Origin of the sequence: Bordetella genomosp. 6 (assembly GCF_002119705.1) — a bacterium.
GTDB classification, from domain to species: Bacteria; Pseudomonadota; Gammaproteobacteria; order Burkholderiales; family Burkholderiaceae_B; genus Bordetella; species Bordetella bronchiseptica_F.
Genome location: NZ_CP021107.1, coordinates 4215618 through 4330960, shown reverse-complemented (window position 1 = coordinate 4330960; position 115343 = coordinate 4215618). Strand labels below are relative to the sequence as shown.

At 70.5% G+C, this 115343-nt stretch carries 96 protein-coding genes and 2 riboswitches (2 of these 98 cut by a window edge); of the genes, 56 read left to right on the top strand and 40 right to left on the bottom strand.

What is annotated here, in order from left to right; genetic code table 11:
* The 8 genes in view from CAL11_RS20340 to tssH are tightly spaced (at most 34 nt apart) and all read left to right on the top strand, a layout consistent with a single transcriptional unit that may run on beyond the window.
* On the top strand, positions 1-659 hold the 3' portion of the coding sequence (locus tag CAL11_RS20340) for a type VI secretion system accessory protein TagJ (protein ID WP_086094044.1). It extends 151 nt beyond the left edge of the window; the window shows 659 of its 810 coding nt (coding positions 152-810); its start codon lies off the left edge, out of view; the stop codon is at positions 657-659.
* Positions 656-1174, top strand: coding sequence for a type VI secretion system baseplate subunit TssE (gene tssE / locus CAL11_RS20335; protein ID WP_086094043.1), 519 nt, complete (start codon positions 656-658; stop codon positions 1172-1174). The genes CAL11_RS20340 and tssE overlap by 4 nt, the downstream gene beginning before the upstream one ends.
* Complete coding sequence (gene tssF / locus CAL11_RS20330; RefSeq protein WP_086094042.1) at positions 1174-3087, top strand: type VI secretion system baseplate subunit TssF; 1914 nt, start codon at positions 1174-1176, stop codon at positions 3085-3087. The genes tssE and tssF overlap by 1 nt, the downstream gene beginning before the upstream one ends.
* Before the next feature lie 34 nt (positions 3088-3121).
* Positions 3122-3781: a DUF3540 domain-containing protein gene (locus CAL11_RS20325; protein WP_086094041.1), complete on the top strand. Its 660-nt coding sequence runs from the start codon at positions 3122-3124 to the stop codon at positions 3779-3781.
* The gene (gene tssG, locus CAL11_RS20320; protein ID WP_086094040.1) at positions 3778-4872 is read left to right on the top strand and encodes a type VI secretion system baseplate subunit TssG; all 1095 of its coding nucleotides are present in this window, start codon (positions 3778-3780) and stop codon (positions 4870-4872) included. Before CAL11_RS20325 ends, tssG begins: the two co-directional genes overlap by 4 nt.
* Positions 4869-5402: a DUF2778 domain-containing protein gene (locus CAL11_RS20315; protein ID WP_086094039.1), complete on the top strand. Its 534-nt coding sequence runs from the start codon at positions 4869-4871 to the stop codon at positions 5400-5402. Before tssG ends, CAL11_RS20315 begins: the two co-directional genes overlap by 4 nt.
* Positions 5392-5769, top strand: coding sequence for a DUF2195 family protein (locus CAL11_RS20310; protein ID WP_086094038.1), 378 nt, complete (start codon positions 5392-5394; stop codon positions 5767-5769). Before CAL11_RS20315 ends, CAL11_RS20310 begins: the two co-directional genes overlap by 11 nt.
* A gap of 23 nt (positions 5770-5792) precedes the next feature.
* The gene (tssH, locus tag CAL11_RS20305) at positions 5793-8402 is read left to right on the top strand and encodes a type VI secretion system ATPase TssH (protein WP_086094037.1); all 2610 of its coding nucleotides are present in this window, start codon (positions 5793-5795) and stop codon (positions 8400-8402) included.
* A gap of 130 nt (positions 8403-8532) precedes the next feature.
* Here tssH and CAL11_RS20300 read toward each other — a convergent pair whose 3' ends face one another.
* Positions 8533-9309, bottom strand: coding sequence for a hypothetical protein (locus tag CAL11_RS20300; RefSeq protein ID WP_086094036.1), 777 nt, complete (start codon positions 9307-9309; stop codon positions 8533-8535).
* A gap of 27 nt (positions 9310-9336) precedes the next feature.
* A complete protein-coding gene (locus CAL11_RS20295; RefSeq protein WP_086094035.1) occupies positions 9337-9732 on the bottom strand; it encodes a TssQ family T6SS-associated lipoprotein in 396 nt (131 codons plus the stop codon).
* A 264-nt stretch (positions 9733-9996) separates the two neighbouring features.
* On the opposite strand from CAL11_RS20295, the gene tssJ reads away from it, so the two are divergent.
* From tssJ to CAL11_RS20255, 8 genes are all read left to right on the top strand, one after another.
* Entirely contained in the window at positions 9997-10539 is a 543-nt protein-coding gene (gene tssJ, locus CAL11_RS20290; protein ID WP_086094034.1) for a type VI secretion system lipoprotein TssJ, read from the top strand.
* Positions 10540-10584: 45 nt separating this feature from the next.
* The gene (gene tssK, locus CAL11_RS20285) at positions 10585-11919 is read left to right on the top strand and encodes a type VI secretion system baseplate subunit TssK (RefSeq protein ID WP_086094033.1); all 1335 of its coding nucleotides are present in this window, start codon (positions 10585-10587) and stop codon (positions 11917-11919) included.
* 20 nt (positions 11920-11939) lie between these two features.
* Entirely contained in the window at positions 11940-13217 is a 1278-nt protein-coding gene (locus CAL11_RS20280) for a DotU family type VI secretion system protein (protein WP_086094032.1), read from the top strand.
* Positions 13214-16816 carry a type VI secretion system membrane subunit TssM gene (gene tssM, locus CAL11_RS20275; RefSeq protein WP_086094031.1) on the top strand — a complete coding sequence of 1201 codons (3603 nt, stop codon included), beginning with the start codon at positions 13214-13216 and terminating at the stop codon, positions 16814-16816. The genes CAL11_RS20280 and tssM overlap by 4 nt, the downstream gene beginning before the upstream one ends.
* Positions 16813-17547, top strand: a complete 735-nt coding sequence (tagF, locus tag CAL11_RS20270; protein ID WP_086094030.1) for a type VI secretion system-associated protein TagF — start codon at positions 16813-16815, stop codon at positions 17545-17547. The genes tssM and tagF overlap by 4 nt, the downstream gene beginning before the upstream one ends.
* 24 nt (positions 17548-17571) lie before the next feature.
* Complete coding sequence (locus tag CAL11_RS20265) at positions 17572-18786, top strand: hypothetical protein (protein ID WP_086094029.1); 1215 nt, start codon at positions 17572-17574, stop codon at positions 18784-18786.
* Positions 18787-18883: 97 nt separating this feature from the next.
* Positions 18884-20059 carry a calcium:proton antiporter gene (locus CAL11_RS20260; RefSeq protein WP_086094028.1) on the top strand — a complete coding sequence of 392 codons (1176 nt, stop codon included), beginning with the start codon at positions 18884-18886 and terminating at the stop codon, positions 20057-20059.
* Between the two features lie 173 nt (positions 20060-20232).
* Positions 20233-21645, top strand: a complete 1413-nt coding sequence (locus CAL11_RS20255) for a DUF1254 domain-containing protein (RefSeq protein ID WP_086094027.1) — start codon at positions 20233-20235, stop codon at positions 21643-21645.
* A gap of 7 nt (positions 21646-21652) precedes the next feature.
* On the opposite strand, the gene CAL11_RS20250 is transcribed toward CAL11_RS20255, so the two are convergent.
* On the bottom strand, positions 21653-24616 hold the full coding sequence (locus CAL11_RS20250; protein WP_086094026.1) for a BB0821 family autotransporter: 2964 nt from the start codon (positions 24614-24616) through the stop codon (positions 21653-21655).
* A gap of 337 nt (positions 24617-24953) precedes the next feature.
* On the opposite strand from CAL11_RS20250, the gene CAL11_RS20245 reads away from it, so the two are divergent.
* Positions 24954-26528, top strand: a complete 1575-nt coding sequence (locus CAL11_RS20245; RefSeq protein WP_244172847.1) for a phospholipase D family protein — start codon at positions 24954-24956, stop codon at positions 26526-26528.
* A 6-nt stretch (positions 26529-26534) separates the two neighbouring features.
* Here the strand turns inward: CAL11_RS20245 and modC are convergent, their stop codons facing one another.
* The 4 genes from modC to CAL11_RS20225 all read right to left on the bottom strand — a co-directional run bounded on the left by modC (position 26535) and on the right by CAL11_RS20225 (position 30129).
* On the bottom strand, positions 26535-27644 hold the full coding sequence (gene modC, locus CAL11_RS20240; RefSeq protein ID WP_086094025.1) for a molybdenum ABC transporter ATP-binding protein: 1110 nt from the start codon (positions 27642-27644) through the stop codon (positions 26535-26537).
* 11 nt (positions 27645-27655) lie between these two features.
* Positions 27656-28336 carry a molybdate ABC transporter permease subunit gene (gene modB / locus CAL11_RS20235; protein ID WP_086094024.1) on the bottom strand — a complete coding sequence of 227 codons (681 nt, stop codon included), beginning with the start codon at positions 28334-28336 and terminating at the stop codon, positions 27656-27658.
* Between the two features lie 21 nt (positions 28337-28357).
* Complete coding sequence (modA, locus tag CAL11_RS20230) at positions 28358-29113, bottom strand: molybdate ABC transporter substrate-binding protein (protein WP_086094023.1); 756 nt, start codon at positions 29111-29113, stop codon at positions 28358-28360.
* A gap of 134 nt (positions 29114-29247) precedes the next feature.
* Positions 29248-30129 carry an alpha/beta fold hydrolase gene (locus CAL11_RS20225; protein WP_086094022.1) on the bottom strand — a complete coding sequence of 294 codons (882 nt, stop codon included), beginning with the start codon at positions 30127-30129 and terminating at the stop codon, positions 29248-29250.
* Between the two features lie 101 nt (positions 30130-30230).
* Between CAL11_RS20225 and CAL11_RS20220 the strand changes: the two genes are divergently transcribed.
* On the top strand, positions 30231-30812 hold the full coding sequence (locus tag CAL11_RS20220) for a CGNR zinc finger domain-containing protein (protein ID WP_086094021.1): 582 nt from the start codon (positions 30231-30233) through the stop codon (positions 30810-30812).
* A 54-nt stretch (positions 30813-30866) separates the two neighbouring features.
* On the opposite strand, the gene CAL11_RS24615 is transcribed toward CAL11_RS20220, so the two are convergent.
* The 6 genes from CAL11_RS24615 to CAL11_RS20190 form a co-directional block, all read right to left on the bottom strand.
* A complete protein-coding gene (locus CAL11_RS24615; RefSeq protein ID WP_033447912.1) occupies positions 30867-30989 on the bottom strand; it encodes a hypothetical protein in 123 nt (40 codons plus the stop codon).
* A gap of 45 nt (positions 30990-31034) precedes the next feature.
* The gene (locus CAL11_RS20210; protein WP_086094020.1) at positions 31035-31334 is read right to left on the bottom strand and encodes a DUF4148 domain-containing protein; all 300 of its coding nucleotides are present in this window, start codon (positions 31332-31334) and stop codon (positions 31035-31037) included.
* A gap of 151 nt (positions 31335-31485) precedes the next feature.
* Positions 31486-31965 carry a hypothetical protein gene (locus CAL11_RS20205; RefSeq protein WP_033447913.1) on the bottom strand — a complete coding sequence of 160 codons (480 nt, stop codon included), beginning with the start codon at positions 31963-31965 and terminating at the stop codon, positions 31486-31488.
* A 15-nt stretch (positions 31966-31980) separates the two neighbouring features.
* Complete coding sequence (locus tag CAL11_RS20200; RefSeq protein WP_086094019.1) at positions 31981-32334, bottom strand: DUF6152 family protein; 354 nt, start codon at positions 32332-32334, stop codon at positions 31981-31983.
* 67 nt (positions 32335-32401) lie between these two features.
* Positions 32402-34501: a TonB-dependent receptor gene (locus CAL11_RS20195; protein ID WP_086094018.1), complete on the bottom strand. Its 2100-nt coding sequence runs from the start codon at positions 34499-34501 to the stop codon at positions 32402-32404.
* Positions 34498-34926 carry an Lrp/AsnC family transcriptional regulator gene (locus CAL11_RS20190; protein ID WP_208617561.1) on the bottom strand — a complete coding sequence of 143 codons (429 nt, stop codon included), beginning with the start codon at positions 34924-34926 and terminating at the stop codon, positions 34498-34500. Before CAL11_RS20190 ends, CAL11_RS20195 begins: the two co-directional genes overlap by 4 nt.
* Positions 34927-35079: 153 nt before the next feature.
* On the opposite strand from CAL11_RS20190, the gene rocD reads away from it, so the two are divergent.
* The gene (rocD, locus tag CAL11_RS20185) at positions 35080-36321 is read left to right on the top strand and encodes an ornithine--oxo-acid transaminase (RefSeq protein ID WP_086094016.1); all 1242 of its coding nucleotides are present in this window, start codon (positions 35080-35082) and stop codon (positions 36319-36321) included.
* On the top strand, positions 36318-37262 hold the full coding sequence (rocF, locus tag CAL11_RS20180) for an arginase (protein ID WP_033454274.1): 945 nt from the start codon (positions 36318-36320) through the stop codon (positions 37260-37262). The genes rocD and rocF overlap by 4 nt, the downstream gene beginning before the upstream one ends.
* A gap of 18 nt (positions 37263-37280) precedes the next feature.
* On the opposite strand, the gene CAL11_RS20175 is transcribed toward rocF, so the two are convergent.
* Entirely contained in the window at positions 37281-38090 is an 810-nt protein-coding gene (locus CAL11_RS20175; RefSeq protein ID WP_033454276.1) for a response regulator transcription factor, read from the bottom strand.
* A 321-nt stretch (positions 38091-38411) separates the two neighbouring features.
* On the opposite strand from CAL11_RS20175, the gene CAL11_RS20170 reads away from it, so the two are divergent.
* From CAL11_RS20170 to CAL11_RS20160, 3 genes are all read left to right on the top strand, one after another.
* Positions 38412-38939 (top strand): META domain-containing protein, encoded by a 528-nt coding sequence (locus tag CAL11_RS20170; RefSeq protein WP_033454277.1) that lies wholly within the window; start codon positions 38412-38414, stop codon positions 38937-38939.
* 91 nt (positions 38940-39030) lie between these two features.
* Entirely contained in the window at positions 39031-39834 is an 804-nt protein-coding gene (locus tag CAL11_RS20165; RefSeq protein ID WP_086094015.1) for an META and DUF4377 domain-containing protein, read from the top strand.
* 60 nt (positions 39835-39894) lie between these two features.
* Positions 39895-40629 (top strand): sulfurtransferase, encoded by a 735-nt coding sequence (locus CAL11_RS20160; protein ID WP_086094014.1) that lies wholly within the window; start codon positions 39895-39897, stop codon positions 40627-40629.
* Between the two features lie 34 nt (positions 40630-40663).
* Here the strand turns inward: CAL11_RS20160 and metG are convergent, their stop codons facing one another.
* Both metG and CAL11_RS20150 read right to left on the bottom strand, forming a co-directional pair.
* Entirely contained in the window at positions 40664-42751 is a 2088-nt protein-coding gene (gene metG, locus CAL11_RS20155; RefSeq protein ID WP_086094013.1) for a methionine--tRNA ligase, read from the bottom strand.
* Between the two features lie 250 nt (positions 42752-43001).
* Positions 43002-43274 (bottom strand): hypothetical protein, encoded by a 273-nt coding sequence (locus tag CAL11_RS20150; protein ID WP_033454285.1) that lies wholly within the window; start codon positions 43272-43274, stop codon positions 43002-43004.
* A gap of 101 nt (positions 43275-43375) precedes the next feature.
* Between CAL11_RS20150 and apbC the strand changes: the two genes are divergently transcribed.
* The 4 genes from apbC to dcd are packed head-to-tail and all read left to right on the top strand — an operon-like array spanning position 43376 to position 50613.
* The gene (gene apbC, locus CAL11_RS20145; protein WP_033454287.1) at positions 43376-44461 is read left to right on the top strand and encodes an iron-sulfur cluster carrier protein ApbC; all 1086 of its coding nucleotides are present in this window, start codon (positions 43376-43378) and stop codon (positions 44459-44461) included.
* Positions 44462-44464: 3 nt separating this feature from the next.
* On the top strand, positions 44465-46369 hold the full coding sequence (locus CAL11_RS20140) for an autotransporter assembly complex protein TamA (protein ID WP_086094012.1): 1905 nt from the start codon (positions 44465-44467) through the stop codon (positions 46367-46369).
* Positions 46366-49989 (top strand): translocation/assembly module TamB domain-containing protein, encoded by a 3624-nt coding sequence (locus CAL11_RS20135; RefSeq protein WP_086094011.1) that lies wholly within the window; start codon positions 46366-46368, stop codon positions 49987-49989. The genes CAL11_RS20140 and CAL11_RS20135 overlap by 4 nt, the downstream gene beginning before the upstream one ends.
* Before the next feature lie 60 nt (positions 49990-50049).
* On the top strand, positions 50050-50613 hold the full coding sequence (gene dcd, locus CAL11_RS20130) for a dCTP deaminase (protein WP_003808382.1): 564 nt from the start codon (positions 50050-50052) through the stop codon (positions 50611-50613).
* 7 nt (positions 50614-50620) lie between these two features.
* Here dcd and CAL11_RS20125 read toward each other — a convergent pair whose 3' ends face one another.
* From CAL11_RS20125 to CAL11_RS20115, 3 genes are read right to left on the bottom strand one after another with little or no spacing between them, the layout of a single operon-like run.
* Complete coding sequence (locus CAL11_RS20125; protein ID WP_086094010.1) at positions 50621-51043, bottom strand: VOC family protein; 423 nt, start codon at positions 51041-51043, stop codon at positions 50621-50623.
* A 26-nt stretch (positions 51044-51069) separates the two neighbouring features.
* Positions 51070-51489, bottom strand: coding sequence for a VOC family protein (locus CAL11_RS20120; protein WP_086094009.1), 420 nt, complete (start codon positions 51487-51489; stop codon positions 51070-51072).
* A gap of 27 nt (positions 51490-51516) precedes the next feature.
* Positions 51517-52035 (bottom strand): GNAT family N-acetyltransferase, encoded by a 519-nt coding sequence (locus CAL11_RS20115; RefSeq protein WP_033454298.1) that lies wholly within the window; start codon positions 52033-52035, stop codon positions 51517-51519.
* A 52-nt stretch (positions 52036-52087) separates the two neighbouring features.
* On the opposite strand from CAL11_RS20115, the gene CAL11_RS20110 reads away from it, so the two are divergent.
* The 8 genes from CAL11_RS20110 to gcvP all read left to right on the top strand — a co-directional run bounded on the left by CAL11_RS20110 (position 52088) and on the right by gcvP (position 62792).
* Positions 52088-52585, top strand: coding sequence for a hypothetical protein (locus tag CAL11_RS20110; protein WP_080699922.1), 498 nt, complete (start codon positions 52088-52090; stop codon positions 52583-52585).
* A 155-nt stretch (positions 52586-52740) separates the two neighbouring features.
* Positions 52741-55011, top strand: a complete 2271-nt coding sequence (locus CAL11_RS20105; protein WP_086094008.1) for an arginine/lysine/ornithine decarboxylase — start codon at positions 52741-52743, stop codon at positions 55009-55011.
* Positions 55012-55083: 72 nt separating this feature from the next.
* Positions 55084-56289 (top strand): aminoacetone oxidase family FAD-binding enzyme, encoded by a 1206-nt coding sequence (locus CAL11_RS20100; RefSeq protein ID WP_167382544.1) that lies wholly within the window; start codon positions 55084-55086, stop codon positions 56287-56289.
* Positions 56290-56391: 102 nt separating this feature from the next.
* A complete protein-coding gene (locus CAL11_RS20095) occupies positions 56392-57027 on the top strand; it encodes a superoxide dismutase (protein ID WP_033466540.1) in 636 nt (211 codons plus the stop codon).
* The gene (locus tag CAL11_RS20090) at positions 57024-57917 is read left to right on the top strand and encodes a ZIP family metal transporter (RefSeq protein ID WP_086094006.1); all 894 of its coding nucleotides are present in this window, start codon (positions 57024-57026) and stop codon (positions 57915-57917) included. Before CAL11_RS20095 ends, CAL11_RS20090 begins: the two co-directional genes overlap by 4 nt.
* An 80-nt stretch (positions 57918-57997) precedes the next feature.
* Positions 57998-58090: riboswitch (glycine riboswitch) on the top strand.
* A gap of 21 nt (positions 58091-58111) precedes the next feature.
* Positions 58112-58231, top strand: a riboswitch (glycine riboswitch).
* An 80-nt stretch (positions 58232-58311) separates the two neighbouring features.
* Positions 58312-59412, top strand: a complete 1101-nt coding sequence (gene gcvT / locus CAL11_RS20085; protein WP_033466536.1) for a glycine cleavage system aminomethyltransferase GcvT — start codon at positions 58312-58314, stop codon at positions 59410-59412.
* 81 nt (positions 59413-59493) lie between these two features.
* Positions 59494-59868 carry a glycine cleavage system protein GcvH gene (gcvH, locus tag CAL11_RS20080; RefSeq protein WP_033466534.1) on the top strand — a complete coding sequence of 125 codons (375 nt, stop codon included), beginning with the start codon at positions 59494-59496 and terminating at the stop codon, positions 59866-59868.
* Positions 59869-59927: 59 nt separating this feature from the next.
* Entirely contained in the window at positions 59928-62792 is a 2865-nt protein-coding gene (gcvP, locus tag CAL11_RS20075; protein ID WP_086094005.1) for an aminomethyl-transferring glycine dehydrogenase, read from the top strand.
* Positions 62793-62951: 159 nt separating this feature from the next.
* On the opposite strand, the gene CAL11_RS20070 is transcribed toward gcvP, so the two are convergent.
* Entirely contained in the window at positions 62952-63692 is a 741-nt protein-coding gene (locus CAL11_RS20070; protein WP_086094004.1) for a FadR/GntR family transcriptional regulator, read from the bottom strand.
* Between the two features lie 69 nt (positions 63693-63761).
* Between CAL11_RS20070 and CAL11_RS20065 the strand changes: the two genes are divergently transcribed.
* From CAL11_RS20065 to CAL11_RS20055, 3 genes are read left to right on the top strand one after another with little or no spacing between them, the layout of a single operon-like run.
* Complete coding sequence (locus CAL11_RS20065) at positions 63762-64973, top strand: CaiB/BaiF CoA transferase family protein (protein ID WP_086094641.1); 1212 nt, start codon at positions 63762-63764, stop codon at positions 64971-64973.
* A gap of 31 nt (positions 64974-65004) precedes the next feature.
* Positions 65005-65970 (top strand): Bug family tripartite tricarboxylate transporter substrate binding protein, encoded by a 966-nt coding sequence (locus CAL11_RS20060; protein WP_086094003.1) that lies wholly within the window; start codon positions 65005-65007, stop codon positions 65968-65970.
* 17 nt (positions 65971-65987) lie between these two features.
* On the top strand, positions 65988-66800 hold the full coding sequence (locus CAL11_RS20055; protein WP_244172846.1) for an enoyl-CoA hydratase/isomerase family protein: 813 nt from the start codon (positions 65988-65990) through the stop codon (positions 66798-66800).
* A gap of 46 nt (positions 66801-66846) precedes the next feature.
* Here CAL11_RS20055 and CAL11_RS20050 read toward each other — a convergent pair whose 3' ends face one another.
* The 9 genes from CAL11_RS20050 to CAL11_RS20010 all read right to left on the bottom strand — a co-directional run bounded on the left by CAL11_RS20050 (position 66847) and on the right by CAL11_RS20010 (position 80418).
* Positions 66847-68865 carry a DUF945 family protein gene (locus CAL11_RS20050; protein WP_086094001.1) on the bottom strand — a complete coding sequence of 673 codons (2019 nt, stop codon included), beginning with the start codon at positions 68863-68865 and terminating at the stop codon, positions 66847-66849.
* 128 nt (positions 68866-68993) lie between these two features.
* Entirely contained in the window at positions 68994-70442 is a 1449-nt protein-coding gene (locus CAL11_RS20045; RefSeq protein ID WP_086094000.1) for a YdgA family protein, read from the bottom strand.
* Positions 70443-70618: 176 nt separating this feature from the next.
* Positions 70619-72094, bottom strand: coding sequence for a M81 family metallopeptidase (locus CAL11_RS20040; protein WP_086094640.1), 1476 nt, complete (start codon positions 72092-72094; stop codon positions 70619-70621).
* A 44-nt stretch (positions 72095-72138) separates the two neighbouring features.
* Positions 72139-73797: a dipeptide ABC transporter ATP-binding protein gene (locus CAL11_RS20035; RefSeq protein WP_086093999.1), complete on the bottom strand. Its 1659-nt coding sequence runs from the start codon at positions 73795-73797 to the stop codon at positions 72139-72141.
* A gap of 3 nt (positions 73798-73800) precedes the next feature.
* Entirely contained in the window at positions 73801-74700 is a 900-nt protein-coding gene (locus CAL11_RS20030) for an ABC transporter permease (protein WP_086093998.1), read from the bottom strand.
* Positions 74701-74702: 2 nt separating this feature from the next.
* Positions 74703-75644: an ABC transporter permease gene (locus CAL11_RS20025; protein WP_086093997.1), complete on the bottom strand. Its 942-nt coding sequence runs from the start codon at positions 75642-75644 to the stop codon at positions 74703-74705.
* Positions 75645-75695: 51 nt separating this feature from the next.
* Positions 75696-77261: an ABC transporter substrate-binding protein gene (locus tag CAL11_RS20020; RefSeq protein ID WP_086093996.1), complete on the bottom strand. Its 1566-nt coding sequence runs from the start codon at positions 77259-77261 to the stop codon at positions 75696-75698.
* A gap of 306 nt (positions 77262-77567) precedes the next feature.
* Positions 77568-79061 carry a CoA-acylating methylmalonate-semialdehyde dehydrogenase gene (locus CAL11_RS20015; protein ID WP_086093995.1) on the bottom strand — a complete coding sequence of 498 codons (1494 nt, stop codon included), beginning with the start codon at positions 79059-79061 and terminating at the stop codon, positions 77568-77570.
* A 31-nt stretch (positions 79062-79092) separates the two neighbouring features.
* Positions 79093-80418, bottom strand: coding sequence for an aspartate aminotransferase family protein (locus CAL11_RS20010; protein ID WP_167382543.1), 1326 nt, complete (start codon positions 80416-80418; stop codon positions 79093-79095).
* Between the two features lie 180 nt (positions 80419-80598).
* Between CAL11_RS20010 and CAL11_RS20005 the strand changes: the two genes are divergently transcribed.
* On the top strand, positions 80599-82056 hold the full coding sequence (locus CAL11_RS20005; protein WP_086093993.1) for a PLP-dependent aminotransferase family protein: 1458 nt from the start codon (positions 80599-80601) through the stop codon (positions 82054-82056).
* Here the strand turns inward: CAL11_RS20005 and CAL11_RS20000 are convergent.
* From CAL11_RS20000 to CAL11_RS19990, 3 genes are read right to left on the bottom strand one after another with little or no spacing between them, the layout of a single operon-like run.
* Positions 82020-82517 (bottom strand): dihydrofolate reductase, encoded by a 498-nt coding sequence (locus tag CAL11_RS20000; protein ID WP_167382542.1) that lies wholly within the window; start codon positions 82515-82517, stop codon positions 82020-82022. The two genes, CAL11_RS20005 and CAL11_RS20000, sit on opposite strands and share 37 nt — an antisense overlap.
* 30 nt (positions 82518-82547) lie before the next feature.
* Complete coding sequence (locus CAL11_RS19995; protein ID WP_086093991.1) at positions 82548-83519, bottom strand: thymidylate synthase; 972 nt, start codon at positions 83517-83519, stop codon at positions 82548-82550.
* A gap of 54 nt (positions 83520-83573) precedes the next feature.
* Positions 83574-84005, bottom strand: coding sequence for an OsmC family protein (locus CAL11_RS19990; RefSeq protein WP_086093990.1), 432 nt, complete (start codon positions 84003-84005; stop codon positions 83574-83576).
* Between the two features lie 129 nt (positions 84006-84134).
* Here CAL11_RS19990 and coq7 point away from each other — a divergent pair, with 129 nt between their 5' ends.
* From coq7 to CAL11_RS19940, 10 genes are all read left to right on the top strand, one after another.
* The gene (gene coq7 / locus CAL11_RS19985; protein ID WP_086093989.1) at positions 84135-84803 is read left to right on the top strand and encodes a 2-polyprenyl-3-methyl-6-methoxy-1,4-benzoquinone monooxygenase; all 669 of its coding nucleotides are present in this window, start codon (positions 84135-84137) and stop codon (positions 84801-84803) included.
* A 727-nt stretch (positions 84804-85530) separates the two neighbouring features.
* On the top strand, positions 85531-86634 hold the full coding sequence (locus tag CAL11_RS19980) for an MraY family glycosyltransferase (protein WP_003808448.1): 1104 nt from the start codon (positions 85531-85533) through the stop codon (positions 86632-86634).
* 103 nt (positions 86635-86737) lie between these two features.
* Positions 86738-88012, top strand: coding sequence for a Vi polysaccharide biosynthesis UDP-N-acetylglucosamine C-6 dehydrogenase TviB (gene tviB / locus CAL11_RS19975; RefSeq protein WP_086093988.1), 1275 nt, complete (start codon positions 86738-86740; stop codon positions 88010-88012).
* Between the two features lie 11 nt (positions 88013-88023).
* Entirely contained in the window at positions 88024-89049 is a 1026-nt protein-coding gene (locus tag CAL11_RS19970) for an SDR family oxidoreductase (protein ID WP_086092795.1), read from the top strand.
* A gap of 1 nt (position 89050) precedes the next feature.
* Entirely contained in the window at positions 89051-90418 is a 1368-nt protein-coding gene (gene murJ, locus CAL11_RS19965) for a murein biosynthesis integral membrane protein MurJ (protein ID WP_086093987.1), read from the top strand.
* Positions 90419-91555, top strand: coding sequence for a glycosyltransferase family 4 protein (locus CAL11_RS19960; protein ID WP_086093986.1), 1137 nt, complete (start codon positions 90419-90421; stop codon positions 91553-91555). It begins immediately after the preceding gene.
* Between the two features lie 46 nt (positions 91556-91601).
* Positions 91602-93527, top strand: coding sequence for an asparagine synthase (glutamine-hydrolyzing) (gene asnB / locus CAL11_RS19955; RefSeq protein WP_086093985.1), 1926 nt, complete (start codon positions 91602-91604; stop codon positions 93525-93527).
* Positions 93524-94645, top strand: coding sequence for a glycosyltransferase family 4 protein (locus CAL11_RS19950; RefSeq protein ID WP_086093984.1), 1122 nt, complete (start codon positions 93524-93526; stop codon positions 94643-94645). The genes asnB and CAL11_RS19950 overlap by 4 nt, the downstream gene beginning before the upstream one ends.
* Positions 94642-95796, top strand: coding sequence for a glycosyltransferase family 4 protein (locus CAL11_RS19945; protein WP_086093983.1), 1155 nt, complete (start codon positions 94642-94644; stop codon positions 95794-95796). Before CAL11_RS19950 ends, CAL11_RS19945 begins: the two co-directional genes overlap by 4 nt.
* Positions 95793-96923, top strand: a complete 1131-nt coding sequence (locus CAL11_RS19940; protein ID WP_086093982.1) for a glycosyltransferase family 4 protein — start codon at positions 95793-95795, stop codon at positions 96921-96923. The genes CAL11_RS19945 and CAL11_RS19940 overlap by 4 nt, the downstream gene beginning before the upstream one ends.
* A gap of 7 nt (positions 96924-96930) precedes the next feature.
* Here CAL11_RS19940 and pgi read toward each other — a convergent pair whose 3' ends face one another.
* Together pgi and CAL11_RS19930 are read right to left on the bottom strand one after the other, a co-directional pair.
* Positions 96931-98496 carry a glucose-6-phosphate isomerase gene (gene pgi / locus CAL11_RS19935; RefSeq protein WP_086093981.1) on the bottom strand — a complete coding sequence of 522 codons (1566 nt, stop codon included), beginning with the start codon at positions 98494-98496 and terminating at the stop codon, positions 96931-96933.
* A 7-nt stretch (positions 98497-98503) separates the two neighbouring features.
* Complete coding sequence (locus CAL11_RS19930; protein WP_033466482.1) at positions 98504-99886, bottom strand: phosphomannomutase/phosphoglucomutase; 1383 nt, start codon at positions 99884-99886, stop codon at positions 98504-98506.
* A 279-nt stretch (positions 99887-100165) separates the two neighbouring features.
* Here CAL11_RS19930 and CAL11_RS19925 point away from each other — a divergent pair, with 279 nt between their 5' ends.
* The 5 genes from CAL11_RS19925 (at position 100166) to CAL11_RS19905 (ending at position 106371) form a co-directional block, all read left to right on the top strand.
* Positions 100166-100777 (top strand): BPTD_3102 family carboxylase-like protein, encoded by a 612-nt coding sequence (locus tag CAL11_RS19925; RefSeq protein ID WP_086093980.1) that lies wholly within the window; start codon positions 100166-100168, stop codon positions 100775-100777.
* A gap of 92 nt (positions 100778-100869) precedes the next feature.
* Complete coding sequence (locus CAL11_RS19920) at positions 100870-102285, top strand: FAD-binding oxidoreductase (RefSeq protein ID WP_068925021.1); 1416 nt, start codon at positions 100870-100872, stop codon at positions 102283-102285.
* A 14-nt stretch (positions 102286-102299) separates the two neighbouring features.
* A complete protein-coding gene (locus CAL11_RS19915; protein ID WP_086093979.1) occupies positions 102300-103010 on the top strand; it encodes a response regulator transcription factor in 711 nt (236 codons plus the stop codon).
* Positions 103007-104329 (top strand): sensor histidine kinase, encoded by a 1323-nt coding sequence (locus tag CAL11_RS19910; RefSeq protein ID WP_086093978.1) that lies wholly within the window; start codon positions 103007-103009, stop codon positions 104327-104329. Before CAL11_RS19915 ends, CAL11_RS19910 begins: the two co-directional genes overlap by 4 nt.
* Positions 104330-104409: 80 nt before the next feature.
* Positions 104410-106371: an LTA synthase family protein gene (locus CAL11_RS19905; protein ID WP_086093977.1), complete on the top strand. Its 1962-nt coding sequence runs from the start codon at positions 104410-104412 to the stop codon at positions 106369-106371.
* Between the two features lie 190 nt (positions 106372-106561).
* Here the strand turns inward: CAL11_RS19905 and fahA are convergent, their stop codons facing one another.
* Both fahA and hmgA read right to left on the bottom strand, forming a co-directional pair.
* Positions 106562-107875 (bottom strand): fumarylacetoacetase, encoded by a 1314-nt coding sequence (gene fahA, locus CAL11_RS19900; RefSeq protein ID WP_086093976.1) that lies wholly within the window; start codon positions 107873-107875, stop codon positions 106562-106564.
* 106 nt (positions 107876-107981) lie between these two features.
* A complete protein-coding gene (hmgA, locus tag CAL11_RS19895) occupies positions 107982-109280 on the bottom strand; it encodes a homogentisate 1,2-dioxygenase (protein WP_033466467.1) in 1299 nt (432 codons plus the stop codon).
* Positions 109281-109462: 182 nt separating this feature from the next.
* Here hmgA and CAL11_RS19890 point away from each other — a divergent pair, with 182 nt between their 5' ends.
* Entirely contained in the window at positions 109463-110371 is a 909-nt protein-coding gene (locus CAL11_RS19890; RefSeq protein WP_086093975.1) for a LysR family transcriptional regulator, read from the top strand.
* A 9-nt stretch (positions 110372-110380) separates the two neighbouring features.
* On the opposite strand, the gene CAL11_RS19885 is transcribed toward CAL11_RS19890, so the two are convergent.
* The 4 genes from CAL11_RS19885 to mutM form a co-directional block, all read right to left on the bottom strand.
* On the bottom strand, positions 110381-110590 hold the full coding sequence (locus tag CAL11_RS19885) for a DUF2783 domain-containing protein (RefSeq protein WP_086093974.1): 210 nt from the start codon (positions 110588-110590) through the stop codon (positions 110381-110383).
* A gap of 11 nt (positions 110591-110601) precedes the next feature.
* Positions 110602-112281, bottom strand: a complete 1680-nt coding sequence (locus CAL11_RS19880) for an FAD-dependent oxidoreductase (protein ID WP_086093973.1) — start codon at positions 112279-112281, stop codon at positions 110602-110604.
* Positions 112282-112382: 101 nt separating this feature from the next.
* A complete protein-coding gene (locus tag CAL11_RS19875; RefSeq protein ID WP_033466459.1) occupies positions 112383-113336 on the bottom strand; it encodes an MBL fold metallo-hydrolase in 954 nt (317 codons plus the stop codon).
* 89 nt (positions 113337-113425) lie between these two features.
* Positions 113426-114253 (bottom strand): bifunctional DNA-formamidopyrimidine glycosylase/DNA-(apurinic or apyrimidinic site) lyase, encoded by an 828-nt coding sequence (gene mutM / locus CAL11_RS19870; protein WP_086093972.1) that lies wholly within the window; start codon positions 114251-114253, stop codon positions 113426-113428.
* Here mutM and CAL11_RS19865 point away from each other — a divergent pair.
* A protein-coding gene (locus tag CAL11_RS19865) for a tetratricopeptide repeat protein (RefSeq protein ID WP_033466455.1) crosses the window boundary here: on the top strand, positions 114252-115343 show its 5' portion. 795 nt of this gene lie beyond the right edge of the window; the window shows 1092 of its 1887 coding nt (coding positions 1-1092); it begins with the start codon at positions 114252-114254; its stop codon lies off the right edge, out of view. The genes mutM and CAL11_RS19865 overlap by 2 nt on opposite strands.

Genomic DNA, 115343 nt, shown 5'->3' with positions numbered 1-115343 from the left:
GCGCCGCCGAGCAATTGCAACTGTGCGCCCGCCTGAACCCGCTGGCCCAGCCCATGGCCAATCTCTACCTGGCGGCCATCAATGGCGAGCTGCGGCGCGTAGCGGTGCTGGCCGGCCAGGCCGAACCCGGCTTCCTGGCCGAGCGGCCCCGCTGGTGCGAACCGCTGCTGCAGGCGCTGCGCGCCCAGGCGAGCGACCCCGGGCGGGCCGCCATGCTGCGCGCCCAGGCGTTCGATGCGGCGCAGGCCAGCGCCGGCACGCTGGAAGACGCGGCCGCCGGCCAGGCCGGCTACGCCTGGATCTGCGACGGCGACAGCCGCCTGGGGCCGGTCTGCGAACTGATTCTCGACGGCAGCTACGCCTGGCTGCCGTTCGCGCATGTGGCCGCCGTGCATCTGCTGGCCCCGCAAGGGCTGTGCGACCTCGTCTGGGCGCGCGCCGAAATCGTCCTGGCCGATGGCGCGGTCGTGCGCGGCCTGATCCCGGCGCGCTACCCGGCGCGGGCCGGCCAGGATGACAGCCTGCGGCTGGGCCGGGCCACGTGCTGGCGCCCGCTGGGCCAGGATGGCTACGCCGGCGAGGGCCAGAAGATGTGGCTGACCGACGCGGGCGAGTTCGCGCTGCTGGACGTGCGCGCCCTGCGCCGGGAGGCGGCATGAGAATCGCCGACGAACGGGTGGCGCGCGATCGCCTGCAGCCGTCGCTGCTCGACCGCCTGGTCGATGACGAGCCATGGCGCCGCGGCGAGGCGCCCGAAGCGGCGCTGTTGACGCACGCCGGGCTGCGCGCGGCGGTGCTGCGCGACCTGCGCTGGCTGCTCAACACGGTCAACCTCGCCTCGTCGCAGGACCTGGCGCCGTACCGGCACGTGCCCGCCTCCAGCGTCAACTTCGGCGTGCGCGCCATGGCCGGACGCCGCATGTCGGAGATCGACTGGGTCGATGTCGAGACGTCGATCCGCGACGCCATCGCGGCGTTCGAACCGCGCATTCTCGAATCCTCGATCGAGGTGCGCTGCGTCAGCGATACCCGTACGCTCGAGCACCACAATGTGCTCAGCCTGGAAATACGCGGCATGCTGTGGTGCGTGCCGCACCCGCGCGAGTTCCTGTTCCGCACCGATATCGACCTGGAAAGCGGGCACATGGACCTGCGCGACCTGGGAGGGGCGTGATGGACGCGCGCCTGCTCGATTACTACAACCGCGAGCTGGTCTATATGCGCGAGCTGGGCGCGGAGTTCGCGCGCCAGCATCCCAAGGTGGCGGGGCGGCTGGGCATGCACGGCACCGAGGTGGCCGATCCGTACGTCGAGCGGCTGCTGGAAGGCTTCAGCTTCCTGGCCGCGCGCATTCACCTGAAGATGGACGCCGAGTTTCCGCGCTTCACGCAGCGGCTGCTGGAGGTGGTGCATCCGCATTACCTGGCGCCCACGCCGGCGATGGCGGTGGCGCAGTTCTCGCCCAGCATGAACGAAGGCACGCTGGCCGGCGGCTTTACCCTGCCGCGCGGCACCGTGCTGCGCGGCGGCCTGGCGCGCGGCGAACAGACGCCGTGCGAATTCATGACCGGCCACGCGCTGCGGCTGTGGCCGCTGCGCGTGGCCGCGGCCGAGTTCACCGGCGCGCCCACCGACCTGCCGCTGGCCCGCCTGGGCCTGGGGGGACGCGAGGCCGGCGTGGCCAGCGCGCTGCGCCTGCGGCTGGAAGTCTGCGGCGGCGTCAGCCTGGAAGAGCTGGACCTGGATCAACTGGTGTTCTACCTCAACGGCCCGGACGCGCCCATGCAGCGCCTGCTGGAGCTGGTCATGTGCCACACGGTCGCCGTGCTGGGCCACGACAGCGAGCGGCCCGTGTCCTGGATCAACCGGATGCCGGCCGACACGGTGCGCCACGAGGGGTTCGGCGACGACCAGGCGCTGCTGCCCACCGACACGCGGGTGTTCCAGGGCTATCGGCTGCTGCAGGAGTATTTCGCGTTCGCGCGCCGCTATCTGTTCTTCAGCCTGAACGGCCTGAAGCAGGGCCTGCGCACGCGGCGCGCGGCGCCGGCCGCGGCGGCCGGGCCGGCCGGCACCAGGCGCTTCGACCTGACGCTGCTGCTGTCGGCCGCCGCGCCCGAGCTCGAAGGCGCGATTTCGGCGGCGAACCTGGCGCTGCACTGCGCGCCCATCGTCAACCTGTTTCCGCGCCGCGCCGACCGCGTGGCGGTCACGCCGCGCAACCACGAGTACCACGTGGTGGTGGACCGAACCCGCCCGCTGGACTTCGAGGTCTACAGCCTGACGCGCGTGCTCGGCCATATGTCGGCGCAACGCCCCGAACAGGAGTTCCGCCCGTTCTACGGCTCGTTCGGCGCGGACGCCGACGACTATGGCGCCTACTACTCGCTGCGGCGCGAGCCGCGGCTGGCCTCGGACAGCGCGCGCCGCCACGGCACGCGCACCAGCTATACCGGCAGCGAAGTCTACCTGTCGCTGGTCGATCGCCACGAGGCGCCGTTTGCCGACACGCTGCGCCATCTCGGCATCGACGCGCTGTGCACCAACCGCGACCTGGCGCTGCTGCTGCCGCTGGGTGGCGCCAGCGACTTCAGCCTGCGCGTGTCCGCCCCGGTGGGCGCGATCAAGGTGCTGCACGGCCCGTCGCGGCCGGCCGCGGCGATGGCCGACCACGGCACGGCCTGGCAGCTGATCAGCCACCTGGGGCTGCACTACCACAGCCTGACCGACCTGGACGAGACGCGCGGCGCGCAGACGCTGCGCGAGCTGCTCAACCTGTACGGCAACCTGGCCGACCCGGTGGCGCGCAAGCATATCTCGGGCGTGCGCCACGTGCGGGTCGAGCCCATGCACCACCGCCTGCCCGTGCCCGGCCCCATCGTCTACGGCCGTGGCGTGCAGATCGACCTGCAGGTCGACGAGACGGCCTTCTCGGGCATCAGCCCCTACCTGTTCGGCGCGGTGCTGGAGCAATTCTTCGCGCGCCACGTCTCCATCAACATGATGTCGGCGCTTACCCTGTCCACGCCGCAGCGCGGCGCCGTGGCGCGCTGGCGGCCCCGCATGGGCCGCCGCCCCGCGGTCTAGGCGGCATCGCGCCCGCCGCAACGAGGAAACCCCCATGCACACCCGCAACGCCCGCCGCCTCTATCCCGTCTATGACCCCGTGCACCTGATCGGCACCGTGGCGCGCCGCGAAGACGACGGCGCCTGGACGGTATGGTGCGACGGCCGCCACTGGCGCGTGCGCCGGGCCGCCAGCTGCCTGCTGGTGCCGGGCGAGGGCGATACCGTGCTGATCAGCGGCCCGGACGCCGACCGCGTGTACCTGATCGCGGTGATCGAGCAGGCCGACGCCGCCCAGGCCACGCTCGAGCTGGAAGGCCGCGTCAGCCTGCGTTCGCGCACGGCCGATGTCAGCCTGGAGGCGGCCGGCGAGGTGCGCCTGCGCGGCGCGCAGGCGGTGCGCGTCGAGACCGGGGCCCTGTCGGTCAAGGCCGGCCAGGCCACGTGCGCGGCCGCCCGCATGCACTATGTGGCCGAGGAGGTCGAAGGCGCGGTGGGCAGCATGCGGCTGGTGGGCAAGGTCTACGAGGCGGTGCTCGACCGCCTGACGCAACTGGCCCGCATGGCCGTGCGGCAGACCAGCGAGGTCGAGCACGTGCGCGCCGGCACCCTGGACTACCAGGCCGAGCAGAGCGCGCGCGTGCATGCGCCCTATACGATGCTGACCGCCGATGCGCTGGTCAAGGTCGACGCCAAGCAGATCCACATGGGTTGAGCATGGACGCAGCGGTCAGGACGGATCGACACGCGGCGCCGGCGGCGTTGCCGCCCGCCTTCTGGCAGGCCCTGGCGGCGGCGCCGCACGGGCACGACCTGTTTCACGTGCTGCGCTGGATCGACGCGCGCGCCGGCGCGCGCGCGCCGCTGGGCCGCGGCGCCTCGCCGCGCCACGAGCCGGTGCGCATGCGGCAGGAACCTTCGCTGGCTTTCGCGCCGGCCACCCTGGCCGCGGCGCGCGCGCCGGGCGAGGGCGCCGCGCCCGAGCTGTCCATCTACAGCTTCGGCCTGTTCGGTCCCAATGGGCCGCTGCCGCTGCACCTGACCGAGCACGCGCGCGAACGCCGCCAGCATCACGGCGACCATGCCCTGACCGCGTTCGCCGACCTGTTCCACCATCGCCTTATCCTGCTGTTCTACCGCGCCTGGGCCGATGCGCAGTCCACCGCCAGCCTGGACCGCGGCCAGGAGCGCTTCAGCGGCTACGTGGCCAGCCTGCTGCACCTGGGCGCGCCGTCGCTGCGCCGGCGCGACAGCGTGATGGACCATGCCAAGTACCACATGGCCGGCCATCTGCTGCGCCAGACCCGCAACCCGGAAGGCCTGTGCCAGGTGCTGCGCGCCTTCTTCGGCCTGCCCGTGGGGGTAGACGAGTTCGTGGCGCAGTGGATAAGGTTGGAAGCCGGCCAGCGGCTGCGGCTGGGGGCGGGCGGCGGGCTGGGGGGCGGCGCGCCCCTGGGCGTGGCCGTGCGCGATGCCCAGCACAAGTTCAGGATCCGCCTCGGGCCGCTGGGCTGGCAGGACTATCTGGCGTTTCTGCCCGGTTCGGCCCGCGCGCGCCAGCTGCTGCATTGGGTGCGCCTGTATGTGGGCGTGGAGTTCGCCTGGGATGTGCGGCCGGTGCTGCGCCGCGACGCGGTGCGCGGCGTGCGCCTGGGCGCGGCGGCGCCGCTGGGGCTGGCGTCCTGGCTGGGCCGGCGGCCGCCGCGCCTGGGCGACGCCGCCGAGCTGTTGCTGGACTACGAGGGGCGCGAGCGCCGGGCGGCGCGGCGCGCGCAAGCGTTTCATGAAAAGGAGCAAGCGGCATGATCCACGATATGTCATACGACGGCCAGGTACTGGCCTGGCCCGGCCACGGGCAATTCCGCGCCACCAGCGGCATGCGCGGGTTCCAGCATCCCGGCCAGGCCTGCACGCCCGACAGCGGTCCGGTGCCGCCGGGGCTGTACCGCGTGCTGCTGGCCGATCGCGGCGTGGCGCTCGATGACGGGCGCGGCGTGTGCAACCTGGCGCCGGCCTGGGGCATGCAGCAGGTGCCGCGCGGCGCGGCCGCCGGCGAGTGCGAGCCTTACTGGGCCAACTGGGGCGACAACCGCGCGCGCATGGAGCCGGCCGACGCCGCCACGCGTAACCGCTGCGCCCCGGCGCGCGGCGGGTTCTACCTGCACGATTCCACCAAGGGATTCAGCCACGGCTGCATCGAGGTCGAGGGGCGCATCTTCGCGCTGCTGCGCGCGCATGCGCGCCAGAGCGGCCGCAACGCCATGATCCTCAAGGTGGCCTATGTGGCCGACCGCGCCACCAACGGCGGCACCGCGGGAGACGGCCATGCGCGCTGATCGCCATGCCTGGCTGCTGGCCGCCTGCCTGGCGCCGGCGCTGGCCGCCGCGGGGCCGCTGCGCGTGGAGAACCGGCTGGCCGAATGCGTGCGGGTGCAGCCGGGCCTGCGCAGTGTCGAGCACAACGTGGTCCTGCAGCAGTTCGACCTGACGGTGGTGCGCCCCATCGGCGATTGCGGCTGCAAGTCTGCCCTGGTCGCCTACCAGGCCAGCATCGTGCACGAGGACGGCGCCCGCGGCGCCAGCCAGTCCGGCGTGTTCGGCGCCATGCGCTCGGGGCCGCGCACCCTGCCGCTGGCCAGCGACGCCGCGTTGCTGGGCGAGCGGCCGGTGGCGCTTGGCCTGGGCTGCGCGCCAGCCGACTGATTTCCAACGACTGACGGAGCACCATGTCCGATATCGGCCGCGCCGAGCTGTTCGGCAAACTCGATTCCCTGTCCTATCGCGCCCTGGAGGACGCCACCGCCCTGTGCAAGCTGCGCGGCAATCCCTACGTGGAGCTGGCGCACTGGATGCACGCCATCGCGCACGCGCAGGACAGCGACCTGCACCACATCGCGCGCGCGTTCGAGCTGGATCTCGGCGCGCTGCAGCAAGACCTGGTGCGCGCGCTCGACCGATTGCCGCGCGGGGCGGGCGCGGTCTCGGACCTCTCCGAACACGTGGACCACGTCGTGGAACGCGCCTGGGCGCTGGCGTCGCTGCGCTACGGCGCTGCGCGCATCCGCAGCGGACACCTGCTGCTGGCGCTGCTGCGCGACCCCAGCCTGCGCGGCGTGCTGGCCGGCATGTCGGGGCAGTTCGCCCGCGTCGTGCCAGACCTGCTGCTGCAAGGCCTACCCGAGATGACGCGCGGCTCGCCCGAGGCGCGCGCCGACGCCGCCGTGGCCGATGCGCCGCCGGCTGACGGCGGCGCGGCCGGCGCGCTGGCGCGCTACGCGGTGGACCTGACCGCCCAGGCGCGCGCCGGCCAGCTCGATCCGGTGAGCGGGCGCGACGATGAAATCCGCCAGTTGATCGACGTGCTGATGCGGCGGCGCCAGAACAATCCCCTGTTGACCGGCGAGGCCGGCGTGGGCAAGACCGCGGTGGTCGAGGGCCTGGCCCTGCGGCTGGCGCGCGGCGATGTGCCGGCGCCGCTGCGCGAGGTGACGCTGTACCTGCTGGATATCGGGCTGCTGCAGGCCGGCGCCGGCGTCAAGGGCGAATTCGAGCAGCGGCTGCGCCAGGTCATCGACGCGGTGCAGGGCAGCGAGCGTCCCATCGTGCTGTTCATCGACGAAATCCATACCCTGGTGGGGGCGGGCGGCGCGGCGGGGACGGGCGACGCCGCCAATCTGCTCAAGCCGGCGCTGGCGCGCGGGCAGCTACGCACCATCGGCGCTACGACCTGGGCCGAATACAAGCAGTACATCGAGAAGGATCCGGCGCTGACGCGGCGCTTCCAGGCCATCCAGGTGCACGAGCCCGACGAGGCCGGCGCGCGGCGCATGCTGCGCGGCCTGGCCGGCGCCCTGCAGGCGCATCATGGCGTGCTGCTGCTGGACGAGGCCGTGGAGGCGGCCGTGAGGCTGTCGCATCGCTACATCCCGGCGCGCCAGTTGCCGGACAAGGCGGTCGCCCTGCTCGATACGGCCTGCGCGCGCGTGGCGGTCAGCCAGCAGGCCACGCCGGCCGCGCTCGAGGACGCGCGCCGCCGCATCGACGCGCTGGATCTGGAACTGGAGATCGCCGCGCGCGAGGCGCGGCTGGACGCCGGCCCGGCCGAGCGCTTGGCGGGGCTGCGCGAGCAGGGCCAGGCGGCGCGCGCCGAGGCCGACGCCCTGGCGGCGCGCTGGGAGCGCGAAGCGGCGCTGGCAGGCCAGGTGTTCGGCCTGCGCGAACAACTGGACGCGGCCGACGAGCAGGCCGCGCCGGCCTTGCGCGCCGCGCTGCGCGAGGCCGCGCAAGCCCTGGCGCGCAGCCAGGGCGAGGCGCCACTGATCCACCCGGCGGTCGATGCCGCGGCCGTGGCGGCCGTGGTGGCCGACTGGACCGGCATCCCGGTGGGCCGCATGGTGCGCGACGAAGCGCAGGCCGTGCTGGACCTGGCCGATACCCTGGAGCGCCGCGTCGTCGGCCAGCGCCATGCGCTGGAGCTGATCGCGCGCCGCATCCAGACCGCGCGCGCCGGCCTGACCGACCCGGGCAAGCCGGTCGGCGTGTTCCTGCTGTGCGGTCCGAGCGGCGTGGGCAAGACCGAGACCGCGCTGGCCCTGGCCGAGGCCTTGTACGGCGGCGAGCAGAATCTCATCACCATCAACATGAGCGAGTTCCAGGAGTCGCACACGGTGTCGACCCTGAAGGGCGCGCCGCCGGGCTATGTGGGCTACGGCGAGGGCGGCGTGCTGACCGAGGCGGTGCGGCGGCGCCCGCACAGCGTGGTGCTGCTCGACGAGGTCGAGAAGGCCCACGCCGACGTGCACGAGATTTTCTTCCAGGTGTTCGACAAGGGATGGATGGAGGACGGCGAAGGCCGCTACATCGATTTCCGCAATACGGTCATCCTGCTGACCGCCAACGTGGGCGCGGACCTGATCGCCAGCCTGTGCGCCGATCCGGCGCTGGCGCCCGAGCCCGACGCGCTGGCGGCGGCCCTGCGCGCGCCGCTGCGCGAAGTGTTCCCCGCCGCCTTGCTGGGCCGCCTCGCGGCCGTGCCCTATCTGCCGCTGTCGGACAGCATGCTGGCGCGCATCGTGACCCTGCAGTTCGAGCGCGTCGGCCAGCGCCTGCGCGAGCGCCACGGCATGGACCTGGAAGTCGACCCGGCCGCCGCCGAGCTGGTGGTGGCGCGCTGCGCCGAGGTCGAGTCCGGCGCGCGCATGGTCGACGCCATCCTGAGCCAGCGCGTCCTGCCGCAGATCGGCCGCGAATTGCTGGGCGCCTCCCTGCAGCAACGCACCTGGCGCCGCGTGCGCGTGCGGGCGGTCGACGGCGAGTTCGCCTGCGAGTACGAGTAAACCGATCCCCGGTGTGTCGGGCCCCGCATGGGGATGAGGTGTCTGCCCGTGCGGTGTGCCTGTCCCAGCGGGGACAGGCACATCATGCCGCGGGCGCCTCATCCCCATACGGGGCGAGACACCCGCCGACTCAATCCTTGTTCGCGCGCGGCGCGGCCGGGCGCAGGAACGTGCCCCCCGCCGGCGCATGGTCGTGCGTGGCCGGGCCGTCGCCGGCCGCCTGACGCGGCTGCAGCGTGTCGCGCACCGGATCGGCGCGCAGCGGCGCCAGCGGATCGTGCGCGGGCAGGGCCGAGGGGGTGGCGTCGGCGAACACGTCGGCGCCGCCGTGCGGCGCGTCGAACAGCGCCAGCGGGTCGCCCGCCGGGCGGCTGACCGCGGCGTCGCCGGCCGGCAGGTGCGCCAGCGGATCGGCGGCGTTGCGCGCCTGCGCGGAATCCAGGTCGAAGGGATGCGTGGCGGCATCGGCGATGCCGCCCACCGGCAGGGTGCCGGGGCCGAACAGGCCGCTGAAAATGTCCTCGGCCGCGCCGGCCTGCTCGGGGCGCGGCGCGTCGGCGGGCGCGTCCGCCGCCGCCGGCCGTGTTGCGGGCGCGCCGGGGCCGGCCACGTCCAGGATGTGCGCGCCCACGCGCAGCGTATCGCCTGCCTGGATGGCGCGCATGGCGCCGGGCGCGAGCGCGGCGTCATTGACGTGCACCGCGGCCATGTCGCTCAGGTTGTGCAGGCGCCAGCCTTGCGCGTCGGCGCGCAACACGGCCTGCACGCGGCACAGCTGGCCGGGCGCGGCCGGCAGGGCCAGGCAATTCTCGGCGTCGCGGCCCAGCGTGCCGCCGGGCGCGTGGAAGTCCGCCTGGCGCGCGCACGCGCCGGGCTCGGGGTTGCGTTCGATCAGCGTCAGCATCATGGGGTGGGTCCGTGCAAGGGCAGGGCGTCAGCCGGCCGGCGCCGCGCGGGCGCGCTCGAAAACCGGCCCCCATTGCGGATGGCCGGCCTCGTTGGGTTCCAGCATGAACGTGCGGTCGGCCTGCAGGATGCGGCGAAAGCCCGCCTCGCACAGCACCTGGTGATCGGTGACGCAGTAGCTGAAGGCCTGCAGCTTCCAGGCCTCGATGCGCATGGCCTGGGGCGCCTGCGCCAGCGCGTCGGCGTGCGCCACCTGGCGGATCACGTCGCCATAGGCGCCGGCGCTGTATGACTGGCGGATCTGTCGCAGTTCGCGCTCGGCCTGGCCGCCGGTTGCGTCGCCGGCGTGCTCGGCGGCGGGGCCGGCGCAGCCCGCCAGCAGAATGGCGCAGCCCAGCAGGGCCGCGTGAAATCGCAGAGTCATGAACGGAAAGGTCGTGTCGGTCTTCGATTCCCGCGCGGCGCGTTACCGCATGTGTGCCGCGCGGACGGTCTGGCCATGATATCGGCGCGTTGCGACAGAAATAATTCGAGGGGTAAACCAATCATGACCAATTGCTGGCGCGGCGCGCCGCGGACGTAACAGGCGTAACCATATCTTCGTTGTCATAAAGGTGCCGTGCGCGTCGCTTGTCATAGCGGCTTTCCTCGACATGGAAAACGGGCCTGCCGGATGGCGAATCGATGCTTGCTTGTTGCTGTATCCGCATGGCGCGCGTTGCGCGCCGCGGCCTGGATCGCCGTCGCGGTGCTGGCCGCCGGCTGCTCGTCCACGGCCAGCCGCAAGGCGGTGCCTTACGCGATCGAGCTGAAGGCCGACCCGCGCGTCAATCCCGATGCCTCGGGCCGGCCCTCGCCGATCCAGGTGACGCTGTACGAGCTGCGTTCGTCCGCCGAGTTCGAGGCGCGCGATTTCTTCACCCTGCAAGGCGACGCGCAGGCCACGCTGGGCAAGTCGCTCATCGAAACCGACCAGGTCATCCTGCAGCCCGGCGAAACCCGCAAGCTGTCGTATCCGGGCAATACCGAGGCGCGCGTGGTCGGCATCGTGGCGGCCTATCGCGATCTCGAGCGTAGCCCCTGGCGCATCGTCGTGCCCCTGCCGCAGGCCCAGAACACCAACATCTACAAGTTCTGGCAGTTCTCGCCCAACGAGGAGACCGTGCGCGTCGCGGTGGGCGGGCAGGGCGTGCAAATCGTCGACCGGGAGCGTTCCTGGTGGCCCTTCTGACGCCGCGCCGCGGGCGCCGGCGTGTCTTCATCTCTTGAATCGCATATGGCACTGGACAACAAGGTCGTCTGGTCGGAGGGCATGTTCCTGCGGCCGCAACATTTCCAGCAGTTCGAGCGGCATATCGAGGCGCAGTTGCGCGTGCGCGCCGCGGCGGCCGCGGGCCGCGGCTGGGGCTACACCGCGCTGGAGATCGATCGCGACGCGCTGGCGCTGGGCAAGCTGGCGCTGGCGCGCGCCGCGGGCGTGCTGCCCGACGGCACGCCATTCGAGTTCGAGCGCGCCGACGAGGGGCCGCCCGCGCTGGACATCGACCCGGCCATGCGCGATGCGCGCGTGATGCTGGCCCTGCCGCGGCGCCGCGCCGGCGCCTGCGAAGTAGTCTACGAAGACGACGCGGATACGCTGGCGCGCTATTGCGTGCATGAAGGCGAGATCGAGGATTCCGGCTCGGTGGGCCTGGAGCCGGCGCTGGTGCAGCTGGGCCGCCTGCGCCTGCGGCTGGTGCCCGAAGCCGAGCTGGGCGAGGAGTGGGTGGCGCTGGGCGCCGTGCGGGTGCTGGAGCGCCGGGCCGACCACCGCGTGGTGCTCGACGACCGGTACATCCCGCCCTGGCTGGCCGCCGACGCCAATCCGGTGCTGCGCGGCTACGCCGGCGAACTGTACGGACTGCTGCATGCGCGCGGGGCGGCGCTGGCGCAGCGGCTGACGCAGCCGGGCCGCGGCGGCGTCTCCGAAGTGGCCGACTTCCTGCTGCTGGCGCTGGTCAACCGCTATGCCGGCGCGCTGTGGCATGCGCGCCAGGTGCCGGCCCTGCATCCCGAGCGCCTGTTTCGCGACTGGCTGATGCTGGCCTGCGACCTGGCCACCTATACCTGCGCCACGCGCCTGCCGGAGGTGCTGCCCGACTACCGCCACGACGACCTGCAGGCCAGCTTCGGGCCGCTCATGGACGAGCTGCGCCGCTCGCTGTCGGTGGTGCTGGAGCAGCACGCGGTGCAGATCCCGCTGGACGACCGCGGCCAGGGCGTGCGCGTGGCGCAGATCGCCGATGCCGAGCTGCTGCGCAGCGCCGGTTTCGTGCTCGCCGTGCACGCCGACATGCCGGCCGAGACGGTGCGCACGCGCTTTCCGGCCCAGGTCAAGATCGGCCCGGTCGAGCGCATCCGCGACCTGGTGCACCTGCAATTGCCCGGCGTGGCGGTGCGCGCCCTGCCGGTGGCGCCGCGCCAGATTCCCTATAGCGCGGGCCACGTGTACTTCGAACTGGACAAGAACGGCGAGTTCTGGCGGCAGCTGGAGCGCACCGGCGCGCTGGCGCTGCACCTGGCGGGCGAGTTTCCCGGCCTGGCGCTGGAGTTCTGGGCCGTGCGCGACTGAACCGGGCACAGGAGACCATCATGCACGCCGCCAACCCCCCCTTTCCCGATTTCGGCGCCGACGCGGCGGCCGACCCCGGCGCGGCCAGCCGGCTGCGCCCGCACGAGTACGTCATCAGCGGCTCCAATCCGCTGGTGGCGGCCGCCAATCCGCTGCTGGACCTGATTCCGCAGATCCGCGCCACCACGGCCCATCCCGCGCCGGCCATGCTGCGCGAGTACCTGGTCGACGAAGTGCGCCAGTTCGAGCTGCGCGCGCAGCAGTCCGGCATTCCCAACGAAACCATCCTGGGCGCGCGCTACTGCCTGTGCACGGCGCTGGACGAGGCCGCCGCGCTCACGCCCTGGGGCGGGGGCGGCGTATGGTCGGCCCACAGCCTGCTGGTGACGTTCCATAACGAAACCTGGGGCGGCGAGAAATTCTTCCAGCTGCTGGCCAAGCTGTCGCAGAACCCCGGACAGCATCTGGACTTGCTGGAGCTGCTGTACTACTGCCTGCTGCTGGGCTTCGAGGGCCGCTACCGCGTCATCGACAACGGCCGCACGCAGCTCGAGACCTTGCGCCAGCGCCTGCTGCGCATCCTGCGCGGCGCGCGCGGGGAGTATCCGCGCGCGCTCTCGCCGCATTGGCGCGATACGCCGGTGCAGCAGGCGCTGCGCCGCCTGCCGGTGCCGCTGTGGGCCTACGGGGCGCTGGCGGCGGCGCTGGCGCTGGCGTTGTTCTGGGGCCTGTCGTGGCGCCTGGGCGAACGCTCCGACGCGGTGTTCGCCGCGGTCGCGCGGCTCAAGCCGCCCACGGTGCAGCTGGCGCCGGCGCCACGCCCGGCGCCCGCGCCCCGCCTGGCGGTATTCCTGCAGCCCGAGGTGCGCGACAACCTGGTGACGGTGCGCGACGAGGTCGATCGCAGCGTGGTGGTGCTGCGCGGCGACGGGCTGTTCGAGTCGGGCGCGGTCGCCGTGCGCGACCGCTATGCGCCGGTGCTGGCGCGGGTGGCCGAGGCGCTGGGCCAGACGCGCGGCGATATCGTGGTGCGCGGCTATACCGACAACGTACCCATCCGCACGGCGCGCTTTCCGTCCAACTGGCATCTGTCGCAGGCGCGCGCCGAAGCGGTCAAGGCGGTCATCGACGCGCGCCTGGGCCCGTCCGGCCGTGTGCGCGCGCAAGGGCGCGGCGAGGCCGATCCGCTGGCCCCCAATGACACCCCCGCCGGACGTTCGGTCAACCGGCGGGTCGAAATCACCGTGATGGTGCCGCCGGCGCCGCATGCCCAGACGCCCGAAGGAGCCACGCCATGATCCCGCGCCTGTTCGGATGGCTGCTCTCGCGCGGCCTGTGGAGCTTCCTGGGCCTGGTGGCGCTGGCGCTGCTGGTGTGGATCGCCGGTCCGCTGCTGGCGATCGGCGCGCTGCGTCCGCTGGAAAGCGAGACCGCGCGCATGCTGGTCATCGCCGCGCTGTTCGCCTTCGCGCTGCTGCGCCTGCTGTGGCGCAAGTGGCGCGAAGGCCGCCTCAATGCCCAGCTGCTGGGCCAGCTGCGCCGGCCGGCCCAGCCCGAGGCCGAGGCCGCGGCCGAGCCGCCGCCCTCGGACCTGCGCGAGCTCGAAGGCCGCTTCGACGAGGCGGTGGAGCTGTTGCGCAAGACGCGCTTTGATGGCGGCGGGCGCGGCTGGCTGCGGCGCTATTCGCGCCAATACCTGTACCAGCTGCCCTGGTACGTCATCATCGGCGCGCCAGGTTCGGGCAAGACCACCGCCCTGGTCAATTCGGGCCTGGACTTTCCGCTGGCCGACCGCTTCGGCAAGGCCGCGCTGCGCGGCGTGGGCGGAACCCGCAATTGCGATTGGTGGTTCACCGACGACGCGGTGCTGCTCGATACCGCCGGGCGCTATACCACCCATGAAAGCGACCCCACCGGCGACGAGGAATCCTGGCGCGGCTTTCTCGGCCTGTTGACGCGTTTCCGGGGCCGCCAGCCCATCAACGGCGCCATGCTCACCGTCAGCATCGAGGACTTGCTGGCCGCGTCCGACGCCGAGCGCGCGCGCCACGCCGCGGTGCTGCGCCGGCGCCTGCAGGAGCTGCGCGAGCAGCTGGGCATCCATTTCCCGGTCTATGTGCTGGTGACCAAGGCCGACCTGCTGGCAGGCTTCGAGCAATACTTCGCCTCGTTCAGCCGCGAAGACCTGGAGCAGGTATGGGGCTTCACCTTGCCCTACGCGCGCGCCCAGGAGCCGGACTTCGACCTGTACGAAGCCTTTCATGCCGAGTACCGGCTGCTGCAGCGCCGGCTCGACGACGCCCTGCCCGAAGTGCTGGCCGCCGAGCCGGACGAGGCGCGCCGCGCGCTGGCCTACCTGCTGCCGCAGCAGTTCGCCGGCCTGCAGGCCGTGCTGGGTCATTTCCTCAGCGACGTGTTCGCCAGTTCGCGCTTCGAAGAGCGCCTGGTGCCGCGCGGCGTGTACTTCACCAGCGGCACCCAGGGCGGCGAGACCTTCGACCAGGTCACCGGCCACCTCAAGCGCTATCTGCGCATCGAAAACGGACCGGCTCCGGCCGCGGCCGAGGAAGGCCGCAGCTTCTTCCTCAAGCGGCTGCTGCAGGACGTGATCTTCCCCGAGGCCGGCCTGGCCGGCCGCAACCTGCGCTGGGAGCGCCGCTACCGCCGGCTGCACTGGGCCGGCTACGGCCTGATCACGCTGGCGTTCCTGGGCCTGGCGGCGGGCTGGCTGGTCAGCTACGGCAACAACGCGCGCTACCTCGACGAAGTGGCGCGGCGCGTGCCGACGGTGGACAAGCTGGGGCGCGAGATCAAGATCACCCGCTCGGGCGATGTGCTGGGCCTGATGCCCTTCCTGGACGGCCTGTGGTACCTGCCGCGCGACGCCGCCTTCGAGCCGGACGCGCCGCCGCTGTCCTATCGCTTCGGGCTGTACCAGGGCGGCAAGATGCACGCGGCGATGCAGGGCGTCTATCGCGGCACGCTCGACAGCGTGCTGCTGCCGCAAGTGGCGCGCCGCATCGAGGCGGCGCTGCGCGCGGCCCGCGCCGACGACCTGGAGTACGGCTACGAGGCCCTGCGCGCCTACCTGATGCTGTACGAGGCCGACCACTACGACGCGGAGTTCATGCACGCCTGGCTGCTGTCCGATATGCAGGGCACGCTGCCCGAGGGCTATACGCGCCGGCAGTACGACCTGATGTCGCTGCACCTGCGCCAGCTGGCGCAGGGCGGGGTGCTGGCCTCGCCGTTTCCGCGCGACGAGGCGCTGGTGCGGCAGGCGCGCGACGAGCTGGCGCGTCACACGCTGGCGCAGCGCGCCTACAGCCGGCTGCGCCGCATGCTGGCCGGCGCCGACGTCCAGCCGCCCACCACCGCGGTGACGCTGGGCGGGCCGCAGGCCAGCGCCGTCTTCGTGCGCAAGAGCGGCAAGCCGCTGGCCCAGGGCATCCCGGCGCTGTACACCTACCGCGGCTATTGGGACGTGTTCAACCCGCGCGTCACGCGTGTGGCCGAGCGCCTGCGCAGCGACGATGCCTGGGTCCTGGACATCGCGCCGCCGGGCGTGCTGGACGAAGCCGCGCGCCAGCAGCTCATCGTCGATATCAAGCGCCTGTACCTCAACGACTACGTGGCGCGCTGGGACGGCTACCTGGAGGACCTGGCGCTGGCGCCGCGCGGCTCGCTGCTGCAAAGCATCCAGCTGGCGCGCACCCTGTCGGCGCCCGACTCGCCGCTGGTGCGGCTGACCCAGGGCGTGGCGCGCGAGACCACGCTGCTGCGCGACGCGGACGGCGACGAGCGCTCGCTGGTGGACCAGGCGCGCGACCGCGTCAGCAGCACGCGCGAGGCGCTGGAGCAGATGTTCGGACCCACCGGGCCGGGCGCGGCGACGCGCGCCGACGCCGGCGACGGCAAGCTGGAGCGCGTCGTCGACCAGCACTTCGAGCCATGGCGCAGGCTGGCGCGCGCCGACGGGCAGGGCGGCGCGCCGATTGCCGCCACCACCAGCCTGGTCAACGAGCTGTACACCTACCTGACGGCGGCCGACGCGGCCTTGCGCAGCGCCAGCCCCGCGCCCGCCTCCGACGTGGTGACCAAGCTGCGCGCCGAGGCCGGCCGCCTGCCGCGGCCCCTGCGCGACGTGCTCGACGATCTGTCCACCGGCGCCGCGGGCGAAGTGTCCGGCGTGGCGCGCGAGCGGCTGGGCGAGGACCTGTACGCCACCATCGGCCTGTTCTGCCGCCAGGCCATCGCCGGCCGCTATCCCTTCGCGCCCGGCTCGCAGCGCGACGTCGCGCCCAACGACCTGGCGCGGCTGTTCGCGCCCGACGGCATGATGGACGAGTTCTTCCAGAAGCACCTGGTCAGCCAGATCGACGTGTCCGAGGCGCGCTGGCGCTTCAAGCCGGGCATGGACGGCACGCCGGGCCAGGCGTCGGCGCTGCTGGATTCGTTCCAGCGCGCCGCGGCGATCCGCGACGCCTATTTCATGGCCGGCAGCGCGGAGCCGGCCTTTCGCGTCTCGATCCGCCCGGTGGAAATGGACCCGGCCATCACGCAGTTCGTCATGGACGTGGACGGCCAGACCGTGCGCTATGCGCATGGCCCGCAGGTCGCGACCTCCGTGCAATGGCCGGGGCCGCGCGGCGCCAACCAGGTGCGCATCGAGCTCACGCCCCAGGTCGGCGCGGCGGGCCTGTCGGCCAGCGGGCCGTGGGCGCTCAATCGCCTGCTCGACCAGGCCCGCGTCACGCGCGGCGCCTCGCCCGAGATCTCGCTGGCCAGCTTCGACATCGGCGGCCGCAAAGTGGTGCTGGAGATCCGCGCGGGCAGCGTCAGGAGCCCCTTTCACCTGGCCGAGATGCGGGGCTTTTCCTGCCCGGGCCGTTCATGAGCGGCGGGCGCGCCATGCCGGGGGCGGATCCGGACGGCGGCGTGGGCTGGTACGGCAAGATCCCGGCCGCCGGCGACTTCATGCGCCGGCGCCTGTCGCACGGGCTGGTGGCCTGGTGGGACAAATGGCTGCAGTACGGGCTGGCCGCCCTGCGCCAGATGCCCGCCGGCGGCGCCGAGCGCGCCTATGCGGCCGCGCCGCTGTGGAACTTCGCCATCCCCGCCGGGGCCGGCGCCGGCGCGGTCCTGCTGGGCGGCATGGCGCCCAGCCGCGACCGCGTGGGCCGCGCCTATCCGTTGAGCGCCATGGCGGTCGTGCCCGCGCAGGCCTACCAGCCCGGCCTGCTGGAGGACGCCGGCGACTACTACCGCCAGCTTGGCGCCACCTTGCTGGCGGCGGTGCGGCGCGGCGGCGCGGCCGAGCAGCTGGACCGCCAGCTGCAGGCCATGCCGTTGCCCATGGCCATGCCGCCGGCGCGGCAGGCGCCGGCCGGCCAGGACATCCTGGACATCCTCAACGCCGGGCAGGCCGGCAACGCGCCGCTGGCCGGCGCGCGCGGGCTGGCCGCCTGGCCCGAGCTGCCGTTCTGTTTCAACCCCGGTTCGCACACCAGTTACTGGTGGACCAATCAAGCCGATGGCGCCGCCTTGCAGACCTATGTGCATGGCGGCGCCCTGAACGCCACGCTGTTCCTGCGCCTGTTCGCCGCGCCGCCGGCGTGGCGCGTGTAATGCAAGGCCGCCTCCGGAGCTCCCATGCGCCCATCTTCCGCCACCGATACCGCGCCCGTCCTCGAGGCCGCCGCGCCGCGGCCCCTGAGTGCGGATGCATCCGCACCCATGTCGCCGGCGCGCGTGCGCCAGGTGCTGGCCGACCTGCTGGAACAGCTCGCGCCCTTGCATGAGCGCTGGCGCGTGCATGGCCGCATCGCGCCGCATACCGTGGGCCTGGACCGCGACGGGCGGGCCCGCCTGCTGGTCGACGCCGCGCAACCGGCGGCCGATGCCGAGGCGCTGGCGCACGCGGCGGGTTTCGCCGCCTTCGAGCAATACAGCGACGATCCGGGCCAGCCGTGCGGGCCCTGGACCGATATCTACGGACTGAGCGCGCTGACCTATGCGCTGGCCACCGGCGATGCGCCGCCGCCGGCGCTGCGGCGCTGCGTGCGCGACGACTGCGTGCCCCTGGCGCGGCGCCTGGACCAGGCGCGCTGGGACGCGCTGGCGCAGGCCATCGATGCCGGGCTGGCGCCCGATTATCGCGAGCGGCCCGCCAGCCTGGCGGCGTTCGCGCGGCTGCTGGACGCGGCCGACCGGCAGGCCGAGCCGCCGGCCGCGCCCGCCGTGCCTGTCGTGGAGCCGGCTCCCGCGCCAGCCTCCGCGCCGGCCCCCGCGCGCCGTCCGGCGCGCGCGTCCGCGCCCATCGTGGTGGCGGTGCTGGCTGCGCTGGCCGTGGCCCTGTACGCCGGCCTGGGCGGTCGCGCCGCCGATCAGCCGGCGCCGTCCCTGGCCGCCGCGCCCGCGCCCGAACTCGAACCCGATCCCGCGCCCGCGCCCGCGCCCGCGCCAGTATCCCCCGCGCCTGCGCCCGAACCCACGCCGGCCGCCGCGCCCGCGCCGCCGGCCGAACCCGCGCCAGCGCCCGAGCCCGAGCCCGAGCCCGCGCCAGCGCCAGCGCCAGCGCCAGCGCCCGAGCCCGAGCCCGCATCGGCGCCGGCGGCGCGGCCGGCGCCCGTGCCTGTGCCCGCGCCGGCCGCGCCGCAACCGGTCAGCGTGCGCGTCGATATCCGGCCATGGGGCGAGGTCTGGATCGACGGCCGCCCGCGCGGGGTCAGCCCGCCGCTCAAGCAACTCAGCCTGCCGCCGGGGCGCTACGCCGTCACGGTGCGCAATCCGGCCGGCCCGGATCATCGCCTGGACCTGCAAGTCGTCGCGGGGCAGGGCGCCGCCATCGCCCATGCATTCGAATGAATCGCCGCGCTGGGTTATGCTATGGCCTCTTTCAATCCCGCGCCGGGACGACCCGGCGCGCGTACTGGCTTGAGGACGACCTCGCGAGATCCCACCCGTGTCGTCCCTTCATCCCGCTCCCACCGATTCGCGCACCCTGGTGCCGCGCGCCACGCGCATCCGCCTGGCCATCGCCTGGCTCGTCACCCTGCTGTTCCTGACCCTGGGCGAAGGCCTGCTGGCCGCGCCCACCGCGCCGCTGGCGACGCTGCTGTCCGTGGTCCTGGTCGGCACCATCATCATGGCCGCCTTCGTGGTGGTGCGCGAAGCCGACCACCTGGCCGAGCAACTGGGCGAGCCCTATGGCACGCTGATCCTGACGCTGTCGGTGGTCGGCATCGAGGTCATCCTGATCGCCGCCGTCATGCTGGGCCCGGGCGAGTTTCCCACCATCGGCCGCGACTCGATCTTCGCGGTGATGATGATCATCCTCAACCTGGTGACCGGCCTGTGCGTGCTGCTGGGCGCCTGGCGCCACGGCGCGCAGGCGTACAACGCGCAGGGCGCCTCGGCCTACCTGGCCATGATCGCGTTGCTGACCGGCATGGCGCTGCTGCTGCCCAACGCCACCGTGTCCGGCGGGCCGGGCATGTTCTCGCCCGCGCAGGCCATCGCGTTCTCGGCGCTGACGGTGGTGCTGTACGCGGCGTTCCTGGCGCTGCAGATGGGGCGCTGCCGCCACTTGTTCGTGCAGCCCGCCGGCGGCGCCATGGCGATTGGCGAGCCGGCGGGCGCGCCGCGCCCCGAGGCCGGCCATGGCGCCGCCGCGCCGGGCGGGCGCCGCACCGCGCTGGTGCGTTCGCTGGTGCTGCTGGCAGCGCTGCTGCCCATCGTGCTGCTGTCGCACAGCCTGGCCGTGGTGGTCGATTACGGCATCTCGGCCGCGGGCCTGCCCACCGCGCTGGGCGGGCTGGTCATCGCCATCATCGTGTTCACCCCCGAGTCGGTCACGGCGGTGCGCGCGGCCCGCGCCAACGAAATGCAACGCGTCATGAACCTGTGCCTGGGGGCTTTCGTGTCCACCGTGGGGCTGACCGTGCCGGCCGTGCTGACCATCGGCCTGCTGACCGGCAAGACCGTGGTGTTCGGCATCTCGGCGGCCGAAACCGTGCTGTTCGGGCTGACGCTGCTGCTCAGCCTGTTCACCTTCATGGGCCAGCGCACCACGCCGGTGGCCGGCCTGGCGCACCTGGCATTGTTCGCCGTGTTCGGCGTGCTGCTGTTCGCGCCATGACGGCGCGCCGCGCAATCGTCCATCCGCATTAGTCCGCGCGCCCGAGGCCGGCGTAGTCCGTCCGGCGGCGGATCGCTGCTTGTCCCGTATGGCAAACGCGCGGCCGTTGTGCGACGCTAGTCCGGCGCGGGGTGGTCCGGCGCGGGCGGCATTCTCCTGGACGGGAGTACGGCATGGGCAAGGCGACGTGGCGACAAGTGTGGGAGCGGACGCGGGCGCTGGCCGGCGCGGCGGCCCTGGCGGTGCTGGCCGGGTGCGCGGCGCCCGGCGCGCAGGATCCCGGGCAGGCGCGCAACACGGCGCGCGAGGCCTACATCTATGCCTACCCGATGCTGTACCACTACCGCTCCATGTACGAGCAGGCCATCGATACGGCCTCGCCCGCCTACCTGGGCGGCTTCGGCGTGTTCCAGCATCGCGCCGAGCCGTACACGCCGCAAAGCGTCGACGTGGCCACTCCCAACGTCGATACGCTGTATTCGCGCGCCTGGCTCGACCTGCGCGCCGAGCCCTGGGTGCTGTCGCTGCCGGCGGTGCCGAAATCGCGCTACAACGCGTTCCAGCTGGTGGACATGTACACCTACAACCTGGCCTATCTGGGCACGCGCGCCACGGGTTTCGGGTCGGGGCATTACCTGATCGCCGGCCCGGGGTGGACCGGCCCCGTGCCCAAGGGCATCACCCAGGTCGTGCGCGCCGACACCGATTTCGTCGCCGTGCTCGGCCGCACCGCCCTCAACGGCCCGGCCGACGTCAAGGCCGTGCACGCGCTGCAGGCGCGCTATGGCCTGCGGCCGCTCAGCGCCTACACCGGCACGGCCGCGCCGGCCGGCGCGCCGGCGATCGATTGGCTGCCCTGGAACGAGCAGCGCGCCAGTTCCATCGGATTCATCGCCTATCTGAACCAGTTGCTGGCCCATACCCAGCCGCAGCCGGAGTCCGAAGCCGACATGATGGCGCGCTTCGCGCGCATCGGCGTCGAGCCCGGCCGCGCCTTCGATCCGGCCGGCCTGGACGCGGCCACGCGCCGCGCGGTGGACGCGGGCATCGTCGACGCCCAGCAGGCCATCGAGCAGGGCGCCCGCCACGCCGCCGCTCCGGCCACGCCGGCCGGCTTGTACGGTTCGCGCGAGCAACTGGGCGGCGACTATCTCAAGCGCGCCGTCGCGGCGGCGGTCGGCATCTATGGCAACACGGCCGACGAAGCCATCTACCTCACCATCGGCGAAGATGCGCAGGGCCGGCCGCTCGACGGCGCGCGGGCCTACGAGCTGCGCTTCGCGTCCGGCCGGCAGCCGCCGGTGCGGTTCTTCTGGTCGATCAGCGTGTACGCCTTGCCCGCGCGCGGCCTGGCCGACAATCCCATCGACCGCTACGCCATCGGCAGCCGCACCAAGGGCATCAAGCGCGGCCGCGACGGTTCGCTGACGCTGTATCTGCAGCACGACGCGCCGGCGCGCGCGCACGCGCCCAACTGGCTGCCCACGCCGGCGGGGCCGTTTGTCGTGGTGGCGCGCTTCTACGGCCCCCAGCCGGCGCTGCGCGACGGCGCCTGGGTCATGCCGGCGCTGGTGCCGGCGCGCTAGGGGCGCCTCACCACGAATAGCGCACGCCGATGTTGCCGTAGTAGGCCTGGCGCTGGTTGCCGTCCAGGTCGAAACCGTAGCCCGCCGAGGCGTACAGTTCGGTCTGGCGGTTGAGCGGCGCGGCCAGGCCGATGCGCAGGTCCAGCGAGGTCGACCCGTACTCGGTGCGGATCGAATCGCTCGGCCCGAACGAGACCGATTCGCCGTGGCTGAAGCGATGCCAGAGATTGATGCGCGCGTAGGGGCGGATCTTCTCCGGCTGGTCGGCGTTGCCTTGCAGCAGCAGGCCGATGCGGCCGGTCAGCGCGCCGCCGCCGTGGTAGCGGATGGTCGAGTAGGCGTCGTGCGTGTCGTCCAGCGAGGTGTACTGGTAGACCAGTTGCGCCTGCGGCTGCAGCATGATGTCGTGGCGCGGAAAGAACGAATAACCGGCTTCGGACGAGGCCGTGAAACCCCAGCCCTCCAGCGAGGCGGCCACGCCCCGGTCCGAGCGCGAGCGTCCCGTGTAGTAATTGCCCATCAGCACGTTGTCCCAGTACCAATTGGTCTGCTTGAGCCGCGTCCAGTAAAGGCCCAGGCCATAGGCTTCGACGCGCAGCTTGCCGGCCTGCTTGCCGTGCTGGCCCTGCACGAAGCCGTCCACGCGGCCGTCGGCCTGCCCGTAGGCGCCGAACAGCCCGAGGCGGTCGCTCAGCCCGTCGTCGCGTTCGCGCTCGAGCATGTCGGCGCCGGCCTGCGCGATCCAGATGTTGCCCTTGAAGCGCGGCTCCACGTCGCCGTCCCAGCGCTGCGTCAGGCGCTGGCCGATGACCCGGCCCCAGCCGGCCTTGCGCTGCGCCGAGTTCAGCAAGGCATATTGGTCGCCCATCCGGTCATGGAAAGTGTCGAGCATGCGCGCGCCGACCTGCCGCGCCACTTCGGGCGCCATGACCGCGCCCGGGGTCTCCGGGCGATAGGTGGGGATGGGCTCGCCCGGCTGGTCCGGGTTGGCCGGGTCCACCGGCGGCAGGATGGCCGAGCGCAGATACCAGTTCTGTTCCTGTTCGGGCGTCTGCGCGCCCCGGTACAGCTGGTAGTCGTAGGCGCCCACCACCACGGGTTCGGCCAGCGAGAAGGCGCCCGCCGTCGTGGTGCCGCCGTTGAGGGTGTCGACCACCAGGATGCCCTGCGCCTGGGTCGCCGCGCCCGGGCCGCCGGTATTCTTGATGCGCAGCTTGCTGGTGCCGCTGGCGGTGCCGCCATCGATCACCAGCTTGTCCGAGGGCGAGTCGTCCGCGCCCAGGTAGGTATTGAGGGCGATGGTGCCGTCGCCGCTGTAATCGGCGACGGTCAGCGTCTTGTAGACGCCGCCTTGCGGCGCGGCGAAGTCGATCAGGCTGGGGTCGTTGACCAGGCTGGTGATGGTCGAGCTGCCCGTCATGTGCCAGGTGGTGTCGATCAGCGTGACGTGCGAGGTGTTGCCCGGCTCGGTAATGGCAGCGCCGGTCAGGTCGGCGTTGCGCGCCACGACCGTGGCCGTGGCGGCGATGCCGGCGGCGCGCGTCCCGTGCAGGATGGCCGGAAAGGCGGGCGCATCGGTCTGGCTCGGATCGCGCCCGGGCACGGTGACATCGCGCAGGGCCGCCAGGGTGCCGGAGTCGGCCACGTGCAGCCAGTTGGTCGCGCCGTCGACGACCGTGCCGTCCAGTTCGACGCGCGCGGTGCCGCCCTCTATGCCGATGGCGCTGCCGCGCAGGCTGCGCAGGCTGCCGCCGCTGATGGTGGCGGTCTGCGCGTCGTGGTCGCTGGACATCAGCAATGCCATGGCGCCATCGCCTTGCGCCTGTATCGCCGTGCCGTCGGCGGAGAAGGTCGATTCGCCGGCCACCACCACGGCGTGCGCCCGCGCGCCGCTCGTGGCGACCGTGCCGCGGGCCAGCGCCACATGGGTGCCATAGCCTTGCGCCAGCACGCCATAGCTTTGCGCGCCGGCGGTCGTGATGGCGGTATCGGCCGCCTGTACTTGCGTGGGCGTCTCCCCGATCGTGGTCAGGGCGTACAGGCCGGCGGCCTCGTCGCCGAGCGTTTGCAGGCTGGCGTTGGCGAACTCCGCCTGCGAACCGTTGATCGCCCACAGTCCATGGCTGCCTTCCCCCTCGGTCAGGATGGTGGCGTGGCCGCCAGCGTGCGGCGACACCAGCAGATGGCTGGTCGGCGCGCCGTAGCGGTACAGGTAGAAGCCCGTGCTGTTGGCGCCGGTCGTATGGATGTCGGTATTGCCCTGCATCAGCGCCTCGCCCACGCCCAGCATGTAGAAGGCGTCGGAGTCCTGGCCCGTGGTGCTCAGGTTCAGGTTCGAGCCCGGCGCCGCCGTGAACTTGTCGGCCGCGGAGTCCGGGTAAGTCGAGCTGATCGACAGTTCCAGCGCCCGCGCATAGCGTCCGCCGGTCGTGCGCAGGTCCAGCGTGCCGCCGCTGGCCACGGCGGCCGAATTGTTGTTGTTGATCAGCAGGCCCTTGGGCGCCAGGCCGGTGCCGCTGGCGTTCACGCGCAGGGTGGCGCCGTCGCCGATGCTCAGGCGGTTGGGGGCGGCCCGCGGCGTATGCGTCAGGTTGATGCCCTGGTAGGCGTTGATGGTCAACGACGAGTTCGCCTGCAGATCGATGGCGGTGTTCGAACTGGGCGAGGTCGTGATGCCCACACCAGAGGTGGGCGAGGCGACGTCCAGCGTGACGACGCTGCCGGGCAGGAAGTTGATGAGCGTGCTGGCGCCGTTGGTGGCGAAGATGCCGGTGCTGGTCGCGCCGACGGCGATCGGGCCGGCGCCGAAATTCAGGGTGGCGCCGCCCATGCGCACGGCGGTGGCGCCGGTGACGGTATCGCCGCCCTGCAGCGTGAAGTCGTCGCCCGGGTTCAATGTCAGTGCCGGATAATCGGTGGCATATGCCGAAGCGGCGCAGCACGCCGCCAGCCATCCCAGGTGGCGCAGCATGCCTGCGCCCGCTGCCAGTTTCGTGCTCCTTGCCATGGCGACACCCCCAACGCAGGCCGGCGCGGGCCAGACGTGGCGCCGGCGGATTGGCGCGCCGCGGATGCGGGGCGCGGGGACTAGCGACCAGCTTGAGATCAGGACGGCGCGCCCGCGTACCGGGCCGGCGCCAATGCCGATTGTTGCGCTTTATTGCGTATCTGGATTTGAATATTGCGCCTTTATGTATCAACGTACGCGGCCGGCGCGCTTTCGCCTGCCGGTGAACTTTTGCATAATCGTGGCCTGCATCGGCCGGTCCTTCCGCGTCCGACTTCGTTTCAAGGCCTTCCGGAGTTCCATGCCTCGTCTCCTCTCGCGCATCCGGGCCGCCCGCGCGCGGGCGGCCGCGCTGCTGGCGCTGGCCGGCTGCGCCATCCTGCTGGGAGCCTGTACCTTGCCGCCGCCTGCCGACCGCACCGCCTCGCACGCCCTGGACGCCACGCAGGCGCGCGCCACGCCCCTGGGCCAGGGCGTCGGCGGGCTGGCCGACGCGCATCCGGGGCTTAGCGGCTTTCATGTGCTGGGCGACGCGCAGGACGCCTTCGCCGCGCGCATGTTGCTGGCGCGCGCGGCCACGCGCACGCTGGACGTGCAGTACTACATCTGGCGCAACGACATGACCGGCACCCTGTTGCTGCAGGCCCTGCACGCGGCCGCCGAGCGCGGCGTGCGGGTGCGGCTGCTGCTCGACGACAACGGCATCTCCGGGCTGGACGACGCGCTGGCCGCGCTGGACGCGCATCCCAACGCCGAAGTGCGGCTGTTCAATCCGTTTCCCACGCGCGCGTTCAAGGCGCTGGGCTACCTGACTGACTTCTCGCGCCTGAACCGGCGCATGCACAACAAGTCGTTCACCGTCGACAACCAGGCCACCATCATCGGCGGGCGCAATATCGGCGACGAATATTTCGGCGCGACCGACGGCGTGCTGTTCGCCGACCTGGACGTGCTGGCGGTGGGGCCGGTGGTGGGCGATGTGTCCGCCGAATTCGACGCCTATTGGGCCAGCGAGTCCGCCTGGCCAGTCGGGCCGCTGCTGCCCGCGCCGGGCGCCCATACGCTGCGCGGCCTGGCCGAGCGCGCCGCGCGCATCGAACAGGATCCGGCCGCCGGCGACTACATGGACGCGCTGCGCGAGCTGCCCTTCATCCGCGAATTGATGGCCGGCCGGCTGCCGCTGGAATGGGCGCCGGCCCGCATGGTCGGCGACGATCCGGCCAAGGGCCTGGGCAAGGCGCCGCCGGCCGGCCTGCTGACGCAACAGCTCAGGAACATCCTGGGCGAGCCGCGCCGCACGCTCGACCTGGTGTCGCCGTATTTCGTGCCCGCCGAGGCCGGCACGCAGGCATTCGCCGCGCTGGCCCGGGGCGGCGTGCAGGTGCGCGTGCTCACCAATGCGCTGGAGGCGACCGACGTGGCCGTGGTGCATTCCGGCTATGCCAAGCGTCGCAAGGCGCTGCTGCGGGCGGGCGTGCGGCTTTACGAAATGCGGCGCAGCTACGCCGGGCCCAAGCCGCAGGGCAGGGGCCGATTCGGCAGTTCCGGGTCCAGCCTGCACGCCAAGACCTTCGGCGTCGATGGCGAGCGCGTCTTCATAGGTTCGTTCAATTTCGATCCGCGTTCGGCCCATCTCAACACCGAACTGGGCTTCGTGATCGAAAGCCCCGGCATGGCGCGCCACATCGCCGCCATGTTCGACCAGGACATTCCCGCCGCCACCTACGAGGTGCGCCTGGACGACGACGGTAGCCTGTACTGGCTGGAACAGCGCGACGGCGCCACCGTGCGGCACGACAGCGAGCCGGGCGCCAGCCTGTGGCGGCGCCTCAGCGTGTGGCTGTTCTCGCTGCTGCCGCTCGAGCCGCTGCTGTAGGCGCGCTCAGGCCAGCAGCGACACGGCCTTGATCTGCGCCCAGGCCTGCATGCCGGGCGCCAGCGCCAGCCGGTCGCGCGAGTAGCGGGTGATGCGCGCCAGCAACGGCGTGCCGTCGGCGTCCAGGCGCACCATGACATGGGCCGGGTTGGACGCCGGCACCATCTCCAGCACGCGTACCGCCAGCACGTTCAGGATGCTGCCGTCGCGCGGCTGCTGCAGCGCCAGGCTGACATCGCGCGCATGCACCACCACGCGCAGGCGCTGGCCGTCCGGCGTGGCCTGGTGCACGAAGCGCAGCCGCGCCCGCCCGCCAGGTAGTTGCAGCGTCAGCAAGGCGTAGCCGGGATCGAAACCGGCGGCCTCGCCGGTCACCACGACCGAGGCGTCGTCGGTCATCGCCATGGGCAGGTCCAGCCGCGTCAGCAGCGCGTCCAGCGGGCCGCTGGCCACCGCGCGGCCTTGCTCCAGCAGCACCAGGTGATCGGCCAGCCGCGCCACTTCGTCGGGCGAATGGCTGACGTAGATCACCGGGATATCCAGCTCGTCGTGCAGGCGCTCCAGGTAGGGCAGGATTTCGCGCTTGCGCTGCACGTCCAGCGCCGCCAGCGGCTCGTCCATCAGCAGCAGGCGCGGGCTGGTCAGCAGCGCGCGGGCGATGCCCACGCGCTGGCGTTCGCCGCCGGACAGGCCGGCCGGCATGCGCGCCAGCAGGTGGCCGATGCCTAGCAGCCCGGTGGCCTGCTCCAGATCGACGCGGCGCAGCGCGGGCGGGACGCGCTTCATGCCATAGCGCAGGTTGCCCAGCACGTCCAGGTGTTCGAACAGGCTGGCTTCCTGGAATACATAGCCCAGCGCGCGCTTGTGCGTGGGCACGGCGCGTCGCGCCGCGCTGTCCAGCCACACCTCGCCGTTGATGTCGAGGTAGCCGTCGCTGACCGGCGCCAGCCCGGCCATGCAGCGCAGGCAGGTGGTCTTGCCCGAGCCCGACTGGCCGAACAGCGCGGTGACGCCGCGACCGGGCAGGCGCAGGTCGACGTCGAGGGAGAACTCGGGGTAGTCCACCCGGAAGCGGGCGTGGATGCCGGCCTGGTCCGGCGGGAAATCGGATGGCATGCGGTAAGCGCTCAGAGTGCCGCCGTGGCGCGCTGGCGGCGCGAGTACAGCAACAGCAGGATGATGAACGAGAACACGACCATGCCGCCGGCCAGCCAATGCGCCTGCGCATATTCCAGCGCTTCGACGTGGTCGAAAATCTGCACCGATACGACACGGGTCTTGCCCGGGATGTTGCCGCCTATCATCAGCACCACGCCGAACTCGCCCACCGTGTGGGCAAAGCCCAGGATGCCGGCGGTCACGAAGCCGGGCCGCGCCAGCGGCAGGGCCACCGAGACGAACCGGTCCCACGGACCGGCGCGCAGGGTGGCGGCGGCCTCCATCGGGCGGCGGCCGATGGCCTCGAAGGCGTTGTGCAGCGGCTGCACCACGAACGGCATGGAATAGAACACCGAGCCCACCACCAGCCCGGCGAAGGTGAACGGCAGCGTGCCCAGCCCCAGGCTCTGGGTCAGTTGCCCCACATAGCCGTTGGGCCCCATGGCCACCAGCAGGTAGAAGCCGATCACCGTGGGGGGCAGCACCAGCGGCAGCGCCACGATGGCGCCCACCGGCCCCTTCAGGCGCGAGCGCGTGCGCGCCAGCCACCAGGCGATGGGCGTGCCGATCACCAGCAGCAGCAGCGTGGTCAGCGAGGCCAGTTCTATCGTCAGCCAGATGGCGGCCCAGTCGGCGCTGGTCAGCGACAAGGGCGGGACTCCTGCAAGGGGTTACAGCTGATAGCCGAAGGACTTGATGATAGCCGCGGAACGGGGCGACTTCAGGTACTCCACGAAGGCGCGCGCGGCGGCGTTGTCCTGGCCTTTCCTGAGGATGACCGCGTCCTGGCGGATCGGCTCGTGCATCGAGGCCGGCACGACCCAGGCCGAGCCGGCGGCCAGCTTGCCGTCCTTGTAGATCTGCGAGAGGGCCACGAAGCCCAGCTCGGCATTGCCGCTGGCGACGAACTGGTACGCCTGCGAGATGCTCTGCCCCTCGACGATGCGCGGCGCCAGCTTGTCGGCCAGGCCCAGTCTGGCCAGCACCTGGGTGGCGGCCAGCCCGTACGGCGCGGTCTTGGGGTTGGCGATGGACAAATGCCTGAAATCGCCTTGCTTGAGCACGGCGCCCTGGTCGTCGACATAGCCGGCGCGCGCCGACCACAGCGCCAGCGCGCCGGTCGCGTAGGTGAAGCGCGAGCCGGGCACGGTCTCCCGTTCGGCGTCCAGCTTGGCCGGCGTGCTGTCGTCGGCCGCCAGGAATACCTCGAACGGCGCACCATTCCTGATCTGCGCGTAGAACTGGCCGGTGGCGCCGAAGGAGGCCACCGCCCGGTTGCCCGTGTCTTCCTCGAACGCCTTGGCGATCGCCTGCATGGGCGCGGTGAAATTGGCGGCGACTGCCACCTGCACTTCGCCGGCGAGCGCGGGGGCGGCAAGCAGCGCGGCGGCAAGGGCGCCCAGCGTCGGAATGGCACGGATTTTCATGTGACTGACCTTTGTGGTGGGAGGGTTCGCGCACTCGTCGCGGCAGGCCCGCATGGCGCGAAGCATAGCGTTATGTAGTGGAATATATAACGAAATGCGCCGCGCTCACAAAGGCGGGCCCGCCTCCCCGCGGCTTAGCGGACGTTGGCGTCCAGGAAGGCCCGGATCGCCGGGATGATTTCCGCGCCGTGGGTCTCCAGGGCGAAGTGGCCGGTGTCGTAGAAGCGCACCTCGGCCGCGGGGATGTCGCGTTTCCACGCCTCGGCGCCGGCGGGCAGGAAGTACGGGTCGTTCCTGCCCCAGACCGCCAGCAGCGGCGGCTGCCTTGCGCGGAAGTAGGCCTGGAACTGCGGATAGCGCCGCACGTTGGACGCGTAGTCGAGCAGCAGGTCCAGCTGGATTTCCGCATTGCCCGGCCGGGATACCTGCAGCCCTTCCAGCGTGTAGCCGTCGGGCGCGACCAGGCTGGGGTCGCGCACCCCTTCCAGGTACTGCCACTTGATCGACGCGGGCGTGGGAAAGCCCTGCAGCGCGGCGCGGTTCTCGGCCGTTGGAGACGCCCAGTAGCGCCGGATCGCATCCCAGCCCTGCGCCAGGCCTTCTTCATAGGCATTGCCGTTCTGGGAAACGAGGGCGGTGATGCGCTCGGGGTGCGCGCTCGCCAGGCGCCAGCCTACCGGCGCGCCGTAGTCGTGCACCATCAGCGCATAGCGGTCCAGCCCCAACTGCTCGGTGAAGCGGTCCATCGTTTCGGTGAGGTTGTCGAACGTGTAGGCGTATGCGTCCCGCCCGGGCGATTCCGTGAAGCCGAAGGACGGCAGGTCGGGCGCCACGACGCGATAGCGGTCGGCCAGCGCCGCGATCACGTCGCGGTACATGTACGACGATGCCGCGAACCCATGCAGCAGCAGCACGGCGGGCGACGCGGGGTCGCCCGCCTCGCGGTAGAAGATCTTCACGTCCCCGACCTGCTCGTGGCGGTAGTGGACGGGGGGCGGGACGGCGTTGCCAGGCATGGTGGCCTCCTTGGTAACCGATGAAAGTTGAATTTGAAGGTTACGTAGATTCGATGTAACCTGTCAACAATAAATTGAATGGTTACGCAGGAGCGACAAACATGGCCGCGCCTTCCACGCATCCGCCGCATTTCATCGCCAACAACCTGGCGCTGGATTTCATCAACAGCGCGTTCGGCGTCGGACCGGCCAGCCACGACTGCCTGTCCGACGACGAGAGCGTCGCCGCCTGGCTGAAGGCGGCGGGCCAGTGGCCCGCCGGGCTCGCGCGCCCGCCCGCGGGGCTGGCCGAGCTGGCCCGCGCGCTGCGCGAGGCGGCGGCGCGCATGGTGCAGGGCGCCCGGGCCGGGCAGGCCGGCGATCCGGCGCTGGTGAACCAGGTCCTCGAGGCGGGCCGGCCGGCCAAAAGGCTGGCATGGGACGACGGCCAGGGTGGCTACACGCTCGCCGAATGCCCGCGCGACCAGGGCGCCGCCAGCCTGCTCGAGCCGGTGGCCGCCGCGCTCGCCGATTTGCTTGCCGGCGATGCGCTGCGGCATGTGCGACGGTGCGAGGCGCACGATTGCACGCTGGTCTTCCTGGATATCACCAAGTCGCACCGCCGGCGCTGGTGCAGCATGGCCTTGTGCGGCAACCGGATGAAGGTGGCGGCGTTCCGCTCCCGCAGACAGGGCGCCGGATAGAAAAACGGCCGCCCTGGGGGCGGCCGTCGCGGGCGCAGCGAGGGGGGGCGGCGGCTATCGCCGTGCGTCGCGCGCCGGCTCGCCCGCCAGTACGGGCAGCAGGCGCTCGGGCCCGGCGACGCTGGCCTGGGCATCGACGCCGAACAGGGCCAGCAAGGTAACGGCAAACTGTTTCATGGTGGGCTCCTTGCGGTGGATGGGCGGCGGGCCGCGATGGCGAGCTTATGCGCCGGTCTCGACGTATTCGGACGCGTCCGACGCGCTACGCGCCTGGGCCAGTTCGGCCTGGACCTGCGCGCGGGTGGCGGCGCTGCCAGCCAGCCGGGCCGCGGGTTCCTGCGATTCGCCGAAGACCAGTTGCCCCGCGGCGCGCGCGATCGCCAGTTCGTGCTGCACCTGCGAGCGCGTCAGGCTGCTGCCCTGGGCGTCGGCGGGCGGATAGTCCAGCTCGCCGGAGCCGGCAAAGGCGTTGAAGCCGAACAGGGCGGCGGCGAGCAGGGCGGCGGACGTGAAGGTTCTCATGATGGCTCCAGAAAAGTTATCTACTAATAGATAGATGTCGAGGGAAATAAAAACGCCGGGAGGCGGTGGTTCATGTGCCACATATTATCTACTAGTAGATAGATGCGCAAGCGGCGCCCCATTGTTTTTTCGTATCCCGCCGATAGCCGTCTCAGGCGTAGGCAATCAGCCTGCCCAGCGTGGCGACCGCCAGCCACAGCAGCAGCGACAGGGCCGCCTGCAGGCGGCCCCAGGGTGGCGGGCGGCTGTCCCAGCCGGCCAGGCGGGCGCCCCACAGCGCGCGAAACAGCAGGGCGTTGGCCACGCCCAGCGCGATGCCCGCCGCCTTGTATTGCATCAGTGCGTTGCCAGACAGGGGCGCGGCGTCGGCGCTGAACAGCAGCGCGCCGCTGGCCAGCTGCAGCAGCAGTCCGCCCGCGGCCAGTGGCGTCAGCACGGCCGAGACATCGGCCAGCGCAAAGCGGCGGCCCAGCCCCAGCAGCCGCAGGTCCAGCAGCAGCATGGCGCCCACCAGCAGCACCAGGCCCAGCAGGTGGGCCAGGTTGACCACGGGATAGGCCCAGGGCGAGCCGCGCATCCACGCGCCCAGCGTGGAGGCTTCGAGCAGCGCGGCCCAGGCGGGCGGATCCATGCCGGCCGGCCCGCTTCAGCGCAGCTCTATGGTCTTGCCATCGACGGTGATGCGCTCGGCCCGCACCTCGTGCGTGCCGTCCTTGCGCGGATAACCGACGATGGTGACCGTCTTGCCGACCGCCAGCCCATCCTTGGGCAGGCCGCGCGATTCCATGCGCGAAACGGGCGCCAGCACCACTTCCCAGCTGGCGCCCTGGTAATCCACTTTGACTTCGGCGTGCGGGTTGCGATAGCGCACCTCGGTCAAGGGCGCCTCGATGGTGAGGGTCTTGTCGGCGTCGTAGGAACTCCAGCCGTGGTGGGCCCAGGCCGGCGCGGCCAGCGCGGCCGCCAGGCCGCCGGCGGCGAGCAGGTGTCGGATCGTCATGGGGGCTCCGTATTGCGCGAAAACGCCGGTCCACTATAGGGCCGCGGGCAGTGCCGCGGCAAGCCGTTCAGAACGTGTAGGCGGCGCTCAGGCCGATGCTGCCGTTGCGACCGGGCGCGGGCTCGTAATAGCGCTGGTTGGCCTCGTTGACGATGACCGAGCCGGCGTAGCGCCGGTCGAACAGGTTGTCCACCCGCGCATAGGCGTTCCACGACCAGGGGCCGGCGCGCCAGGCGTAGCCGGCGCTGGCCGCGGCGACGAAGTAGGCCGGCGCGGCTTCGCTATTGGCGTCGTTGACATAGATGCGGCCGAGGTAGCGCGCTTCGATGCCGGCCTGCCATCCCTGCGGCGGAGCCCACGACAGCGCGGCATGAAGCGCCTGCGCCGCCACGCCCGGGATGCGGTTGCCGGCCCGGATGGCGCCCGGACCATCGTCGCGATAACGCGCGTCCAGCCAGGTATAGGCCAACTGCGCGCGCGCGTGGCGGGCGAACTCGCCGTTCCATTGCAGCTCCACGCCATCGCGCCGCGTGCGTCCGGCGTTGCGGTACGTGGCGCGCCCGCCCAGGCTGCCGGCCGAGACGATCTCGTCGTCGGTTTGCGTATGGAACAGCGCGGCGGTCACCAGGCCGGCGCCGGTGCGCCATTTGACGCCGGCTTCCAGGTTGGTGCTGACGGCCGGCTGCAGGCCGAAGTTCAGCCCCGGGGCCTGGTCGGGCCGGTACGACAGTTCATTGAGCGTGGGCGTTTCGAAGCCGCGTCCGTACGAGGCGTACAGGCTCAGGTTCTCGTTGGCCGCATAGCGCAGCGCCGCCACCGGCAAGGCCTTGCGATAGGTGGCGCGTCCGCTGTCGTCGCCGTTGCCCGGCGCCTGGTAATGATCATCCGAGTCGAAGCGCACCGTGCTGTAGCGCAGCCCGGCGTCCAGCGTCCAGCGCTCGGCGAACTGCCACGAGGCCTGCAGGTACGGGTCCAGGTTGTAGACCGTGTTGGTCTCGTCGCGCCGCAACGCGCCCTTGACGCCCAGGTCCGTGGGCGCGGCGGGCGGGCCGGCGTAGTTGTCGTAGCCGCGGCGCTGTTCCTTCATGGCGTCGTAGGCCAGTCCGCCGACCAGGGTCAGCGGCAGGCCGGCCACCTGCTGGCGCGAGGTCCAGCGCAGGTCGGCGCCGCCATAGTCGCGGCCCAGGTCTATCACGCCGCCGGCCTGCGTGGGGCTTTGCTGCACGGCCACCGGAATGGATTGGTATTGCGTGGTGCGGCGCTGCCCGTAGTACAGCATCACGCGCAGGTCGTTGCGCGTGTCGAAGGCGCGCTCGTACAGCAGGCCGCCCTGGGTCTGGCGCACTGTCTTGCGCGTATCGAAGCGCTCGGCCACCGGCGCGCTGCGCGGATCGTCCTCGAATTGCTCGCGCGTCAGGCCCAAGGGATCCTGCGCTTTCAGGTCGACGTGGTTGGCGCTCAGCGTCAGGCGGCTGCCGTCCTCCATGCGCAGGCCCAGCCGCGCGTTGCCCAGGTTCTTGCGCGCGGCGCTGTGGTCGCGATAGCCGTCGGTGGTGAAGCGGTTGAAGTCCAGCACGTAATCCGTGCCGCCGGGCGCGCTGGCGCCGCGCAGCTTGGCGCCATAGCGCCAGGTGCCGAAGCTGCCCGCCGCAGCGCTGCCCGTCACGCTGGGCGGATCGCTGCCCTGTTCGGTGAACACCTGCACCACGCCGCCCGACGAATTGCCGTACAGCGCCGAGAACGGGCCGCGCAGCACTTCCACGCGGCCGGCCGAGCCGATGTCGATGTTCGAGGTCTGGCCCTGGCCGTCGGGCATGGTGGCCGGGATGCCGTCCACGTACAGCCGCACGCCGCGCACGCCGAAGGTCGAGCGCGCGCCGAAGCCGCGTATCGACAGCTGCAGGTCCTGCGCGTAATTCTGGCGGTTCTGCAGCTGCAGCCCGGGCACGCCGGCCAGCCCTTCGGACAGGTTGACCTGCAGGTTGCGCGCGCGCAGGTCGTCGCCGTCGACCACGTCCACGGACGCGGGCGTATCGAGCACCGAGGTCCCGGTGCGCGTGCCGCTGATGCGCACCGGCTCCAGCATGGCGGGCGCGTCCTGCGCGGCGGCCGGCCCGCCCAGCGTGGCGGCGGCGCCCAGGATGCGCAGGCGTCGCAGCGTGTTCATCGGTAGGCCGTCAACAGCAGGTTGCTTTCCGAGTTGGCCACGCCGTCGATGCTGCGCAGGTCGCGCAGCACGCGGTCGAAGGCGGGCAGGTCGGCGGCGCGCAGCTCCACCACCAGGTCCCAGCGGCCGTTGGTGGAATGCACCTGCAGCGCCTCGGGGATGCGCCGCAGCGCCGCGACCACGGCATCGGTGGCCGCGCCGCGCACTTCGATCAGCGTGATGGCGCGTATGCCGGGTTCGTCCTCGTTGCGCAGGCGCACCGTGTAGCCGGCCACGATGCCGCTGCGCTCGAGCCGCGCCATGCGGTTCTGCACCGTTCCGCGCGACACATGCAACTGGCGGGCCAGCGTGGCGGTGGGCAGGCGGGCGTCGGCGCGCAGCAGCGCCAGCAGGCGGCGGTCCAGGGCGTCGAGCGCGTCATCCATGGCAGTCTCCGGGCCGTTTTGGCAGATCGCCAGCCATGCCTGGCGATCTGCTCCATATTGCCTCAGGATTGCCATTTTTCTGGCTTTTCGCTAGCCGGGCATTTCCCTAAGATGGTTGGCAGGCCAGGCGGGACCGTCCCGCGGGAGAGCGCCATGAACACGCCAGCACTCGCCGCCGCGCGGCGCGACCGGATCGAGGACGAACTCGGCGCCCACAACTACCAGCCGCTCGACGTGGTGCTGGCGCGCGGCAGCGGGGTCTGGCTGTACGACACGGCGGGGCGGCGCTACCTGGATTGCCTGTCCGCCTATTCGGCGGTCAACCAGGGGCATTGCCATCCGCGCATCCTGGCCGCGATGGTCGAGCAGGCGCGGCGGCTGACGCTGACCTCGCGGGCATTCCGCCACGACCAGCTCGCGCCCCTGTACGAAGACCTGGCGCGCCTGACCGGCGCGCACAAGGTGCTGCCCATGAACAGCGGCGCCGAGGCGGTCGAGACGGCGCTCAAGGCGGTGCGCAAATGGGGTTACGAGGCGCGCGGCGTGCCGGCCGGGCAGGCGGAAATCATCGTGTGCGCCAACAACTTCCATGGCCGTACGCTGGGGGTCGTCGGTTTTTCCACCGACCCGGACGCGCGCGGCGGCTACGGGCCGTTCGCGCCGGGCTTCACGGTGGTGCCGTTCGGCGACTTCGCCGCGTTGCAGGCCGCCGTCACGCCGTGCACGGTGGCCTTTCTGGTCGAGCCCATCCAGGGAGAGGCGGGCGTCATCCTGCCGCCGCCGGGTTATTTCCGCCAGGTGCGCAGCCTGTGCAGCGAGCGCGATATCGTGCTGATCCTCGACGAGATCCAGACCGGGCTGGGGCGCACCGGCGCTTTCCTGGCCGAGGCGCACGAAGGCATCGAGGCCGATGTCACCCTGATCGGCAAGGCCTTGTCGGGCGGCTTCTATCCCGTGTCGGCGGTGCTGTCGAACCAGGCGGTGCTGGGCATATTCCAGCCGGGCCAGCACGGCAGCACCTTCGGCGGCAATCCGCTGGCCTGCGCGGTCGCGCGCGCCGCGCTGCGGGTGCTGCATGACGAAGGCATGATCGACAATGCGCGCGAGCAGGGCGCCTATTTCATGCAGCGCCTGCGCGCGCTGCCCGGGCCGGTACGCGAGGTGCGCGGCCGCGGCCTGATGCTGGCGCTCGAGCTCGAACCCGACGCCGGACCGGCGCGCGCCTATTGCGAGCGGCTGATGGCGCGCGGCATGCTGGTCAAGGACACGCACGGCCAGACCCTGCGCCTGTCGCCGCCCTTGATTGTCACGCGCGAACAGATAGACTGGGCCTGCGCGCAACTGGCGCATGTGCTTGCGCATTCCGCGCCTGGCTCTTCCGGAGGTCCATCGTGATCGCTGCATCGTTTCCCCACGGGGTCAGCCTGATCGGCGCGCCCACCGATATCGGCGCGGGCCAGCGCGGCGCCTCCATGGGGCCGGAAGCCCTGCGCGTGGCGGGCCTGGTGCGCCTGCTCGAGCGGCGCGGCCTGCAAGTGACCGATCGCGGCAACCTGCAGGGCGCGCCCAACCCATGGCGTCCGCCGGCCAACGGCTACCGGCACCTCAACGAGGTCATCGGCTGGAACCAGCTCGTGCACGACGCCGTCAGCGCCGAATTGCGCCAGGAGCGCCTGCCCATTCTGCTGGGCGGCGACCACAGCCTGGCCATCGGTTCGATCAGCGCGGTGGCGCGCCATTGCCGCGCCACCGGGCGCAAGCTGCGCGTGCTGTGGCTGGACGCGCACGCCGACTTCAATACCAACCGGCTCACGCCCACCGGCAACGTGCACGGCATGCCGGTCGCCTGCCTGTGCGGCAACGGCCCGGCGGCGCTGACCGGCATGGCCGGCCGCACGCCGGCCATCGAGCCGGGCTGGGTGCGCCAGATCGGCATCCGCAGCGTGGACGAAGGCGAGCGCAACCTGGTCTACGACGCCGGGCTAGAGGTCTACGACATGCGCTATCTCGACGAAGTCGGCATGCGCGCGGTGATGGAAGCCGCCCTGGCCGGGCTGGACCCGCAGACGCATTTGCACGTCAGCTTCGATGTCGATTTCCTCGACCCCGAACTGGCGCCGGGCGTGGGCACGACCGTGCCGGGCGGCCCCACCTACCGCGAAGCTCAGCTGTGCATGGAAATGATCGCCGACACCGGCCTGATGCGCTCGCTGGACATCGTCGAGCTCAACCCCGCGCTGGACGTGCGCAACAAGACCGCCCAGGTCGCCGTGGACCTGGTCGAAAGCCTGTTCGGCAAATCCACCCTGATGCGCCGGCGCCCCGGCATCGCCTAGAACGCGGCGCGCCTGCCGCTAGTGCTTGCCGCGCGCGCCGGCCTCGTCGGCGACTTCGGCGGCGAACATATAGCCCCAGCCATGCAGGGCGCGGATCGGCAGGGGCATCTGGTGATGCGCCGCCTTGCGGCGCAAACGGCTGATCATCACGTCCACGAAACGGCTGCGCTGCGCGCCCTGGTCGGCTCCGCCGGGGGCGGACAAGTCGTCGGCGATCAGCGCCTCGCGGCTGATCTTGCGCTCGGGCGCGCGCATCAGGCGCGACAGGAACTCGCGCTCGCCCGTGGTCAGCCCCAGCGTGCGCCCGCCCGGGCTGACCAGCGTCCACCCCTGGTTGGCCAACTGCCATTTGGCGTCGGGCGGCGCCATGGCCGGCTCCAGGGCCAGCGCTTCCATGCCCATGTCGATGCCCGGCTCGGGGCCGCGCGCAAGCTCGGCGGCCTCGGGCTGGGGCGCCAGCGAGACAATGCGGCGCAGCAGGGCCTGCAGCACGGCCGCCAGTTCCAGCCCGCTGACGTCCGAGGGCAGGCACGCGTCGGCGCCGCACAGCAGGGTGCGGATACGGCTGTCGCTGTCGGCGAACGCCTCCATCGCGATGATCCCCACCCGCCGGTCGATGGCGCGCAGCCGCGCGGCGGCGATATGGATGTCGGCGAGCGGCGCGCTCAATATCACCAGCGGGCAGGCGTGCGCCGCGCAATTGTCGTAGACCTCGATCAGTTCCGTGCAGGCGCGGATCTTGAAGCCGAGATAGGCAAGGTGTTCTAGCTGTTTCTGGTGCGCGGCATCGTCTCTGACAAGAAAGATGACATCGAGCGTGCTGTTCATGAGTGGTGCATCCGAATCGACTGAAGGCCGGGCGCGCGGAAGGGCGTGACGCACCGGCGGCGCCGCGAGGCCGCACGCGCGAAGTCCGCGCCGGAACGCGGCACCAATGTTTCATTTAAACATGGATGTTTTCATTTGTGAATATATATTTCAAAAAATCCCTGCGGCCTCGCGCATCCAGGCCGCCCCTGTGCGCGGCCGCCACGCAGCGCCCGCGCCGCCGCGTATAGCCTGCTTACCAAGCGGGCGGGCAAAGGGGGGCCGAATGGGCGGCACGGGCGGTTACAGTAAGGGCTGTGAGATAGCCCGGAGACCTCCCTCATGCCGATCCGCCCGTTCACGCGCGCCTGCCTGGTTGCGGCATTGGGCGCCGCCCTGGCCGGCTGCGCCAGCAACACCGGCCAGGCGCAGGCCGAAGGCGCCGCGGCCGCCAATGCCGCCACCAGCGCCGATTCCTTCGCCCAGACGGCCTGGGAGCTGGTGCGCTGGACCAAGGCCGATGGCGGTTACCGGGTCATTCCCCACGGCGACAACGGCGAGCCGATCTTCCTGACCTTTTTCGCGCAGGGCAAGCAGTACCGGGTCAGCGGGTTTGCCGGCTGCAATCGCTACACGGGCACCTATCGGCTGCGCGACGGCAAGCTGCAGATCACCGCGCCGGCCAGCACCCGCATGGCCTGCCCGCAGCCCGAGCGCGCCCAGCTCGAGGCCGACTACCTGCGGGCGCTGGCGCAGATCCGCTCGTTCACGCTGGACAGCGGCGGCGCGCCGCGCCACCTGACTTTCAACGTACAGGGCGGCGACGTGCTGGATTTCATGCGCCGCCAGGATCCTCCCACGCCCGAATAAGCCGCGGCGCGGCCGCCCGCCGCGCGGACAGGCCCTAAAATCGCTCCCGTAGCGCGGCCCGGCTGGGCCGCCAGTTCCAAGGAGTTCTGTCATGTCCGCAATCTCGCCGGGGCGCGTGGCGCTGTCTTTTTCCCTCTTGCTGGCCCTGGCCGCCTGCGCTTCCGATCCGGCCGGGGGCGGCGCCAGCCGGGCGCAGGCGCCCGAGCGGTACAGCGACATGCTGGCCCAGACCAATTGGGAGCTGGCCCGCTGGACCCGTCCCGGCGGCGCGCTGCGGCCGGTTCCCCATGGCGGCGCCGGCAAGACGGTGCCGATCACCCTGTCGTTCACGCACCAGGGCGGCGCCGCCCGGCTGGCCGGCTTCGCCGGCTGCAACAATTACGCCGGTCAGTACACCATTGCCAACGGCCTGCTGATCGTCACGGCGCCGCCTGTGAGCACCCGCATGGCCTGCGCGAGCGCCGACCTGGCCCGCCTGGAGCAGGATTACCTGGCCGGCCTGACCGCCGTGACCGCCAGCCGGCTCGACCATGACACGCGGCCGCAGCGGCTGACGCTGGCGCTGCGCTCGGGCGACGTGCTGGACTTCGCGCGCCGCGCCGATCCGCTGGCCGGCGGCCAGCCCGGCGCGGCCAAGCTGGTGTACGTCGCGTCGAGCAAGGCGCCCTGCAGCGCCGGCGCGGGCCGGGCCCAGTGCTACCAGGTGCGTGACAGCGCCTCCCAGCCGTGGCAGCTGTGGCACGGGGACATCACCGGTTTCGCTTTCCAGCCCGGCATCGAATACCGGCTGCGCGTGGTGGAAGTGCGCGACCCCAACCCGCCGGCCGACGCGTCGGGGGTGCGCTGGGTGCTCGACCACGTGGTCGAGCAGCGCGTGGCGGCGCCGGCGCCGTAGCGCCTTGGCGGGGCGGTTTACTATTACGCCCTGTTTTTCCTTCGCTCGCGCTTTCCCGCCATGACCGCCGTCGTCAATATCGCCGCCTATAAATTCGTCAGCATCGCCAACCCGGCGGACCTGCGCGAGCCCATGCTCGAACAGGCCGGCCTGCGCCGGCTCAAGGGCACGGTGCTGCTGGCGCCGGAGGGCATCAACCTGTTCCTGGCCGGCGCGCCCGACGATATCGAGGGCTTTCTGTGCTGGCTGCGCGCCGATGCGCGCTTTGCCGACCTGCAGGCCAAGTACAGCGAATCGGCGCGCATGCCGTTTCGCAAGCTGCTGGTCAAGGTAAAGCGCGAGATCATCCGCATGGACCACCCGGCCATCCGGCCCGAAGCGGGGCGCGCGCCGGCGGTCGATGCCGCGACGCTGCGGCGCTGGCTGGCCCAGGGCCGCGACGACCAGGGCCGCGAGCTGGTGATGCTGGACACGCGCAATGCGTTCGAGGTGGATGTGGGAACGTTCCGCGGCGCGCTGGACTGGCGCATCGAGCGTTTCACGCAGTTCCCGCAGGCGGTGCGCGACAACCAGGCCGCGCTGGCGGGCAAGACGGTGGTCAGCTTCTGCACGGGCGGCATCCGCTGCGAAAAGGCGGCCATCTACATGGCCGAGGCCGGCATCGAGCATGTCTACCAACTCGAGGGCGGCATCCTGAAATACTTCGAACAGACCGATGGCGCCGGGTTCGACGGCGCCTGTTTCGTGTTCGACGAGCGCGTCGCGCTCGACGCGGCGCTGGCGCCGCAGGCCTGAAACGGCCGGCCCGCGCGGCGGGCCGGCGGCGCGCTCAGCGCACCCGCATGCCGGGCTGGGCGCCCGGCCAGGGTTCGAGCACGTAGATCCCGGGCTCGGCCTTCTCGTCGGCGTGGCTGGCGGCCAGCACCATTCCTTCGGACACGCCGAACTTCATCTTGCGCGGCGCCAGGTTGGCCACCAGCACCGTCAGCTTGCCGACCAGGTCCTGCGGCTGGTAGGCGGACTTGATGCCCGAGAACACATTGCGATGGCGCCCCTCGCCCACGTCCAGGGTCAGGCGCAGCAGCTTGGTCGAGCCTTCCACTTCTTCGCAATTGACGATGCGCGCGATACGCAGGTCGATCTTGGCGAAATCGTCGATGGTGATGGTGTCGGCCAGGGCCTCGCCGCCCGGCAGGGCGGCCGGCGCGGCGGCTTCGACGGCCTCGGCGGCGGGCGGCTCGAACAGATCGTCCAGCAGCTTCGGATCGACGCGCTGCATCAGGTGCTTGAACGGCGCGACCCGCTCGGGCAGCTGTTGCGCGTCGCCCCACGCGAAGTCGGCGTTCGCGCCGAACAGGTCGCGCGCCACGCGGCTGGCCAGCGCGGGCAGCACCGGCGCCAGCATCACCGACAGGGCCTTGAAGCCGGCCAGCGCGCGCGAGCAGATGTCCTGCAGGCGCAGGCGCGTGGCGGCGTCGGCCGCGCCGATGCCCTTGGCCATCACCCAGGGCTGCGCCGCGTCGAACGCCTGGTTGATGCGGTCGGCATGCGCCATGATCTCGCGCACCGCGCGGTTGTACTCGCGCGCCTCGAAGGCGGCGCGGATCGATTCGGCCTGCTGGGCGAACTCGGCCTGCAGCGCGCTCGTGTCGCCGTCGTACGCCAGTTCGCCGTCGAAGTGGCGGGTGATGAAGGCGGCGGCGCGGCTGGCGATGTTGACGTACTTGCCCACCAGGTCGCTGTTGACGCGCGCCACGAAGTCTTCGGGGTTGAAGTCCATGTCCTCGACGCGCGCGTTCAGCTTGGCCGCCATGTAGTAGCGCAGCCATTCGGCGTCCATGCCGATTTCCAGGTAGCGCAGCGGCGAAATGCCGGTGCCGCGGCTCTTGGACATCTTCTCGCCGCTGACGGTGATGAAGCCGTGCACATTCAGCTGGTCGGGCGTCTTGCGCCCGGCGAACTTCAGCATCGCCGGCCAGAACAGCGCGTGGAAGTAAATGATGTCCTTGCCGATGAAGTGCACCTGCTCGGTCGGGCCGGCCGGGTCGAGCAAGGCGTCGAAGTCCAGGCCCTTCGCCTCGCAATAGGATTTCAGCGAGGCCAGGTAGCCCACCGGCGCGTCCAGCCAGACATAGAAATACTTGCCCGGCGAATCGGGGATCTCGATGCCGAAGTAGGGGGCGTCGCGCGAGATGTCCCAGTCGCCCAGCTTGGCCTCGCCGTCGTCGGCGCCCAGCCACTCGCGCGTCTTGGCCTGCACTTCCGCCTGCAGGTGCTTGACGCCCTGGCGGTTGGCGCCGGTGGTCCATTGCTGCAGGAATTCGACGCAGCGCGGATCGGACAGCTTGAAGAAGAAGTGATCGGACGACTTCAGCACCGGCGTGGCGCCGGTCAGGGCCGAATAGGGGTTGATCAGCTCGGTGGGCGCATACACGGCGCCGCACACTTCGCACGAATCGCCGTACTGGTCCTTGGCGTGGCAGCGCGGGCACTCGCCCTTGATGTAGCGGTCGGCCAGGAACATGCCCTTGACCGGGTCGTAGAACTGCTCGATCGAGCGCGTCTCGATCAGCCCCTCGCTCTTGAGCGCGCGGTAGATCTCCTGCGAGAGCGCCACGTTCTCGGGCGTATCGGTGCTGTGCCAGTGGTCGAAGCGGATGTGGAAGCCGTCCAGGTAGCGCGGCCGCTCGGCGGCGTAGCGGGCCACCAGGGCCTGCGGCGTGATGCCTTCCTTTTCGGCCTTGAGCATGATAGGCGCGCCGTGCGCGTCGTCGGCACCCACGAAATGCACCGTGTGGCCCGCCATGCGCATCGAACGTACCCAGATGTCGGCCTGGATGTACTCCATGATGTGGCCGATGTGGAACGATCCGTTGGCGTAGGGCAGGGCAGTGGTGACGAAGAGCGTGCGTGACATGTCGTAGGGGGCTCAGGGGGAAGGAACGGACAAGCCGGCTATTTTAGGGCCTTTCCGCGCGGGCGCCCGGGCGCGGACGCGGCGGCGCTCGACGGGAGGAGGGAAGGCAGGGCCCGTGCAGGGAGGGCGGCGTGCGCGGCCTGGCCCGGCGCCTGGCCGCACCGGCCTGGCGTCACGCGGGGCTCAGGCATGAAAACGCGCCGCCAGGCCGGGCCACGGCGGCGCTGCGGGGGCCGGCGGGACGCCGGCGTCAGCGCACTTCGCGGGCTTCGACGTCGATCACGTCGCCGCGGGGCTGGCCGAACGGGGCGCCGGCGGCTTGGAACGGACCCGGCCGGGCGGCCTGGCGCTGGCTCCAGTAGGCGCGCACGCCGAACGGCTTGCCACGCACCTTCGCGACCAGGTACAGCACGCCCACCGCGATGGCCGTGGAGGCCATGAACACCAGGGCCATCATCATGCCGATGAGACCGAGGAGGGCAAACAGCGCGGCGCTGAAAAAGCGGAACAGTGTATTGACCATGTAGATATGGATGTAAAACCGGGCTAAAGGTTCCCGCGTATCCGCTATCCTTCGAGTAACGGCTCGCGTAATGGCGCGATGACCCTGGGAACCATAGTGTGATGAGTATAACGATAGAACAAATCCGCGGCGCGTTGGCGGGCGTCGCCGATCCGCAGACCGGCCTGGAGCTGAATGTTTGTGTAAAAGATCGTGACATCCGTCTGGCCGGGGACGAGGCCGCCATCACGATAGAGCTGGGCTATCCGGCCGGCGGCGTGGCCGATTCCGTGCGCGCGCTGGCCGGCGCCGCGCTGGCCGCCGCGGGCCTGGCCGCGGTGCGCGTCGCGGTCACCTGGAACGTCATCGCCCACGCGGTGCAGCCCGGCCTCAAGCCCCTGCCGCAGGTGCGCAACATCATTGCCGTGGCGTCCGGCAAGGGCGGCGTGGGCAAAAGCACCACGGCGGTCAACCTGGCGCTGGCGCTGGCGGCCGAGGGCGCGCGGGTCGGCGTGCTCGATGCCGACATCTACGGCCCCAGCGTGCCCGCCATGCTGGGCCTGGCCGGCCGTCCCGAAAGCCGCGACAACAAGACCATGGAGCCCCTGGTCGGACACGGCCTGCAGGCCAATTCCATCGGCCTGCTCATCGACGCCGACGCGCCGGCGATCTGGCGCGGCCCGATGGTCACCCAGGCGCTGGAGCAACTGCTGCGCCAGACCAACTGGCGCGACCTCGACTACCTGGTCGTCGACATGCCGCCGGGCACCGGCGACGTGGCCCTGACGCTGGCGCAGAAAGTCCCGGTCGCGGGCGCGGTCATCGTCACCACCCCGCAGGACATCGCGCTGCTCGATGCGCGCAAGGGCCTGCGCATGTTCCAGAAAGTGCATGTGCCCATTCTGGGCGTGGTCGAGAACATGGCGGTGCACATCTGCCCCCAATGCGGCCATGCCGAGCATGTTTTCGGCGAGGGCGGGGGCCGCCGCGTGGCCGAGCAGTACGAGGTGCCCTGGCTGGGCAGCCTGCCGCTGCAGCGCGCCATCCGCGAGCAGACCGACGCCGGCAACCCCACCGTGGCGGCCGAGCCGGGCGGCGAGGCCGCCGGCATCTATCGCGACATCGCCCGCCGGGTGGCGGCGCGCATTGCGGCCCTGCCGCGCGACATGGCGGGCAAGCTGCCCGCCGTGGTGGTCCGGCCCGCCTGACGCATGCGTCGGATATTGCGTGTCTGCCTCGCCCTCCTGTTCGCGCTTGCCGCGGGACAGGTCCATGCCAAGCTGCCGGAGGTCATCGTCGATCCCGGCGGCGTGCCGCCGGCCGCGCTGCAGGCCATCAACAGCGCGGTCGACGCCATCGCGCGCCTGTCCGAGGACCAGGACGGCGGCGAAATCGACCGCCTGCGCCGGCGCGCGCGCGACGCGACGCTGGCCGCGCTGGCGACGCAGGGCTATTTCACGCCCACCGTCACCCTGACGCCGGGCACCGACGTGGGCGGCGAGACCTGGGACATCGCCATCGAGCCGGGACCGCGCGCCCGGATAGCCAGCGTCGACCTGAAATTCACCGGCCGGGTCGCGCGCCCGGAATACGCCGCGCGCATCCAGAAGTGGCGCGACGACTGGACCCTGAAGGCCGGCCAGCCCTTCATCAACGGCGACTGGAACAAGGCCAAGTCCGGCCTGCTGGACGCGGTGTCCACGCGCGACTTCCTGCTGGCGCACATGACCCATTCGCTGGCCGAGGTGGATGCCGAAACCGCCCAGGTGCGCCTGTCGGTGGAGATCGACAGCGGCCCGGCGGTGCGCATGGGCACCCTGCAGACCGAGGGCCTGGAGCGCGTGCCGGAAAGCCTGGTGCGCCGCTACGTGAAGTATTCCGAAGGCGCGGCCTACGACCAGGACAAGCTGGACCAGTGGCAGCAGGAGCTGCAGTCCACGGCGTTCTTCCGCGGCGCGTTCGTCACGCTGGACCAGGGCGCGGGCGGCGGCCAGGACGACGTGAGGGTGAGCACGCCGGGCGCGGGCGCGCGCGCGCCCGGCTCCAGCGGCCTGGCCTCGGTGGCGCCGGCCGGCAATGCCGAGGTGGCGGGCGGGCCGACGGCGGCGGCTCCCGCGGCCGATTCGCAAGGCGAGATCACCCTGCCGGTGGACGTGCGCGTGGTCGAGGCCCCGCCCAAGCGCCTGGCGGTATCGCTGGGCGTGGACGACGAGGCGGGCGTGCGCTTCGAGACCATCTATCGCCAGAACGTCGTGTTCGGCCAGCCGGTCACCATGGAAACCGGCCTGGGCGTGGACCGGCTGCGCCAGCGCGCCTATCTGGACTTCAACCTGCCGCCCGACGAGCGCGGGCGCAAGGATTCCTTCGGCCTGCTGTTCGACCACTCCGATGTGCAGGGGCTGGACGTGACGCGCTATGCGCTGGGCGTCACGCGCCTGCAGGAGCGCAAGGGCGCCGGCGACAGCCGGGTCGAATACGAGACGCGCTGGGGCGGCCTGCTGGCGCACGATCACGTCAAGATCGATGGCGGCGACGAGTACGACCTGCCCACCGCCACGCTCACGGCCGAATGGCTGCGGCGCGACGTCAACAGCAAGTACGACCCGCGCGAGGGCAACCTGATCGCCGTGGGCGGCGGGGTGGGCGCCACGCTCGACGATGGCCAGCCCTACATGCGCCTGCGGCTGCGCGGCCAGAAATGGTGGCCGATCGGCAAGCTGGACGTGCTGACCTTGCGCGGCGAGGTCGGCCGGCTCTGGTCCAACGGCCGCACCCGCGTGCCCGACGATTTCGGCTTTCGCACCGGCGGCGCGCGCTCGATCCGCGGCTACCGCTACCAGAGCATCGGGGTGGAGCAGGACGACGCCGTCGTCGGCGCGCCCACGCTGGCCGTGGCCAGCGTGGAATACGACCACTATTTCAATGAGCGCTGGGGCATAGGCGTGTTCGTCGACGCGGGCGACGCGGCCGAATCCTTCGGCGACATGGACATCGCCGTGGGCTATGGCGTCGGCGCGCGCGTGCGCACGCCGGCCGGCCCGCTGTTCCTGGACGTCGCGTACGGCCAGCGCGAACGCGACCTGCGGCTGCATTTCTCGTTGGGGATCGCGTTTTGAGCAAGATATGGGGCGTCGTGCGCCACATCCTGGTCTGGTGGGTGCCGGGCGTGGCCATGCTGGCCGCGCTGGCGTGCGGGTTCGTGTTCTGGACCGTGGCGTCGCAACACGGCACGCGCCTGTTGCTCGACACCGTGGCCCAGCAGCTCGACGGCGAGATCGCGGGCGTGCGCGGCAGCGTGCTGGGCGGCCTGCGGGTCGACCGCATCCGCCTGTCGGTGGCCGACGTGGATGTGGCCGTCGACGATCTGCGGCTGGACGTGGAGTGGCGCGCGCTGGGCAAGCGGCTGCTGCACGTGCGCGAGCTGGCGGCCGAGCGCCTCGAGGTCGGCCTGCATACGCCGGCCACGCCGCCGCCCGAAAACAACGAGCCGTTCGCGCTGCGCCTGCCGGTGGAGCTGGCGCTGGACCGTCTCAGCCTGGGTGAATTCGTCCTGCGCCAGGATGGCGAGCCGCTACCCGTGAGCGCGGGCGAGCTGCAGGCCAGCCTGGCGGCGGGGCGCCACGGCGCGCGCCTGACGCTGGACAGCCTGCGGGTGAGCCATGCCGTGGGCACGCTGCGCGCGCAAGGCCGCCTGGACGTGGCCAGCCTGGCCCAGCCCTGGCCGCTGACGGCCAGCCTGGACGTGCGGGCGCGGGGCAGCGGCCCCGAATCGCCGCTGTGCCTGGCGCCGCTGCTCGACGCCAAGGGCAAGGCGAAGGACACAACGGCCAGGGAAAAGGCCGGCAACGACAAGACCGCCGACGACAAGGACAACGCCGGGGAAACGTCGGACGAGGCGGCCGACCCTTGCGGCCTCGCGCTGCAGGTCCGGGCGCAGGGCACGCTGGAGCAACTGGAAGCCGAACTGGCCGGCGCCGGCCAGGGGCTGACGCTGGACGCGCGCGCCGGCCTGCTGCCGCAGGCGCCGTTTCCGCTGCGCACGGCCAGCCTGAAACTCACGCGCGACGACAAATCCACCCTGGCCGCCACGCTGGACTGGCAGCCGCAACCCGGCCAGCCCGGCCGCGACCGCGTCGTCGCCACGTTCGAGGCCGAGCGGCTGGACCTGCAACGCCTGGCCGGCGAGGCCATCCCGCCGGCGATGCTGAGCGCGCGCGGCGGCCTGGACGCCGAGGTCGACGATCTCAGCCGCCTGCACCGCGCCACGCTGACCCTGGACGTGACCAAGGGCAGCAGCTGGAACCGCCATCCGCTGGCCGGCAAGGTCGCCGCCAGCGTGAGCGCGCTGGGCGACCCGCCGGCGCCGTCCGCCGCGGCCGCGCCGGCGGGACAGCACGAGCTGCCGGGCGGGCTGCGGGTCGACCAGCTCGATGTGGACCTGCAACTGGGTCCGAACCGGGTGCGCGCCCAGGGCAAGCTGGACGAGCGCGCCGGCGCGCTCAAGCTGGACGCGCAGGCCCCGCGCCTGGACGCGTTCTGGCCCGGCATTCCGGGCGCGGCCAGCGTCAAGGCCGCGCTCGACGGCGCCCTGGCCCGCCATCGTGGCCGCATCGAGGCCACCTATACGCCGGCCGACGCCCGCGCGCGCGTGCTGGGCCGCGCGCGTGCGCAGGCGCAGCTCGAATTCAGCGGCGGCTGGGGGGAGGGGCCGGCCGCCGAAGGCGCCGCCGCCGGCTGGCGCGGCTCGGTCTCGCGCCTGACGGCCGACAGCGCCGGCTTCGCGCTGGCCCTCGAACGTCCCGTCACGCTGGCCTACGTGCCCGGGGCGGTCGCCCCGCAATGGCAATGGCAGGTCGGCGCCACCACCCTGGCGCTGGCCTTTCCCGACAAGCAGCGCGTGGCGCTGGCGCATGCCGCTTCGCGCGGCGGCGCCGGGCGCTGGGAAACCGCCGGCCGCGCCGACGCGCTGGTGATCACCGCGACCATGGTGCGCCAGATACTGGTGGCGCTGGATCCCGAGGCCGTGGCGCGCGCCGAGCGCGACAGCGGCAGCCCGGTCAACGCGCCGGTGCCGGCGGCGCAGCGCCGCATTTCGCTGGACGCCTCGTGGGACCTCAAGTTCGCCGGCGCGCTGGCCGGCAAGGTCCGGGTGGCGCGGCGCGACGGCGACCTGCGCATTCCGGGCGACCCGCCGATTCCGCTGGGCCTGCGCACGCTGGTATTCGAGGCCAATGCCACGCCGACCGGCGCGCAGACCAGCCGCCTGGACGCGCGGCTGGACATGGCGACCGCCAGGATGGGCGCCATCAACGGCACCGCCAGCGCCACGCTGGGCGGCCTGGCGCTGGACCCGCGCCAGCCGATCCGCGCCGCCCTCGACGCCGACGTGACCGACCTGGCCTGGCTGGGGCTGTTCGTCGGCGATACGCTGGAAATCGGCGGCATGCTCAAGGCCAACGTGCGCGCGCAGGGTTCGCTCAACGGCAAATGGAACGCCAGCGGCACGGTCAACGGCGACAAGCTGCGCGTGGTGCGCATCGACGACGGCGTGCGGCTGATCGACGGCACGCTGCGCGCGCGCCTGCAGGACGACCGCGTCATCCTGGATTCGCTGCGCTTTCCGGCCTCGCTGCGGGTCATGCCGGCCGAATGGCGCACGCGCGAGTGGGTCAGCACCAACCCCGACGCCAAGGGCGGCTACCTGGAGGCCACCGGGCAATGGGAACTGTCGGCCGCGCGCGGCCAGGTGCGGCTGCAACTGCACCGCTTCCCGGCGCTGCAGCGCTCGGACCGCTACGGCATGGTGTCCGGCGTGGTGACGCTGGACGCCGCGCTGCCGCGCATCTCCATCAACGGCGACATCACCGCCGACGCCGGCTGGGTCAGCCTGGAGATCCTGCAGGGCGTGCCCACCCTGGACGACGACGTCAAGGTGGTGCGGGCCGGCCAGAAGGACGCGCAAGGCGACGGTCCGCCGCTGCAGATCGACATGAACCTCAAGGTCGACATGGGGCCGCGCTTCTATATCACCGGCATGGGGCTGGATGCCGGCCTGCTGGGCTCGATCCAGATCCGCCTGCAGGAGGGACGGCTGACCGGCTACGGCGCGTTGCGCACGCGCGGCGGCGGCATCGAGGCCTACGGCCAGAAACTGCGCCTGCGGCGCGGCACACTGACCTTCCAGGGCCGGCTCGACAACCCCTTGCTCGACATCGAGGCCTTGCGCACCGGCGAACAGGTCGAGGCGGGCGTGCGGGTGGCCGGCACGGCGCAGCGGCCGCGCATCGACCTGGTCTCCTATCCGGATGTCAGCGACGTCGAGAAGCTGTCGTGGCTGGTGCTGGGCCGCGGCCCGGATGCCAGCGGCGGCGACACGGCGCTGCTGCTGTCGGTCGGCACGGCGCTGCTGGGCGGCGGGCAGCCGTTCTACAAGCAGTTCGGCCTGGACGACGTGAGCGTGCGGTCCGGCGCGATCGGCAGCTCCGGCAGCCTGCTGCCCGACCGCACCGTGGCCGCCGGGGTCAACCGCGACAGCGACGCCGACCTGGCGACGCAGTTCCTGGTGGCCAGCAAGCGCTTCGCCAACGGCATCACGCTCAGCGTCGAGCAGGCGCTGGCCGGCAGCGAGACGGTCGGGCGCGCCAGCTACCGCCTGGCGCGCGGCCTGTCGCTGGACCTGAAGGCCGGCTCGGTCAACGGAATCGCGCTGGTATATCGGATCCTGCTGGATGACTGAGCGGCAAGGCGGCCGCCGGCGGCGGGTAGAATACCCTTCATTCAATCGAGGCGCCCAACCATGAGCATCAAAAGCGACCGCTGGATCCGCCGCGCGGCCGAAGCCGGCATGATCGAACCCTTCGAGCCGGGCCAGGTCCGCACCGCGGGCGGCAACCGCATCGTCAGCTACGGCACCAGCAGCTACGGCTACGACGTGCGCTGCGCGGACGAATTCAAGATCTTCACCAACATCAATTCCACCATCGTCGATCCCAAGCAGTTCGACGAGAAGTCGTTCGTCGACTTCAAGGGCGATGTCTGCATCATCCCGCCCAACTCGTTCGCGCTGGCGCGCACGGTCGAGTACTTCCGCATCCCGCGCAGCGTGCTGACGATCTGCCTGGGCAAGAGCACCTACGCGCGCTGCGGCATCATCGTCAACGTCACGCCGCTCGAGCCCGAATGGGAAGGCCACGTCACGCTGGAGTTCTCCAACACCACGCCGCTGCCGGCCAAGATCTACGCCGGCGAGGGCTGCGCCCAGATGCTGTTCCTCGAAAGCGACGAAGTCTGCGAGACCTCGTATCGCGACCGCGGCGGCAAGTACCAGGGCCAGCGCGGAGTCACCCTGCCGCGCACCTGAGCGGCGGCTATTGCCAGGGGTCGTACGAGCCGACGCTCCAGATATGGCCCTCCGGGTCGCGGCACGAAAAGCCGCGGCCGCCGTAATCGGCATCGGCGATGTCGATCAATATCTCGGCGCCCGCGGCCTGCGCGTCCCGGTAGGCCTGGTCGGGGTCGGCCACCACCAGGTACACGCTTTGCGTCTCCACGCCGCCGACTTCGTCGGGCTGCTTCATGTAGCGGGAAAACGGCGTATCCGTCACCGATGCCAGCATGATCATGCCGCTGCCCAGCGTCAGCTGGGCATGCACGATGGTATCGGCCGGGCCGGGCACGATGCGCTGCGCCTCGAACCCGAACGCCTGCACCAGCCATTCGATGGCGGCGCTGGCGTTGCGGTAGCGCAGGCAGGTCACGACAGGTGAGGCGACTGTGGCTGGGACTGGCATGGCGGTCTCCGGATGGCGCGGCGCGTTCAGGGCGCCGCGGCGGCGAGGGCGTCGTAGCCCTCGCCCAGGAACTGCAGGATGCACACGCCGTTGCCGTAGGGGTCGGACAGATGCGCGATGCGGCCCCAGGCGTGGCTGTGCGGCGGGTCTTCCAGCATAGCGCCGGCGGCCACCGCCGTGGCGACCGCGCTGTCGCAATCGTCCACCACGAAGTCCAGGTGGACCGGCGTCCAGTGGCGCGCGTAGTCGCGCCCCTGGCGCGTGGCCGTGGCCGCCTGCGAGCCGGCGGCCTTCTCCAGCAGGTAGATGGGCGCGGCGGCGCCCGCCATCTCGATGGCCCGCGGCCCCAGCCGGCGCCGCGGGCGCAGGCCGAAGGCGCGTTCGTAGAACCGCGCGGCCTGCGCCGCGTCGGGGACGTCGATATTGATCAGCACCTGGACCTGCATGATGTCGGCTCCCGTCGCCGGCTGTCCTCAGCGCGAGGCCAGCGGGCGGATCATGAGAATATTGGCCAGCAGCCGGCCGCCCACCAGCAGCGCGTCGGGCTCGCGGCCATACTCGGTGAATCCCAGGCTGGCGTACAGGGCGTGCGCGCCGCCGTTGTCCGCGCCCACGCTCAGCAGCACGTGGCGGACCCCGGTCATCCGGGCCGCCCGGGCCAGCAGCGCCTCGGTCAATTGGCGCGCCAGGCCGCCGCGGCGTTGCGCGGGTACAACGTAAATACCCCAGATTTCGGCCTTGTGGCGTTGTTTCATTGTGTGCCCGCGCGCCACGCCGCCCACCCCCGCCAGCGCCCCGTCCACGAAGGCGCCCAGCAGGACATTGCCCTCCCGCGGGGCCAGCCGGGCGCGCCATTGCGCGATTGTGTCCACGCTTTCTTCTTCGTAACTGGACCCGAAGGCTTCGGGCGCCTCGCGCAGGGCGGCCAGGCGAACGCGTTGAAATTCTGCAGCATCCTCGGGCGTCAAAGGGCGTATGGTGGAAAGATTCACGTCTGGCTCCGGAGCGCGCGCGCAGGGTGGCGGCAGGGTTGCGCCAAATATAATGAAGATACGTGAAAAGCGCGGCTGTTTCGCGGCGCAGGAGCCCCCGATGTTCGGTTTCCGCAAGAAAGACACGCAGCAGTACGACCAGGAGGCGCAGGACGCCTTCGTCGAACGGGTCGCCGGGGCGGCTCGCGATTTCGTGGCCGCCGTCCCCGCCGGCGCGGGGCTGGACTACTCGCCGGCCAGCATCGCGGCGCTCGACGCCGTGCTCGAACAGGCCCACCTGGGCGCCCTGGCGCTGGACCCGGTGCAACGGGTCGGGGCGGCCGCCTACCTGTACGAGGTGGCGCGGCGCCGCCATGGCGGGCTGTACGAGGTCTGCGACGACGACGATCCGGTGGTGCTGGTGACCGGCGAGCCCGAGTTCGACGTCTGCCTGTGCGCCATCGCCAAGGTCGAGCGCCGCATCGACGCCGGCCCGCAGGAAGACCTGCGGGCGTTCTTCGGCCGCTACGAGCAGGCCGTCGCGGCGCGCCGGCCCGACGTCATTCGCTGACGGCGCGCGTCGGCGGGCGCACCCGTTTTCAATCCGTCCTACAATTCCCCCGAAGTCGGCCCGCTCGTCGGGCCGGTTGCTTTTTTGTCACCAGCCCGACCCCGTCTGGCAGTACACTCGCGTCCGTTTTGCCTTGCCCTCCCAGGAGCGCCCGCATGAAATTCCGCTTCCCCATTTTCATCATCGACGAAGACTATCGCTCCGAGAACGCCTCGGGGCTGGGCATTCGCGCGCTGGCTTCGGCGATCGAGGCCGAGGGCGTGGAGGTCATCGGGGTGACCAGCTACGGCGACCTGAGTTCGTTTGCCCAGCAGCAAAGCCGCGCCAGCGCCTTCATCCTGTCGATCGACGACGAGGAGTTCGACGTCGACTCCCCGGAAGACGTGGCGGGCGCGATCAAGAACCTGCGCACCTTCATCGGCGAGCTGCGTTTCCGCAACGCCGACATCCCCATCTACCTGTACGGCGAGACGCGCACGTCGGAGCACATTCCGAACGACATCCTGCGCGAGCTGCACGGCTTCATCCACATGTTCGAGGACACGCCGGAGTTCGTGGCGCGCCACATCATCCGCGAAGCGCGGAGCTACGTGGACGGCCTGCCGCCGCCGTTCTTCCGCGAACTGGTCAAGTATGCCCAGGACGGCTCGTATTCCTGGCACTGCCCGGGGCATTCGGGCGGCGTGGCGTTCCTCAAGAGCCCGGTGGGCCAGATGTTCCACCAGTTCTTCGGCGAGAACATGCTGCGCGCCGACGTCTGCAACGCGGTCGACGAACTGGGCCAGCTGCTGGACCACACCGGCCCGGTGGCCGAGTCCGAGCTGAACGCCGCGCGCATCTTCCACGCCGACCACTGCTTTTTCGTCACCAACGGCACCTCGACGTCCAACAAGGTCGTCTGGCATGCCAACGTGGCCGCGGGCGACGTGGTGGTGGTGGACCGCAACTGCCACAAGTCGATCCTGCACGCCATCACGATGACCGGCGCGATCCCGGTGTTCCTGCGCCCCACGCGCAACCACCTGGGCATCATCGGCCCGATCCCGCTCGACGAATTCGACCCGGAGAACATCCGCCGCAAGATCGAGGCCAACCCGTTCGCGCGCGAGGCGCTGAACAAGAAGCCGCGCATCCTCACGCTGACGCAGAGCACCTATGACGGCGTCATCTACAACGTCGAGATGATCAAGGAAAAACTGGGCACCTACGTCGACACGCTGCATTTCGACGAGGCCTGGCTGCCGCACGCGGCCTTTCACGAGTACTACCGCGACATGCACGCGATCGGCCCGGACCGGCCGCGCAGCCAGGACGCCATGGTGTTCGCCACGCACTCCACGCACAAGCTGCTGGCCGGCATCTCGCAGGCCTCGCAGATCATCGTGCAGGAGTCCGAGAGCCGCAAGCTGGACCGCAACCTCTTCAACGAGGCGTACCTGATGCATACGTCGACCTCGCCGCAGTACGCGATCATCGCGTCGTGCGACGTGGCCGCCGCCATGATGGAGCCGCCGGGCGGCACCGCCCTGGTCGAGGAGAGCATCCGCGAAGCCATGGACTTCCGCCGCGCCATGCGCAAGGTCGCCTCCGAGTTCGGCAAGGACGACTGGTGGTTCAAGGTGTGGGGCCCCAACCGCCTCGCGCCCGAGGGCATCGGCCATCGCGACGACTGGGTGCTGGAGTCGGGCGACCACTGGCACGGCTTTGGCGACCTGGCGCCGGGCTTCAACATGCTCGACCCGATCAAGGCCACCATCATCACCCCGGGCCTGGACATGTCGGGCAGCTTCGGCGAAAGCGGCATACCTGCCGCCCTGGTATCGAAGTACCTGGCCGAGCACGGCGTGGTGGTCGAGAAGACCGGCCTGTATTCGTTCTTCATCCTGTTCACCATCGGCATCACCAAGGGCCGCTGGAACACCCTGCTGACCGCGTTGCAGCAGTTCAAGGACGACTACGACCGCAACCAGCCCCTGTGGCGCATCCTGCCCGAGTTCTGCCGCGACCACCGCCGCTACGAGCGCATGGGCCTGCGCGACCTGTGCCAGCAGATCCACGAGGCCTATCGCGAACGCGACGTGGCGCGCCTGACCACCGAGATGTACCTCAGCGACATGGTGCCGGCGCTCAAGCCCTCGGACGCCTTTGCCCGCATGGCGCACCGCGAAGTCGAGCGCGTCGAGATCGACCAGCTCGAAGGCCGCGTGACCGGCGTGCTGCTCACGCCGTACCCGCCGGGCATCCCGCTGCTGATCCCGGGCGAGCGCTTCAACCGGACCATCGTGCAGTACCTGCAGTTCGCGCGCGAGTTCAACGAACGCTTCCCCGGTTTCGAGACCTACATCCACGGCCTGGCCGACGAGGTGGGCCCCGATGGCGCCAAGCGCTACTACGTCGACTGCCTGAAGGAAGCCGGCGGGCAGTAAGTCCAACGCGCCGCGCCGCGTCGCCCCGGGGCGGGCGGCGCGGCGTTGTCTTTCACGGAGTATCCCGTTTCGATGTTCGATGTCGCCGTCATCGGCGCCGGCGCCGCCGGCATGATGTGCGCCGCCGTGGCGGGCCAGCGCGGCCTGCGCGTGGTGCTGATCGATCATGCCGCCAAGCTGGCCGAGAAGATCCGCATCTCCGGCGGCGGGCGCTGCAATTTCACCAACCTGGGCGCCGGCCCGGCCAACTTCCTGTCCGACAACCCGCATTTCTGCCGCTCGGCGCTGGCCGGCTACACCCCGCAGGACTTCCTCGGCCTGCTGCGCCGCCACCGGGTGCATTGGCACGAAAAGCATCGCGGCCAATTGTTCTGCGACGACAGCAGCGAAACCATCATCGAGGTGCTGCGCGCCGAGTGCGGGCAGGGCGGGGTGGCCTGGCGCATGCCGTGCCGCGTGGACGAGATCGCCCGCCACGAGGGCGGCGGCTACACGTTGCGCACCAGCACCGGCGCGATCGACGCGCGCGCGGTCGTGGTGGCCACCGGCGGCATGGCGATCCCGCAACTGGGCGCGACCGACTACGCGCTCAAGGTGGCGCGCCAGTTCGGCCTGAAGGTCGTCGAACCGCGGCCGGCCCTGGTGCCCCTGACATTCGATCCGGCGCAATGGCAGCCGTTCGCCGCGCTCTCGGGCGTCGCCCTGGAAGTCACGCTGTCGACCGGACAGGGCAAGGCGCGCGCGGCGTTCCTGGAAGACCTGCTGTTCACCCACCGGGGCCTGTCCGGCCCCGCCATCCTGCAGATATCGAGCTACTGGAAGCCCGGCGAGCCCATCGTGCTGGACCTGGCGCCCGGCCGCGACCTGGCCGCCGAGCTGATCGGCGCCAAGCCGGGCAACCGGCAGCAACTGCATACCGTGCTGGCCGGCCTGTGGCCCCGGCGGCTGGCCGACACCTGGCTGGAGGCGGCCGGGCGCGCCGTCGGCGCGGACCTGGCCGGCGCACGCCTGGCCGACGTGCCGGACCGCACCTTGCGGGCGCTGGCGGCGCTGATCCATGACTGGCGCCTGGTGCCCAGCGGCACGGCCGGCTACAAGAAAGCCGAAGTGATGCGCGGCGGCGTCGACACGCGCGGCCTGGACCAGAAGTCCATGCAGGCGCGCGGCGTGCCGGGGCTGTATTTCATCGGCGAGGCGGTCGACGTGACCGGCTGGCTGGGCGGCTACAACTTCCAGTGGGCGTGGGCGTCGGGGTACGCCTGCGGCAACGCGCTCTAGCCTGGCGGGCACGGCGCATGCGGGCAGGGCCGCGTGCCTATTGTTTTGGTAAATGGAAATGACTATCATTTGTCTTTACCGAATGCAAATGCCGGAGACCGCATGCCATACGTCCTGCCCGCGCTTTCGTATGCCTACGATGCGCTCGAGCCGCATATCGATGCGCGCACGATGGAAATACACCATACGCGTCATCACCAGGCCTACGTCAACGGCCTGAACGCCGCGCTCGAAGGCGCCGGCCTGGGCCGCGACGAACCGGTCGAGCAACTGCTGCGCCGGATCCCGGCGCTGCCGCCGGGCATCCATGACGCGGTGCGCAACCACGGCGGCGGCCATGCCAACCACAGCCTGTTCTGGACCATCATGTCGCCGTCGGGCGGCGGCCGTCCGGATGGCCGGCTGGCGGCCGACATCCAGGCCCAGCTGGGCGGGCACGACGCGTTCCAGGCGGCCTTCACGCAGGCCGCGCTGGGCCGTTTCGGCAGCGGCTGGGCCTGGCTGACCGTCACGCCGGCCGGCCGCCTGCGGGTCGAAAGCAGCGCCAACCAGGATTCGCCGCTCATGGACGGCAATACCCCGATACTCGGCCTGGACGTCTGGGAGCACGCGTATTACCTCCAGTACCAGAACCGCCGCCCCGAATACATCGAGGCGTTCTACCGGGTGGTGGACTGGGCCGAAGTGGCGCGCCGCTACGAGTTCGCGCTGGCCGGGCTCGGCCGGGAGGCCGCATGAACACCCATAGCCGCCATCGCGTCCGCCCCGCGCTCACCAGCGTCAGCGCCATGACCCTGGCGGTGCTGGTGGCCTGCCTGGCCTGCTACCAGTTGTGGGAGCTCCTCGACGCGCGCTGGCCGCACGTCGCCCTGGCCATGGCCGGCGGCATGGTGGCCGCCGGGGCCACCGCGCTGGGCGCGGTCCCGGTGATCTTCTCCCAGACCCTGTCGCAGCGCGTGCAGGATTGCATGTTCGGCTTCGGCGCCGGCGTCATGCTGGCGGCCAGCGCCTTCTCGCTGGTGGCGCCGGGCATCGCCGCGGCCGGTGCCCAGGGCTATGGCCCCTGGGGGGCGGGCATCCTGGTGGGGGCGGCCATCCTGCTGGGCGGGGCGGCCTTGCTGGCCAGCGACAGGCTGTTGCCGCACGAGCACTTCATCAAGGGCAAGGAAGGGCGCACCTCGCGCACCCTGCGCCGCACCTGGCTGTTCGTGTTCGCGATCATGCTGCACAACGTGCCGGAGGGCCTGGCCATCGGCGTGGGCTATGCCGGCGGCGACAGCCTGCGCGGCACGGCGCTGGCAACCGGCATCGCCATCCAGGACGTGCCCGAGGGGCTGGTGGTGGCGCTGGCCTTGCTGGCCGCCGGCTACAGCCGTGCGTTCTCGGTGGCGCTGGGCATGCTGTCCGGGCTGGTCGAGCCGCTGGGCGCCATCGCGGGCGCGGCGGTGGTGGGCTGGTCGGCCGCGCTGCTGCCGTGGGGGCTGGGTTTCGCCGCCGGCGCCATGCTGTTCGTCATCAGCCACGAGATCATCCCCGAGTCGCACCGCAAGGGCCATGAAGTGCCGGCCACCGCCGGCCTGATGCTGGGGTTCGTGCTGATGATGCTGCTCGATACCGCGCTGGGCTGAGGCGCCGAAACAGGGGCGGATCGGCGCCGAACCGGACGCTTTGCGGCATGGCGCTTTCGATGTATGCTTTGCGCGCTGTCACGCATGTCGCGGGAGAGAGCGGCCGATCGCGGCTGCCGCCGAAGGCGCAATTCGCCCGGAATCGCTCAGGTAACCCATACCGCGACTGCATCGAGTAGCGCCTGGCGCGCTCGAAACAGCACTCTGGAGAGACCTGGCGCGGCCACCTTCGCGGTGTGCGCGCAGCCCAGGCGCCGAAGGTGCAAACCCGCTCGCGCGGGGTAACTCTCAGGCAAAAGGACAGAGGGGCGGAAAATTCGACCGGTCCCCGGGCGCTTTCCGCATCGGGGCCGGCATTCCGTAATCCTGGCAATGCTGCCGCTGGAGCCCTCGCATGTCCGCACCGCTCAAACGCACCCCCTTGGCCGAAGAACATCTTGCCGCCGGCGCCCGTATGGTCGACTTCGGCGGCTGGGACATGCCGCTGGCCTATGGCTCGCAACTGGAAGAGCACCACGCGGTGCGCCAGGACGCGGGCATGTTCGACGTCTCGCACATGCTCAACGTCGATGTCGGCGGCGCCGACGCCACCGCCTTCCTGCGCCGCCTGGTGGCCAACGACGTGGCCCGCCTGGCCACGCCGGGCAAGGCCCTGTACAGCTGCATGCTGAACCCGCAGGGCGGCATCATCGACGACCTCATCATCTATTACTTCGCGCCCGACCAGTGGCGCGTGGTGGTCAACGCCGGCACCGCCGACAAGGACATCGCCTGGATGCAGCGCGTGGCCGCCGCCGACGGTTTCGATGTCGCGATCACGCCGCGCCGCGACCTGGCCATGGTGGCGGTGCAAGGTCCCAATGCCCGCGCCAAGGTGTGGGCGGCCCGTCCCGCGTGGCAGGCGGCGTCCGAGCCGCTGGCGCCGTTCTCGGCCGCGGCCGTCGCGGCCGACACGCTGGTGGCGCGCACCGGCTACACCGGCGAGGACGGCTTCGAGATCGTGCTGCCCGCCGACGCGGTGGTCCAGCTGTGGCGCGACCTGCTGGCGCAGGGCGTGCGGCCCTGCGGCCTGGGCGCGCGCGACACGCTGCGCCTGGAGGCGGGCATGAACCTCTACGGCCAGGACATGGACGAACTCGTCCATCCCAACCAGGCGGGCCTGAGCTGGACCGTTTCCCTCAAGGACGAGGCGCGCCGCTTCGTGGGGCGCGACGCCATCGAGCAGTTCGCCGTGCCGCGCGCCTTCGTCGGCCTGAAGCTGCAGGAGCGCGGCGTGATGCGCGCCCATATGCCGGTGCGCTGCGCGCAGGGCATGGGCGAGCTCACCAGCGGCACCATGTCGCCCACCCTGGGCGTGTCGGTGGGTTTTGCCCGCGTGCCGGTGGGCGTGCAGCCCGGCGACGCCGTCGAGGTCGAAATCCGCGGCAAGTGGGTGCCCGCCCTGGTATGCAAATTGCCGTTCGTGCGTAACGGCAAAGCCGTCGAACACTCGTAAACTCGAGGCTTCCGCGCGGCCGCCGGCCGCCGGAGGCGCGCAAACTTTCTCCATCCCCACCGAATTGCCAGAGGAGCTCCCATGAGCCTGCCCACCGATCGCAAGTACACCGAGTCCCACGAATGGGTCCAAGCCGAAGGCGATGTGTTCGTCGTCGGCATCACCGACAACGCCCAGGAGCAGCTGGGCGACCTGGTCTTCGTCGGCGACGTCAAGGTCGGCGCCGCGCTGAAGGCCGGCGAGACCGCCGGCGTGGTCGAGTCGGTCAAGGCCGCCTCCGACATCTATGCGCCGGTCGACGGCGAGATCGTCGCGTTCAACGACGAACTCGAAGCCAACCCCAGCTTGATCAACGAATCGGCCTATACCGCCTGGATCTTCAAGATCAAGCCGGCGAACGCGGCCGACCTGGACAAGCTGCTTGACGCGGCCGGCTACCAGGCCGTCGCCGGCTGACAGGCCGCACCGGGCCGGCCAGCGGGCCGGCCCCGCCTCCCCGTTATTTCGAGAACACCATGTCGCGCGCCCCTGACACCCATTCCGATTTCATTCCCCGCCATATCGGCCCGTCCGACGACGACCAGGCCACCATGCTGGCCGCCATCGGCGCATCCAGCCTGGATGCGCTGATCGACGAAGTCGTGCCGCCCCGCATCCGCAGCCGTGCGCCGCTGGCGCTGCCCGCCGCGCGCAGCGAAACCGATGTGCTGCAGGACCTGAAGCGGATTGCGGCGCGCAACCAGATCTACCGCAACTACATCGGCCAGGGGTACTACGGCACGCACACGCCCAACGTGGTGTTGCGCAACGTGCTCGAGAACCCGGCCTGGTACACCGCCTACACGCCGTACCAGCCCGAAATCTCGCAGGGCCGCCTGGAGGCGCTGCTCAATTACCAGACCATGGTCGCCGACCTGACCGGCCTGGACATTTCCAATGCCTCGCTGCTGGACGAGGGCACCGCCGCGGCCGAGGCCATGACGCTGGCGCGCCGCGGCAGCCGTTCGTCCAGCCCGGTGTTCTTCGTGTCGCAGCACTGCCACCCGCAGACGCTTGAGGTGGTGCGCACGCGCGCCGAGGGCCTGGGCATCGAACTGGTGATCGGCGACGAGTCGCGCGGCCTGCCCGAATGCTTCGGCGTGCTGCTGCAGTATCCGCACAGCCTGGGCGGCGTGGCCGATTACCGCGAACTGGCGCAAGCCGCGCACGCGCAGGGCGCCGTGGTCGCCTGCGTGACCGACCTGCTGGCGCTGGCGCTGATCGAGCCGCCGGGGCAATGGGGCGCCGACATCGCCGTCGGCTCGGCGCAGCGCTTCGGCGTGCCGTTCGGCTTCGGCGGCCCGCACGCCGGCTTCATGGCCTGCCGCGATGCGTACAAGCGCAACATGCCCGGCCGGCTGGTCGGCGTCTCGAAGGACGCCCAGGGCAACCCGGCGCTGCGCCTGGCCCTGCAGACGCGCGAGCAGCACATCCGCCGCGAGAAGGCCACCTCCAACATCTGCACCGCCCAGGTGCTGCTGGCCGTGATGGCCGGCCTGTACGCCGTATGGCATGGCCCGCGCGGCGTGCGCCGCATCGCCGAGCGCGTGCAAAGCCTCACCGGCGCGCTGCGCGCGGCGCTGGCCGGGCTGGACGTGAACGTCGCCAACGACACCTGGTTCGACACGCTGCTGCTGGAAACCGGCGCGGCCACCCCGGCCATCCTGGCCGCCGCGGATTGCGCCCGGATCAACCTGCGCCAGGTCGATGGCGCGCGTCTGGCGGTGTCGCTGGACGAGACCGTGACGCTCGCCGACCTGCAGGCCCTGGTCAACGTGTTCGCGGCCGGCCTGGGCAAGGACGAGGTGGTGCTGGCGCCGCCGCAGGCGTCGATGGACGGCATCCCCGCGGCGGTGCGCCGCCAGGGTCCCATCCTGTCGCACCCGGTGTTCTCCAGCGTGCAGTCCGAGACCGACATGCTGCGCTACCTGCGCAAGCTGGCCGACAAGGACCTGGCGCTGGACCGCACCATGATCCCGCTGGGTTCGTGCACCATGAAGCTGAACGCCACGGCCGAGATGATTCCCATCACCTGGCCCGAGTTCGCGCTGATCCACCCGTTCGCGCCGGCCTCGCAGACGCCGGGCTATCGCGAGCTGATCGACGGCCTGTCGGCGCAGCTGTGCGAAATCACCGGCTACGACGGCATCAGCCTGCAGCCCAACTCGGGCGCGCAGGGCGAGTACGCCGGCCTGCTGGCGATCCGCGCCTACCACCAGGCCAATGGCCAGCCCCAGCGCAATGTCTGCCTGATCCCGGCTTCGGCGCACGGCACCAACCCGGCGTCGGCCCAGCTGGCCGGCATGGACGTGGTGGTGGTGGCGTCCGACGCCAACGGCAACGTCGACCTGGCCGACCTGCGCGCCAGGATCGCGCAGGTGGGCGAGCGCCTGGCCGCGCTGATGATTACCTATCCCTCGACGCACGGCGTGTTCGAGGAAGCCGTGACCGAAATCTGCGACGCGGTGCACGAGGCCGGCGGGCAGGTCTACCTGGACGGCGCCAACATGAACGCCATGGTCGGCGTGGCGCAGCCCGGCAAGTTCGGCTCGGACGTCTCGCACCTGAACCTGCACAAGACCTTCTGCATTCCGCACGGCGGCGGCGGGCCGGGCGTGGGCCCGGTGGCGGTGCGCGCCCACCTGGCGCCCTACCTGCCCGGCGTGCTCGACGCCCAGGGCCGCCTCGACCCCGCGGCCAAGGTCGGTCCGGTCTCGGCCGCGCCGTACGGCTCGGCCGGCATCCTGCCGATTCCCTACGTGTACATCGCCCTGATGGGCGCAGAGGGCCTGCGCCGCGCCACCGAGGTCGCCATCCTCAACGCCAACTACATCGCCACGCGCCTGCGCGACCACTATCCGGTGCTGTATGCGGGCCGCAATGGCCGCGTGGCGCACGAGTGCATCCTGGATGTGCGGCCCCTGAAGGAAACCAGCGGCATCAGCGCCGAGGACATCGCCAAGCGCCTGATGGACTACGGATTCCACGCGCCGACCATGAGCTTTCCGGTGGCCGGCACGCTGATGGTCGAGCCCACCGAATCCGAAGGCCTGGCCGAGCTGGAGCGTTTCATCGAGGCCATGATCGCCATCCGCGCCGAGATCGCGCAGGTCGAAAGCGGCGAACGCGACCGCGACGACAACGTGCTGCGCAATGCGCCCCATACGGCCCAGATGCTGCTGGCCGATGAATGGCACCACGACTATCCGCGCCAGCAGGCCGCCTATCCGGTGGCGTCGCTGCGCGAGAACAAGTACTGGCCGCCGGTGGCGCGGGTGGACAACGCCTATGGCGACCGCAACCTGGTGTGCGCCTGCCTGCCGGTGGAAGCCTACGCGTAGGCGGCGACGCGCGCGCCCAGTAGAAACGCCGGCCTTCGGGCCGGCGTTTCTACTGGGGCCTGCCCCTCTGCGGGGACAGTCACCTGCAAGATTTCATGGCGTCCGCCTGTCCCGGATGGGACAGGCACATTGCCGTACGCCATCGACTCTTGCCGGCAGTCACGCCTTCGGCGTGATTCCCAGCCGTTCGTAGTGCTCCTGGTAGCCGGCGACGTGGCGTTCCATGCGGCGGCGGGCGGCCGGCGCGTCGCCGGCGATGACGGCTTCGACCACGCGGCGGTGCGCCTGCAGGATGAGGCGCCGGGTAGGTTCGGGCGTCTGTCCTTCGCGGCTGGTCGCCTCCAGGATCAGGCCGGCGATGGACACGATGAACGCGCGCAGCAGGTCGTTGTGGCAGGCGTCGGCCAGCGCGAAGTACCAGCGCACGTTGAGATCCAGGAATTGCGCCACGTCGGGCAGGGCCTCCTGCAGCAGGTCGGTTGCCCGCACCAGCGCCTGCAGGTCTTCGGGCGTGCGGCGCAGCGCGGCGAGCTCGGCGATGGTCGGCTCGATGGCGACGCGGGCTTCGATCATCTCCTGCAGCGAGACGCCGCGCGCGCGGGCAAACAGCGCCACGGGGCGGGCCAGCGCGTCGTTGGCCGGCAGCTTGACCACCGAACCGCCGTAGCGGCCCTGGCGGGTCTCGATCAGGCCTTCGCTTTCGAGCACGCGCAGCGCGTCGCGGACGGCGGCGCGGCTCAGGCCGGTTTCTTCGGTGAGCTCGCGTTCCGAAGGCAAGGCCACGCCGCTGGGGCGGGCGCCGCTGAGGATCTGTTCGCGCAGGGCGTCGGCCAGCAGGTCGCGCGAACGCACGGCCTTGATCGGACCCAGCGGATTAGGGTTTGTCTCTACGGTTTTCATCGCTACGGCCATTGTACAGCGTTTGGTTATCCATATAATGGTCAACCATTGAACTTTTGGTTGGACATCATGGCTGCAGTCTCTTCTTCCGTCCCGCCCGCCCCGCTGGGCGGCGTGCGCGTGCTGGACTTGTCCAAGGTCCTGGCCGGGCCGCTGTGCACGCAATACATGGCCGACATGGGCGCCGACGTGATCAAGGTCGAGGCGGCCGGGCAGGGCGACGATACGCGCGGCTGGCCGCCATTCCAGGATGGCCAGGCGGCGGTGTTCCTCAGCTGCAACCGCAACAAGCGCAGCATCGCACTGGACCTGAAATCGGCGCATGGGCGCGCCGTCGTGCTGCGGCTGGCCGCCTGGGCCGACGTGGTGGTCCACAGTTTCGGTCCCGGCGTGGCGCAAAAGCTGGGCGTCGATCGGGAGGCCTTGTCCGGCATCAATCCCCGCCTCGTGTACTGCGCCATCTCCGGTTTCGGCCCGGTCGGCAGCCTGAGCCGCGGCAAGGGGTTCGATGTGGTGCTGCAGGCTTTCTGCGGCATGATTTCGATCACGGGCGAGGCCGAGGGCGGCGCGGTGCGCAGCCCGTTCTCGCCGGTGGACCAGGCTACCGGCCTGCACGCCCTGATCGGCATCCTGGCGGCCTTGCGCCAGCGCGACGCCACCGGCCGCGGCGTCACCGTGGACGCCTCGCTGTTCGATACCGCGCTCGGTTTCATGGGCTACTTCATGCAGGGGTACTGGGCCCGCGGCACGGAGCCGGCGCGCGCGGGCGCCGGGCATGAGTCGCTCTGCCCGTACCAGGATTTCGCCACCGCCGACAGCCCCATCATCCTGGGCATCGCCAACGACGCGCTGTGGCGCGCATTCTGCGCCCTGGCCGGGCGTCCCGAGCTGGCCAGCGACCCGCGCTTTGCCACCAACGCGCGGCGCGTGGCCAACCGCGCGCAGACTCTGGCGGTCACGCGCGAGCTGCTGGCGGCGCGCACCCGCGACGAATGGCTGCCCGCGCTCGAGCAGGCCGGCATTCCCTGTTCGCCCATCCATACGCTGGCCGAGGTCGATGCGCATCCGCATACGCGCGAGTCGGGCATGGTGTTCGACTACCCCGAGGCCGGTGCCGAGGCCGGGCCGCTCAGAGGCGTGGCCCAGCCGGTGCGGTTTGACGGCAAGCGCCTGACCAAGCCCAAGCGGCCGCCGAGCCTCAATCAGGACTGGGCGTCGGTGCTTGCCGACGCCGGCTACTCCGATCCGGAAGTCCGGGATCTGATGCAACAGATGGCCTGAAAGAGCCATCCCACTCGTACAAGGAGACAACATGCACGCTTTCATGCGCCGCGCCCTGTGCGCCGCCATCGCCTCGCTGGCGGCCACCGCCGCGCACGCGGCCTATCCTGAACAGCCGGTCCGTATCATGGTGGCGTTCGCCCCCGGCAGCGGCACCGACAACGTCGCCCGCTACTATGCGACGCGCCTGAGCGAGGAACTGAAGCAACCCTTCGTGGTCGAGAACAAGCCCGGGGCCAACGGCAGCATCGCGGCCACGCAGGTGGCCCGCACGCAGCCCGACGGATACACCCTGTTCCTGGGGTCGAACTCCACGCTGTCGGCCGCGCCGTTCCTGTTCAAGAAGCTGCCGTACGAACCGCTAAAGGATTTCACGGCCGTCGCCCGGCTGTCCGACATTCCGTCCATGCTGGTGGTCGGCGCCGACTCGCCGATCCGCGACTTCGACCAGTTCATCGGCAAGGCGCGCGCCGAGCCGGGCAGGGTGACCTGGGCCAACGCCAACACGGCCCACCTCGCCGCAGGCATGGCGCTGACCAAGCAGGCGCAGCTGGACATGATTTCGGTGCCCTACAAGAGCAGCCCCCAGGCGCTGACCGATGTGATCGGCGGCCAGGTCACGGCCATGGTCGTCGATACGTCCGCGGGCACCGCGTTCGTGCAGCAGGGCAAGGTGCGCGCGCTGGCGGTGACCACGGCCCGCCCGGTGGCGGCCATGCCCGGCGTGCCCAGCATGAGCGAGCGCTTTCCCGGCATCGACGTCTATTCCTGGCTGGGCATCGTGGGCCCCGCCGGCATGCCCGACGAGGTGGTGACCGTGGTCAACAAGGCCATCCTGAAGATCAACGCCAGCGAGGACACGGTCCGCTTCCTGCGCGAGAACGCCGGCGCCGAGCCGCCGCCGTCCTCCAGCCCGGCCGAGTTCACGCAGTTCATGCACGCGCAGCTCGAGGTGTGGCGCAAGCTGCTGCGCGACGCCAACGTGGAACCCATGTGACCCGGCAGGAGACCCGCATGTCCGCACCCGCCAGCGTGTCCGAATTTGTCCGCTACGATGTCGAGGCGGGGGTGGCCCGCATCACGCTCGACCGGCCGGATCGCCGCAACGCCATCGACGTTCCCATGCGCGCGGCCCTGCTGGCCGCGGTGCAGGCCGCCACGGCCGACCCGGCGGTGCGCGCCGTCGTCCTGACCGGGGCGGGCGGGCACTTCTGCAGCGGCGGCGACGTCTCGACCATGCGCGGCGCCTCCATGAGCGCGGAGCAGGGGCGCGACCGGATGGCGCCGATCGGCGCCTGCGCGCGGGCCTTGCTGGAAATGCCCAAGCCGGTCATCGCCGCCGTCGACGGGATCGCCTTCGGCGGCGGCTTCGGCCTTTGCCTGTGCGCCGACCTGGTGCTGGCCACGCCGGCGGCGCGCTTTTGCCTGTCGTTCATGCGGATCGGGCTGGTGCCCGATTTCGCCGCGGCGTTCACCTTGCCGCGCCTGGTCGGCCTGCAGCGCGCGCGCCAGCTGATCTACACCGCGGCCGAGATCGATGGCCGCCAGGCGCTGGAATATGGACTGGTGAGCGAACTGGTCGATGCCGGCGGGCTGGCGTCGCGCGCCGCGGCGGTGGCCACGGCCATGGCCGGGATGCCCGCCACGGCGTTTGCCCTGACCAAGCAGGCGCTGCTGCGTTCCAGTTCGAGCGAACTGGCGGCCATGGTGGAAATGGAAATGACCTCGCAGGGCGTGGCCTTCAATACCGGCTACCACCAGCAGGCGGTGGAACGCCTGCTGGAGAAAAAGCCGCCGCTGTATTCCTTTCCCGCGCCGACGGCCTGAACGGCGGCCCGGCCGGCTGGTCCGGCCCGGGCCCCCGCCGCCGCGATCAACGCGCGGCGTAGACTTCGTCTTCGAAGTTCCCGACCATCTGCATGAAGGTGTTGACCATGATGGAAAGGTTCTCGCGCCCCACGCCGCCTTCGGCGCTCAGATCCATGCGCAGCACGGCCTGGTTGTCGTCGTCCAGGTAGGCGCGGGTCCAGCGGTATTTCTGGTTCCAGGCGTTGAGCGCCTTGAGCGAGGTCTTGCGCTTGCCGAAACTGGCCTTCATGCTCACGTCCATGCACTCGTCGTCGTCGATGCAATACAGCTCGGCGCGCAGGTCGCGCAAGGGCAGGCCGTTGGTGTCGATGACGACGACCGGGCCGGACGCGCCTTCCTCGGTCGTGCTGTCGTAGCCGCCTTCGGCCAGGAGGGATGCGAGCAGGCCGGCGTTGACGCTGCGCAGGCTGTCGCCGTCGGTGGCCCAGGCGGCGGCGTCGGCGGCTGCCTGGGCTGCCTCGGCCGCTTCGGAGGCGGCTTCCACGGCCTCGGATGCCGCCTCGGCGCTCATCGCCTCGTCGTCCTCGTGGCTGTGCTCGTCGTCGTCCAGGCTGGCGCTGGCGCTGTCGAAAAGATTGTCGAACAGCTGGTTGACCGGCACGTCGCGGCCGTTCAGCTTGGCCACCCCGGCCGCATAGGTGAAGGTGCCGACCAGCTGGTCGCCGTCGTTGCGGCCGATGTTCAGGATTTCGGCCATGCCGGCGAAGGCGTCGATGGTCTCGTCGGCTTCCTTGGCGGCATCCTCGGGCGTCTTGCCCTGGCTGGTTTCGTAGTGGATCGCCAGGTCGCGCACCATCGGCTTGGATACCACCATCTTGATGTCGATCGCCTTGACCGCCTCTTCGAGATACTCGCGCGGCGTCAGCTCGCCGGCCGTGGTGGTCGGCTTGACCAGGACGATCGAGGACATCAGGCTGCTTTCGCCCTTCTCCGTCCTCCAGGCGATGGGGCCCAGGCTCAGCGAGGGGCCGCCGGCCAGCAGGCGGCCGCCATTTTCGATCAGCATCGTGAGCTGCTCGTCCTTCAGGCCCTCGTCGGCTTCGCCGGTGGCGAAGTAGCCGCGCAACAGCTGGTTGTAGCCATCGCTGAGCGCCTTCAGCGCCTGCCCGTCCAGCCGGCTGGCCTTCACGTTCAGTTCGCCGCTGCCGAAGGGGATCTTGTTGATCGTCAGGGGGCCGGTCTTGTAGGCGGCTTCGATGTCGATGAAATCGCCATCCTCGGTGGCCAGGACGCGATAGTTCAGGTCGTCCAGCGAGATATCGAGCGACTCGCGCTTGTCGACCATCGCGATGCGCTTGATGGCCATGGCGCTTTCGCCCAGCGTGAAGCCGTGCTTGCCCTGGTGGCTGCGCATGTCCATGCTCCAGCCGGTGGCGCTGAGTTGCGTATCCTGGTCGCCATCGGCGGTATAGCGCACGTACTCGGCGTCCAGGCGCGCCGTGCCCGAGCGGGTGGCGCGCTGGAAGGTGCCGGTGAGCGTGGCGCCGCTGAACGACAGCGTCACGTCGTCCTCGGTGAAATCGATGGGCGCCAGGCCGCTGCGCGTGCTGGCGTTGCCGCTGTACGACACGATGGTGTCGCTCCACAGCGGGGCGGCGTTCCTGGTCAGCTCGAACAGCGGCTTGACCAGCTCGGTCCGGGCCAGCTCGGCGTGCACGAACGCCATCTGCGGCAGGAACTGGCCGCTTGCCAGGGCGGAACGGGGGAAGGGGCCGTGCTCGAAGCGGGCGTCGAACTCCGTCGAGCCCAGCGGCAGGGGCGTGACCGTGCCGGATTCCTCCTTGATGTCCTGGGACAGCGACAGGCCGTAGCGGGCCTGCGTGGTGAAGAAGCCGCGCTCGTACTTGAGCTGGTCCACGCGCAGCGTGTAGCCGGGCACCACCGCGGCCAGTTTCTCGTTCAGCGCGCCCAGCCGCTGCTGCGTTTCGGTCTCGATCCGCTTGCCCGTATACCAGGTGCCGCCCAGCCAGCCGCCGGCCAGCACCACGATCACGCCGGCGGTGATGCCTATGCTCTTCTTCATCGTATGGATTACCTAAAGGGTTGTCTTTCCGCCGGGCCATCCCTGGCCAGGACATCTGCCCTCGGGATGGCGGCGAGCCCGCGCAAAACGGGCGCGCCGCCGCGAACGGGCGGCGCGCGGGACGGCGCTCAGCCGCCCAGGATGCTGCCCAGCAGCTGGTCGGCGGGCATCTTGCGGCCGTTCAGGTCCACCGTGCCGGCGGCGTAGTGGAACTTGCTGACGATGTTGTCGCCCTCGTTCTTGCCCAGGTTCATCATCTCGGCCATGCCGGCCAGCGAGCTGACCTGCTGGTCGGCCGCGGCGGCGGCCTGCTGCGCGTCCATGCCTTCCTGGCTTTGCAGGTAGCCGACCATCAGCGCCTTGATCATGGGCTTGGACAGGGTGGCGGAGGCGTCGATCGACTCGATCGCCTGGCTGAAGTAGTCGACCGCCATGAGGTCGCTGGAGGCGGGCTTGCTCAGCGCGACCTTGGCGTTGAAAACGCTTTCGCCCTGGGCGGTCTTCCATTGCACCGGGTCGAGCGTGAGCACCGGCTTGCCGGCCAGCAGCGTGTCGGCCTGCGCCATCAGCAGCTTGCGCATCTCGGCGTTGTCGGGCACCGGGTCCTTGCCCTCGGCCTGCAGCTTGATGGCCTTGTTGTATTCGTCGGCCACCACCTTGATCGCCGCGGCGTTCAGGCGCTCGGCCTTGAATACCGCCCGGCCGTTGCCCAGCGCGATGCCGTTGTAGGTGATCTCGCCAGCGCCGTAGCTGATTTCGCCGTTGACGAATTCGTCCTGCTCGCCGATCCGGGCGGCATAGGCCATGTCCGCCATCGTGAGGTGGGCGTCGCCTTCCGGCTGCTTGACTTCCAGGCGCTTGATCGACAGGGCGCTGTCGCCGATCGACAGGCCGGACTTGCCCATGCGGCTGTCCACCGTCACGCCCAGGCCGTTGAGCGTGAACAGCAGCGGGCCGCCGTCGTCGTCGGCGCTGGCGTCCACCACCAGGTTGTCGGCCTTGAGCGAGCCGATCGCCGCCTGCGTGGCGCGCTGGTAGCTGCCGTCGAACGTCGCGCCGCTGAACGTGAACTTGCCCTCGTCGCCGCTATAGTCGATGGCGGCCAGCCCGCCGGTGCTGGTCGAGTCGCCGTTATAGGCGACCACCGTGTCGCTCCACAGCGGCGTGGCGCCCTTGGTCACTTCGAAGACTTTCTTGAGGTCGTCGGTATTGGCCACTTCGGCGTGCACGAACGCCAGTTGCGGCAGCAGCTTGCCGCGCGCCAGCGCGCCGGGCGCGAACGGGCCGTGCTCGATGCGCGCATCCACTTCCACGGTGGCCTCGGGCTTGCCGGTTTCCTCCGACAGGCCGACTTCCACGCCGTAGCGCGCCTGCGACGTGAAGAAGCCGCGCTCCAGCTTGAGCTGGTTGATGCGCACCGGGAACTCGGGGAAAGCGGCGGCGAGCTGGGCGTTGATTTCGTTCAGGCGGGTCTGCGACTCCGTCTCGATGCGCTGGCCCGTATACCAGGTGCCGGCCAGCCAGCCGCCCACCGCCACAATGATCACGCCCGTGGTGACCGCTACCGATTTCTTCATCTTCTGTGCCTTATGGAAGTGCGGCCATGCCACGCGCACGGGCCGCTTATATGCCGTAGCCCGAGGGCTGGCGGCGAGTATAGCGAGCGGCGTGGCACTAGCGGGCGAAACATATTACAAAAGACGACAAAATGTTCAAAAACAGCGGAGCAGGCCGCGAAAGCGCGGCCAACCGCCTAGATGGCGTCGAGCGGATAGACAGGCCGGCGCACATGCCGGAACTCGACCTGGCCGTAGTCGGAAGTCGTCACGCCCACGCCGGTGCATGCGATGACCTGGGTGGCCATTCCGGCGAAGCCGGCGCGCCAATGCACGCGCGACTTCAGCGCCACGTAGCGTTTTTGCAGCGGGTCGATGCCGGCCGACAGCAGGCAATTGATGTCGAAGGGCTCCTGGTGGCGCGACACCACCACGATCTCGACCTTGCCGGTGTCGAGCACGACGGTCAGGCCGGTGTCGTTGCGCACGCCGCGGTACATGGGGCCGCGGTTCAGGTATACGCCGTCGAACAGCAGCTTGACCCGGGCGGTCAGGTCCAGGGGCGGGCTGGCCTGGCGCAGCGCCGGCATCGCCACCTTGCCGCCCAGGGACAGCGTCACGGTGGCCCCCACGCCGGCCGCCGCGGCCTGCCGCGCGGCCTGCGGGTCGCAGATGGCGTAGAACGCCGCATTCTCCAGGCCCTGGTCGAGGATCTCGGCCAGCACCGCGGTGGTGTCCATGGTGCCGCCCGAGCCGGTGTTGTCGTAGTGGTCGAGCAGCACCACCGGACCGTTCTCGATGGCCTTGGCGCGCGCGATGGTCGGCGCCAGCGGCTCGGCGTGGAACACCCAGTCGGCGCGCCCGCGCCAGGCGGTCTCGAGCAGCTCGTCGCGGTACTGCTCGGCCTGCGCCAGGTTGGCGTCGGTGCACACCACCGCGCTCAGCCCCGCCTCGCGGATGTCGGCATGCGGAAAGCCGACGAACACCGAGGCGGCGATCACGCCTTCGGACTCCAGCGCCTCGCAGCGCGCCTGCAGCGATTTGTTGGGCTCGGCATGCGTGCCCTGGCACATGATGTGCGGCAGCATCGGCTTGTTGCCCCAGCTCATGACGGGCTTGATTTCGCCGCGCAGGGTGCGGGCGATGGCGTTGGCCGCGCGCAGCCCGGCGGCGCGGATATCGACGTGCGGATAGGTGTGAAAGCCCGAGATGACGGTGGCGTGGCGCACGATGTCGTCGTAGATGTTGGCGTGCATGTCCAGCGTCACGCCCACCGGGATGGCCGGGGCGATGTCGCGCAGGCGGCGCAGCAGGTCGCCCTCGGCGTCCTCGACGCCTTCGGCCACCATGGCGCCGTGCAGGTCCAGCAGGATGGCGTCGAAGCCGCCGCGGCGCGCCTCGTCCAGCACCAGGCCGCTCAGGCGTTCGTAGGTGGCGCGGTCGGTGGGGGCGCTGGGCCAGGACTCCGCCGCCACCGGCACGACGATCTCGGCGCCTTCGCGGCGCGCCACTTCGATATAACCGCCCAGGCCGCTGTCGGTGTTCTCGTAGGCGCGGATGGCGCGCTCGCCGGCCAGGATCTCGGGGCTGCCGCGGAAAAACCGCTCCAGCGGCGTGGGAACGGGCGAGAACGTATTGGTCTCGTGCTTGATCATCGCCAACAGCCAACGCATGGTTTGCTCCTTGTCGTGCACAGTTCCCGTCGGCGCCCTAGGGGTCAGGCGGCCAGCGGGCGGAAATTGCGGAAATCCCAGCCGCGGCCCGGCGCGGCGTCGATCAGGGCGCGGGTATACGCATGGCCGGGCCGGGTCAGCACCGTCTGCGCCGCGCCGGTCTCCACGACCTTGCCATGCTGCATGACCGCGATGGTGTCGCACACCTGCGCCGCCACGCGCAGGTCGTGCGTGATGAACAGCACGCTCACGCCGGTGCGCTCGCGCACCTGTTCGATCAGATCCAGCACCTGCGCCTGCACCGATACGTCCAGCGCCGAAACGGCCTCGTCGGCCACCAGCACTTCGGGGTCCATGACCAGCGCGCGCGCGATGCAAAGCCGCTGGCGCTGGCCGCCCGAGAACTGGTGCGGGTAGCGCCGCATCACGTCGGGGGCGAGGCCGACCACGCCCAGGGTGCGGGCGGCGCGCGCCAGCGCCTGCGCGCGCGGCATGCCGAAATTGAGCAGGCCCTCGATGATGGATTCGCCCACCGCGCGGCGCGGGTTCAGCGACCGGTAGGGGTCCTGGAACACGATCTGCACCTTGCGCCGCAGCGGACGCAGGCCCGCGCCGTTCAGGCGCGCGATATCGGTCTCGCCCAGCAGCATGTGGCCGGCGCTCGGCTCGATCAGGCGCACGATGCAGCGCGCCACGGTGGACTTGCCCGAACCCGATTCGCCGACGATGCCGAGGATCTCGCCGCGCCGCAGGGTCAGGTCCACGTCGCTGGCGGCCACCACCGTGCGCGTCGCGCCGAACAGCGAGCGCCGCTCGGCGTAGGTGCGGCCCAGCCCGGTGACACGCAGCACCGGTTCGCCGTGCGGCGGCTCGCGCTGCGTGGGCACCAGGCTGGGCACCGAGGACACCAGGCGGCGGGTGTAGTTCTGGCGCGGCCGCGCCAGGATTTCCTCGCGCGTGCCGGTCTCGGTGAGGTCGCCGCGGTTCATGACGACGATACGGTCGGCGATCTCGGCGACCACGCCGAAGTCGTGGGTGATGAAGAGCACGGCGGTCTGGTGCCTGTGCTGCAGCTCGCGGATCAGCGCCAGGATCTGCTTCTGCGTCGTGACATCCAGCGCCGTGGTGGGCTCGTCGGCGATCAGCAGCTTGGGTTCGAGGATCAGGGCCATGGCGATGACGATGCGCTGGCGCTGGCCGCCCGAGAGCTGGTGCGGATATGCGTCGTAGATGCGCTCCACGTCGGGCAGGTGCACCGAGCGGAACATCTCGAGCACCTTGGCGCGCCGCTGCGCGCGCGGCATGCGGCGATGCAGGCGCAGCACTTCGTCGACCTGGCGCCCCACCCGGTGCACCGGGTTGAGCGCGGTCATGGGTTCCTGGAACACCATGGCCATGCGCGTGGCGCGCAGTTCGCGCCGCCGCCGCGCGCTGGCCGTGACGATGTCCTCTCCCAACACGCGGGCCGAGCCGCCGGAGACCTCCAGGATGCCCTCGGGCAGCAGACCCATGACCGCCAGCGACGTGACCGACTTGCCCGACCCGGATTCGCCCACCACGCAGACCGTCTCGCCGGCGTGCACGTCCAGGCTGAGATTGCGCACCACGCGATTGCCGGCATCGCAGACGCTTACCGACAGGTTGCGGATCGCCAGCACCGCGGCGCTGGTGTCGCCGGCCGGGGGGTAGGGGGCGTAGGGCATCGCTCAGATCCTCCGCGTCATTTTCGGGTCCAGCGCGTCGCGCAGCGCGTCGCCCAGGATATTGACGCTGAGCACGGTCAGCGACAGGAACAGGCCGGGGAACAGGATCAGGCCCGGCAGCATGCGGAAATACATGCGGCCCTCGGACATGATGTTGCCCCACGAGGCGATCTCGGGCGGGACGCCGGCGCCCAGGAAGCTGAGTATGGCCTCGGTCAGCATGGCCGACGCGAACACATAGGTGCCCTGCACGGTCAGCGGGGCGACGGTGCTGGGCACCAGGTGGCGCCACAGCAGCAGGGGCAGCGGCGTGCCCAGCGCCAGCGCGGCCTCGACATAGGGTTCGCCGCGCACGCTGAGGATCTGGCCGCGCACCAGCCGCACCACGCGGGGAATCTCCGGGATGGTGATGGCCACCAGCACCGTGGCCAGGCTGGCGCCGGTCACCGACACCAGGGCGATGGCCAGCAGGATCCCGGGAATCGCCATGACCGCGTCCATGGTGCGCATGATCGGGCCGTCGAGCATGCGGAACCAGCCGGCGATCAGGCCTATTGCCAGGCCCAGCGTCACGCTGACCAGCGCCGCCCCCAGACCGGCCGCCAGCGACACGCGGGCGCCATACACCACGCGCGACCAGATGTCGCGCCCGAACGCATCGGTGCCGAACAGGTAGTCGCCGAAAGGCGGCTTCAGGCGCGCGCCCGGATCGATGGCGGTGGGGTCCACGGTGCCCAGCCAGGGCGCCAGCAGGGCCGCGCCCACCACCAGCGCCAGCACGGCCAGCGCGGCCAGCACCGGCGCGCCGGAGAACTCGCGGCGCACGCGCCGCCACGCGCCCGCCTGGGGCGGTCCGTTGTCGGGCAGGGCGCCGTCGGCGACGGCATCGCTATGCGTGGGCATCGTCAATACCTGATGCGCGGGTCGAACACCGTATAGGCGCAGTCGACCACCAGATTGATGAACACGTAGACGAACGCGAAGAACAGCGTCAGCCCCTGGATCACGGGGTAGTCGCGCGCCATCACGGCCTCGACCACCAGGCGGCCCAGGCCGGGGATGTTGAACACAGACTCCGTCACCACCACGCCGCTGATCAGCAGGGCCACGCCCACGCCGATCACCGTGGCGATGGGCACCGCGGCATTGCGCAGGGCGTGGCCCAGCAGCACGCCGGTCTCGCCCAGCCCCTTGGCGCGCGCGGTGCGGATGAAATCCTCGCCCATGACCTCGATGATGCTGGTGCGGGTGATGCGCGCGATCAGCGCCACGTACACCGTGGACAGCGCCAGCGAGGGCAGGACGAGGCGCTGCAGATAAGGCCAGAAACCCTGCGCCAGCGGCGTGTAGCCCTGCACGTTGAACCAGCCCAGCTTGATCGCGAAGACCCAGATCAGCAGGTAGCCGGTCACGAATACCGGCACCGAGAACCCCAGCACCGAAAAACCCATCACGGCGCGGTCGAGCAGGCGGCCGCGCCGCCACGCCGCCAGGATGCCCAATGGAATGGCCACCGCCAGGGTGAAGGCCAGCGTGATCACCGCCAGGCTGAGCGAGGGTTCCAGGCGCTGGCCGATCAGCTGCGTGACCGGCACGCCGGACATCAGCGAGGTGCCCATGTCGCCGCGCACCAGCCTGCCGGTCCAGATGAAGAACTGCTTGACCAGCGGCTGGTCCAGCCCCATGACCTGGCGGATCTGGGCGATGCGTTCAGGCGTGGCGGCGTCGCCGGCCATGATGATGGCCGGATCGCCGGGGCTGGCCCGCAGGATCGCGAAGACCACGACGGCCACCATGATCAGTACCGGTATGGTGGCCAACAGCCGGCGCGCGATGAATGCCAGCATGCAATCCCCCTGTGTTGCGCGGGCGGGCTGGCGGCCCCCCCGTCCTGGGCTTCAAGGCGCCTTCTTCACGTTCCAGAAGGCGAACACCGGCGCGTGCACCAGGCCGCTCAGCTTGGTCGTGTAGACAGTGGGCACGGACATCTGGCCCAGCGGCACGTACAGGCCCTCGTCGATGCCGATGCGCTGCGCCTCGTCGGCCAGCTTCTTCTGCTCGGCGGGGTCGGAGCTCAAGGCGAACTTGGTGCGCAGCGCCTCGATCTCGGGGATGTCGGGCCAGCCGAACCAGGCGTTGTCGCCATTGGCCGCCGCCGGGGCCGAGCGCACCGGGTCCATGATGTCGGTGGCGTACCAGTTGGTGTTGTGGATGTTCCAGCCGCCCTGCGCCGGCGCGGCCTTGGAGGCGCGCCGCGTGGCCACGCTTTGCCAGTCCATCGCCGCCAGGTTGACGTTGAAGCCCGCCTTGCGCAGCGCCTGCGCCATCACCACGGGCTGGGCGCTGAGCGTGCCGACGTCGGTGGCGTGCATCACCAGGATGGGCGTGTTGTCGTAGCCGGCCTCCTTGAGCAGGGCGCGCGCCTTCTCGATGTTGGACGGCACCACCATGTCCTTGCCGATGTCGGTCTCGAACGGCGTGCCGCAGCCCCACAGCGAGGCGCAGGTCTGCCAGTACTTCGGGTTGCCCACCAGCGCCTTCATCACGTCTTCCTGGCCGATGGCGTACATGGCCGCCTGGCGGATCTTCTTGTTGTCGAAGGGCGGGTACTTGAAGTTGAACCGGTACATGGTGAAGTAGCCCACCGGGCTGAGCGCTTCCTCCTTCAGTTCCGGATTGCCCTCCACCATGGGCAGCAGGTCGTACGGGAACTGCTCGACGAAATCGATCTCGCCGCCCAGCAGCGCGTTGGCCGTGGTGAGCGCGTCGGGCATGACGTTCCACTCGACCCGGTCGATGTGGACCGCCTTGCCGCCGGCCAGCCCGCTGGCGGGCTCCTGGCGCGGCACGTAGTCCGCGTTCTTGACGTATACCGTCTTTACCCCCGGCTTGAACTCGGCCACCTTGAACGGGCCCGAGCCGGTCATGTCGGTAATGGGCTGGCCGATGGGAATCTCGGCGATTCGCTTGGGCATCATGAAGGCGGCCGTGCCCGTGGGCTTGGACAGCGCGCGCAAGGCGAGATCCGTGGGCTCTTTCATGACGATGCGCAAGGTCTGGTCGTCGACGGCCTCGATCCTGTCGGTGAACTTCAACAGCGTGCGGCCCATGCCGTCGCCGCCGGCCCAGCGCTTGATCGACGCGACGCAGTCCTCGGCGGTCACGGGCTTGCCGTCGTGCCACTTCTGGCCGGGGCGCAGCGTCATGGTGTAGGTCTTGCCGTCGGGCGAGACCTCCCATTTTTCGAGCATCTGGGGCTGGATCCTGTTGTCGGCGTCGGTGGCCAGCAGCGTGTCGTAGATCATGTAGCCGTGCCACGTCGTGATGTATGCCGTGGTGGCGTGGGGGTCGGTCAGCCGTAGCGGCGAATGCATGACCGCCTTGATGACTGTTTCGGCGCCGGCGCCCTGGGCTGCCAGGAGCATGGCGCTAGCCAGGGCGGCGATGCGGACGGACTTCAGCATGGATGTTCCCCTTTCTGAGTGAAGCCGGCGGCGCCAGGGGCGCCGCCGTTGTCGTCGGAAACGCACCGCCGGGGTGCGCGAGGATCAAGCTGTGGCCGTGGGCCGGCGCCGGGCGCGGGTCCACAAGGCCCCATTCTGATGCCCGGTGGCGGCCCTGTCCATGGTTGTTTTTTGCATTCGTGCGCGCCGGAGAAGGGGTGGCGCATGGCGGCGGGGGCGGCCCGCCGGCGGGCCGTCATCGGGAATACCCGCATGCCCGCCCGCGGGCCTGTGGCCGTGGCGGCGCCACGGCCGTGCGCGGCGCGCCTACTTGGCCACGGGCATAGTGAACTCGGCGCCCTTGCCGATGCTGTCGGGCCAGCGCTGCATCACGCTCTTGTAACGCGAATAGAAGCGCACGCCTTCCTCGCCGTAGGCATGGTGGTCGCCGAACAGCGAGCGTTTCCAGCCGCCGAACGAGTGCCATGCCATCGGCACCGGAATGGGCACGTTGATGCCCACCATGCCCACCTTGATCTGGCGCGCGAAGGCGCGCGCGATGCCGCCGTCGGAGGTGAAGCAGGACACGCCGTTGCCGAATTCATGGGCGTTGATCAGTTCCACCGCGGCGGCGAAATCCGGCACGCGCACGATGCACAGCACCGGGCCGAAGATCTCCTCGCGATAGATGTTCATGGCGGGCGTGACATGGTCGAACAGCGTGCCGCCCAGGAAAAAACCGCCTTCGTTGCCGGGCACTTGCAGGCCGCGTCCGTCGACCACCAGCGTGGCCCCGCAGGCCTGGCCGTCCTCGATGTAGCCGGTCACCTTGGCGCGATGCTGCGCGGTCACCAGCGGGCCCATTTCGGCGTCGGCCTGCATGCCGTCCTTGACCACCAGCGCGCGCACGCGCGGCGCCAGGCGGGCCACCACTTCGTCGGCCACCTCGCCCACCGCCACCGCGACCGAGATCGCCATGCAGCGTTCGCCCGCCGAGCCGTAGGCCGCGCCCATCAGGGCGTCGGTGACCTGGTCCAGGTCGGCGTCCGGCATGACCACCATGTGGTTCTTGGCGCCGCCCAGAGCCTGCACGCGCTTGCCGCGGCGCGTGCCCTCGGCGTAGATGTATTCGGCGATCGGCGTGGAGCCGACGAACGACAGCGCCTCGACCTGCGGATGCGCGATCAGCGCGTCCACCGCCTGCTTGTCGCCCTGCACCACGTTGAACACGCCGTCGGGCAGGCCGGCCTCCTTGAGCAGCTCGGCCAGGCGCAGCGCGGCCGACGGGTCGCGCTCGGACGGCTTGAGCACGAAGGTGTTGCCGCAGGCCAGGGCCACCGGGAACATCCAGCACGGCACCATCATGGGAAAGTTGAACGGCGTGATGCCCGCCACCACGCCCAGCGGCTGGCGCATGCTCCAGTTGTCGATGCCGCCGCCGATCTGGTCGGTGTACTGGCCCTTGAGCAGGTGCGGGATGCCGCAGGCGAACTCGACCACCTCGATGCCGCGCGTCACCTCGCCCTTGGCGTCGGAGAACACCTTGCCATGCTCGGCGGTGATCAGCGCGGCCAGCTCGTCCTGGTGCTCGTCGAGCAGGGCCTTGAACCTGAACAGGATGCGCGCGCGCTTGAGCGGCGGCGTTTCCGACCAGGCCGGAAACGCCGCCGCGGCGGCCGCCACGGCGGTGTCGACGTCCTGCGCCGAAGCCAGCGAAATGGAACTGGAGACCTCGCCGGTGGCGGGGTTGAAGCCTTGCGTGTAGCGGCCGCTGCGGCCCTCGTACGGCTGGCCGTTGATGAAATGCGGAATCGTCTTCATGGGTATGGTCTGTTGCGTGGCGGATGCCGGGTCAGGCGATTTCCTTGAGCACCTTGCCGATGCGCTCGAAGATTTCGCCGATCTGCGCCTCGTCGATGATCAGCGGCGGCGAGACGGCCAGGATGTCGCCGGTATAGCGCACCATCAGCCCGCTGTCGAAGCATTTGCGGAAGGCTTCGGCGGCGCGCGCGCCCGGCGCGTCGGGGCGCGGGGCCAGTTCGATGCCGGCCACCAGGCCGATGTTGCGCACGTCGATGACGTGCGGCGCGCCTTGCAGGGCATGCGCCGCTTTCTCGAAGGCGGGCGACAGGTCGCGGGCGCGGCCGAACAGGTCGTCGCGCCGGTAAATGCCCAGCGTGGCCAGGATGGCGGCCGCCGCCAGCGGGTGGGCCGAGTAGGTGTAGCCGTGGAAGAACTCGATGCCGCCCTGCACCCCGTTGACGATGGCGTCGTGGACGTCGCGCTTGACCGCCACCGCGCCGGCCGGCACGGCCGCATTGCTCACGCCCTTGGCCATGGTGATGATGTCGGGCGTGACGCCGAAGTGCTCGGCCGCGGTGGGCGAACCCAGCCGGCCGTAGGCGGTGATCACTTCGTCGAAGATCAGCAGGATGCCGTGCCGCGCGGTGATCTCGCGCAGGCGCTGCAGGTAGCCCCTGGGCGGCACCAGCACGCCGGTCGAGCCGGCCATGGGCTCGACGATCACCGCGGCGATGGTCGAGGCGTCGTGCAGCGCCACGATGCGTTCCAGTTCGTCGGCCAGGTGCTCGCCCCAGGCCGGCTGGCCCTTGGAGAACGCATTGTGCTCGAGGCTGTGCGTATGGGGCAGGTGGTCCACCGCGGGCAGCAGCGCGCCCGAGAACGTCTTGCGGTTGGCCGATATGCCGCCTACCGAAATGCCGCCAAAGCCCACGCCGTGGTAGCCGCGTTCGCGCCCGACCAGGCGGGTGCGCTGCGCGTCGCCGCGCGCCCGGTGGTAGGCCAGCGCGATCTTCAGCGCGGTGTCGACCGATTCGGAACCGGAGTTGGTGAAGAACACGCGGTCGATGCCGGCCGGCATGAACGAGGCCACCGCGGTGGCCGCCTCGAACGCAAGCGGGTGGCCCAGCTGGAAGCCCGGCGCGTAATCCATCTCGCCGGCCTGGCTGGCGATGGCCTGCACGATCTCCGGCCGGCAGTGGCCGGCGTTCACGCACCACAGGCCGGCGGTGCCGTCGAGGATCTGGCGGCCGTCGGTGGAGGTGTAGTACATGCCCTGGGCGCCGGCCAGCAGGCGCGGCTGGGACTTGAACTGCCGGTTGGCGGTAAACGGCATCCAGAGATGCGACAGGTCGGGCGGGCTGGCGGGGGCATTCATGGGTCGCTCCAGAGGTAACGCCTGCGGTGTGCGCCGACCGCGCATGCGGTGGCCGGGCAGGGGACGAGATCGATTCTGGCCCGGCGGCCTGGGAATGAAAATATACAATCGATGTAAATACCGCTAACTGTATAGCTTGATTCTGATAAACCGTACAGAAATCTACCTGGCAGGCCCTCCGTGATCGATTTCCAACCCGTGCGCGACCGCGCGCAGTCGCCCTCGCTGGTCGAGCAGGTCGTGCAGGCCTTCAGCAGCGCCATTGCCCGGCAGGTGTTGCGGCCCGGCATGCCCGTGCCCTCGGTGCGCGCGTTCGCGCGCCAGCACGGCGTCAGCACCTTTACCGTGGCCAGCGCCTACAGCCGGCTGGCCGCGCAGGGCTGGCTGGCCGCCCGGCCAGGCTCGGGCTACCGGGTCGCCTCGCCGCAGGCGGCCGCGCCGCGCGCGGGCACGCCGGGGCAATGGTCGCCGCCGCGGCTCAACGACAGTTGGCTGCTGTCCGATATCTATGCCGACCATTCCATTCCGATCAAGTCGGGCTGCGGCTGGCTGCCGCCCGAATGGCTCAACGAAGAGGGCCTGCACCAGGCGCTGCGGCACCTGGGCCGGGTGCCGGCGCTGCGCATCGCCGGCTACGGGCATCCCTATGGCTACGCGCCGCTGCGCGAGACCATCGCCGCCAGCCTGGGCGCCGCCGGCATGCCGGCCGAGGCCGACCAGGTGCTGCTGACGCAAGGCGTCACGCACGGACTGGACCTGGTCATGCGCACCCTGTTGCGTCCCGGCGATACGGTGCTGGTCGAGCAGCCCTGCTACGCCAACCTGCTGCAGCTGCTGCGGCTGGCGGGCATGCGCGTGGTCAGCGTGCCGCGCGGGGTCGACGGCATCGACTGCGAGGCGCTCGACGCCGCCGCGCTGGCGCACCGCCCGCGCGCCTTGTTCGTCAATACGGTGCTGCAGAATCCCAGCGGCGCCAGCCTGAGCATGGCCAACGCGTTCCGCGTGCTGCAGGCGGCCGAACGCCACGGCCTGTGGATCGTGGAAGACGATATTTCGCGCGAGCTGATGCCCGCGATCGCGCCCTTGCTCGCGGCGCTGGACGGCGCGCAGCGCGTGGTCTACCTGAGCGGCTACTCCAAGGCCATCAGCCCGTCGGTGCGGGTCGGCTACATCGTGGCGCACCGCGACCTGGTGCGCGACCTGGCGCGCACCAAGATGGCAGCCGGGCTGACCTCGCCCGAGATCATGGAGCGCGTGGTGCACCAGGTCATCCGCGAGGGGCGCTACCGCGCCCATGTGCTGCGCACCCGCGAGCGCCTGGGGCAGGCGCATGCGCAGGTCGTGCAGGCGATGGACGAGCATGGCCTGCAACTGTGCGCCCGTCCCCAGGCCGGCCTGTTCCTGTGGGCGCGGCCCGGCGGAGCCTGGCGCGAGCGCGGCGCCAACGCCTTGGCCGAGCTGGCGCTCAAGGACGGTATCTGGCTGGCGCCGGGCTCCTATTTCGACGCGGCCGACGCGGACATCCCGTGGCTGCGCTTCAACGTGGCGTATTCGGACGCCGCGGCGCTGTGGCGGTTCCTGCGCGCCGCGGGGGCGAGCGCTCAGTCCGCCACGCGCTCGTATTCCACGAAGTCGTAGCGCAGGCCGTTCTCGGCCGGTTGCGCCGCGCGTTGCGTTTCGCGCCACTGCCCGGCCGGCAGCGGCGGGAAGAACGCGTCGCCCTCGATCTCGGCATGCACCTCGGTGGCCACCACGCGCCGCGCCAGCGGCAGGGCCTGGGCGTAGATCTGCGCGCCGCCGATGACGCAGGCCACGGCCGCGTCGCCGCAGGCCTGGATGGCGGCGGCCAGCGAGCCCACCACCACGGCCCCGGCGGCTTCATAGGCCGGGTTGCGGGTGATGACGATATTGGTGCGCCCCGGCAGCGGGCGGCCGAGCGACTCCCAGGTGTTGCGGCCCATGATGATGGGGTGGCCGAGCGTCGTGCGCTTGAAATGCGCCAGGTCGCCGGGCAGCTTCCAGGGCAGGGCGTTGTCGCGGCCGATGGCGCGGTTGGTCGAATAGGCGACGACCAGGCTGAGCAGGGGAGTGGCGGACATGGGCAAGGGCGTCAGGCGTGGTCGGGCCGCTCAGACCGCCATGGGGGCGGTCAGCGGCGCATGGTGCCGGTAGCCGGCCAGCGTGAAATCGCCCGGCTCGACCTGTTCCAGCCATTGCGGCTCGTACTTGCCGGTAGCGGTGAAATCGGGAATGCGGTCCGACAGCACCAGCTGCGGGGCCGGATGGGGCTCGCGCGTCAGTTGCTCGCGCAGCATCGGCAGGTGGTTTTCGTAGACGTGCGCGTCGCCGATGAAATAGCTGAACCAGCGCGGCTTGTACCCGGTCAGGCGGCCGACCAGGTGCAGCAGCGCCGCGCCCTCGGTCAGGTTGAAGGGCGTGCCCAGGCCGACGTCGTTGGAGCGGATGTACAGGCACAGCGAGATCTCGCGCGTGCCGGCGTTGGGCAGGAACTGGTAGAGCAGATGGCAGGGCGGCAGGGCCATTTCCTCGATCTGCGCCCAGTTCCAGCCATGGAACAGGATGCGGCGGTCGCCCGGCGACTGGTGGATGGTGTCCAGGCACTGGCGCAGCTGGTCCACCGCCTTGTACAGCAGCACATGCGGCGCGCCGTTTTCCTCGACCTCTGCGACCTGGCGGTAGCCGCGTCCCAGCGCGTCGGCCACCTGGCCGGCGGCGGCGCGCGGCAGCAGCTTGTAGGCCGGCCACTGGCGCCATTGCACGCCGTAGACCGGGCCGAGGTCGTCAGGGCCGTCGCGGTACGGGTTGGCCAGCCATTGCGCGTTCTCGTTGGCGTTCTGGTCCCAGACCTTGCAGCCCAGCGCGCGGAACTGCGCGGCGCTGCGCGTGGCGCGCAGGAAGCCCACCATTTCGCCGATGGCGGACTTGAACGCCAGCTTCTTGGTGGTGACGGCGGGAAAGCCCTGCTGCAGGTCGAAGCGCAGCGCCGCGCCGGGCAGCGAAAGCGTGCGCACGCCGGTGCGGTTTTCCTGCCAGGCGCCCTGGTCGATAATGGATTGGACGAGGTCTAGATATTGTTTCATCGTGGTGGCGGCGGGCCGCGGCTTGCCTTGCGCGGCCCGGTTGTGCGGCTTGGGTTACGCGGCTTGGGTATCGACGATATCCACCGAGAAGCTGAGCTCGGCGGTTTTCTCCAGCATGGCCGAGGCCGAGCAGTACTTCTCGTGCGACAGCTGCACGGCGCGCTCGACCGCGGCTTGCGGCAGCTTGCTGCCGGTGACGGTGAACGCGAAATGGATGCGCGTGAAAACCTTCGGGTCGGTGTCGGCGCGCTCGGCCTGCAGCTTGACGCTGCAGCCGGTCACGGCGTGGCGGCCGCGCTTGAGGATCAGCACCACGTCATAGGCGGTGCAGCCGCCGGTGCCGGCCAGCAGCATTTCCATCGGGCGCGGCGCCAGGTCATGGCCGCCGCCATCGACCGCGCCGTCCATCACGGCCACATGGCCGCTGCCCGTGCTGGCCGTGAACAGCATGCCCGAAGGGCCGCCCCAATCGATCGTGCATTCCATCTGCGTAGTCCTGTAGCGGTGGGCGCGGCCTTGCGCGCCATCAAAAGGCGATCATACCCGTTGCGTACAATGGTTGGCGGAGAACCCCGCCCGCCGACAGGGCGGCGCGACTTTCCAGGGAGTATCGATATGTCCACCTCCAGTTCCGCTTCCGCGCTTGGCCGCCGTGCCGGCCCGCTCGATGGCCTGATCGGCGAAATCGACCGCGCCCTGCGTGTGCTTTCGGGCGCCGCCACCGCCGCCCGGCCGTATCCCGCGCAGGCGCCCGAGGCGCCGGATGCCTTGTCCGAACGCGAGAAGCGCCATGCCGCCGGCCTGATGCGCGTCAACCACGTGGGCGAAGTGTGCGCGCAGGCGCTGTATCGCGGCCAGGCGGCCGCCTGCCGCGAGCCGGCCGCGCGCGCGCTGCTGCGCGAGGCCGCGGCCGAAGAAGTGGACCATCTTGCGTGGTGCGACGAGCGCCTGCGGGAACTGGGCAGCCGCCCCAGCCTGCTCAACCCGTTCTGGTACACCGGCTCCTTCGCGCTCGGCGTGCTGGCCAGTTATGCCGGCGTGCCGCGCAACCTGGGCTTCATGGCCGAGACCGAGCGCCAGGTCGAGGCGCACCTGGACGGACACCTGCGCACCTTGCCGGTGCAGGACCAGCGCTCGCGCGACATCGTCCGGAAAATGAAGGAAGACGAAGCGCAGCACCGCGCCAGCGCCGAGCGCGCCGGCGGCGTGCCGCTGCCCGCGCCGGTGCGCGGCGCGATGCGGGCCATGTCCAAGGTCATGACGTCCACGGCCTATTGGCTCTGAAATGGGGACAACTTGCCCGTTTATGGTGCATTGCGGCAAAAATTGCTCCCCAGGGTCTCGGCGGTACGCTCCGGTCGTCTCTAAATCCTTGAAATTCCTGGGGTAATCCCGCAAGGGTTTTCCCTTTCGGCATTAACCCGCTTTACGCTGCGGCCCAATATCGACGCGGGTTTCGCCGCTCGCGGCCCAGGCGATGCGGCAAAAATCCAACGACTGGAGGCCGGATCCGGGCAAAGCAAAAAATTTCTTGCATCGCACAAAAGAATCCTCTACTATTTGCACATCGGATGTTGAAACGCAGACGGTGCGGTGCCAAGACCGCCGGCCCCCGGGCCAGCAGGAACGGATACCCCGAATGCCGCGATTTCCGGGCCGCAAGGCCTGATGCAATCCCAACATGCCACGGTTGTCTCCTCCACCCTCCTCCTTTGGTGGATTTAGCCCGAGATCGCAAGATCTCGGGCTTTTTTTTCGCCGCGACGCGCGGCGCGCCATACGCGGTCGGCGCGCGCATCCGGCTCATTGGTGTTTTCCCTGAAGTTTCCCTGCTGCGCGAGGGCGGAAAGCTCTACAATCGCCTGGACGGTTCAAGACCGGGAAGCCGGCGGGCCGAGACGTTACTTTTTGTACTGGCGACTTGCACTTCATTATTGCTGCCATATATGGGCGTTACACCTGCGGCCGATAATGGCGGACTCGTCTCCATAGACCAACCTAAGGTGACTCTGTGACCTGGCTGTACATTTGCGTGGTCGCATTCATGGTGGGGGGACTCATCGTGGCGTCGGAGCGCTGGCATGGCGCGTTTACCGGCGATAGCGACCTCAACAAGCCCCAGGCTTCGCATACGCGGGCAACGCCGCGCGTGGGCGGGCTGGCGGTCCTGGCCGGCTCGTTGGCCGGCCTGCTGGTGCTCGGTCCCAGCAACATGACGCTGACCTGGCTGTGGCCGGCGCTGTTCGTGGCGGCGCTGCCCGTGTTCGTGGCCGGCCTGCTCGAAGACATCACCAAGGACATCGGCGCCAGCAAGCGCCTGCTCGCCGCGTTCGCCTCGGCGGCGATCGCCTGGTGGCTGCTGGGCGGCGTGAGCCGCGTAGGCATCGCGCCGGTCGACTGGGTGCTGTCGTTCTGGCCGGTATCGCTGATCTTCACCATGTTCGCGGTGGGCGGCTGTACGCACGCGCTGAACATCGTCGATGGCATGAACGGGCTGGCCGGCATGATCGCGACCCTGATGGCGGTGTCGATCAGCCTGGTGGCGCTGCAGGTCGGCGACATGCCCATTTTCATGATCGCCGCGGCGCTGGCCTCGGCCACGCTGGGATTCCTGGTCTGGAACTTCCCGTTCGGGCGGGTTTTCCTCGGCGACGGCGGCGCGTATTTCCTCGGCTTCATGCTGGCCGAACTGGCCGTGCTGCTGGTGGTGCGCAATCCGTCGGTCTCGCCGTTCTACGCGCTGGCGGTGCTGTTCTACCCGGTGTTCGAAACGGGCTTTTCGATCTGGCGCCGCCGCTTCAAGCGCGGCGTGCCGGTCGACCAGCCGGATGCCCTGCACCTGCACCAGCTGGTGTTCCGCCGCCTGGTGCGCGTGACGTTCAGCCGCGGCCGCCGCCATGCGGTGCCGGCACTGTGCAATGCCCTGGCCTCGCCCTACATGTGGGTGCTGGCGCTCATCGGCCTGGTGCCCGCCACCATCTGGTGGGACAACGCCTGGTTCCTGTGCGCCAGCCTGGTCGTGTTCGCCGCGGTCTACACGTGGCTGTACATGCGGCTGGTCTCCTGGCGCCGCCCCGGCTGGCTGCTGCTGCCGTCCGTCATTCGAACGCACTGATCCATCGTGGCCCCCGCGCTCGCGCGGGGTGCTACAACGCTACAAATACGTTCAAACTACTTACAATTCCGTAGCCGTCACACGGTTGATAGGGAGATTTATCTTGCGCATTGATGATGTGAAACTGGCCGTTGTCGGCCTCGGATACGTAGGGCTGCCGCTGGCCGTGGAGTTCGGCAAGAAGCGCCCGGTGATCGGCTTCGATATCAACGAGCGCCGCATCGCCGCGCTCAAGGCCGGCCACGACCACACCCTGGAAGTCGAGGACGACGAACTGGCCCAGGCCGCGCAGCTCAGCTACACGGCCGAGCGCGCCGACCTGGCCCAGGCCAATGTGTTCATCGTCACCGTGCCCACGCCCATCGACGAGTACAAGCAGCCGGACCTGACGCCGCTGGTCAAGGCCAGCGAGACCATCGGCGCGGTGCTCAAGCGCGGCGACATCGTGATCTACGAATCGACCGTGTACCCGGGCGCCACCGAGGAAGACTGCGTGCCGGTGCTCGAGCGCGTGTCGGGCCTGAAGTTCAACCAGGACTTCTACGCCGGCTACAGCCCCGAGCGCATCAACCCGGGCGACAAGGCGCACCGCGTCAACACCATCAAGAAGGTGACCTCGGGCTCGACGCCGGAAGTCGCCGAGCTGGTCGACCAGCTGTACAACGAGATCATCACGGCCGGCACCCACAAGGCGTCGAGCATCCGCGTGGCCGAGGCCGCCAAGGTGATCGAGAACACGCAGCGCGACGTCAACATCGCGCTGATCAACGAGCTGGCGCTGATCTTCAACAAGATGGGCATCGACACCGAGGCCGTGCTGCAGGCCGCCGGCACCAAGTGGAACTTCCTGCCGTTCCGCCCGGGCCTGGTGGGCGGGCACTGCATCGGGGTCGATCCGTACTACCTGACGCACAAGGCGCAGTCGATCGGCTACCACCCCGAGATCATCCTGGCCGGGCGCCGCCTGAACGACTCGATGGGCGGCTATGTGGTCTCGCAGCTGGTCAAGGCGATGGCCAAGCGCCGCATCCACGTCGAGGGCGCGCGCGTGCTGCTGATGGGCCTGACGTTCAAGGAAAACTGCCCCGACCTGCGCAACACGCGCGTGGTGGACATCGTGCGCGAACTGGGCGAGTACCACGTCGATGTGGACGTGTACGACCCGTGGGTGGACCCGGCCGAGGCCGAGCACGAGTACGGCATCACGCCGGTCGCCAAGCCGGCCGCCGGGGCGTACGACGCGATCATCCTGGCGGTGTCGCACCACCAGTTCGTCGAGATGGGCGCCGAGGCGATCCGCAAGTTCGGCAAGCCCGAGCACATCCTGTACGACCTGAAGTACGTGCTGCCTCCCGAGCAGGCCGACCTGCGTCTGTAAGGAGGCACGACATGACGACACGATACGAGACGATTTGCGCGCAGACCCTGACGCAGCGCCGGAAGTGGCTGGTGACCGGCTGCGCCGGCTTCATCGGCTCGAACCTGCTCGAGACGCTGCTGGGGCTGGACCAGGCGGTGGTGGGGCTGGACAATTTCGCCACGGGGCACCAGCACAACCTGGACGAGGTGCGCGCGGCGGTGACGCCCGAGCAGTGGGCGCGCTTTACCTTCATCGAAGGCGACATCCGCGACCTGGCGACCTGCCAGCGCGCGGTGCAGGGCGTGGAGCGGGTGCTGCACCAGGCCGCGCTGGGTTCGGTGCCGCGTTCGCTGAAGGACCCGATCACGACCAACGAGGTCAACATCGGGGGATTCCTGAACATGCTGGTGGCCGCGCGCGACGCGCAGGTCCAGGCGTTCGTCTACGCGGCCTCGAGTTCGACCTATGGCGACCATCCCGGCCTGCCGAAGGTCGAGGACCGCATCGGCAATCCGCTCTCGCCGTACGCGGTGACCAAGTACGTCAACGAGCTGTACGCCGACGTGTTCGCGCGCTCGTACGGGTTCTCCAGCGTGGGGCTACGCTACTTCAACGTGTTCGGCAAGCGCCAGGATCCGGACGGCGCGTACGCGGCGGTGATTCCGAAGTGGACGGCGGCGATGATCAAGGGCGAGGACGTCGTGATCAACGGCGACGGCCAGACCAGCCGCGACTTCTGCTTCGTGGAGAACGCGGTGCAGGCCAACCTGCTGGCGGCGATGGCCGGTCCGCAAGGGTCGAACCAGGTCTACAACGTGGCGTACAACGCGCGCACGACGCTGACCGAGCTGTTCGAGCACCTGCGGCGCACGCTGGCCGGGCAGGGGGTGACGTACGAGAAGGCGCCGGTGTACGCGGACTTCCGCGCCGGCGACGTGCGCCACTCGCAGGCCGACATCGGCAAGGCCGGCAAGCTGCTGGGCTACGAGCCGGCCTACGACATCCTGCGCGGGCTGGAAGCCGCCATGCCCTGGTACACGCAATTCCTGCGTTGATTTGAAAGCCATCCGCCGCAAACTCGACGCGATCCATCCGGACCACCAGCGCATCTTCAAGGGTGCGTTCCGGGTGGCCGTCTTCCTGATACTGGGCAAGGCCGCCGGCGCCATCAAGGAGATGGCGGTGGCGTACCGATATGGCGTCAGCGACGCCGTCGACGCCTACCAGTTCACCATGACCATGGCCACCTGGCTGCCGGTCACCATCGTGGGCGCGCTCTCCGTGGTGCTGATTCCCGTGCTGGTGCGGCTGCGCCGCGCGGGCGGCCACGAGCGCGACCGGTTCGTGCGCGAACTGCAGGGCTGGTCGCTGGCCGCGGGCCTGGCCCTGGCGCTGCTGACCTGGCTGGCCTGGCCCCAGGTGCTCGCCTGGCTGGGCGGCGGACTGTCGGGCACCGTCAACGGCATGACGCACGAGCTGCTGCTGGCCTTCGCGCCGGTGGCCGCCTTGCTGCTGATGGCCGGCATCAGCGCGGCGCGCCTGCGCTCGCATGAACGCCACGTCAATACCCTGCTCGACAGCGTGCCGGCCGTGACGACCCTGGCCTGGGTCATGCTGGCGGCCTCGGCCGACAGCGTGGGCCCGCTGCTGTGGGGCACCCTGGTGGGCTACGCGATCCAGGCCGCCTGGCTGGCCTGGCTGGCCGCGCGCGCCGACGGCGGATTCTGGGGCTGGCCGGCGTTCACGCTGCGCTCGCCGCACTGGCCCGAGCTGGCCGCCGCCGCCGGCGTCATGCTGGTCGGGCAGGTGGCCATGAGCTTCGTCGGCCCGCTCGACCAGTACGCGGCGGCCAACCTGGGTTCCAACGCCAACGCCACGCTGGGTTACGCCAGCCGCCTGCTGTCGCTGGTGCTGGGCATCGGGGCGGTGTCGGTGGGGCGCGCCGCGCTGCCGGTGCTGGCCGACGTGCAAAGCCGTGGCGACGGCGTGCGCGCGCGCGCCATGGCGCTCAAGTGGTCGGCGCTGATGGTCGGCGCCGGCGCGGCGGCCGTGGTGGTGGGCTGGCTGCTGGCGCCCTGGGGCGTGGCGCTGCTGTTCGAACGCGGCGCCTTCACCGCCGAGAATACCCAGGCCGTGGCGCAGGTGCTGCGCTGGGGGCTGCTGCAACTGCCATTCTATTTCGGCGTGCTGATCCTGGTGCAGCTGCTGGCCAGCCAGAACCGCTATCGGATCATGGCGCTCATCGCCGTGGCGAACTTCCTGCTCAAGGCGGCGCTCAATACGGTGCTGGCGCCGCGCATGGGCACCGCGGGGATCATGCTCGCCACCAGCCTGATGTATCTGCTGTCGTTCGTCTGCTATACCGCCGTGGCCCTGCGGCCGGCGCCAGGCGCGGACGGCGGCGACGACGGGGAGAAACGCTGAATGCCCGGGCCGACCGAACGTCCCTTGCGCGTATTGATCTTCATCCATTCGCTGCACGGCGGCGGCGCCGAGCGCGTGGCCGCCGATCTCAGCGCCCACTGGGCGCGCGATGGCCGCGCGGTCATGCTGGTGACGCAGACCGATGCGTCGGGCGACGTCTACCCGCTGCATCCGCAGGTCCTGCGGCGTACGCTGGATACGGCGGGCGAGGGCGGCGGCTGGCGCGGCATGCTGGCCAACCTGCGGCGGATCCGCGCCCTGCGCGCGCTGATCAAGGCGTTCCAGCCCGATATCGTGCTGGGCATGATGACGACGGCCTCGGTGCTGGCGGTGCTGGCCGCGCGCGGCCTGGGTTGCCGCGTCGTGGCCACCGAACATACCCATCCGCCGTCGCAGGCGCTCTCGGGCATGTGGCTGCGCCTGCGGCGCTGGACCTATCCGCGCGCCGCGCGCGTGGTGGCGCTGACGCACGGCACCGCCGACTGGCTGCGCACGCATGTGCCGGGTTCGCGGCTGGCGGTGATTCCCAATCCGGTGCACTGGCCCTTGCCGCGCACCGAACCCGTGCTCGCGCCGCCGGCCGACGGCAGGCCGCGCCTGCTGGCGGTCGGCCGCCTGCATCCGGACAAGGGCTTCGACGTGCTGATCGACGCCTATGCGCGCATCGCGCCGCGATACCCCGACTGGGACCTGGTGATCCTGGGCGAGGGCGACGAGCGCGCCGCGCTGCAGCGCCGGGTCGACGAGGCCGGCCTGGCGCAACGGGTGGCGCTGCCCGGGCGGGCCGGCAACGTGGGCGACTGGTACGCCGGCGCCGCCCTGTACGTGCTGACCTCGCGTTTCGAGGGATTGTCCAATACATTGCTGGAATCGATGGCCAGCGGGCTGATGCCGGTCAGCTTCGATTGCGACACCGGGCCGCGCGAGATCGTGCGCCCCGGCGTGGACGGCGTGCTGGTGCGGCCGGCCGGCGATGCCGGGGCCATGGCCGAGGCGCTGGCGGCCGCCATCGACGACGAGCCGGGCCGGCGCGCCATGGCGGCGCGCGCCATCGAAGTGCGCGAACGCTTCTCGGCGCGCCATGTGCTGGACCTGTGGCAACAACTTTTCGACGATGCGTTGAGCCAGGCGAAGTAGCCGCCGCTCCCCTCGTCGTCACGATCATCGTGGGAAACTGAACATCATGTGCGGAATTGTCGGAATCTGGGGTCCCCTGCGGGACAAGGCCAATGTGCTGGCCGAAAGCTGCCGGCGCATCCGCCACCGCGGCCCCGACAGCAACGGCTACTGGGAAGACGCCGACGCCGACCTGGCGCTGGCGCATGTGCGGCTGGCCATCCTGGACCTGACCGAGGCCGGCCACCAACCCATGGTGTCGGCCTGCGGCCGCTACGTCATCGTCCTCAATGGCGAGATCTACAACCACATGGAGTTGCGCGAGCGCCTGCAGCAGGACGGGCTGGCGCCGGCCTGGCGGGGCCACTCCGATACCGAGACGGTGCTGGCCTGCTTCGCGGGCTGGGGTATCGAGCAGACCCTGCAGGCCTCGGTGGGCATGTTCGCCATCGCGCTCTGGGACCGCGCCGAGCGCAAGCTGGCGTTGATGCGCGACCGCATGGGCGAGAAGCCGCTCTACTACGGCTATTCGCAGGCCAACCTGCTGTTCGGGTCCGAGCTCAAGGCGTTCATGCCGGTGCCCGGTTTCGGCCGCGAGCTCGATCGCAATGCGCTGGCCTCGTTCATGCGCCACAACTACATCCCCGCGCCGCAGTCGATCTACGCCGGCATCCGCAAGCTGCCGCCGGGCGCCTGGGTCGAGATCGCCGCGGCACAGATGCGCCGCGGCGAATTGCCCGAGCCCCAGGTGTACTGGTCGGCGCGCCGCGCGGCCGACCAGGGCCTGGGCGACCGGCGCCGCTTCGAGTCGGACGCGCAGGCGATCGACGCGCTGGAACAGGTGGTGTCGCAGGCGGTGCGCGGCCAGATGCTGTCCGACGTCAGCCTGGGCGCATTTCTGTCCGGCGGCATCGACTCGTCCACCGTCGTGGCCCTGATGCAGGCGCAAAGCGCGCAGCCGGTGCGCACCTTCGCCATCGGCTTTCACGAAAAGGGCTATAACGAGGCCGAGCACGCCAAGGCCGTGGCGGCGCACCTGGGCACCGAGCATACCGAGCTCTACGTCACCGCCGAGGACGGCCTGGCCGTGGTGCCGTCCCTGGCCGACATGTACGACGAGCCCTTCGCCGATTCGTCGCAGATCCCGACCTCGCTGGTCACGCGCATGGCGCGCCAGCACGTGACGGTGGCCTTGTCGGGCGACGGCGGCGACGAGCTGTTCGGCGGCTATTCGCGCTATTTCCGCGTCGACAACTGGTGGCGCAAATGCGCCGCCGTGCCTGGGCCCCTGCGCCATCTGGCGGGCGCGGCGCTGCGCGGTTCGGCCGCGCTGCCGGGGGCCGGCGCCTGGCGCGGCAAGGTCGGCAAGCTGGGCGAGCTGCTTGGCGCCGACACGCGCGGCGAGTTCTATCGCCTGTTCGTGTCCTACTGGGCCGACCCGGGCCGCGTGGTGATCGGCGGCGCGGAGCCGCCGTCGCCGTTCGAGCAGCCGATGGAGGGCTCCACCTTCGACGCCATGATGAAGCTGGACACGATCACCTACCTGCCCGACGACATCCTGGTCAAGGTCGACCGGGCGGCGATGGCCGTCAGCCTGGAGACGCGCGTGCCGCTGATCGACCATCGCGTCTACGAGTTCGCCTGGCAATTGCCGTTCGAATACAAGGTGCGCGGCGGCACCGGCAAGTGGCTGCTGCGCCAGTTGCTGTACCGCCACGTGCCGCAGGCCATGGTGGACCGGCCCAAGCGCGGCTTCGCCGTGCCGCTGGCCGCCTGGCTGCGCGGACCGCTGCGCGACTGGGCCGAGGCCTTGCTGGATCCGGCGCGCCTGCGCCAGGAAGGCTGGTTCGAGCCCGAGCCCATCCTGCGCAAATGGCGCGAACACCTGTCGGGGCACCGCAACTGGGACAGCCACCTGTGGGGCGTGCTGATGATGCAGGCCTGGCTGGACCGCTACCGCGCCGGGGCCGGCGACGAGGCCGGCCGACGATGAAGATACTGTTGCTGGTCAGTTCCATGCACGCCGGCGGTGCCGAACGGGTCGCCGCCACGCTTGCCAACGGCTGGGCCGCGCGGGGCGACCAGGTCACGCTGATGCCTACCTACTCGTCCAAGGGCACTTGTTTTTATCCGCTGTCCGACGATGTCGAGCTGCTGTGGCTGGCCGACCGGGCCGGCACCCGCTCGGGCGGCGTCGTCGCGGCCTGGCAGCGCCTGCGGGCGCTGCGCGCGGTGGTGCGAGAGCGCGCGCCCGACGTGGTGGTGTCCTTCCTGACCAATGTCAACGTGGCGGCCATCCTGGCCACCCGGGGCCTGAAGACGCCGCTCATCGTGTGCGAACGCACCAACCCGGTCGTCGATACCAGCATCGGCCGCGTCTGGCGCCTGCTGCGCCGCGTCTTGTATCCCCTGGCCGACATGGTCACGGTGCAGGCCGACGCGACGGTCGAGCCATTCGCGCGCCAGGTGCCCGGCCTGAAGCAGCTGTGCGTGATTCCCAATCCCCTGCCGCCCGAGCTGTTCGACGCCGCGCCGGCCACCGGCAGCGGCGCCGCGCCGGCCGTGCGCAAGCGGCTCATGGCGATGGGGCGCATGGTGCCGGACAAGCGGTTCGACCTGTTGATCGACGCCTACGCCGGCCTGGCGGACGAATTCCCCGACTGGGACCTGTGGATCTGGGGCGAGGGGCCGCTGCGCGACGACCTGCAGGCGCAGGTCGCGGCGCGCGGACTGGCCGCCCGCATCCAGATGCCCGGCCGCACCACCGCGCCCTGGGACGAACTGGCCAAGGCCGACGCGTTCGCGCTCAGCTCGGCGGTGGAGGGGTTCCCCAACGTGCTGCTGGAAGCCATGTCGCTGGGCCTGCCCTGCGCCGCCTTCGATTGTCCCAGCGGCCCGGCCGAAATGACGCGCGGCGGACGCGACGCCCTGCTGGTGCCGGCGGGCCAGCGCGACGCGTTGCGCGATGCGTTGGGCCGCCTCATGCGCGACCCTGACCTGCGCCGCGACCTGGGCCGGCGGGCGGCGCAGTCGGTGCGCCAGCGCTATGCGCTGCCGGCGGTGCTGGCGCAATGGGATGCGCTGTTCGAGCGCGTGCGGGGCGGCGCGTGACGCGGATCCTGCGCGTCATGCACGTGATCACCGGCCTGGGCCAGGGCGGCGCCGAATCCGTGCTGTTCCGGCTCGCCGCCTGGCCGGACCAGCGCGTGCGCCACAGCGTGATCTCGCTGACCGACGAAGGGGTCTATGGCACGCGCTTGCGCGCCGCCGGCGTGCCGGTGCATGCGCTGGGCATGCCGCGCGGCCGCGTCACCCTCGCCGGCATGCTGGCCCTGCGCGCGCTGCTGCGGCGCGAACGTCCCGATGCCGTGCAGACCTGGATGTACCACGCCGACCTGATCGGCGGGGTGGCCGCGCGGCTGGCCGGCATCCGCGCGGTCGCGTGGGGGATCCGCAATTCCGGCGAGCATCTCGATCGCAGCAGCCGTTCCGCGCGGCTGGTGCTCAAGCTGTGTGCGCGTCTGTCCGCGCGCCTGCCGGCGGCCATCGTGTGCGCGGCGCAGGATGCGGCCACGCGCCACCGGCAGCATGGCTACGACGGCGCGCGCATGGTGGTGATTCCCAACGGCTATGACCTGTCGCGCTACGCGCCCGATGCGCAGGCGCGTGAACGCGTGCGCGCCCTGTGGGGCGTGGCGCCCGATACGCCGCTGGTCGGCTGCGTGGCCCGCTGGGATCCGCTCAAGGACCACGCCAACCTGCTGGCCGCGCTGGGGGGGCTGGTGCGCGAGGGGCACGACCGCGGGCTGCAGTGCGCCCTGGTCGGCCGCGGCATGTCGCCGGGCAACGAAGGCCTGGCCGCGCTGATCGATGCCGAAGGCCTGCGTGGCCGCGTGCTGCTGGCCGGCCCCAGCGACGACGTGCCGGCCGTCATGAACGCGCTCGACCTGCATGTGCTGTCGAGCTGCGCCGAAGGCTTTCCCAATGTCGTGGCCGAGGCGATGGCCTGCGGCACGCCCTGCGTGGCCACCGATGTCGGTGACGCCGCCTACATCATCGGCGATACCGGCCGGGTGGCGCCGGCGCAGCAGCCGGCCGCGCTGGCGGCGGCGATCGCGGCCGCGCTGGCGGAGATCGCCGCGCACGGGCGCGAGGCGGCCGGCGCCGCCGGCCGCCAGCGCGTGCTGGCCGAATTCGACCTGCGCCGCATGGTCGAGTCCTATGAGGCCGTATGGCGCCGCATTTCCGGAGAACGCGCATGACACCCCCGCGCCGCCTGCTGTTCGTCGTCAACAACCCGGCCTTCTTCCTGTCGCACCGGCTGCCGCTGGCCGAGGCCGCGCGCGCCGACGGCTACGAGGTGCACGTGGCGACCATGGACGGGCCCAGCGTGCCGGATATCGTGGCGCGCGGTTTTACCCATCATGCGATCCCCATGACGCGCAGCGGCAAGCAGCCGCTGCAGGAGTTGCGCAGCGTGTGGGCGCTGGCGCGCCTGTTCCGGCGCCTGCGGCCCGGACTGGTGCACCTGGTGACCATCAAGCCGGTGCTCTACGGCGGTATCGCCGCCCGGCTGGCGGGCGTGCCCGCCATGGTGGCGGCCATCTCGGGGCTGGGTTTCGTGTTCGTGGCCGGCGGCCTGAAGGGGCGCCTGCTGCGGGCCGCGGTCGGCCGTCTGTACCGGTTGGCGCTGGGCCATCGCAACAGCCGCATCGTGTTCCAGAATACCGCCGATCGCGATGTGCTGGCGCGCCTGGGCGCCGTGCGCGCGGAGCAGGTGGTGATGATTCGCGGTTCGGGCGTCGACCTGGGCCAATACCGTGTCGTTCCGGAGCCGGCGGCGCCGGTGACGGCGCTGATGGCCGCGCGCCTGCTGCGCGACAAGGGCGTGCGGGAATTCGTCGAGGCCGCGCGCCTGCTGCGCGAGCGCGGGCTGGCCGTGCGCATGCAGCTGGCCGGCGGCGTGGACCCCGGCAATCCGGCATCCATCACGCCGGAGCAGGCCGCGCAATGGCGGGACGAAGGCTGCGTCGAGATGCTGGGCGAGCGCAAGGACGTCGCGGCCCTGTATGGCGCGGCGCACATGGCGGTGCTGCCTTCCTACCGCGAAGGCCTGCCCAAATCCCTGCTGGAGGCCGCCGCCTGCGGGCGCGCCGTGGTCACCACCGACGTGCCGGGCTGCCGCGACGCGATCGACCCCGGTGTCACCGGGCTGCTGGTGCCGCCGCGCGACGCGCCGGCCCTGGCCGAGGCGATCGCCCGGCTGGCCGAGGACGCGTCCTTGCGCCAGCGCATGGGCGCGGCCGGCCGCGCGCTGGCCGAGCGCGAGTTCGGCATCGAGGATGTATGCCGCCGCCACCTGGCCATTTATCGCGCGCTGACGCGCTGAGCCGTTCCTAGGGCTGCTTGCGCAGCGCGTCGATCCAGTAGCGGGTCGAGGGATCCTGCTGGTTCACCTCGCTCGACGGGTTCTCCAGCTCGCGGATGATGTTGCGCGCCAGCGCCTTGCCGTATTCCACGCCCCATTGGTCGAACGGGTTGATGCCCCACAGCACGCCCTGCGCGAAGACCTTGTGCTCGTACATGGCCAGCAGCGCGCCCAGCGCGTGGGCCGACAGGCGCGGCAGCATGACCAGCGTGGACGGGCGTCCGCCCGGATGCACGCGGTGGTGCGCCAGGATCTCGGCCTGCTGCGGATCGGATTCGACCAGCCGCGCTTCCTTGAGCGCCTCGTCGAACGGCTTGCCGCGCAGCAGCGCCGCGCGCTGCGCCAGGCAGTTGGCGATCAGCAGCTTGTGGAAGTGGTCGTAGGGATGGTCGGCCTGCTCGCAGACGATGAAGTCCACTGGCGCGCCGGCCGTGTCCTGGTGCAGCCACTGGAAGAAAGTGTGCTGGCAGTCGGTGCCCGTCATGCCCCAGACCACGGGGCCGGTGGGAACGCCGGCCGGCGAGCCGTCATGGCCGGCGACCTTGCCCAGCGACTCCATCTCCAGCTGTTGCGCCCATGGCACCAGGTGGGTCAGGCGCGAATCGTAGGGGGTGATCGCCAGCGAGCCGTAGCCCAGCACGCTGCGGTTGGCCACGCCCGCCAGCGCCATCTGCAGCGGCGCGTTGCGGCGCATCGGCGTATGCAGGAAATGCTGGTCCATGGCGGCCGCGCCGGCCAGCAGTTCGTCCAGCGCATCGCAGCCCAGCGCCAGCGCCACCGGCAATCCGATGGCGGACCACAGCGAATAGCGGCCGCCCACCCAGTCCCAGAAGCGGAAGATGTGCTGCGGCGAAATGCCGAAATCCAGCGCCGCGTCGACGTTGGCGGTGATCGCCACGACCTGCCGCACCGGGTCGGCCACGCCGGCGTTGCGCAGCCAGTTCATGGCGACTTCGGCGTTGGCCAGCGGCTCGGTCGTGGTGAACGACTTGGACGCCACGATGATCAGCGTATCGTGCGGGTCGAGATGGTGCAGCGCGTCGGCCACCGCATGCGAATCGACGTTGGAGGCGAAGCGCACTTCGCGCTTCAGGCCGTTGTGGCGCAGCGCGCGCGTGACCATGCGCGGGCCCCAGTCGCTGCCGCCTATGCCCAGGTGCAGCACATGGCGGTAGGCGCCGCGCAGGTCGGCGTCCTGCACGAAGCGGCGCAGCCGGTCGCGCTCGCCCAGGATGGCGCCGGCCACCGGCGCGGGCGGCCGGGCGGCGCGCAGCGCCGTATGCCAGGCCGGGCGGTGCTCGGTCCAGTTGGCCTGGCCGCCGTCGAACAGCTGCGCGCGGGCGTTGTCGAAATCCTGCTGCGCCAGCAGGTCCTCGGCGGCGCTGTCGAGGTCGTCGGAGTGCGCCTGGGCGGTCAGGTCCACCCGCAGCCCCGCGGCTTCGATGATGCGCAGCCGGGCGCCGCGGCGCGACGAATGGCGTGCCGCGTCGGCGAACGCGAGCCAGGCGGAACTGGAGGGCAGCGGTGTAGGCATGGGGCGGTCAGAAGGGCAGTTTGGCTTGCGGAGCCAGCCGTAGCAGCTGCTGGCGGAATTCCTGCTGGATGCGGGCCAGGCCCGGTTCGGTCTCGGCCTCGAAGCGCAGCACGACGACAGGGGTGGTATTGGAGGCGCGCGCCAGCCCGAAGCCGTCCGGGTATTCCGCGCGCACGCCGTCTATCGTAACCAGCCGGCTGGCGCTGGCGAACTCGCCCTGCTGCTGCAGGGCGGCGATCAGCGCGTGCGGCTCGCCCTCGGCCATTTCCAGCTTGAGTTCGGGGGTCGACAGCGCCTGCGGCAGGGCTTCCAGCGGGCGCGACGCATCGGCTTCGCGGGAGACGATTTCCAGCAGGCGGGCGCCGGTGTACAGGCCGTCGTCGAAGCCGTACCAGCGCTCCTTGAAGAAGATGTGGCCGCTCATCTCGCCGGCCAGCGGCGCGCCGGTCTCGGCCAGCTTGGCCTTGACCAGCGAATGGCCGGTTTGCCACATCAGCGGCACGCCGCCGCTTTGCTCGATGGCCACGCCCACGTGCCGGCTGCACTTGACGTCATAGATGATGGTCGCGCCGGGGCAGCGCGCCAGCACGTCGCGGGCGAACAGGATCAGCTGGCGATCCGGCCAGATGATCTGGCCGGACTTGGTCACCACGCCGAGGCGGTCGCCGTCGCCGTCGAAGGCCAGGCCCAGCTCGCAGTCGGTGCCGGTGACATGGGCGATCAGGTCCTGCAGGTTGCGCGGTTCGGCCGGGTCGGGGTGGTGGTTGGGGAACGTGCCGTCGACCTCGCAATAGAGCTCGTCCACGTCGCAACCCAGCGCGCGGAACAATTGCGGCGCCAGGGCGCCCGCCACGCCATTGCCGCAGTCGATGGCGATCTTCATGGGGCGCGCCAGCTTCACGTCCGACACGATGCGCTCGACATAGGCGGGCACGACGTCGAGTTGGCGGCGTTCGCCCCAGGTGCCCGGCGCCGGCGCCGGCGCCAGCATGGCCGGGCGCAGCGCCTGCACGGCCGGGCCGTACAGGGCGTGGCCGCCCATCATCATCTTGAAACCGTTGTACTGCGGCGGGTTGTGGCTGCCGGTGACCGCCACGCCCGAGCCCGTGCCCTGGGTGTGCGCCGCGAAATAGACCAGCGGCGTGGGCACCTGGCCGATGTCCAGGGTGTCCACGCCGCCTTCCATGATGCCTTCCTGCAGCGCGCCGGCCAGGTCGGGGCTGCTCAGGCGGCCGTCGCGGCCGACCACCAGCGCGCCGATGCCCTGGGCGCGGGCGCTGGCGGCCAGGGCGCGGCCCAGCGCCCGGGCGAATACCGGGTCGAGCTGGTCAGGGACCGAGCCACGGATGTCGTACGCCTTGTAGACCGATGCGGGAAAGGGGTGCGCCACGGAAATCCTTGTCCAATGCTGAAGCGGCGGGCGCAAGTCCGCCGCGGGTTGTGTCCGCCGGCCGCCGGCCGGCCATGACCGGAATTATCCCCGATTTCGGCCCCGTCCCCCCGCGCCATGCCCGATTCCGGTGCGCCCGGCCTCGGCGCGGTGCCGTCCAGGCCCCCGGCGAGGGCGCGCATCGCCGGCGCGGCGTAGGAATAAGCACGGCACGAAAATTGCATGAGCCAGAAGGTGATACGCTTATCGTTATTGACGAACTTGAACGGGAGGTGGCCGATGAGCGCCGATATTTCGTTCGTCTCGACACGCCGGCGCATGGCGCCCGGCCGGGTCGACCTGGCAGCCGGCGGCGAGCGCCGGCTGGATATCCCCGTGCACGCGGGCGTCGACGGCAGCGTCGAGGCTGGCCGTGCCTGGGAGCGCTGCGTCTGGCGCGCCGCGCGGGTGCTGATCGCCGAATGCCCCGCGCCGCGCCTGTCCGCCCGCCTGGAGGAAACCCTGCGCGGCGTGGCGGTGCGCATCGCCCGCGATCGCGGCTGGTGCGGCATCGGCACGGTCGTGTTCTCGCTGGACGTGGGCACGGGCATGTTCCGCATGATCGAGGCGCGCCTGTGCGGCCTGCAGCAAGGCGAGCCGGCGGCCGATGCCGCTTCCGGCGGCCACGCGCTCGAAGTGCGCATCAGCGCCTGCGCCGACAGCGGGCGGCGCGGCGCGCACCTGCTTACCTACGGCGCGACCCGGGGCGAGGCGCTGCGGCGCGCCTACCAGGCGCTGGCCAAGCTGCCCGGCCTGGTCCAGGCCGACCGCGCCTTCCTGATGGACCGCATCGCGTCGCCCGCCTTCTGCTCGGGCCTGACCGGCTCGCAACTGGACCGCATAGCCAGCTGAGCGGCGAGCCGGCCCTGGCCGCGTGCCACTACAATAAGTCGATTCCGTATCGCGGGCCCCGGCGGGGCCCGCCGCAGCGAGCGCGCCGAACCATGACCTTGCCAAGCGAATTGCAGGCCCTGCTGGGCCCGTCCCATGTGCTGACCGGCGACGACGCCGAGCCGTTCCTGCTGGACTGGCGCCGGCGCTATCGCGGCCGCGCGCTGGCCGTGGTTCGCCCCGGCAGCGCCGAGGAAGTCGCGGCGGTGGTCCGGCTGTGCCAGGCGCACGGCGCCCCGCTGGTGCCGCAGGGCGGCAACACCGGCCTGTGCGGCGGGGCCACGCCGGACGACAGCGGCAGCGCCGTGGTGCTGTCCACCACGCGCCTGAACCGCGTGCGCGCCATCGATACCGACAACGACACGATCACGGTGGAAGCCGGCTGCGTGCTGCAGGCCGTGCAGCAGGCGGCCGAGCAGGCCGGCCGGCTGTTTCCGCTCAGCCTGGCCGCCGAGGGCAGCTGCACCATCGGCGGCAACCTGGCCACCAACGCGGGCGGTACGCAGGTGCTGCGCTACGGCAATGCGCGCGAACTGACGCTGGGCCTGGAGGTGGTGACCGCCGAAGGCGAAATCTGGAACGGCCTGCGCGGCCTGCGCAAGGACAACACCGGCTACGATTTGCGCGACCTGTACGTAGGCAGCGAAGGCACGCTGGGCATCATCACCGCCGCCACGCTCAAGCTGTTTCCCTTGCCGGTGGCGACCTGCACCGCCTTGCTGGCGCTCGACAGCATCGACGCGGCGGTCGAGGTGCTGTCGCGCGCGCGCGGCGGCTTCGGCGCCTCGCTCACCGGCTTCGAGCTCATGGCGGCCGATTGCCTGCAGGCCGTCACCCGGCTGTTTCCGCAACAGCGCCTGCCGTTCGACGGCGCCAGCGCGCAAGCGCCCTGGTTCGCCCTGCTGGAGCTGTCCGACAGCGAAAGCGAAGAGCATGCCCGGGCGCGCTTCGAGGCAGTGGTGGGCGCGGCCATCGAGGACGGGCTGGTCGCCGACGCGGCCATCGCCGAGAACCTGGCGCAAAGCCAGGCGCTCTGGCACCTGCGCGAGAGCATCCCGTTGGCCGAGGCCGAGCTGGGCAAGTCGATCAAGCACGATGTGTCCATACCCATCTCCGCCATCGCCGCCTTCGTGCACCAGACCAATGGCTTGCTGCAGGCGCGTTTCCCCGGGGTGCGCAACGTGATCTTCGGCCACCTGGGCGATGGCAACCTGCATTACAACGTGGCGCGCGGGCCGGGCCAGACCGAGGCCGACCTGCTGGCGCTGCAGTCGCGAGTGTATGACGTGGTGCACGACAGCGTGCAGGCGTTCGCGGGCTCGATCAGCGCCGAGCATGGCGTGGGGCAGCTCAAGCGCGATGAGTTGCCGCGCTACAAGAGCGCCGTCGAACTGGCCCTGATGAAGCGGCTCAAGACGGCGCTCGATCCGCGCGGCCTGCTCAATCCCGGCAAGGTCCTGCAGGCCTGACGCGCCCCGCCGCCATGACCGCCGCGCCCGCCAACCGGCATTACCGCGTACTGATCGTCGAGGACGATCTCACCATCGCGGCCAATCTGTACGACTACCTGCAGGTGCGCGGCTTCGTGCCGGACGCCGCCTATGACGGCCGCTCGGCGCTGGCCTTGCTGGACGAACATGGTTTCGACGCCATGGTGCTGGATGTCGGATTGCCTGGCATGGATGGCCATGCCGTGCTGCACGCGCTGCGCGTCGAGCGGCGCGCCGCCTTGCCGGTGCTGATGCTCACCGCCCGCGACGGGCTGGACGACAAGCTGGCCGGTTTCGCGCATGGCGCCGACGACTACCTGACCAAGCCGTTCGCGCTGGCCGAGGTCGAGGCGCGCCTGCTGGCCCTGATCCAGCGGTCCCGCGGCGCCGTGGTCGACAGCCTGCGCAGCTTCGGTCCCCTGCAATTCGACAGCGCCACGCGCGAGGTCGCGGTGCATGGCAAACCGGTGCACCTCACCCGCAAGTGCGGCATGATCGTCGAGGCGCTGCTGCGCGATCCCGGCCGGGTGGTCTCGCGCGAGCAGCTCGAAACCGCCCTGTGGGGCGACGACCCGCCATCGTCGGACGCCCTGCGCAGCCAGGTGCACCTGCTGCGGCGCGCGCTGGCCGATGCCGGGTTCGACGGCATCGAAACCGTGCACGGAACGGGCTGGCGACTGGCGCTGCCGGCGGGTGGCGCATGAGTTCGCTGCCCGTTTCCGGCAATGGCGCGGGGTCGCTGACGCAGCGCGTCGTGTGGGCATTGACCGGCAGCGTGGCGCTGTTCGTCACCGCCCTGGTGCTGCTGTCGTACCTGACGTTCGACAAGATGGAAGACGATCTCGTCAACGACATCCTGTCCACCGAGACCGACCGCCTGATCCAGCACGTGGCCGCCGACGACCACTTCCTGCCCGAGCGCGGCGCGCGCGAACTGGGCGGCGCGATGCGCGCCTGGCTGGTGCGCACGGGCGCCGCGCAGCCCGACCTGCCGCAGGCGCTGCACGGCCTGGGCGTCGGCATGCATCTGCTCGAACCCGGCGCCGAAACCTGGCACGTCATGGTGGCCGAGGTGGAGGGCGCGCGCATCTACGTGCTCTACGACGCCACCGACAACGAGGCCCGGGTCCATGATTTCGGCCTGTTCGTGCTGGGCGTGGGCGCCATCTGCATCGTGGCCGCCTATGGCATCTCGCGGCGGGTGGCCGGGGTGGCGGTCGGCCCGCTGGTCGAGCTGACCCGCCGCCTGGCCAACTGGGCGCCGGGCGCGCCCGACCTGGCCGTCACCCGCGACGACGAGGCGGGCCGCCTGGTCGAGGCGTTCAACCGGGTGCAGAACCAGGTCGACCGCTCGATAGCGCGCGAACGCGAATTTTCGGTCAACCTCAGCCACGAGGTGCGTACGCCGCTGGCGGCCATCCGCTCCGACAGCGAGATGATGCTGCTGGCCGCCACGCTGGACGCGGGCCAGCGCACCCGGCTGGGGCGCATCGTGGCCAACGTGGACAACGTGTCGGCGGCGCTGGAGAGCGCCCGCGCCATGGCGCGCGACGAGCCGCGCGCGCCCGAACGCGTCGATCTGGCCGCCTGCATGGATGACGCCTGGCGCGGGCTGGAGCTCAACGCCGAAGCGGCCGGCCTGGCGTTCGCCAACCGCATTCCGGCCGGCAGCGAGCACGTGCTGGACCGCTACGCCATGCTGACCGTGCTGCGCAACCTGGTGCGCAACGCCATCGAACACGCGGCGCCGGCCACGCTCACGGCGGCGCTGCGCCCCGATGGCGCCCTCGAATTGCGCGACGACGGCCGCGGCATTGCCGCCGAAGAGCTGCCGTTCGTCTTCCAGCGCTTCTACAGCGGGCGGCTGCGCGACACCGCCGACAACGGCTCGCACGAATTGCCGCGCGGCCTGGGGCTGGCCATCGCCAAGCGCGTGTGCGACATGCAGGGCTGGCGGCTTTCGGTCGACTCCGAGCGCGACGGCCCGGCGCGCGGCACGCGGTTCGTGCTGCGCTTTACCTGATCCGGATCGTATTCGTCCATCTGGTGGACGGTTGTTGGCTTCACAAAATTTGACATCGATTTGACGCCCAACAGGTATGCTTGCGCGTCTTTTTTTGCAACGAGGCGGACGAGGCCCCGGCCCGCCCGCCGCCGACGAGGAATCCCGTGCGCAGGCTGACCATACGTTTCGCGATCGCCATCCTGGTCCTGCTGACGCTCAGCCGGCTGGGCCTGTCCGCCTGGCAATGGGACCGCGTCCAGGCCGCCGGCGGCCTGGGCCCCATCATGCTCGGTGGCCTGCGCATGGACCTGCGCCTGCTGGCCCTGGTCCTGGCGCTGCCGGCCGTGCTGGCGCCGTGGTTCGGGCACCGCGCCTGGGCCGCCACCGTCACGGCATGGTGGTATCGCGTCTGGTGGATGCTGTTTGTGTTGCTGGAAGTATCCACGCCGCAGTTCATCGCCGAATACGACACCCGGCCCAACCGCCTGTATTTCGAGTACCTGGTGCATCCGCGCGAAGTCGCCTCCATGCTGTGGGAAGGCTACAAGGGCGTGCTGCTGGCCGCCTTCGTGGTGCTGGTGCTGGCCGCCTGGCTGGCCGTGCGGCTGTTTCCCACCGGCCGCCAGGACGGTTTCATGAAGTGGTGGAAGCGTCCCTTCGTCACCCTGGCGGTGCTGGCCGTGGTGGTGCTGGCCGCGCGCGGCACCCTGCAGCACCGGCCCATCAACGCCGCCATGGTGGCCTTCAGCAGCGACGCCATGGTCAACACGCTGCCGCTCAATTCGCTGGGCAATGTGCTGGACGCGGCCTATCGCCTGCAGGACGAGCGCTCGTCGGCCGCCTTGTATCCACCCATGAAAACCGAGGAGATGAACCGCGTCGTGCGGGCGGTGGCCGGGCTGGAGGATCCGCCGCTGGATGCCCGCTATCCCAGCCTGCACAAGCAGACCGCCACCGTGCGCCGCGACAAGCCGCTCAACCTGGTGATCATCCTGCAGGAAAGCCTGGGCGCGCAGTACGTGGGCAGCCTGGGCGGACGCGACCTCACGCCCCAGCTGGACCGCCTGGCCAAGGACGGCTGGATGTTCAACCGCGCCTATGCCACCGGCACGCGCTCGGTGCGCGGCCTGGAGGCGGTCACGGCGGGTTTCCTGCCCACCGTCGCCGAGGCGGTGCTGAAGCTGCCGCGCTCGCAGACCGGCTTCTTCACCCTGGCCGACCTGCTGGGCCGCCACGGCTTCCATTCGCGTTTCATCTACGGCGGCGAGGCGCATTTCGACAACATGCGCGGCTTCTTCCTGGGCAACGGCTTCAACGAGGTGATCGATCGCCAGTCGTTCGTCGATCCGGTGTTCGTGGGGTCCTGGGGCGCGTCCGACGAGGACATGTTCAACCAGCTCGATCGCCTGCTGCGCGCCGACGACGGCAAGTCCACCTTCACGCTGGCCTTCTCCGTCAGCAATCATTCGCCGTGGGAATATCCGGAAGGGCGCATCAAGCCGGTGGGCGACCCCGCCTCGGTGGACAACACCGTGCGCTACGCCGACTGGGCCATGGGCCAGTTCTTCGACAAGGCCAGAAAGGCGCCGTACTGGGACAACACGGTGTTCCTGGTGATCGCCGACCACGATTCGCGCGTGTATGGCGCCAACCTCGTGCCGGTGCGCCATTTCCAGATCCCGGCGCTGATCCTGGGCGGCACGGTGGCGCCGCGCAGCGACGATCGCATCGTGAGCCAGATCGACATGGGCCCGACCCTGCTGTCGCTGATCGGCCTGGACAACGTCAACCCCATGCTGGGCGCCGACCTGACCCAGCGCGACCCCAACCGGGCCATCATGCAGTACGGCGACAACTTCGGCTACCTGAAGGGCGATTCGCTGCTGGTCATCGAGCCGGGCAAGGATCCGCGCGAGTACCGCTATACGGCGGCGGCGTCCATGAGCGACGAGAAATACGCGCCCATCGACATCGATCCGGCGTTGCGCGACGAGGCGCTGGCCTTCGCCCTGTGGCCCAGCTGGGCATATCGCGAAGAGCGCTACAAGCTGCCGAAGTAGGGCCGCAAGAGCAAAACGGGTGCCTGTCCCGATTGGGACAGGCACCTTCGGCACCCGTGGGGCGTTGTGGGCTGGCGGGAGATGGTGACTGGGGAGCCAGGCACCGGAGGAAGTTAGCCGGAGCCTGGCACCTGTGGGGCGTTGTGGGCCCGCGGGAGAGGGTGCCTGGGGAGCCAGGCACCGGAGGAAATTACCTGGCCGCCAGCACCGTTCCCACGCAGTCGCCGAAGCCGATGCGGGGATAGCCGGGCTTGCTGCATTCGGCGCGCATGATGATCTGGTCGCCGTCCTGCAGGAAGGTGCGCTGCTCGCCCCAGGGCAGGTCGAGCGGCTGCTTGCCGCCGTTGGTCAGCTCCAGCAGCGAGCCGGCCTCGGAGGCCTGCGGGCCGGACAGCGTGCCGGTGCCCATCATGTCGCCGGGTTGCAGGTTGCAGCCGTTGACCGTGTGATGGGCCACGAGCTGCGCGACGTTCCAGTAGGCGTCGCGGAAGTTGCTGCGCGACAGCAGCGCCGGCTGCGCCTGCCTGGCGCGCGATTGCTCGGTCGAGATCAGCACTTCCATCTGCACGTCGAACGCGCCGTGCGCGCGATTCTCGGCCGATTCCAGGTACGGCAGCGGCTGCGGGTCGGCGGCGTCGCGCGTCCAGGCGGTGCGGAAAGGCTCCAGCGCTTCCAGCGTGACGATCCAGGGCGAAATCGTGGAGGCGAAGTTCTTGGCCAGGAAGGGCCCCAGCGGCTGGTATTCCCAGGCCTGGATGTCGCGCGCCGACCAGTCGTTCAGGATGCACAGGCCGAACACGTGCGACTCGGCCTCGCCCAGCGCGATGCGCTCGCCCTGCGCGTTGCCGCGGCCCACGAAGATGCCCAGCTCCAGTTCGTAGTCCAGCCGCTGGCACGGGCCGAACTGCGGCGCCTGGCCTTCGGCCGCCGGACGGGTCTGGCCGACCGGACGCGCAAAGCGCTGGTCCACGCCGATGCTGGAGGCGCGGCCGTGATAGCCGATGGGCACCCACTTGTAGTTGGGCAGCAGGGGGTTGTCCGGGCGGAACTGCTTGCCCACGGCGGTGGCGTGGTGCACCGAGATATAGAAGTCGGTGTAGTCGCCGATGTGCGCCGGCGTGGTGTACTCGGCTTCGGCCTGCGCCACCAGCAGCGGCTCGATGCGCGCCTGCAGGGCCGAGCCCGCGCGCAGCGCGCGCGACAGCGCCAGGCGCAGCGCGCTCCAGTGCGCCTGGTCGAGCGCCATCAGCGCGTTGAGCCGTTCGCCCTGGCAGGCGGCCAGCGCGGCCGCGGCGGCGCCGTCGAACGGCGCCTGGGCGGCCAGCGCCGCCAGGTCGACGATGGCCTCGCCGATCGCCACGCCGGGGCGGAACGGTTCCTGCGTACCCTTGCGGCGGAACGCGGCGTACGGCAGGTTCTGGATCGGGAACGAGGTGTCGGCGGCGTTGGCGCTGGCAACCCAGCTTTGCAGGGCTGGATCGTGGGTTTCGTTGAGCTTGCTCATGGCTGCTTGTCTCTGCTTCTGAATCGGAAAATGGCCGGGCCGCAATGCCCAGCGGCGATGAGCATCGCGCTCATCGCCGCTGCATGCCGGCGCCGGGGCGTCGGGCTCAGGCCTGTTCGGGGTTGAAGTGCTTCTGCAACCCCTGCCAGCACTGATAGTAGTCATCCTGGCGCTGGGGCGAAGCCAGGGCCTGCGCCGTGGGGCGGATCACGCGGCGCGTCTCGAACATGAAGGCCATGGTATCGCGAATGTAATGCGCCTGGCTGGTATCGGCATGGCTGGCTTTCTCGAAGGTATCGGCGTCCGGGCCATGGCCGCTCATGCAGTTGTGCAGGCTGGCGCCGCCCGGCGCGAAGCCCTCGGCCTTGGCGTCGTAGACGCCGTGGATCAGGCCCATGAACTCGCTGGCGACATTGCGGTGGAACCAGGGCGGACGGAAGGTGTTCTCCATCGCCAGGATGCGCGGCGGGAAGATGGCGAAATCCATGTTCGCCGTGCCCGGGGTGTCCGAGGGCGACGTCAGCACGGTGAAGATCGAGGGATCGGGGTGGTCGTAGCTGATCGAACCGACCGTGTTGAAGTTGCGCAGGTCGTACTTGTAGGGCGCGTGCGTGCCGTGCCAGGCCACCACGTTCAGCGGCGAATGGGTGATCGGCGCGCGCCAGAAGCCGCCGGTGAACTTGGCGATGAGCTCGAAATCGCCCTCGACGTCTTCGTACCAGGCCACCGGGATCTGGAAGTCGCGCGCGTTGGCCAGGCAGTTCGAGCCGATGGGGCCCAGTTCGGGCAGGCGCATCGCCGTGCCGAAGTTCTCCAGCACGTAGCCGCGCGCCACGTCGTCGAGCAGTTCGACGCGCAGGCGCACGCCGCGCGGGACGACGGCGATTTCATAGGGTTCGATGTCGATCAGGCCCAGCTCGGTGGCCAGGCGCAGGCGGCCCTGCTGCGGCACGATCAGCATTTCGCCGTCGGCGTTGTAGAAGAAGCGCCCCTGCATCGAGCGGTTGGCCGCGTACAGGTGGATGCCCACGCCGCTTTGCTCCTCGGGGCCGCCGTTGCCGCCCCAGGTGTGCATGCCATCGATGAAATCGGTGGGCGCGTCCGGAATCGGCAGCGGGCTCCAGCGCAACTGGTTGGGCGTGACCGGCTGGCGGCCGAAGTCGCTCAGCCAGCGCTGTGCGCCGGCAAACGGCGCGAACGGCAGGTGCTGCACGCCCGGACGGATGCGATACAGCCAGGAACGGCGGTTTTCGGCGCGCGGGGCGGTGAAGGCCGTGCCGGACAGTTGTTCGGCGTACAGGCCGTAGGGACAGATCTGCGGCGAATTGCGGCCGGCGGGCAGGGCGCCGGGCAGGGCCTCGGTGGCGCAGGCGTTGCCGAAGCCGGTCTGGTATTGCAAGGACATGGATGCCTCCTGGCGGTGCGGCCTGGTTCGGCGCGATGGCCGTCCGGGCTTTTTTTCGTCGTGGCGGCGCGCGGAAAGCGGCCGTGGAAAAAGCGCGTTCGAGCCATTCTGCGCAAAATTGCCCGCTATGGCTACGGGAATGCAAAAATAGTGGCTATAACTTTCGTGAATAATGGTGCTCCATGGCGGAACTGCGCAACATCGATCTCAACCTGCTGGTGATCTTCCAGCGCCTGCTGCAGGAGCGCAGCATCTCCGCGGTGGCGCGCCAGCTCGACCTGTCGCAGCCGGCGGTCAGCAACGCGCTGCGGCGCCTGCGCGCGGCCTGCGGCGACGATCTGTTCGTGCGCACGGCGCAGGGCATGCAGCCCACGCCGCATGCCGAGCGTCTGGGCGGGCCGGTGGGCGAGGCGCTGGCGCTGCTGTCGCATGCGCTGGACGCCACCCAGGACTTCGACCCGCGGGCCAGCACGCGGCGCTTTCGCATTGCCATGTCGGACGTCGGGGAAATCCATTTCATGCCGCGCCTGATGGACCAGTGCGCGCGCCATGCGCCGGGCGTGCGCATCGATTCGCTGCGTCTGCAGGGCGCCGACCTGCAGCGCGAGATGGACGCCGGACGGGTCGACCTGGCGATCGGCGCGTTCGCCGACCTGGGCGGCGCCGTCATGCAGCGCATGCTGTTTCGCCAGGGTTACGCCACGCTGTATCGCCAGGGCCATCCCAGCGCGCACGAGGGCATGAGCCTGAAGGCGTTCCGGGCCGCGCACCATCTGGTGGTGTCGCACGCCACGCCCTACGGACAGGTGAACCAATCGCTGGAGCGCGCCGGCGTGGCGCTGGGCGAACATTTCAGCGTGCCGCATTTCGCGGCGGTGCCGTACATCGTCAGCACCACCGACCTGCTGGCCACGGTGCCGCAGAAACTGGCGGCCAGCGCCGCCCCGCATTTCGGCCTGGGCCTGCTGACGCCGCCCTTGCGCATGCCCACCCTGCAGACCAACCTGTACTGGCACCGGCGCTTCCAGCGCGACAGCGGCAGCCAGTGGCTGCGCGCGCTGATCGTGCAGGCGTTCGCCGACGCGCCCTGAACGGCGGGCTCAGGCCGCCGGCGGGGCGACGACGGACTGGCGCGCGTGCTCCAGGGCTTCGCGCAGCACCGCCATGTCGCCGATATGGTTGGCCAGCAGCAGGATCAACGCCGCGTTCAGCTCGCGGCTCTGCTCGTCGCTGAGGTCGCGGTGAGTGTCGATCAGCGCTTCGTAGAAATTGTCGGGGCCCGCCAGGTTGGGCGTGGTGATCAGGGGCATGATGGGCTCCTTTACGCGCGGCCGATGGCGCGCGCCAGCGCCCGCCGGACGGCCTGGGCGTCGAAGGCGCGAAAGCGCGCCGCAATGTGTTGGTCGGGGCGGATCAGGTAGCAGGTGCCGGGCCGGGCGTCATAGCGGCGAGCCAGCCAGCCTTCGCTGTCCTCGACCACGCGCACCCCGTCGGGCGGGGCGGCCGGCGCGGCATCCGCGCCGCGGACCAGGATGGCTTGCACGGGCACCTCGTCCTGGCGCAGCGCCCGCAGCGCGTCCAGCATATCGGCCCGCGGCGTCTCCGCGCCGCAGAACAGCGCCAGCGCGAACTCGCCATCGAGCTGGGACAGCCACCAGCCGGGTTGCGCGTCCACCCGCACGGGCGCGTCCAGCGCCACGGCGCCCGGACGCATCGTGCCGGCAAAGGGGTCGCTGTCGGGCGTGTTCAGCGGCGAGTCTGCGTAGGCGGCGGGCACCGACAGGCGGCCGCTGTTGACCAGCGTGCGCGCGAACGGATGCTGGCGCGCCAGGTTGAGCACGGCGTTGCGGAAGGTGCGGCTGACTTCGCTCTTGGGCGTGATGAAGTCGGTCGAGCGCGATGAATTCAGGATATTCTCGTCGGCGGCGTATTCGCGCTCGGCGGCGTAGCTGTCGATCAGCGATTCGGGGGCGTGGCCCGCCAGCACCAGCTTCAGCTTCCAGGCCAGGTTCTCGGCGTCCTGCACGCCGCTATTGGCGCCGCGCGCGCCGAACGGTGAGACGCGGTGGGCCGAATCGCCGGCGAACACCACGCGCCCATGGCGGAAATGGTCCATGCGCTCGCAGGCAAAGGTGTAGACGCTCACCCATTCCAGTTCGAAGCGGGCGTCCGGGCCCAGCAGGGCGCGGATGCGCGGCAGCACGTTCTCGGGCTTGACGGCCTCGACGGGGTCGGCGTTCCAGCCCAGCTGGAAATCGATGCGCCAGACGTTGTCGGGCTGCATGTGCAGCAGGACCGATTGATTGGGATGGAAGGGCGGGTCGAACCAGAACCAGCGCTCGGCGGGGTAGTCGGCCGCCATCTTCACGTCGGCGATCAGGAAGCGGTCCTTGAAGACCCGGCCATGGGTTTCCAGGCCCAGCAGCTTGCGCACCGGCGAGCGCGCGCCGTCGCAGGCGACAAGCCAATCGGCCTGCAGGGTGTAGGCGCCATCGGGCGTGTCGACGGTGACCTGCACGCCGTCGGCCTGCTGCGCCACGCCCACCACCTTGCTTTTCCAGCGCAGCTCGATGCCCGGCTGGGCGCTGGCCAGTTCGTGCAGGTAGCCCTCGGCGTAATACTGCTGCAGGTTGATGAAGGCCGGGCGCCGGTGCCCGGGTTCGGGTAGCAGGTCGAAGCGCCAGACTTCCTGGTCGCGGAAGAACACCTTGCCCACGTTCCACGAGACGCCCTTGTCGACCATGCGCTGGCCCGCGCCCAGGCGGTCCCAGATCTCCAGCGTGCGCTTGGCGAAGCAGATCGCGCGCGAGCCGGTCGACAGGCGGTAGTCGTCATCCAGCAGCACGACCCGCAGGCCCTGCCGCGCCAGGTCCAGCGCCGTGGTCAGGCCCACCGGGCCCGCGCCCACCACGATCACGCCGTGCCTGGCTGGCGTGTCGCGCTCCTGGTCGGCGCATTTCGTATAGGCGAACTCGATCGCCTGGTAATCGATGTCTCCCACGACTGTCTCCTGCGTGGCGGGTATGTCTTGGTCTTCTGTTCAGGCGGGGCGCGCGGCCGGCGGAGAGGCCGCCGGCCGGGCCCGTCGATGCGGCGGGACGATCAGCCTTCGAGCTGCTTCCACATCTCGATGTCGCGCTTGTCGGTCCAGATGCGCGGGTCGTTGTAGCCGGTCGCCTCGTCGTAGGCGCGCGAGACGTTGAACGGCATGCAGTGGTCGAAGATCACCCACTGGCTGTAGCGCGGCTTCATGAAATCGTAGACCTCGCGGTAAATCGTCTTGAGGTCCTTGCCATCGGCCACGCCACGGTTGACGGCGGCGTACAGGTCGGTCAGGAAGGCGCGCGTGCCGGCCAGGCCCTGGCGCACTTCGGCGGCGCTCTTGAGCGCCGGGCCGCGGCCCGGGACCATTTTCTCGGCTGCGAAGCCCGCCAGCGCGTCCAGCGTGGCCGGCCATTCGCGGAAATAGCAGTCGCCGCAGTACGGGGTGGACTGGTACTCGACCAGGTCGCCGGCGAACAGGATCTTCTGCTCGGGCAGCCAGGCGATGGTGTCGCCCTTGGTATGGCCGCGGCCGACTTGCAGCAGCCTGACTTCCAGGTTGCCCAGGTCGACCGTCATTTCGCCCTTGAACGTCATGGTGGGCCACACCAGGCCGGGCGGAATCGATTCGACGTTGCGGAACAGGCGCGGGAAGCGGCCGATTTCGCTGGCCTTGTCCTGTTCGCCGCGTTCGGCGATCAGGTCGTAGGTGTCGCGGCTGGCCAGGATTTCCTGGGCGCCGTAGGCCGAGGCGCCAAACACGCGCACGGCGTGGTAATGCGACAGCAGGATGTACTTGATGGGCTTGTCGGTGACTTCGCGCACGCGGCGGATCACGTCCTGGGCCATGACGGGGGTGGCCTGGGTATCGACCACCATGACCGCGTCGTCGCCGACGATGATGCCGGTGTTGGGGTCGCCTTCGGCCGTATAGGCGTAGGCGTTGTCGGAGAGTTTTTCGAACGAAACGACCTTGTCTTCGAGGTCGGCGTGCGAGGCGAATTGTTTGCTCACGGTGGGCTCCTTCCACTTATACGAATGCGTGGAAGGAAATATAGCGCGGCGTTTGTTTTTGTGCAATACGTTTGCTATAGACGAATTCTCTAGCGCTTCTGGCAGCTCGGACAGAAATACGTGGCGCGCTGGCCCTGCACCAGGCGGCGGATCGGCGTGCCGCATACGCGGCAGGGCAGGCCGGCGCGCTCGTAGACGGCGGCGTGGATGGCGAAATAGGCGCCCGGCTCGCCGCTGGCGCCGACGTAGTCGCGCAGCGTGCTGCCGCCGGACTCCAGCGCGTCCGACAGGGTGGCGCGGATGGCGGCCGCCAGCCGGTCGCAGCGCGCCGCCGAGACGCGCTGGGCGGCCGTGCGCGGGTCTATGCCGGCGCGAAACAGGCTTTCCGACGCATAGATGTTGCCCACGCCCACCACCGCGTCGCCGGCCAGCAGGGCCTGCTTGATGGCGACCCGGCGCCCGCGGAAGTACGCGTGCAGCCAGCGGCCGTCAAAGCGCGGGTCGAAGGGCTCGATGCCCAGGCGGGCCAGCAGCGGGTGGGCGGCGACCGGGCCGGCCTCGCCGGGGTGCCACAGCACCGCGCCGAAGCGGCGCGGATCGTGCAGCCGCAGGATGGCGTGGTCGAAAACCCAGTCGACGTGGTCGTGCTTGCGCGGCGCCTCCTGCTCGGGCACCCGGCGCAGCGATCCGGACATGCCCAGGTGCACGATCTGCACGCCATGGTCGAAGCGCAGCAGCAGGTATTTGCCGCGCCGCCCGCATTCGAGCACGGTGCGGCCGGCCAGCAGGTCGGGCAGGGCGGGTGGAATGGGCCAGCGCATGCGCGCTTCGCGCACGACCAGGCGGCGTAGCGTCCGGCCCGTTATGACGGTGTCGATTCCCCGTCGGGTGGTCTCGACTTCAGGCAGTTCCGGCATGAGCCAGTGTAAGATCATCAATTGCGTGTACGAAGATTGTGCCATCAACCGGACGGGCCGCGTGAAGTTGTCGCTCAAACACATTAATTTCGGAGTAGCCGCGCTGGCGCTGGCGTTGGCGGGCTTGCAGTCCCTACCTGCGCAGGCCGCCGAGGTGCGTCCGCGCGATGCCACCGGCCCGCGCCTGATCCAGCCGAGCAAGCAGCCCGAGACCGAAGTCATCCGCCTGCGGCCGGGGCAATTGCCCTATGTCTCGCTTACCGCCGACATCTTCTATCGCATCGTCGGCGCCGAACTGGCCGCCCAGCGCGGCATGTACGGCACCGCCGCCGCCACGCTGGTGACGCTGGCGCGCGAGACCGGCGATCCGCGTCTGGCCCGCCGCGGGCTGGAGTTCCAGCTTGCCGGGGGCAACCTGCCGGGCGCCCTGGATGCGGCGCGCGCCTGGTCCAGCCTGGCGCCCAACGATATCGAGGCCAGCTCCACCGAGCTGGCGCTGGCCGCCGCCAACGGCGAGACCGCGGGGCTGGCGGCGGCGCTGCGCAAGCGCATCGACACCGCGCGCGACAAGCCGGCGGCCATCGTGCAGGCCATGGGCGTGCTCAGCCGCCTGAACGACCGCCGCCTGGCGCTGCGCATCCTGGACGAATCGCTCAGCGACAGCGCCCGCAAGCTGCCCGCCGCCCACCTGGCGCTGGCCGACGTGGCGCAGGCCGCGGGCGATTACCCGCGCGCCGCCAGCGAGGCCTACGCCGCGCTGGCCGCCGACCCCAGGTCCGAGGCCGCCGCGCAGCGCGTGCTCGAATATGGCGCCAAGGTCGACGCCACGCGCGCGCAGCACCAGGCGCGCGCCTTCATCAGCCGCAATCCGGACGCGCGCAAGCTGCGCCTGATGCTGGCCGGCCAGATCGCCGACGGCGGCGACTACGACGGCGCGCTGGCCGAACTGCAGTCGATGGCGCGGCGCTCGCCCGAGGATTTCGACCTGATGTTCATGCAGGCCCAGCTGGCCTACAAGGCGGGGCGCCTGGACCAGGCGCGCGGCTACCTGCAGCAATACCTCGACGTGCAGAACCAGCGCCAGATGGCC

Bases quoted from the DNA above. Each gene is read 5' to 3' on its own strand.
- CAL11_RS20110 (WP_080699922.1), top strand. From the start codon at position 52,088: ATGAAGATACGTGAAAAGCGCGGCTGTTTCGCGGCGCAGGAGCCCCCG.
- CAL11_RS20010 (WP_167382543.1), bottom strand. From the start codon at position 80,418: ATGAATGCCCCCGCCAGCCCGCCCGACCTGTCGCATCTCTGGATGCCG.
- CAL11_RS20125 (WP_086094010.1), bottom strand. From the start codon at position 51,043: ATGCCAGTCCCAGCCACAGTCGCCTCACCTGTCGTGACCTGCCTGCGC.
- CAL11_RS20225 (WP_086094022.1), bottom strand. From the start codon at position 30,129: ATGCCTGGCAACGCCGTCCCGCCCCCCGTCCACTACCGCCACGAGCAG.
- CAL11_RS20205 (WP_033447913.1), bottom strand. From the start codon at position 31,965: ATGGATCCGCCCGCCTGGGCCGCGCTGCTCGAAGCCTCCACGCTGGGC.
- CAL11_RS20190 (WP_208617561.1), bottom strand. From the start codon at position 34,926: ATGGATGACGCGCTCGACGCCCTGGACCGCCGCCTGCTGGCGCTGCTG.
- CAL11_RS20050 (WP_086094001.1), bottom strand. From the start codon at position 68,865: ATGAAGAAGAGCATAGGCATCACCGCCGGCGTGATCGTGGTGCTGGCC.
- CAL11_RS19890 (WP_086093975.1), top strand. From the start codon at position 109,463: ATGGCGGAACTGCGCAACATCGATCTCAACCTGCTGGTGATCTTCCAG.
- CAL11_RS19940 (WP_086093982.1), top strand. From the start codon at position 95,793: ATGACACCCCCGCGCCGCCTGCTGTTCGTCGTCAACAACCCGGCCTTC.
- apbC (WP_033454287.1), top strand. From the start codon at position 43,376: ATGAGTATAACGATAGAACAAATCCGCGGCGCGTTGGCGGGCGTCGCC.
- CAL11_RS20020 (WP_086093996.1), bottom strand. From the start codon at position 77,261: ATGCTGAAGTCCGTCCGCATCGCCGCCCTGGCTAGCGCCATGCTCCTG.
- gcvP (WP_086094005.1), top strand. From the start codon at position 59,928: ATGTCGCGCGCCCCTGACACCCATTCCGATTTCATTCCCCGCCATATC.
- CAL11_RS20315 (WP_086094039.1), top strand. From the start codon at position 4,869: ATGATCCACGATATGTCATACGACGGCCAGGTACTGGCCTGGCCCGGC.
- metG (WP_086094013.1), bottom strand. From the start codon at position 42,751: ATGTCACGCACGCTCTTCGTCACCACTGCCCTGCCCTACGCCAACGGA.
- tssE (WP_086094043.1), top strand. From the start codon at position 656: ATGAGAATCGCCGACGAACGGGTGGCGCGCGATCGCCTGCAGCCGTCG.
- hmgA (WP_033466467.1), bottom strand. From the start codon at position 109,280: ATGTCCTTGCAATACCAGACCGGCTTCGGCAACGCCTGCGCCACCGAG.
- pgi (WP_086093981.1), bottom strand. From the start codon at position 98,496: ATGCCTACACCGCTGCCCTCCAGTTCCGCCTGGCTCGCGTTCGCCGAC.
- fahA (WP_086093976.1), bottom strand. From the start codon at position 107,875: ATGAGCAAGCTCAACGAAACCCACGATCCAGCCCTGCAAAGCTGGGTT.
- CAL11_RS20170 (WP_033454277.1), top strand. From the start codon at position 38,412: ATGCCGATCCGCCCGTTCACGCGCGCCTGCCTGGTTGCGGCATTGGGC.
- dcd (WP_003808382.1), top strand. From the start codon at position 50,050: ATGAGCATCAAAAGCGACCGCTGGATCCGCCGCGCGGCCGAAGCCGGC.
- CAL11_RS20165 (WP_086094015.1), top strand. From the start codon at position 39,031: ATGTCCGCAATCTCGCCGGGGCGCGTGGCGCTGTCTTTTTCCCTCTTG.
- CAL11_RS20280 (WP_086094032.1), top strand. From the start codon at position 11,940: ATGCACGCCGCCAACCCCCCCTTTCCCGATTTCGGCGCCGACGCGGCG.
- CAL11_RS19970 (WP_086092795.1), top strand. From the start codon at position 88,024: ATGACGACACGATACGAGACGATTTGCGCGCAGACCCTGACGCAGCGC.
- asnB (WP_086093985.1), top strand. From the start codon at position 91,602: ATGTGCGGAATTGTCGGAATCTGGGGTCCCCTGCGGGACAAGGCCAAT.
- CAL11_RS20030 (WP_086093998.1), bottom strand. From the start codon at position 74,700: ATGCCCACGCATAGCGATGCCGTCGCCGACGGCGCCCTGCCCGACAAC.
- CAL11_RS20065 (WP_086094641.1), top strand. From the start codon at position 63,762: ATGGCTGCAGTCTCTTCTTCCGTCCCGCCCGCCCCGCTGGGCGGCGTG.
- tssK (WP_086094033.1), top strand. From the start codon at position 10,585: ATGGCACTGGACAACAAGGTCGTCTGGTCGGAGGGCATGTTCCTGCGG.
- CAL11_RS20300 (WP_086094036.1), bottom strand. From the start codon at position 9,309: ATGATGCTGACGCTGATCGAACGCAACCCCGAGCCCGGCGCGTGCGCG.
- tssM (WP_086094031.1), top strand. From the start codon at position 13,214: ATGATCCCGCGCCTGTTCGGATGGCTGCTCTCGCGCGGCCTGTGGAGC.
- CAL11_RS20040 (WP_086094640.1), bottom strand. From the start codon at position 72,094: ATGCGTTGGCTGTTGGCGATGATCAAGCACGAGACCAATACGTTCTCG.
- tagF (WP_086094030.1), top strand. From the start codon at position 16,813: ATGAGCGGCGGGCGCGCCATGCCGGGGGCGGATCCGGACGGCGGCGTG.
- CAL11_RS20150 (WP_033454285.1), bottom strand. From the start codon at position 43,274: ATGGTCAATACACTGTTCCGCTTTTTCAGCGCCGCGCTGTTTGCCCTC.
- modC (WP_086094025.1), bottom strand. From the start codon at position 27,644: ATGCCATCCGATTTCCCGCCGGACCAGGCCGGCATCCACGCCCGCTTC.
- CAL11_RS20310 (WP_086094038.1), top strand. From the start codon at position 5,392: ATGCGCGCTGATCGCCATGCCTGGCTGCTGGCCGCCTGCCTGGCGCCG.
- CAL11_RS20175 (WP_033454276.1), bottom strand. From the start codon at position 38,090: ATGAACAGCACGCTCGATGTCATCTTTCTTGTCAGAGACGATGCCGCG.
- CAL11_RS20250 (WP_086094026.1), bottom strand. From the start codon at position 24,616: ATGCTGCGCCACCTGGGATGGCTGGCGGCGTGCTGCGCCGCTTCGGCA.
- CAL11_RS20000 (WP_167382542.1), bottom strand. From the start codon at position 82,517: ATGTCCGCCACTCCCCTGCTCAGCCTGGTCGTCGCCTATTCGACCAAC.
- CAL11_RS20045 (WP_086094000.1), bottom strand. From the start codon at position 70,442: ATGAAGAAATCGGTAGCGGTCACCACGGGCGTGATCATTGTGGCGGTG.
- CAL11_RS20120 (WP_086094009.1), bottom strand. From the start codon at position 51,489: ATGCAGGTCCAGGTGCTGATCAATATCGACGTCCCCGACGCGGCGCAG.
- coq7 (WP_086093989.1), top strand. From the start codon at position 84,135: ATGTCCACCTCCAGTTCCGCTTCCGCGCTTGGCCGCCGTGCCGGCCCG.
- CAL11_RS20015 (WP_086093995.1), bottom strand. From the start codon at position 79,061: ATGAAGACGATTCCGCATTTCATCAACGGCCAGCCGTACGAGGGCCGC.
- CAL11_RS20325 (WP_086094041.1), top strand. From the start codon at position 3,122: ATGCACACCCGCAACGCCCGCCGCCTCTATCCCGTCTATGACCCCGTG.
- CAL11_RS20105 (WP_086094008.1), top strand. From the start codon at position 52,741: ATGAAATTCCGCTTCCCCATTTTCATCATCGACGAAGACTATCGCTCC.
- CAL11_RS20035 (WP_086093999.1), bottom strand. From the start codon at position 73,797: ATGCCCTACGCCCCCTACCCCCCGGCCGGCGACACCAGCGCCGCGGTG.
- CAL11_RS19990 (WP_086093990.1), bottom strand. From the start codon at position 84,005: ATGGAATGCACGATCGATTGGGGCGGCCCTTCGGGCATGCTGTTCACG.
- CAL11_RS20070 (WP_086094004.1), bottom strand. From the start codon at position 63,692: ATGAAAACCGTAGAGACAAACCCTAATCCGCTGGGTCCGATCAAGGCC.
- CAL11_RS20090 (WP_086094006.1), top strand. From the start codon at position 57,024: ATGAACACCCATAGCCGCCATCGCGTCCGCCCCGCGCTCACCAGCGTC.
- CAL11_RS20140 (WP_086094012.1), top strand. From the start codon at position 44,465: ATGCGTCGGATATTGCGTGTCTGCCTCGCCCTCCTGTTCGCGCTTGCC.
- mutM (WP_086093972.1), bottom strand. From the start codon at position 114,253: ATGCCGGAACTGCCTGAAGTCGAGACCACCCGACGGGGAATCGACACC.
- tssF (WP_086094042.1), top strand. From the start codon at position 1,174: ATGGACGCGCGCCTGCTCGATTACTACAACCGCGAGCTGGTCTATATG.
- CAL11_RS24615 (WP_033447912.1), bottom strand. From the start codon at position 30,989: ATGAAACAGTTTGCCGTTACCTTGCTGGCCCTGTTCGGCGTCGATGCC.
- CAL11_RS20060 (WP_086094003.1), top strand. From the start codon at position 65,005: ATGCACGCTTTCATGCGCCGCGCCCTGTGCGCCGCCATCGCCTCGCTG.
- gcvT (WP_033466536.1), top strand. From the start codon at position 58,312: ATGTCCGCACCGCTCAAACGCACCCCCTTGGCCGAAGAACATCTTGCC.
- CAL11_RS20055 (WP_244172846.1), top strand. From the start codon at position 65,988: ATGTCCGCACCCGCCAGCGTGTCCGAATTTGTCCGCTACGATGTCGAG.
- CAL11_RS20245 (WP_244172847.1), top strand. From the start codon at position 24,954: ATGCCTCGTCTCCTCTCGCGCATCCGGGCCGCCCGCGCGCGGGCGGCC.
- CAL11_RS20295 (WP_086094035.1), bottom strand. From the start codon at position 9,732: ATGACTCTGCGATTTCACGCGGCCCTGCTGGGCTGCGCCATTCTGCTG.
- CAL11_RS19950 (WP_086093984.1), top strand. From the start codon at position 93,524: ATGAAGATACTGTTGCTGGTCAGTTCCATGCACGCCGGCGGTGCCGAA.
- CAL11_RS19915 (WP_086093979.1), top strand. From the start codon at position 102,300: ATGACCGCCGCGCCCGCCAACCGGCATTACCGCGTACTGATCGTCGAG.
- CAL11_RS19920 (WP_068925021.1), top strand. From the start codon at position 100,870: ATGACCTTGCCAAGCGAATTGCAGGCCCTGCTGGGCCCGTCCCATGTG.
- CAL11_RS19925 (WP_086093980.1), top strand. From the start codon at position 100,166: ATGAGCGCCGATATTTCGTTCGTCTCGACACGCCGGCGCATGGCGCCC.
- modA (WP_086094023.1), bottom strand. From the start codon at position 29,113: ATGAAAATCCGTGCCATTCCGACGCTGGGCGCCCTTGCCGCCGCGCTG.
- gcvH (WP_033466534.1), top strand. From the start codon at position 59,494: ATGAGCCTGCCCACCGATCGCAAGTACACCGAGTCCCACGAATGGGTC.
- CAL11_RS20160 (WP_086094014.1), top strand. From the start codon at position 39,895: ATGACCGCCGTCGTCAATATCGCCGCCTATAAATTCGTCAGCATCGCC.
- CAL11_RS20210 (WP_086094020.1), bottom strand. From the start codon at position 31,334: ATGAGAACCTTCACGTCCGCCGCCCTGCTCGCCGCCGCCCTGTTCGGC.
- CAL11_RS19960 (WP_086093986.1), top strand. From the start codon at position 90,419: ATGCCCGGGCCGACCGAACGTCCCTTGCGCGTATTGATCTTCATCCAT.
- CAL11_RS20025 (WP_086093997.1), bottom strand. From the start codon at position 75,644: ATGCTGGCATTCATCGCGCGCCGGCTGTTGGCCACCATACCGGTACTG.
- CAL11_RS20195 (WP_086094018.1), bottom strand. From the start codon at position 34,501: ATGAACACGCTGCGACGCCTGCGCATCCTGGGCGCCGCCGCCACGCTG.
- CAL11_RS20200 (WP_086094019.1), bottom strand. From the start codon at position 32,334: ATGACGATCCGACACCTGCTCGCCGCCGGCGGCCTGGCGGCCGCGCTG.
- CAL11_RS19885 (WP_086093974.1), bottom strand. From the start codon at position 110,590: ATGCCCCTGATCACCACGCCCAACCTGGCGGGCCCCGACAATTTCTAC.
- CAL11_RS20100 (WP_167382544.1), top strand. From the start codon at position 55,084: ATGTTCGATGTCGCCGTCATCGGCGCCGGCGCCGCCGGCATGATGTGC.
- rocD (WP_086094016.1), top strand. From the start codon at position 35,080: ATGAACACGCCAGCACTCGCCGCCGCGCGGCGCGACCGGATCGAGGAC.
- CAL11_RS20255 (WP_086094027.1), top strand. From the start codon at position 20,233: ATGGGCAAGGCGACGTGGCGACAAGTGTGGGAGCGGACGCGGGCGCTG.
- CAL11_RS20095 (WP_033466540.1), top strand. From the start codon at position 56,392: ATGCCATACGTCCTGCCCGCGCTTTCGTATGCCTACGATGCGCTCGAG.
- CAL11_RS20265 (WP_086094029.1), top strand. From the start codon at position 17,572: ATGCGCCCATCTTCCGCCACCGATACCGCGCCCGTCCTCGAGGCCGCC.
- CAL11_RS20220 (WP_086094021.1), top strand. From the start codon at position 30,231: ATGGCCGCGCCTTCCACGCATCCGCCGCATTTCATCGCCAACAACCTG.
- tssH (WP_086094037.1), top strand. From the start codon at position 5,793: ATGTCCGATATCGGCCGCGCCGAGCTGTTCGGCAAACTCGATTCCCTG.
- CAL11_RS19910 (WP_086093978.1), top strand. From the start codon at position 103,007: ATGAGTTCGCTGCCCGTTTCCGGCAATGGCGCGGGGTCGCTGACGCAG.
- CAL11_RS19995 (WP_086093991.1), bottom strand. From the start codon at position 83,519: ATGAAACAATATCTAGACCTCGTCCAATCCATTATCGACCAGGGCGCC.